Here is a 104,347-nt window from a genome sequence, read left to right as displayed (position 1 = left end):
GTAGATCTTTATTGAGCTATGTTGTATCGCCAGAAATTAGTACTTAAGAAGTACTTTGACATCGCCAGTAAGTGCAGCTTCATCAACATAACCAATCGCGTTCGTGTTTGAAGCGACTTGATTGATTACGGCACTGTAATCAGCAACTTGGACCGGCGCTTCAGCTTTACCAGTGAACACTAAGCGAGCCCAAGCGGATTGCAGTTGGGACTCTGAACGACCCGTTGCTACTTCATGAAAAGCAATACGACCTTCAGCGCCATCAACAAGCTCAACAATTTGAACTTTACTGCCATTACCCAGTTGGTTTGATTTACCCATGAATAATTTTTTCACATCAGCATTGGTTAACGCATCAACACCTGCGCTATTGCCGATAACAACCATACCCGCAGCAGCATTAAACGAAATAAACGTTGCTGCCATAAGCGTTAGTAACTTTTTCATACTGATACCTTAGAATACGAAGTCTAACTTAGCTGAATACAAGATTGAGTCATCTTCAAAGAAATTGCCTGTTGCGAAATATGTACCGACTGTTTCGATATTCTCTTGGAAGCCGCCGCTAGTACCTTTGTAGTCAACGTAAGTAACATCAACTTTAAGTGACATATTCTTAGCAAAATCCCAACGTGAACCAACAGAGTAAGATAGACGCTCGTAGTTTAAAGCCTCTCTAAGAGCAGACTGAACGCCTGTCATATTAGTACGCTCTTCATTGTCAGTCGTTTCTACCCAGTTGATTGATAAATAAGGAGTAAACTCATTGACTCTATAGCCAACTAAAGCAGAAATTGATTGATAGTCATAGAACTCACCATCTAGCTGCACATCCGCACCTTCGATGTTAGCGATTAAATCACCGTTGTCATACTGTGCACCAAGTGAAATAAACTGACCGTCTTTACTGTCTAACATTTTGCCCATTCGACAATATGGGTCAGCAAACAGACTATCGTCGTTAAAGTTACAAGATGGGTTCGATTCAGCAACAAAGTAAGAACCACGGAACGTCATATCCCCTACGTTCCAGTTCGCACTCACACCCATCAATTTGTCTAATTTAACTTCGCCAACAATAGAGTCGTCTTCGTCAATGGTGCCAACACCAATAACGGGTTGAATCAATAAACTTGAATTATCGAATTCTACTGGGATCAAGAGATCAGCACCGGTATAGCTTTTTAAAACGATATTTTCGTACAGCTCTTGCGAAGGACGAATCATCGGATAAGCGTAACCAAGATCCGTGTAATCTGAGTAGAAAAACAGCGGTAGGCGTAGCTTACCAGCACGAGCAGTAAAACGTTCAAAGTCGTATGATGCATACGCCATCTCGATCTTTGGTTCGTAGTCATAACGACTATTCGCAACAATCTGCGTTACAAATTTAGCTTTCTCATTCACATTAAAGTCAAACTGAAGTCCAGCAAGCGTCTCTTGCTCCCATTGCAGATTATCGCTGGTATATCCCGCATAATTGACATCATTGTTCGCTTTACCGATTCCAACCGAACCAAAACCACTAATATTAATATCTTCCATACTTGCAGCATTTGCACCACAAGCAACACTCACCAAAGCAGCAATTAGTGTCTTTTTCATAACGAACTCCACAGTTATGTTTTAGTTTTTATTATTTTCAGCCCCAAATTCGAGGCAAACTCCCGCTGTTCTTCTTGGTGAAAACCAAGAAAAACGTCACTTAAAAAAACAGCAGGAAGAATTGAGGAAAGCTAACGGATCTTAAAGTGACCCGTTAGTTCAGATAGGTTTCGTGTGATTTTTTGAATATCCTGAGCGACTGAATCGACTTGTTGAACACTGTCAGTAGTACCTTCAGCCATATCACGGATATCCGTTACAAACATTTCAATACGAGAAGAGGTCTGTTCTTGCTCTTCAGTTGCCGATGCAATGCTATCGTTACGTTGACTAATTTCCATCACATCATTGGTGATCTGAATAAGAGATTTCTCCGCCACCAACGACTGTTCAACACAATTCTCAGCTTTGATTGCACTTTCCGAGATAATTTTTGACGCCATTTTAGCTTGCTCTTGCAGCTGAGACAGCACGGACTGGATCTCTTGCGTAGAGCTTTGTGTTCTTGATGCTAATGTACGAACTTCATCAGCCACAACAGCAAAGCCTCTGCCCTGCTCACCCGCTCTGGCCGCTTCGATAGCCGCGTTTAATGCAAGTAGGTTAGTTTGCTCTGCGATCGCGCTAATTGAATCTAGTATCGATCCTGCACTTTGCGTATTGGTATCGAGTTGCCCAACCACTTGAGAAGCTTGACGTACATCTGTGGTGAGTTCTTGTACCGCAAGAATAGTACTCTTAACTTGCACTTCGCCCATAGACGCTTGCTCGCTCGCACTTGTAGCAGACAAAGATGCATCACTTGCATTGTGAGCAATATCTTTAGCCGCGCTAAATAGCTGCTGTAACGATTGGGATACTTCTTCAATAGCCAAGTGTTGATTTTTGGACAAAGTGCGCGTGTTTTGGCTTGTGCTCACTAAAGAACGCGAAATAGAATCCAACGCCACCACGTTTTCAATGGTGTCTGTCACATTACGTTGTAAGTGAGAAACAAATGAATTAAACGAATCAACTAGTGGTTTAAGTTCATCGTTTTTCTCATGCTTCAGCCTAACTGTTAGATCACCTTCGCCTTCTGCTATGTCTCTCATTTTGTCACTGATATTGGCTAAGTCTTTACGTATTGCATAGACAACAAACCAGCCAAATAAACACAATGAAATCAATGCAGCAACACCAAGCACTCTCATGATCCGGTTTGAACGAAGATTGTTTTCTTCAAGGGAAGTTACCGAGCTTTCGAAATCAGAAATTCGAGCCTCGGAAAAGTCATTAACCCCTTTGGTTAAACCTTCTAGTATTTCACTGCTCTGTTTAGCCAGTTGCCCTGCTTCACTTAATGAAATATCTTCGTCAATCATTCCTTTAGCTATTCGATACGCTGAATCAAAGTAAGCTTTCGTACTTCTTTGAAGTTCAGTAATCGAATATTTTATGGATGGATCTAACTCAGACTGCAGTTTAAAGTTCGCAATAATCGCCTTGTATGTTGTGACGTTCATTGCCAATAATTCTTCATCACCCAACGTCACCGCTAAATTAAAACGTTCGGCGAGTTGAGGTATTAACACTCGATTCATCGAAGATGAGTCCATTATCGGATAGATAACTTCATCAATTCGATTTACTTGTTGATTGTTATTACTTAAGGCCCTTTCGCCCACAAATAAAATACTACTGAAGCCAGCAAAAGAAAAAAGGCACAAAGCCAAAACTTTATTTTTTATAGAAAGGGAAAACATCAAATATCCTTATAAACGGAATAATATACCGTGTCTTATTTGTAAGAATACTTGCGCGTGTACGCGGCAACAATTCAGATAAAGCATGATTACCATAAATAATTTCGATTAAACACATAAATACGGTAAATTATATGCACCTAGATTTGTAACAGTTATTAGCGCTTAGCATCAAGACTTCTATCGCAGACCAAAGCTATGGACACTAAAACTCAATTCAATTCAATTCAATTGCTCTTTTAACCCGTGAATAACTAACATAGAAGCAATAACATCAAGTGGTCTCATTAAAGAATACGCCATCTTGACAATGTGCAACTTGACACCTAAATTGACCTTATAATCGAATTTTTGGGAATGACAATTTGACCTTATCGCCAGACCTAAGGGTTTTGATTGTAGACGACTCTAAGAGCGCCACCATTCTTATCAAACAGCAGCTAGTTGGTTTGGGGATTCCGCATAGAAATGTTTTCATTGCGACCAACTACCAACAAGCGATCAAAGCAGTCGAAAGTCACTCTTTCCATGTCCTTCTCATCGATTATCATCTAGAACAATCTTTCACTGGATTTGAGCTGCTAGGGATTCTCTATCGAAACCGACTGATCGATCATACCGTTGCAATTATATTGCTCTCTGGTGATATGCGTCAGGAAACGGTATTGACAGCTTTATCCGGCGAAGCGCACCACTTTATTTCTAAACCAATCAATACACTTGCTCTTGGAAAGAAAATTCAAACCGCCGTCTTTGAAGCAAAGCAAATTAGCCAGCTTACAAACCTATATCCAATCAATAATCAAGTAGCACTCAATTCAGCATTAAACATTCCAGGAAAGGATACCAAGGTACAGTTCGAAGCAACGCTTATCGAACACTTGATAGCACGCAAAAAGTGGGAATTGCTCTCATATTTACTTAATAAATCTGGAACGAACATGCATCCAACCAAACTGGTAGCAGAAGCTTTAATTTTGGACGGGTTGGGTAAGCCAAAGTCAGCCATAGACAAACTGCACAACTACCTTGTTGCTCAGCCTCTTTCTTTGAACGTGATTGATTGTTTAAGCTGTATTTACGAAAAACACCAGATGTTAATACCAGCGTTAAAATTGGCGATACGAGCCTTTGAATTAACACCGAGCATCAGCCACCGTGCGATTCGCGCCATCGATTTAGCTGAGAACGTCGACAATACTCAAGTTCTGATCAAGTTAGGGGAGATTTACGCTAACAGTATTTCATTAGCAGACCTCGACGTTATTCACTCTATATCGACCTATTTCAACGCGTTGAGAGCAACATATGAACGAGAAATGCATGTAACCAACAAAAAATTGTTGATAGAGCATGCAGGACAATTTACGACACAGGTTAATCTAAAACTACCAAATCACTCGCAAAATCAAATACTTTCAAACCTAGCGATTTTCCATTGTCATATTCTGATATTCGAAAAAAATGAAAAACTTGCTCATCATAAATTGGTAAAAGCGACTACTTTGCTTTCTCATCGTTTTTACGATGGCCCAACGGATTTACTCAACCAATTGTTACCTTTACTAGATCACTTTGGGGAATACTCTATGTACCGTGCAGTGACGAAATGTATCCTATCTCGCGGTGATCCTGTATTGCATCAAATTCAACCAGCAACACTGTCTCCTTCCACTTTGATAAACCTAGAAAGTGTGGATTCAGTAAATGATCTTAAGAACTATATTCACAATTACCCATATTCTGTAGCCGCTAAACTTGACTATTTATATGCTGTAAATAAAACTCAAATACAAGAACAACTTAGTGACGATTTCGTACAAGAAATCACCCAACTAGAACTTCCAGAAAAATGGAAGACATGGGTTAGCGACTTATCACTCAAGGGGTTTATCACCAAGCCACCTTGCCCATTTCCCACAATCAGCCGACGGGAGTCTATATGCTAGATTTTGACGCTTTAAACACCTATTTAGACAATGACCAAGAAGTCATTTTTGCAGTATTGTCTGTGTATCAAGAAGATCATGGCAACTCATTAGACGAGATAAAAGAGTTGGTACAACAACAAGATTGGGGCAAGCTTCATTTTACAGTGCATACTTTAAAAGGCATCTTAGCCAGTTTCGGCGAAGAAACGGCCACGGCGGCCTTGGAGCGAGTCGAGCAAAACACGCTCAATAAACTCGCACCTAAAGATGAGGATCTGTCCGTAATCTACAGCGAAGTGAAGATCATCAACAAACAGATTGATGAGGCGCTTAGCGCTTATTAACAGCCTCAATGTGCAACTAACCCGTTATTATCTTCTAGTTGTTCAGATACTCGATAGAATTAAACAAGCTAATAGAGTTTAGACTTGACTCGTTACACTTATCAGCAGGACAAGATAGAGAGTTGAAGTATTCTAAGTAGAACCTTAACTCTTGCCACTTTCTTTGACGCTAGCTTTCAAATCACACAAGCTATAAACGGCTATAAATTCACACCACCTATCTGGGAACACCAACGCATAGATCACGCGTTATAACCCATGCATGTTCATGTTTTCAATGAAAAAGCAGTACATTTAATGAAATGCAAAATAGCTAAATATTTGTAGATCTTTTTGTGACTGGAGTATACGAAATTGCATTTTATTTATTGGTAAACGAGAAACTGTTATCTACACTCTAATAAAATCGAGCGTTAATCACTCAGTAGCATAATAATAAAATAAAACGTTCAGTCGGCTAAATAAGGACAAGGAAATGAACAAAGACAGTTTTGCTGCGTTCCAGGAGCTCACGGATCACCCTCCTACTAAAGGCTCATTGACTACCACGACTGAACCCTATGCGTATTATCTAAAGGATCTTGTGGGCATTGACCTTCTATCTCGTGAAGATGAAGTGTATTACGCTAAATTGAATTGCGCTGGTGATAAAAAAGCGCGCGATGTAATGATCGAATCAAACTTGCGCCTGGTTGTAAAAATCGCAAAAAGTTACCTAAAGCGTAAAGGTAATAACTTCACTCTGCTCGACTTGATCGAGGAAGGTAATATTGGCTTGATCAAGGCCATCGACAAATACGACCCAGAACCCGGCTATCGTTTTTCAACCTATGCCGTATGGTGGATTCGCGAAAACATCGAAGCCGCATTAATGAATAAGGGTCGGACTGTCCGCTTACCGGCTCATGTGTGCAAAGAAATTAATAGCCTCGCATCAAAGAAGTTAGATATAAGCAAAAAAATGAGTAAAGAAGTTTCTATCTCAGAGCTATCATCAAGTTCTGGCGTTAAGGCTGAGCGTGTCGATAAATTGGTGGCGTTAAGCGGATTTATTGACGTAACAACAACAGTAGGCATTAGCCATGCTCCACTTGTGTTGGAACAATGCGAAAGCGAATGCATCCCCGACCCTCAACAAGACTGTGAAGATCAATCATTCACACACGCGCTTGAGCAAATCATCAACACACTGCCACCGAAATTGCAGAAAGTTCTCATTCACCGCTTTGGTTTCTTTGATAACAAGGTGAAAACACTTTCGGAGGTGGGAGAAATGTTGGATGTAAATGTGTCTAATGAACGTGTTAGACAAATGCAGAAAGAAGCGATCGAAAGAATTCAAAAACGACTGAAATTTGATGGCTGGGTCTAAGCAATTAAGAACACAAAACTTAGCAACTAGAGCGCTGAATAGCTAGATTAGACATTTAAAGAACAATCATAAGGGTGAGCTTCAAAGCTTGCCCTTTTTGTTTGCCTACTTCGTTAAAACGTTTGAACGATCAGAAGTATATAAAGCAAAGTGCCATTTTGTTGGCTAAACAGTCTTACAGAGAAACATAGGAGTATTGATTACTTCAAGAAGTAACACGTTCACTGCGTAAAATAAGGTAATTCACATAGGTAGTTTCAAGGCAGTTTTGTTCCCACAAAGACAAGATGCGCTTAGTTGCAAAGTAATAGTCTTTATTCCTCAATAACATGCCAACCGTACGACTTAGTTTCTCAAACCGTACTTGGTCGCTTGCCGAAATATAAGAGTCTTCACTTTGAATAATCGGAGCCAAACCATCGGCAAACCAATTGTTCAGAATTTCTCGCATCTCTAACTCAGATTCAGGCACATCGATACTCGACAACTCTCGATGTTGAGGTGGTGGCACTATGTATCTAGATGCTTGTGGTGAACTGACATATCGATACATGTCGTCCCTCCTTTTAACTGACTCTTCTAATAATTAAGGACACTTTTATTCGTTCACAAGTTTTAATGTCCAGTTTTTTATAGCAGTTTTTAAATGAGAATAATGAACAATAAATGACAAATAAAAAGCCATGCAAACCCTCTCTGCATGGCTTTAATAAACGCAACGTTATGCGCCTATTTGCTTCTTAGTTCAAAAGACGACTGAACTCATTGGGTTAAATTTGGCTTTGGTCTAAGTCGTTGCCTTGATCAGTTCCAGTTTGAGAATCTGAATCGAAGCTGCCAGAATCGTCGGTGAAGTCAATACCTTGCTCTTGACCACCTGAACTTGTCCAGTCGCTGCCGCCAGACTCCATACCTGCCATGTCCGGTTGCTGTTCTTGCGTCGAACCTTGCATGGTGTATTGATCGTCGATCTCAACTTCAACAGAACCGCTTGCACCGTCTATTGAGCTACCCAAATCATCGTAACCTTGGAATTGCACCTCGCTAGTCCCTTCATAACCCTCAGGAAGTTCTACGGATACAGGCTGATCTAGGTTGCCACTGATTGTGAAGCTACCATCACCGTTATCCAGTGCGTTGCTCACAGTAGCGCCTTCAGGTAAGCCAGACATATCAGCGTAATCAACCGATTCGTTACCACTCACCTCATCTGGAACCGAGATAGAAATAGTATCGCCCGGTGCCGCTGTAACATCAGCCACGCTGTTCTCGACTTCAGTTTCAACATCTTGAACTTGGTCAACAGTTTGCTGAACCACATCTAGTTGTTGCTCTTCTGTTACTTGAGCAGCTTGAACTGGTGGTTCATCACTTTGTGCTGAGTTATCGGCTACTTGGATGCTTAAGCTGTGGCTTGATACTTCGCTGCCATCGTTGACTTCAACATTCATCGCTAAATTGCCATCGAAGTCTTCGTTTGGCCAGTATGTCCACTGACCTTCGCCTGATTCAGCGAAGAAGCCTGCATCATTCGCGTCGGCAACATCAGCAACTTGTGCAGAATCACTCACACCTAACTCATCCACCAGCTGTGACTCTGTGATGATTAATGAACCATCACCCGCTAAGACATAGCCTTCGCTTAGGGCTAATTCTTCGGCATCTTGTATATCAACATTGAAGAAGCTTTCGATACGGTTTTCGCCATCGGTCGCTATAAATCCAACTTGAACATCGCCGGTGTAGTCTTCAGCCGGTGTGAATTGATAGTTACCTTGGTTATCGCTCTCAATTACGCCCTGACCTTCCATCAAGCTTACTGACTCAATGCTCAAGCTATCGCCTTCTGCATCGCTCAGGTTCGCTAACATGTCCTCATCAGTGAACGACAAGGTTGTATCCGCTGCTATTTCAGTGGTTGTGATGCTGTTAATTTCTGGAGCTGCATTCTCTCGCGAGTCACCTTCTTTCACGACTACGCCAGTTTGCTCATCATGAAGCACGCCGTCTTTATCAATCACGTAAGCAATGTCTGCTTCGCCAGTAAAACCTGATGCTGGCGTGAACGTCCAGGTGCCATCGCCATTATCGACAATCTCACCTTGGCTTCGGTCTGCTAGATGAACCAGTTTCACTTCATCATCGCTATCAGCATTCACATTTTCAGCTAAACCGATTAGGTCGTCCGCGGTTAGGATGATGGAATCACCCGCTAGGGTTTCGAAATCACCTGAATCGATGCCATCTTCGAACGCTTCTGGTTCATCTCCGTAATCAACCGTTGTTGCGCTAACCGTTACGAAGAACTCACCATGGAAGTCTTCAGGAGGCGTCACTTGAATGTTTGAGATATCCCAATCGAACAGGTCGATGTATTGACCCGGCTCGGTGATCATCACGGTATTTACACCATCCGTCACCTCAAATCCAACCGGAAAACCTGTCATCACCAAGTTACTGAGTGTTTCTGAATCATCGACTAAGCCAACGTTCAATCCTAAGTGACCCGTTTCATCTTCACCGAAGACTAATGGACCGTCATGGTCAGTTGAAATAACCGCACCATCTGCGGCAGGACGTACGTACACAGGAACATCGAGAACCGTTTCGAACTCACCGTCACTTACGACAACTTGTAGGTCTGAAACGCCTGCAAAGTCACCCGTTGGTGTGAATGTCCAAGTACCATCGCCGTTGTCTGTTACTTCTCCGCCATCTTCACCGTCTGCGGTGATGATGCGTGAAACCACAAGGTCAGCGGTATCAATGTCACCGAACAAGTTCATCAAGTCGCCAGCATCAAAGGTGAACGCGCCATCTTCGTTTGTGGTCATCATTGCGTTGCCGACGTTAAATGGTGCGTCGTTAACCGGAATGACATCCACATTAAGCGAGCCATCAACCACTTCTTCACCATCAGTTGCTTGATAACCCAGTTCTACCAAGCCATTGAAGTCTTGAGTAGTCACTAAGTGATACATGCCATCTGGCTGCTGAGTTAAGGTCGCATTGGCTGGAGCACGAACCGTGATGCTTTCGATGCTGATCTCGTCACCATCAAGGTCTGTGACTTGATCCGCGATGTAAGCAGGGTCAATCACCATGACCACATCTTCTTCGCCTTGCATCTCAATCATTGGCGCTTCAGGTGCATCATTCACTGGCGTGACATCGATGTTACCGTCGACTGAAATTGTCTCTTGGCCATCACTAACGTTAAACGTCATTGGCACATCGCCATTGAAATTTTCGTTTGGCGTAAATGACCAAGTACCATCTTCGTTGTCTAACAACTCACCCAAGCTAGGATCGATTTGTAGACCAGAAGCTGACAGCTCGTCTGCGGTGTTATCGATGTCGGTAGCTTGAGCTAACAACATATCTTGTGTGATAAGAATGGTGCTGTCTTCGGCTGTGGTTAGTTCCACTTCCTCAGATTCTGGTCCATCGTTCACAGCCAGAACTTCGATACCTGCCGTTGTTGTTGCAGTCGCACCGTCGTCATCGGTCACGACCACATCTAAGCTGATATCACCGTTAAAGTTCTCACTCGGCGTGAAGGTCACAGACCCGTTATCGTTTTGAACCAAGGAGCCGTCAGAGCCTGAATAAGTCACGCTTTCAAGCGACACTTCACCATCAACGTCTGAGCTATTAGCAATCAACTGCTCAGGGCTCAATGTGATGGTGCCATCTTCGTTCATTTGGTAAGACGTTGCGCCTGCCACTGGTGCATCGTTAACGTCTGTTACCGTTACGTCGATGTTTGCATCAACCGTCTCTGTACCGTCAGATACTGAGAAGTCCAGACTTACTTCACCGTTGAAGTTTTCGTTTGGAGCAAAGGTGTAAGTGCCATCGCCATTGTCGGTAAACACACCCTCTGCGCCAGTGTAAGACACATCAGCAACTGAAAGCTCATCACCATCAATATCAGAAGCACCCGCTAGCAGTTGCTCGTCTGTAAAGGTAAGTGAACCATCTTCTTCAATGGTGTAAGCGACATCTTCTACAACCGCGATGTCATTCACTGGATTCACAGTAAGGTCGGCCGTTGCAACAACCGTTTCAGTACCATCAGAAAGGTCGAAGCTAAGGTCAATATCACCATTAAAGTCGGCATCCGGTGTAATAGTAAATGAACCATCATCGTTTGCCGTAACGGTAGCGTTATCACCCGCGGTTAGATTAGCCGCGGTAAGATCATCGCCGTCCAAATCCGATGCTTGAGCAAGCAGTTGTTCTTGGCTTAGCGTGATTGAACCATCTTCATCGACTGAGTAAGCCAAGTCACCTGATACTGGTGCGTCGTTGACTGCGATTACATCAATACCCGCAGTAGTTTGAGCCGTTGCACCGTCGTCATCAATAACCGTCACATCAAGGTTGATGTTGCCGTTAAAGTTTTCATTTGCTGCGAAGCTGTAAGTGCCATCACCATTGTCAGTGAAGATACCGTCCGCGCCAGAGTAGGAAACGTCGCTAACGGATACATCACCTTCAATGTCTGAGCTGTTCGCAATAAGCTGCGCTTCAGAGATGGTAATCACGTTATCTTCGTCAACGCTGTAGGTCGTTGAACCTGCAACTGGCAAGTCATTAACAGCAATGACGTCGATACCTGCAGTTGTTTCAGCAGTTGCGCCATCTTCATCCATTACAGAGACATCAAGACTGATATCACCGTTAAAGTTTTCGTTTGGAGCAAAGGTGTAAGTACCATCACCATTATCAGTGAACACACCATCGGTGCCGCTGTAGCTGACATCGCTGACAAACACTTCCCCTTCAACATCTGAACTGTTCGCCAGTAGTTGCGTATCGCTTAGGGTAATGCTGCCATCTTCTTCAACACTGTAAGCAGTGGTTCCAGCAACCGGTACGTCATTAATTGGGACAACTTGCACATCAATGTTTGCCGATACAACATCGGTACCGTCACTGACATCGTAAGTTAGGTCAACGTTACCATTGAAGTTCTCGTTTGGAGCAAAGGTATAAGTACCATCGCCATTATCCGTGAACACACCGTCGGTACCTTCGTAATTAACCGATTCGACAGAAAGGTTCTCGCCATCAATATCCGTTGCACCAGCCAATAGCTGTTCATCAGTAAAGATCAACGACCCATCTTCATTAATGGTGTAGTCGTGGTCGTAAATAACAGAAAGGTCGTTAACGGCTGTAACGGTGACGTCTAGTTCTGCTGGAGTAACACCACCGTTGCCATCGTCCACGTTATAGCTAATCGAGAATTCACCGTTGAAGTTCTCTTCAGGAGTGATAGTGTAAGTGCCGTCACCATTGTCAGTGATAAGCGCGTTCTCAATTGAGACATCTCCAACACTTGGTTCGTTACCACCCGTTTCACCAGAGTCTCCATCTTCATCACCCGTTAGCAACTCAGAGATATTAATGCCGTTTTCATTCGCGAGCGCTTCTTCAGCCGTTGGCAAATCAAACGCATTCTCGCTGCCTACATCTTGGCTTGGAACTACAACACCATTAACGATATCAAACACATGCCAATGCTCACCCGTTGGATTGTCAGGCAAGTCTGGAGTAAAGGTCTCAACCAAAGTATCGCCAACAAACACCTGAACCTGCACATCTTCAACACCATCTACATCCCAACTTCTGTTGGTGTAGTTGTGTACTGAATAGTGCATGTCAGCATCTTGATAATTTGGAATAGTGATGGTTTCAGGGCCACCGCCATTTGTGTCATCAACATCTTGTTGGACGACATTGCCTTCACCAAGGTCGTGGCTCATATCGCGGTAATAGATATGGTCTAACTCATTGCCATTCTCTGTATCGTAAAGCCATAGGTGATTATCCATATCACGAGGGCTCTCACCCCAGGTCACGACGATACGCATATCTGTTTCTTCAAGGACTTCAGATATTGCGGTTACGCCACCATTGGTATCTTCACCTGCTGGTATAAGGAAGCTGCTGGTAATAGAGCCTTCTTGTTCAATAGTTACGGTACCTTGGTCAACAACTGGACCACTCACAGAGTAGTGACCAAATTGGTCTGTCACCGTAGTGTATGAGTGACCGGCGTTATCGGTCATTGTGACGTCTGCACCAACGACTGGGCTACCCGTTTCAGCATCCAGCACCGTACCGGTTACGGTCGTTTCATCGCCCTGCTCTCCGATAATTGCGGTCATGTCATCGTCTTCGATGTCAGTCGCGAATTGTAGGAGTTCTTCTTGAGTAATGGTGTACGAACCATCTTCTTCAATGGTTATCGCAACATCAGCAGAAACAATTGGCGCATCATTAACTGGATCAACCGTCAAACCTAAGTTAGCCGCAATCGGTGTGTCACCATCGCTGATACTGTAAGCCACATCGATGTAGCCATTGAAGTTTTCGCTTGGAGTGATCGAGAATGTGCCATCGCCATTATCGACAATCGTTGCATCATCTCCCACCAAGGTTAAGTCGGAAGCGACAAGATCACCACCTTCAATATCAGCGGCATTCGCAAGTAGTTGCTCCTGCGTGATCGTGATGACATTATCTTCATCAACGTTCGCGTAAACATCAGATGTCGTTGGCAAGTCATTAACTGGGTTTACCGTCAGATCGGCGTTTGCCACAATTGACTCTGTACCATCCGAAATATCAAAGCTTAGGTCGATATCGCCATTGAAGTTCGCATCTGGCGTTACCGTAAAGGTGCCATCACCATTATCAACAACGGTTGCATTATCGCCCGCACTTAGGTTGCTTGCCGTAAGCTCATCACCATCCACATCAGAAGCTTGAGACAGCAATTGCTCTTGATTCAGAATAATCGAGCCATCTTCATCAATGCTGTACGCCAAGTCGCCCGATACTGGTGGATCGTTAATTGGCAAAACATCAATACTTGCGCTGGTGGCAACTGTCGCACCGTCTTCATCTGTCACCACTACATCGAGGCTCACATCACCGTCGAAGTTTGCATTCGGTGCAAAGCTGAATGTGCCGTTACCGTTGTCAGTAAAGATACCGTCAGCGCCTGTATAGTTAACGCTATCAATCGCCACTTCACCTTCGATATCAGAAGCGTTCGCCAACAGTTGCTCGGCACTGATGGTGATAACTTCGTCTTCGTTGACAGAGTAGCTGGTTGAACCCGCGACTGGTGGATCATTCACCTCAAGAACAGTAACTCCAGCTGTCGTTGCTTCCGTTGCCCCTTCTTCATCGGTAACAACAACATCTAGACTCACTTCGCCATTGAAATTTTCGTTTGGCGAGAAGGTATATGTACCGTTACCGTTGTCTTCGAATACACCATCGGCACCGCTGTAAGCCACACTATCAATCGCAAACTCACCTTCAATATCTGAAGAGTTCGCTAGCAATTGTTCGTTACTGATCGTGATGGAGTTATCTTCATGAACCGTGTAAGACGTGCTGCCCGCCACTGGTGGATCGTTCACCTCAAGTACACTAATACCCGCGGTGGTTGCTTCAGTTGCGCCCTCTTCATCGGTAACGACAACATCAAGGCTAACTTCGCCGTTGAAGTTTTCATTTGGCGAGAAAGTATACGTACCGTTACCGTTGTCTTCCAAGACACCATCGGCACCTGTGTAAGCCACACTGTCAATCGCGACCTCACCTTCAATATCTGAAGAGTTGGCAAGTAACTGTTCGTCACTGATAGTAATTGAGTTGTCTTCATGAACCGTGTAAGACGTGCTACCCGCAACAGGTGGATCGTTCTCTGGTGTCACGCTCACATCAATATTGGCTTGAACCGTATCGGTACCATCTGATACATCAAAACTGAAGTTCACATCACCATTGAAGTTTTCGTTTGGCGCAAAGCTGTAGCTTCCGTCGCCATTGTCAGTAAGAACACCGTCGGCGCCAGTGTAAGTCACACCTTCAACCGATAGGTCATCCCCATCGATGTCTGTCGCACCTGTTAGCAAGTCTTCGTCAGTGAAGTTCAAGACGCCATCTTCACCAATACTGAAGGCTTGATCTTGTGGTTGTGGTAAGTCATTAACCGGGTTAACAGTTAAGTCAGCGGTAGCAACAAGTGTGTCTACCCCGTCGTTGATGTCGAACGTTAGGTCAATATCACCGTTGAAGTTCGCATCTGGTGTGATGGTAAAGCTACCGTCATCGTTAGCGGTAACCGTCGCATCACCATCAACCATTAGGTTGGAAGCGGTTAAGTCATCACCGTCTACATCATTCGCTTGAGATAGAAGTTGCTCTTGGCTCAAGGTAATCGAACCGTCTTCCTCAACGCTGTATGCCAAGTCTCCTGATACTGGAACATCATTGATTGGTAAGACATCAACCGCAATATGAGTATCAACTTGAGCGCCGTCTTCATCTTGAATGGTCACATCTAACTGTACTTGGCCATTGAAGTTTTCATTCGGTGCAAAGCTACATGTGCCATCACCATTGATGGAGAAGATGCCGTCTGGGCCATCGTAGTTAATCTCGACGAGCTGTACATCACCTTCGATATCAGATGCGTTCAATAGAACTTGAGTCTCATTGAAGGTCAGTACAGAATCTTCATCGACAGTGTATGACGTTGGACCAGCCACAGGAGGGTCGTTTACCTCAAGGACTGTAATACCCGCGGTAGTCGATACGGCTGCATCGTCTTCATCCACAACAACCACATCAAGGCTAACTTCGCCATTGAAGTTCTCGTTTGGAGAGAAGGTATATGTGCCGTCACCGTTGATTTCTAGAACACCGTCACTGCCACTATAGGTAACACTATCAATCGCTACTTCCCCTTCAATATCCGAAGAGTTCGCTAATAGCTGTTCGTTACTGATCGTAATGGAGTTGTCTTCATGAACGGTGTAAGACGTGCTACCCGCCACTGGAGGATCATTCTCTGGCGTCACGCTGACATCAATGTTAGCAGTTACCGTATCGGTACCATCTGATACATTGAACGAGAAGTTCACATCGCCATTGAAGTTTTCGTTTGGCGCAAAACTATATGTGCCATCGCCGTTATCTGTGAGAACACCGTCTGCGCCAGTGTAAGTCACACCTTCAACACTTAGGTCGTCCCCTTCAATGTCCGTTGCACCCGTTAATAGGTCTTGGTCATTGAACGTTAACACACCGTCTTCACCAACTGTGAACGCTTGGTCTTGCGCTTCTGGACCATCATTCACTGGTGAAACGGTTAACTCAAGATTGGTAGAGACAACATCATCACCATCCGATACATCAAATGTGAAGTTAACATCGCCATTGAAGTCAGCATCTGGCGTTAATGTGTAAGTACCATCACCGTTATCGGTAATCGTAACGCTCTCATCATCAGTTGCTAAATTCAGAGCGGTCAGCTGGTCGCCATCGAGATCACGAGCATTAGCTAACAAGTCTTCTTGCGTAATGATGATAGAACCATCTTCTTCCACAGTTGCAGCAACAGGAAGTGCTTCAGGTGCATGTTCAATGTGGGCGCCTGTCGCGTTAATGTAGATGGTTTGAGAGACCGTTTCAGAATCATCATTCGATAGCTCTGTTGCGGTTGCTGTTACATGAACTTCAAGCTGCTCGTTGAAGTCTTCTGGTAACTGGATTTGTAGCGCATTTTCGATTGCCGTTGTTGGTAAGTTCACCGTACCATCAGGACCAACCGTCACTTCACCACTGTAGATTTGGCTGTTCACTTCACCGACATCGATTGTGAAGTTGAAGTCTGAATAGTCAGCATCACCGCCACCATACAAATCTTCAAATCCGTAAACGAGCTCGCCATCTTCATTAACCGTCGTGCGAGTATGTTCGATACCATCTTGGTTTAGCTGAGAGCTTGAACCACCATGGAAAATCGCGTCACCATTCTGGCCTTGAATCACGGTTTCGGTTCCATCTGTCGCAACAAAGACAAGTTGAGGATCAACCGTATCCATATTCGCTGGCGAACCATCCTCAGCACGGAACTCGTACTGACCGTCTTGCATCGCATCAAAGTCGTTGTGTTGATGTCCGTTTGGAATCAAGAACAGATTGAAACTCTCACCTTCCTCGACTTGGAAGCTGAACTGATCTTGCCCAGGAACAAGGTCACCGCCGCCATCAACTTGTGATGCGTTTTCATAAACGACTTCAACACCCGTGATGTTACCGTCTTCGTCAACTTTGTAGTAACCCGCGGTGTTTTGGTAACCTGCGGTTTCACCTTCAAACGTTACAGTGATTTCAGTATCGTTGTAACTGGTGATACCGTTATCTTGGTCATTCAGAACGCCTTCGTTATCGTATTGAATGACAGAGCCTTCCGGCACACCATCAACCGTTACAGTCAGTGTTTCTGATAGATCTTGGTCGACAAGCGCCGCTGCAATGTTCAGCTCAACAATACCGCCTGGCTCAACCAAAATAGCTTGATCATCAACGTTAACGCCATCGCCATCGGTGATCACAAGATCCGGCGCATCTGCGACCGCTTCAATGTGAACATTGAGGTCTTGCTCGACTTCAGTTGTGCCGTCGGTAACTGTAAAACTGAACTGTAGATCGCCACTAAAGTGCTCTTCAGGAACGAAGCTGAACGTGCCATCGCCGTTATCGGTGATTGCGCCTTCATCACCAGAGTAATTGATGCTAGTAACGCTTAAGTCGTCGCCATCAATATCAATTGCACCACTCAACAGTTCTTCTTGAGTGAACAGGATGCTGCCATCCTCTTCAATGTGATACATGCCTGGAGCAACAATTGGAATGTCATTCACCGGATTAACGGCCAATGTCATGTCATTAGAGGTACTTAACTCACCGTCGCTCACCTCATAAGTGAATGCAATATCACCATTGAAGTTTTCCGAAGGCGTCACTGTGTACGTGCCATCACCATTATTTACGATGGTGGCGTTTGGATCATTGGTTTCCAGCGCACTCGCAAACAGCTCATCACCATCTTGATCGCTCGCGCTTTCCAACAACATCTCTTGTGTAACGAGAATTGAACCATCTTCGTCGACATCTGCAACCATTGGCGTCGCTTCTGGCGTGTCATTGACGAACTCAACTTTTAGGTCAATGTTTGCGGCAACCACGTCAGTGCCATCGCTAACGTCAAACGCTAAGTCAACATTGCCGAAGAAACCCTGCTCTGGCGTTAATGTGTATGTACCGTCACCGTTGTCCGTGACTTCTACCGTGTCGCTCGCGCTAGTCACATTCACAACAGACAGCTCATCGCCTTCAACGTCTGTCGCTTGTGCTAATAGCTCAGCTTCGGTAATGGTGATTGCTTGACCATCTTCCGTTGTGAAAGACATATCCGGTACGTCTGGCGCATCGTTGATTGAATTTACGGTCAGGTTAAGATCGGCTGCCACTGTCTCAATTGCGTCAGTGACATCGTAAGTGAACTCAATCTCACCAAAGAAGTCTGCACTTGGTGTGATTGTGAAGCTACCGTCTGAGTTTTCTACAATAACCGCATTTGGATCGTTGGTCGCAAAGTTAACCGCTTCAAGGTTGTCACCATCGACATCGGTTGCATTCGCCAACAAGTCCTCTTGCGTAATGGTGATTGAACCATCTTCATCAACCGCCGCTTCAATTGGGCCGCTAACTTCAGGGCCTTCGTTGACAATTTCAACGTCGACTGTTGCAATGCTTGGCGCGCTTGCTTGACCATCACTGATATCGAAGGTCAGATTCACTTCACCAGAGAAGTTCTCTGCAGGCTCGAAGGTGAAGGTATTATCACCGTTATCCGTTAAGGTACCTTGCGTTTGGTCTGCAAGTAGTAGGTTTTCAACATGAAGAATGTCACCATCAACATCGGTCGCACCAGACAATAGGTCTTTCGCTTCGATGATCATGGAGCCGTTTTCAAGCATTTGGGTGTGTAGCGGCTCACCTGGAACAGGAATATCGTTGACTGGTATAACTGTTAGATCTAGGTGCGTTGCTACTTCATCGGTGCCATCGAAGACTTTGTAATCGATGTCGATTTCACCATTGAAGTTTTCATTCGGCATGAAGGTAAACGTGCCATCGCCGTTGTCGACCAAGTCACCGTGATCACCACCGTAAGTGATGTCAGAAATAGACAGCGTATCGCCTTCCACATCTGTAGTGTTCGCCAATAAATCATCAGCACTGAAAGTAATACCTTGGTCTTCGTCTGTCGATAGCACCATTGGACCAGAAACGATTGGTGCATCATTCACCGACTCGAAGTTAATGTTAATGATGTTGTCGTCGGTCAATTCACCATCGGTAACTTGATAACCCAGTTCGATTTCACCATGGAAGTTTTCATCCGGTGTTACCGTCCAAGTACCATCACCATTATCAGTCAGTGTTGCATGCTCTGAGTTTTCACCCACCAGCTCTAGATTTTGAATATCAAGGTCGTCGCCATCAATATCAGAGGCTTGTGCCAGTAACTGTTCTTCTGTAATCACAACAGAAGCAAACTGAGCAGAACCTTCCGTATCGATAGTGATATTTGGAAGATCAGCCGTTAGCTCGATTTCGTTGTCACCCGCATGGATGTTCAACTCAACCGTTTCAGTGATTTCAGAACCGTCTACACCAATCGAAGTAAACACGGCTTCATCATGACAGGTTTGTGACACTGTCATGTTTTGAACGACGTAAGTACCATTTCCTTGTACCGTACCGAGTTCAAAGTAAGACACAGGTTCAGAGACGGTAAGCGTGTAATCAGTCTCATAACCACCACGATCTTCTTTGTGGTAAGTCATCGAGTCAATTAGGTCGCCATCCTCATTGAATGCTTTGATTTCTACTTCTGTAAAGTGACGTGAATCTTCCATGAACCAACCACCTAAACCATCTAGGTGGAAACTGATTTCGTTGATGTCTTGGCCTTCAACTGAAACAGTCAGTTTTTCATCACCACTCAGCCCTTGGCGATTGGTATCACCAAGGCCGTGACCAATGTGTGTGTTACCATTCCAAGCGCCAAGTGGATCATCGTTACTTTGAACCGTTACCGTTAAGTCGCCATCCGAGAACTCACGCGTGTATGGGTCTACTTCTGTGCCCCAATCGTCTACGCTCGCATTATCGTCGAAGGTACCAATTTGCGTGGTATGTGTTCCTTCAGCCAGAGCACCCTCACTTGGAACAAAGCGTACTTCTGTATCAGCAGGCACTTCTTGTCCGACTTCCAGTACTACCCACTCATTGTCAAGATTTGCTTCGATGATGCCGTTTTCTGGTGCTTGATCCAGGCGTAGTGCCGGCTCTTCACGAAGCGTCACACCAACCGTTTGGTCTTCTTGTGCTTGAATGAAGATTTCTTCGCCCGCTTCTGGCGCATCATTAACTGGGTTAACCGTTAAGTCGAGTGTGGTTAGAACTTCATTGTCACCATCACTGATGCTGTATGTAAAGTCCAACTCGCCATTGAAGTTCTCTGTGTGCGTGATGGTGAATGAACCATCGTCATTAGTAACAATTGTTGCGTCTGGATCGTTGGTTTGTAAGTTAGATGCCGTTAACTCATCACCTTCAACGTCAGTTGCATTCGCAAGTAACTGCTCTTGAGTAATGGTAATTGAATTATCTTCGTCTACCTCAGCCTGAATGTCCGAAGTTTCAGGTCCATCATTCACAGCAATAACATCGATGCCAGCGGTTGTTGTTGCGGTTGCACCGGCTTCATCAACGACAACTACGTCTAGTGAAATATCACCATCGAAGTTTTCATTTGGCGTAAAGGTGTAAGTACCATTACCGTTATCAACAAACGAACCGTCGTCACCAGCGTAAGTCACGCTCGATAGAGCAACGTCACCTTCAACATCGGAAGAGTTCGCTAATAACTGCTCATCACTGATCGTGATTTGGCCATCTTCTTGAACTGTATAAGACGTTGAACCTGCGACTGGAGGATCGTTCTCTGGCGTTACGCTGACATCAATAACAGCAGCCGTTGAGCCTGTGCCATCAAAAACATCGAATGAGAATTGAACCTCACCATTGAAGTTCTCGTTTGGAGCAAAGCTGTATGTGCCGTCACCATTGTCACTCAGAACGCCGTCTGCGCCAGTGTAGAGCACGTTTTCAATCGACAGTTCATCACCATCAATATCTGATGCTCCTGCGAGTAGGTCTGCGTCTGTAAAGAGTAGTGTGCCGTCTTCTTCAATTGAGAACTGTTGATCTTGCGCTTGTGGCAAGTCATTCAGCGGATTCACGGTAATGTCTAGGCCAACTTGAACTGAACCACCGTCGTTATCGATGATATCGAAGTTCAGGTCTAGGTCACCGTTGTAGTCTGCGTCTGGTGTAATGGTGTAGCTGCCATCGTCGTTTTGTTGGATGGTCGCGTTTTCATCGGTCGACAGGTTAATAGCTTCTAGGTTTTCGCTATCAATATCACCCGCTCGAGCTAGCAATTGATCCTGGCTCAGAGTGATCGAGCTATCTTCATTAATGGTATAAGCCAATTCACCAGAAGTCGGTGGATCGTTGATAGGTAGTACATCAACATTAATATGAGTATCAACCGTTGCGCCGTCTTCATCTTTAATGGTCACACCCAGTTGAACTTGACCATTAAAGTTTTCATTGGGTGCAAAGCTACATGTACCATCACCATTTACGATAAAGATTCCGTCCGAGCCGTCGTAATTGATGCCGACTAGCTCTACATCGCCCTCAACGTCAGAGGCATTCACTAAAATCTGAGATTCGCTGAATGTAAGAACAGAATCTTCATCAATGGTGTAAGACGTTGGACCTGCAACCGGTGGGTCATTCACTTCTAGAACGGTAATGCCCGCGGTGGTTTCATCAATCGAACCATCTTCATCAGCAACAATCACGTCAAGGCTAATATCACCACTGAAGTTTTCATTAGGAAGGAAGGTATAACTGCCGTCACCGTTGTCTTGGAACACACCATCTGTGCCGCTGTAGGTCACGCTATCAATCGATACCGCGCCTTCAACGTCAGATGAATTTACTAACAATTGCTCATCAGAAATAGTAATGGCATTGTCTTCGTTCACCATATATGAGGTAGAACCCGCAACTGGCGGATCGTTCTCAGGCGTGACGCTAACGTCAATGTTGGCGCTGACTGTTTCTGTACCATCAGACACATCGAAACTGAAGTTCACATCACCATTGAAGTTTTCATTTGGCGCAAAGGTATAAGTACCATCACCGTGGTCGGTCAGTACGCCATCGCCACCTGTATAGCTAATACCTTCTACGGTTAGGTCATCACCATCAATATCGCTCGCACCAGTCAATAGATCGGCATCAGTAAATTGCAGCGTACCGTCTTCTTCAATACTGAATTGTTGGTCTTGAGGAGCGGGTAAATCGTTAACTGGATTAACAGTAAGATCTGCAGTTGCTTGAACCGTGTCAGTACCATCATTGAGGTTGAATTGAATATCAATGTCACCATTGAAGTTCGCATCTGGTGTAATGGTAAAACTACCATCATCATTAGCGGTTACTGTCGCGCTACCATCAACCGTTAGGTCGCTCGCAGTTAGGTCTTGGCCTTCAACATCAGACGCCTGAGACAGCAACTGTTCTTGGCTCAATGTGATTGAACCATCTTCGTTAACGTTGTACGCCAAGTCACCCGATACTGGCGCATCATTAATTGGCAGAACATCAACATTGATGACAGTATCAACTTCTGCACCATCTTCATCACGAATAGTCACATCAAGCTGAACTTGGCCATTAAAGTTCTCATTCGGAGCGAAGCTACAAGTACCATCGCCATTAACCGAGAAGATACCATCTGGGCCATCGTAGCTAATACCAACAAGCTCAACGTCCCCTTCAACATCAGAAGCATTAAGTAGCACTTGCGATTCATTGAATGTCAGTACTGAGTCTTCATCAATGGTGTAAGACGTTGGGCCTGCAACTGGCGGATCGTTCACTTCAAGAACGGTAATTCCAGCGGTTGTGGCATCGGTTGCACCTTCTTCATCAGTGACAACTACATCCAGTGCTATTTCACCGCTGAAATTCTCGTTTGGTGAGAAGGTATAAGTACCATTGCCATTGATTTCAAGGACACCGTCACTACCAGAGTAAGTCACGCTGTCTATCGATACATCACCTTCAATATCTGAAGATGTTGCCAATAGTTGTGCATCAGAAATGGTAATCGAATTGTCTTCATTAACTGTGTAAGACGTAGAACCCGCGACTGGCGGATCGTTCTCAGGAGTCACGCTAACATCAATGTTTGCAGATACGGTATCGGTACCATCAGACACATCGAAGCTAAAGTTAACCTCACCATTAAAGTTTTCATTTGGCGCAAAACTGTATGAGCCGTCACCATGGTCTGTCAGTACCCCATCAGTCCCTTCATAACTGATGCCTTCAACCGTTAAATCATCACCCTCAATATCGGTTGCGCCTGTAAGCAGGTCTGAATCGGTAAATTGTAGAGTTCCATCTTCTGCAATACTGAACTGTTGATCTTGAGGAACTGGTAGGTCGTTAACTGGGTTAACCGTAAGGTCTGCTGAAGCTTGAACTGTGTTAGTACCATCTGAGATATCGAAGTTGATATCGATGTCGCCATTGAAGTTCTCATCTGGCGTAATCGTGAAGCTGCCATCATCGTTTTGAGTAACGGTTGCATCACCACCAACCGTTAGGCCGCTGGCCGTCAGGTCATCGCCTTCTACGTCAGATGCTTGAGAAAGCAGCTGTTCTTGGCTTAAACGAATCGAACCGTCTTCGTCCACTGAGTAAGCAAGGTCACCCGATACTGGCGCATCATCAACCGCCGTTACACTCACATCGATGTTTGCGGACACCGTATCAGTCCCGTCAGACACATCGAAGCTGAAGTTTACGTCGCCGTTGAAGTTTTCATTTGGCGCAAAGGTGTATGTGCCGTTACCGTTGTCGGTAAGAATGCCGTCGCCACCATCGTAGGTCACACCTTCAACCGTTAAGTTGTCGCCTTCAATGTCTGTAGCACCTGTTAACAGGTCCGCATCAGTGAAGATGAGTGTGCCGTCTTCTTCTATTTCAAAGGTTTTATCTTCTGGTTCAGGCGCGTCATTAATAGGACGAACCGTTAAATCAATTGCGCTGCCTACGATTTCTTGGCCGTCGCTGATATCAAAAGTTAGATCAAGTTCACCGTTAAAATCTGCAGAAGGAACAACCGTGAAAGTGCCATCACCATTATCTTGAACCGTTGCATCTGCGCCGACTTGAACGTTAGAAGCAACCAGTTCATCTCCATCAACATCACTTGCGTATTCGAGTAATTGTTCTTGAGTGAATGTTATGGAGCCATCTTCATCCATGATGTATGCCAGGTCTTGTTCTACTTCTGGCGCATCATTTTCACTTTCTACTTGGATTTTGAACGTTTCGCTTACTGTTTCAGAATCAAAGTCATCCTCTACTTCACTGATGCTCTCTTCATCAGAAGCTTGAACATCAACTGCAAACGTCTCTTCTATCGTTTGTGAATCTAAATCGTCATTAGCTTGTTGCTCACCAGAATCAGAAGAATCAGCGTTAAGCGAAGCAGATGTTGTTGCTGCTTGACCTTGCCCTTCATTACCTTCCGCATCTGTCCCACCGTCAGAAGACGTGCTTTCTCCACCACCTACAGCTTGAGCCCCTGCTCCTGAGCCGCCACTCCCAGCTGTGGCACCATCTGTGCCTGTCTCTGTTGCTGCACCATCAACCACGTTAGATTGAGCAGCATCTGAATCACTACCGCTTTCTGTTGTTTCTTCTTGAACAGCCGCGCCAGAAGCAGAGGCATCTTCAGCATTGCCTGCACCACTCGGGTTATCTTCTAAAGCCTGATTTATTTCGTCTGCCGCATCCGTATTTTCAGCACCCGTCGCTACCGTCGACGCAATCGTATTTTGTTGATTTTGTTGATTCTGCTGTTGGGAGGGCGTACCCGCGTCGTTCGTGTCCGTCTGTTCTACCGCGTCATTGAGATCTTCATTTTGGTTGTTTTGGTTATTTTCGCCTGCCATTACAGCCTCCGTTGCTACTAGCTAACTGATCGTATTTAGAGGCATTAAAGGACACCATTTTGGAAAACCAAGTTTTTATACAACTTTTTTTATATTTTTGTTTTTATACATAAAGAATCAAAAAAAATTTGAAAACTGCTTTTAAAGATCCTTAGTTATTGTGATTAAAGCAATTAAGGCAGTGGAATGATGATAGACATGACGAATTTGTTGCGTTCAATCGACAACAACCACAAAGGGCTGCAATTGCTGTTAGGCGACTTTTATAAGAACTTCTCGGACGCACCAATGAACATAGAGACACTTCATAAAGGGAATCGTTTTGACGAACTCAACAACTACTCTAAAAAATTGAAGACCATCTTAACGTTGTTATGTGACCAAGACCTGCCGCCAAAAATGGCTAAGCTAGAACATTTGAGCAAACACGAGTTCCCTGCACCGGAAGCGCTTTTAGAGGATGTAAAAACTGAACTACAAAACGTCAATCGACAAATCAATCACTTGCTGGATATTAAGGAAGTGGTCGATGACAAGTCATCGAGGTAGGTCATGAGTAATAACCAAATAGAGCACCACCTTAGAAAAGCACTCGTTTCTAATAACGAGGCTTCGAAGGTGACGGCAGATGACACCATCGTACTTGCGAGTGCCATGACCAGCGTTCATAAAACCTTGCTCATCATCTTCCTGCTCGCTTTGGTCGCTATCGCCGTGGCGTCACAGGCGCGCATTGACATTGTCGTTTCTGTGCGTGGTGAGCTGCTGTTGGAATCTGACGTTGAGAAGGTTCAACACTTAGAAGGCGGCATTTTAGAAGAGCTGTTAGTCAGAAAAGGTGAAGTTGTATATGAAGGTCAACCTATTGCCCGAATCCGCTCACTCGACCGCAACACCCAACTCGATACCGTGAACACCGAAATCATTCAGTTGGAACTCGACAAGATTCGTTATGAAAGCTTGCGCGACATGATCGAACCAAACTTTGCATCTTATATCGAAAAATATCCAGAACAAGTCCAAGTCAACATGAACACTTGGCAACAAGAATTTTCCAAAAACCGTTCAAACGAAGAGCTCATCACTCACGATATTAAGCACAAGAACTCGTTAATTCGTTCAATGCTAAAGCGTCGCAAAAGTTCAGAAAATCAACTATCTCTAATACGCAAACAGCTCAACATCAAAAACACGCTCTATAAAGAAGAGATGGCGTCTTATGTCGATGTTCTCAACATGAAAGTACAAGAGTCCAATATGGTACGTGAGATTGAGAACCTTGACGAGTCGGTCATGAACGAACGTTTTCAGCTCGACAAACTCGAGAAACAACATCGAGATTTGGTTGAGAACCGTAACTCCGAGTACCAAGCGCAAATCATTCAGGCCAATAAAGATCTCAAACTGAAACGGATCCTACAACCGCAGCATTCCGACAAGGTTGACCGCTTAATCGTCTACTCGCCAGTTGATGGTGTGGTCGACAAACTGCACTTCAATTTCCGTTCAGCTGTGATTCCGCCAGGCGAGAGTATCGCAGATATTGCCCCAATAAATAATTCGCTACACGGTGAAGCGAAGATCCCGCGTAAAGACATGGGGTTTGTTGAAATTGGCCAAGCGGTGAAAGTAAAAATGGATACTTATAACTTCGCAAAATATGGATTTGTTGAGGGAACCATCGCCTCAATCAGCCGTTCATCCTATGAAGAAGAAGATGCTGAATTCTATTTGGCAGAGATTGAGATTGATCGAAACTTTCTTGAACGAGGAGGCACTCAATACAAGTTATCGCCTTATATGGAATTTACCGCCGATGTAAAAACAGGCTCGCGTCGCGTGATCGAATACGCAGCGAAACCTGTGATGTCTGCCATCGAAGATGCATTCGATGAGAGGTAATCAATGAGCGGAAAACCTTCTTATAACATTTCCGTACCCGCTCTACGTCTGAGCATATTGTTCAGCGTGGTACTGGCGGCGCTCGCTTTCTATTTATACTTTTCTTGGTCGAAAGTCGATTCGGTTGCGCAAGTGCAAAGCGCCCCACTTCTGATACAAGCCCAAAAGCTCAATCAGACCATAGAACTGGACATCCAAACCTTACAGTACTGCTTACAAGCCAATAATTGCAGTGCCAGTGACTTGAGCCTTTCTACCTTGAAGAGTGAAATCGACGAGTTTAGGTCTTTGGCTTCTTTGAACAAAACTGAATTTAGTTTGGTTGGCGCGACTGAATACACCCAACTTGAATTAGCTATCAATCGCTTTTCCGACAGTACGAAAACACGCAACGACGTACTCGACTTATACCTGTCGCTGACGAACAACTACCTGCAGATGGACGACAACTACCGCACCATGTTTAACAACCATGCAAGCGACTTAATGTCAGAGAAAAACGAGTTCTTTGTCTGGTTGCTTATGGTGGTCATGATATTGGCCGTGATTGCCGTTTTTTCTAACTCAGTTGCCATGTTGAAACTGAAGAAATCCAGCTCTAACGAGCGAGAAATCGACTATGAGTTTGATGCGCTCTATCAAGAGCTAAAGGAACTCGATTTACAAAGACTCGAAGAGCTTCTTAATGAAGTGAGCATCAACCCCAAACAACGCCAAATCTACTCTCACCTCAAGCTGATTTTTAGTAAATTGGAAGACCAAAAACGCAATAATGATCTCTACAAACAGCTTTACGCACTGATTGGTTACGAGATTCGCGGAATCACCAACACCATCAACGGTGGAGTCCAATATCTGGTTCAAGAAACCGATGAAAACGGCGTATTGATGGCGAAGGATATTACCTCTGCGTGTAGTACCTTGTCTGAGTTAGCAGAAAACTATAACCGATTGATTTCACAGGGTACGGAAAGTAAGTCGAAAGAATTTTCTCTACTGAGCGTGTTGTCTGAATTGATGATTCATATCAGCGCCAAAGTTCAGAGAAACGAAGGTCAACTTGACTGCTTTATCTCTGACAATTTGCCGAACCGTGTTGAAGGCCAATCCACCAGCTTATTCTGGATATTGTTCCTGCAGCTTTCTAACGCCATCCAACTTAAATCAAACAAGAAGTTATTCGTGACGATAGAGTCTGGCGCGGCTTCCGATATGGAAAATACGCGTGTCACCATCAATCTCAACTTCCTTTCAACGTTGGATGTATCTGTAGCTAAGCTCAATAAGCTTCATTGGAGCGCTCACAAGCACCATACCGCTAACACCGACGACTTAGCGAAAAGCGTTTTAAAAGATTACGGCTATTACGAGAGCCATTGGTTCCAATCGGGTACACAGGAACGTTTTCAGATCGAGCTTGATCTCAAGGCTAAGAATTTCCATACAGAGAAAACACGCTTCGACGGCAAGCGTTTACTGCTTTGCGCCAATACACAAGTTCGTATCGATGTAATGAAGAAAATGCTCAGTAACTTGGGGCTTGATATCACTGAAATCCGCACTGCAAATGAGTTGTTTTCAGCGGCGAAGACCTTTGGTGAGTACGATGCCATCATGCTGACCGATACCTTTGAACCTAACAAGCTGCCATCACTGAGCAAAACGGTGAAATCTCAACTTAAGAGTCATCCAAATACCAAGCTGTTGCTGTCAGTAACTAATACTCAGCATGCACAAGAGTGTCACAGCTTCGTCGATAAGATCATCAACTCCCCTGCGATTCCTTACGAGTTTATTCCGAACTTACTTACCATTATGGAAGCAGAAGCATCAGAAGAGCAGATGGAGAACAGTTCGTTCCTTATCGTAGAGGATGACCGAGTTCAGCAGATCCTACTTAAACGAATCCTCACCAAACAAGAGTATGAACCAGACACGGTTGGCGATGGCGCTGACGCAGTGGAGCACTTCATGAATAAACGTTCTGACATCATCTTCATGGACTGCATTATGCCAGGTATGGGGGGCATTGAAGCGACTAAACGCATTCGCCAATTTGAACAAGATAACGAGAAAAGCCCTTGCACCATCATAGGAGCAACCGCATTGACCAGCAGTAATGAACACCAGGCTTGTATTGAAGCCGGAATGGATTACGTGATCAGCAAACCTTATAAAAGCGACCAAATAATCAAGGTGATCAACAAGTATGTGGCGGTACAAAAACTTAACTAGCAGCATCATGGCTGCGCTTGCATTCAGCACGGCACCTTTAGCATCGGCGACTACCCTGCTTGAAGCGGTAGAGCTCGGCCTGCAAAACAGCCTGTCTCTTCGCGCCAGTGATAAAGGTGTGGAAGAAAACCAGTACAACATAGGTATCAGTCGCTCGAAATTTCTGCCGTCACTCAATGGTGCTGCCGATACCACATGGAACGAGAATGAAACCTTGCTATCGAGCGTGCCGGATGAAACCTCTAGCTATAACTCAAACAGCTACAGCCTTTCCCTTTCCCAATCGATATTCAATCTGGGTGATATTTTTAAATATGGCACGGCAAAACTCGACTTTAATATCGAAGAGATTAAACACGAGAACAAAATCCAAAGCACCATTTCGGAAATCGGTTCTCAATACTTTGAGTATTTGAAAAACAACGCCCAAATTAAAGCGACCAAGGTTGAGCTTAAATCGTCTGAAACGCGTGAACATCAAATGCGACGCAATGTAGAGTTAGGTAATACCGCAGCCAGTGAACTTTACGAAGTGATTGCTCAGAAAGAGGGCGTGTCGAACCGATTAAGAACCTTGCAAAAAGATCGACGTGTCATTCTCAACGGCTTATCGATTCAAATTCAATACCCTATCACTCCGTCGCAAGACATATACGAAAGCGTGCCTTTAAAAGAGATCAACGACAGCGAGCAACGCACGATCATGGATCAGGCGTTAAAGCTCAATAACGACTTGTTGGTGGCAAAGAAAAACGTAGAGAGAAGCCGACGAAGCTTAAAAGAGAGCGGTTCGAACTTCTTACCGACCGTGTCGCTTTCAGCCAGCTATCGACACGATGATGCCAATAACTACGATAAAACCGACATTACAGCGACAGGTGAAAGTAACTCAACCAGTGTTGGCTTAAACCTCGCCGTGCCTATCTTGTCTGGTGGCTCTGATTACTACGGCTATCAGAAGTCATCAACGGCCATCGAGCGTACTGAACTGCTTTACCAAGATTCGCTTTACACCACACGTAACAGTGTGAATACCTCAGTGCTCAACATTAACGATTTCTCGCAGTCTATAAGCAGTTACGAAAACATCATTCGCGCCAACTACGCATCTTATAAAGGGATCCAAAGAGCCTACCAATTAGGAACGCGTACCATCACCGACTTGCTGGCGGCGGAAAGTAAACTGTTCAGCGCCTTAAGAGACTACGAAAGCGCACGATACGACTACATCATCGAGACCATCAAACTTGAGCAAATTAAGGGTTTACTCTCGATTCAATCTATCGAAAGCGTGATGCAATTAATGAGCGATATTGAAGGTCGCGACAATCAAGATTTAGTGCCGAAACATCTTCTCTCAACGGAGTCGTTGAGGAAAGGAGGTCGTAATGCAAACTGAGCAATTTTCGCAAAAGATCAATATGGCAGATAAGTGTTATCTGACTTTTTCAACGATAATATCAACCCTATTTGGCTTGGTACTGCCCTTCTCTATTCTGATCATTTTTGACCGAGTGTTACCCAACCAAGCGCAAGATACCTTGTTCTTATTATTCGCTATTATTTTGATTTCCATCTTCCTCGACTACCACTTAAAAAGTCAGGAAGAAAAGATTTCCTCTGTCATCATGAGGCAGTTTGAGACCAACTTAACCAACAAGGTGTTCCAATCAATATGTTTGGCTGAAATCTCTAAATTTCGCCGCTTAGAACCGGGCGAATATCTAGAACGAATCGCAACGATTCCTGAACTTAAGACCTTCTTTGGCGGAGAATCGGTTCGAGCGCTTATCAACCTTGCGGTTAGCGTGATTACCATTCTTATCATCGGCCTCATCAACATATGGGCTGGCATTACCCTTCTAATTGCCTCGGCCGTCTTAGCGATTTTCGCGTGGAGCCTTTCCAAACAGAAAATTGGCAGCTTGCAAAATAAGTCTGATATCGAAGGCTTAACCACCTCCAAAATTATTGAGATCATCTCTAGTCCACTGGATATCAAGGCGCGAAATATGGAATACCGCGTTGAAAGCTTGATGACACAAATGGTCGAAGAGCGTGAAGTTGAGAACATCAAATATGAGCAGATCGAATCGAATTTTGGCTTGATCTTGGCGCTTATCCAACAGCTCTCTATTGCTTGTGTTGTTGTAGTACTAGCAACAGCCGTAATCAATATGGAATCGAGCCAAGGCATCATGGCCGCCATCATCATGCTCACCAACCGTTATTTTGCGCCTTACCAACAAGTGATGCGCACCGCGAGCCGCTGGGAACTCAATAAGCTTCATATCCAACGTATCGCTGATCTCCTTGAATTGGCAGCCTCTGTTGAACACCAACATGAAACAACAGAAGTAGAACGTATTTCGGTTAAGTATTCTGAAAAGCAGCGTATCGAGTTCGAACTCGGCCAAGCCTATCTGCTGACAGGGAAAAGTGGTTCAGGTAAGACCCACCTTGCTAACTGTATTACGCGCCAGAACAGTGATAGCAAACTCGATATCATGATTAACGACACGCCTTTAGATGACGTCAATTATAACGTTTGGCGTAATAGCGTGCTGATGGTTGATAAAACAAGCTCGTTCGTAGAAGGGACGATTATTGATAACCTCACCTGTTTCCGACCAAGCTTGAATAACACGGCTTTTGCACTGTGTGAAACCATGAATATCAAGGCGCAAATTGACGGGCTTCCTGCCGGTTTTTATACCGAACTCAAAGGGCACATGCGCAATCCATTCTCTCGCCAAGTTGGATATGCTCTGTTATTAGTCCGAGCCCTGCTCGCCAGTAAACGTGTATTGATATTTGATGATATCGATTGTGTGTTTGATGAGGAATTTGCACGGGTTGTGCTAACCAGTACAGCTTATCGTGCCAATGACAAAATCCTAATCATCGCCAGCAATAAAATGGACAAACTTAACCACCGCCTCAAACGCGTAAAACTTACCGGAGGTGACCAATGAGTATCCTTGTAGACTTCAATAATGTTCCACAACGTGTCTTGGATTTTGAATCTAGCGGATACGACGAACGTTACAGTCAATCGCCTCTTATTCGTGGTTTGGCCTACACCCTGATAGCACTTGAATGGGAAGGCACTCCCGCTATACTCAGCGATGCTTTTATTCCAAAATCCAAAGACGGCGACAGCTTTACAGCAACCATCGAGCGCCTTGGGTATCGCTGTGATGTGACCAAGCTAAAGACACTCGAGAATATCGATAAGCACCCTCACCCATGCTTTATTGAAATAGAGAATCTAAGTGCGATTTTCTTAGGCACCAAAGATGGAAGGCTGCTGTTGTTTGATTACACAAACAACAACACCATTGAATACCCAATGTGTAACAAGCCCTGTTTGCTGATTGCTATTAGTGAATATTCTCGTCTGTTCCGAGAACCACCACCGGAATCTCAAGACAGAAGCAATTGGATTAAATACGCTTTTTATCGTTACAACAATGAACTCAAAAGCCTGATTATCTTGAGCTTCGTCATCAGTATTCTAGGTGCGTTGCAGCCGTTCTTTATTATGAGCGTGTATAACTTCGCTCTTACTTCTAGCTCTCAAGCAACACTCTATTGGCTAACCTTATTTGCTGTGATTGTTGGCTTCTCGGAGTATTTCTTTAAGAAGATGCGAGTCAACATCATTGCCACCTCTGGTAAAGATCTCGCGGTACACATATCCCAAGCCGTAATATCGAAGCTTCTTTGGCTGCCCTACGCGATGACATCAACCGCAGGGGTCTCGTCACAATTGGCTCGTTTGAAAGATATCGATACCTTCCGACGCTTAGTGACAGCAGAATCGACCCTCAGCTACTTTGACATGCCGTTTGTGATAGTGTTTATCATCGCGATAGCCCTGATGTCTGGCACTGCTGCTCTTGTGGTAATGGGCGGCTTAATATTGATGTTGGTGTTCTGTGTTTACTCACGCTATATCTACTCACAAGCCACATCTAAAAGCTCGCGCGCCAATGCGATGGTGTCTTACCAATGGAATGAAATCCTGCGTGGTATCAAGACTATCCAAGGGCTGCCTTTACTTCGTGTTGTTCAATCTCGATTTAGTGCTTCGCATATGCAAAGTACCAGTGATGCCGAGAATGTTGCCGTGACTAACAGTAAGATTCAGGCCGCTGGCGGCAGTTTGATACAGGTGATTGGTACTGCAAGTATTGTGACCGCTGTAATCGGTGTAATGGAAGGCACTTCTGACGCGGGTGCCATGCTAGCCACCGTTATTTTGGTTTGGAAAGCATTAGGCCCGATCATGGGTATCTATAATTCAATTTCTAAGTTTCAATCCATAAAGGCGTCATCGGCACAAATCAACAATTTAATGTCGATGAATGATGACAAGCTGACTTTGGAGAAGAGCCCACCTATTCGCCTGTTCCAAGGCAGTATTGTGGGCAGCGGTGTAACTCATCGTTACACAGGCGCAGCAACCGGCTTAACCAACTTGGGGTTCAAGATACCCCCAAGCGCAAAAGTCGTCATTTGTGGCCCAACTGGCTGTGGAAAAACGACGCTAATTTCCATCATTGCGGGGCTAGAAGATCGCTATCAGGGCACAGTGTCTGTCGATGGTTACAACATCAAGCAGTTCAACAGCTACCGCTATCGCACATCGATAAACTACATCCCTTTTAATTTACATATTTTCGAAGGTTCGCTAGAAACCAACTTCATTCTGCATAACGGACTCATTCCAACAGAGAAGATGCAAGAGATGGTGAGCTTCTTCGAATTAGATGAATGGCTCCCGGAAGGTTTAGCTACTCAGTTAAACGTGGACAAATGCAAAAGTCTTCCCAACGGCATTCAGCAAAAGCTGCGTTTAGCGCTTGGTTTAGGTAACTGTGAGCAATCTCTGATCATCATTGATGAACCGTTCAACGGAGCGGAAAATGAAAACTCGCAGTATTTTAACCGCTTGTTCAGCGATAAGTTGTTGAACAAAACAGTCATTTTTTCAACCAATGACCCCGGTTTGATCGCCACTTCCAACATGAGTTTGGTTCTGGAACTAGATGGCAATTTAAAATATTTTGGCTTAACAGACAAATACTTAAACAGTTTAAGTTAACTACAACGACGCTTATTCACAAATTACTCGTTAGATAAATGGATATAATTGACAAAACCATAAGTGAGAGAGATGATTCGGTCTCAAATTACGTTTAACAGGGAAGCAAATGTACACATTCGTTGCAGACAAGCTTGATGTAGCTTACTTATCCGCAATTCCTGAAAACCACCAACTTCAGGGCTGCGATGTGCCTGAAGAAGAGATCGAACTTAGAGAAATCGTTGAGATTTGGTATGAGTGTGCATTCCTACCCGCTTTCAATCTTCAGAAAATTGATATCGCAAACAAAGCCGAACTGACCGTAATACAAACACAAGTTCTAAATAACGATACAAGTACTCTCGCCTTCCTACTCAAAAACAAAGTTTATCGAGCAGCGTTAAACAGAATTTTGGGTATTTGGACACTAGAGCCTTCTGCTAAAACGGCGCTAGAACAACTTCTATTTGAAGTAAATCAAGACAACAATCACTCTCACTAAACTGTTTTCAAAGTTATTCCTCAATAAGCATATAGAATAAACCAACCACCCGCCGCTATAAACGAGTAGAAATAGGATCCCTTTCAAAATAAGCTCTGGAATCACAAGAACTTATACCCCTCCCACACTTCCATTAAATATACCGTCTCAAAGTTTCCATATCGGCATTTTTATTCTACTGTTTTTATATAAAAACAGTTGGATGGATCCTTATATGGCGATTACGGTCTGGAATAACCTTTCAGTCAAACATAAACTCTTTGGCTTAGTTCTACTTCCCGTTTCACTACTGCTTTTTCTCGCAGGCAGACAAGCTTTTATCTTGACGACTCAGTTAACCGATTTTGAACGAACCAGTCAGCTATCTGCCTACCTCCAAGATATTTCGCTCCTGTATCGAAGCTCATCAGCTTCTAGCCCTGAAGAGTTCGCAGCACAAAGCAGCCAAGTAAAAGCAGAATTAAAAAACCTATCGCCAATCATTTTCTTAGATACTTCAAATGAAATGAATCAGTTAGTAGCTGACTTCAGCGAAGCAACACTTTCGACAATTCAAGCTATCGACAGTTACGATAAGTTGGATGCACTCGAATGGCAGAGCGATTTATACAAACAATTATTGCTAGAAGTCGAGAAGGTCCCGTTTGAAAACACCAAGCGTGAAATTCAACAACACCTCACGGCATTGCAGCAGCTAGAATGGTTAATGTTTTGGTCAAACGAGGAGTTCAAACTGGGCACCTCACTGATTGAGATATTTCAAAGCAGCCAAGAATACGATCCTGAACTTGCAGAGCAAATCGAGACTCTGAGTGAAAGGCAGCAACTGTTTTTAGAACGCTTTGTTTCGTTGAATGCCAATGAGCATCAGGTATCTTTAATGGTCGAAGTGTTTAGAAATGATGTCTTTGCTCAAAGCCAAGAAATCCGAACGGCTCTACTTGACCTGAACGCCATCAGCCAACTTACTCCACAAGAAATATCTGTTGGTCTAGAGGCCATGAGTGCTCGACTCAACTTATTGCAAAGCCTTGGCGGTGTCATTAAGCAAGAATTCCAAACAGAGGTTGCCCAAGCGATTTCAGACGCTCAAATGGAGCGAACCCTGTTTATTTCCATCGTAGCCTTACTCGCTACCCTTGTTATGGGTTTAACCTTAAGCTTAGCGAGACAAGTGACGAACAACCTTGGACTCGTCCTTAACTTTTTAAAAAGTGAAAACGATCAAACTCGCCCCTCTTTACAAAAACTCATTCAAGGTAAAGATGAGCTCAGCTTATTTGCTCAACAGGTCGAACGACTCACCATCGAAAGAGAGTACGCTAAAGAAAAGCTAACCCAAGCCAAAGAAGACGCAGAAAAAGCGAAAGATCACGCAATACAAGCCAGCAAAGCGAAAAGCAGCTTCTTAGCCAACATGTCTCATGAAATTCGAACACCTCTCAATGGCGTCATAGGTATTTCAGAAATACTGGCTGATACCCCACTAACACCAACACAACGCGATTACGTTGATACCATCGAAACCTCATCACAACTGCTGCTGAGCTTAATCAACGACATTTTAGATTTCTCCAAGATCGAATCTGGAATGTTACTGATAAGTCCACATTCAGCATCCATTAGAGAGTCGATATACGACATCGCTTCTATTGTTGCACCAAAAGCAAAAGAGCAGAAAATTTCAGTTGACGTCGACATCAGCCCTGATACCCCAGCTCGAGTGATGATAGACGATCACCGATTGAGACAGATCTTGATGAATTTCATGTCTAATGCCGTAAAATTTACGGCTGAAGGTGGTGTAACGCTGTCCATTCAGACGCTTAACAAGACTGAAAGCGAAGTCACGATTCGATTCGCAGTACGAGACACGGGTATTGGTATCGACAAACAGCAACAGAAACAGATATTCGAGCCCTTTGCTCAAGAAGATGACTCAACTACACGTCAATTTGGTGGTACTGGGCTTGGCCTAGCCATCAGTACTCAGTTAGTTGAGCTTATGGGCGGACAGATTCAACTTAATTCCGTAAAAGGTGAAGGTAGCTGTTTCTACTTCGATTTAGAACTACCGGTTGACTTAATATTACCAAAACCAAGTACCGCGAGCGCTGATATTTACGTGCTAGGTAAGGAGAATATGCTCTCTGAGCGAATAGAATGTAACCTTAATCTTTATGGCCTAAACGTAGTTCAGCGAACGAAGGACACAGTTAGGCTCACCGAACAACTCGCGACTCAGAAACACAATAAACCAATCACTGTCGTTTTCGCTGAAGACGATACTTTTCAAGCCAACAATTACTCAAATGAATTAAATCGACTGCATAATAATGGAATCACAATCTGTTTGATTCGCTCATTCTTAAGCGAGCCAGTAGATTTAGGCAATTGCATCACAGCTCAAGTATCACAACCTTTACTAGGCTTGCGATTAATTAAAGCCGTCGAGCTTTGTGATACACAAGGCTTAGCAGAGCTGTCTGAGACGACTCAACAACCTTTAGAGATACAACACAAAATCCTTATCGTCGAAGACAATAGAATTAACCAAAAGATTGCTGGTCTTCATGTGGGAAAAAGTGGTTTCGAATTCGAGTTTGCTAACAACGGCCAAGAAGCCATAGACAAGTTTACCGCAAATCCTCATTATGCAGCGATCCTGATGGACTGCATGATGCCTGTTATGGATGGTTTTGAAGCTACGAGTAATATTCGACGAATTGAACTAGAAACAAAAGCTACACGCCGTATTCCGATCATTGCCTTAACCGCCAGTGTGATTGATGACGATATTCAGAAGTGTTTCGACGTAGGCATGGACGATTACGTGCCAAAACCTTTCAAGTTCGAAATGTTAAAGGAGAAAATACTCACCGCTGTTGAAGCAATGCCGCTTGCCAACAGGAATGTTTCCCCGACCACATCAAAAACGTCTACGGTCACTCCCATTCACAACGCCAGCTCTGCTAAACAAACCTTACCGGAAGAACTCAAGCAAAAAACGATACCTAGAAAATCCGAAAGAATACTACTTGTAGAAGATAACCGAGTTAATCAGAAAGTGGCTTCTTTGATGTTAACTAAGGCTGGCTATGCTTTTGAACTTGCAGAGAATGGACAAATCGCCGTAGATATGTATCAAAACGACAGTGGTTTCGACGTTATTCTCATGGATTGCATGATGCCAGTGATGGACGGCTTCACCGCAACAAAAGAGATACGTGAATACGAGAAAAATCTAGGCTTAAGCAAAACTCCTATCATCGCGTTAACCGCCAGTGTTATCGATGATGATATCCAAAAGTGCTTTGATTCAGGCATGGATGGGTACGTAGCGAAGCCCGTGAGAAAAGAGAAACTATTCCATCAAATAGAAAGTGCGACTTGTTAGGAGAAACCAATGGATTGGATCAGAACGATTAAAGCACTCCCTTGCAGAGTTATGCTATCAACAGCAATTGGGCTGTTAGGGAGCCTACTCCTTGCCACCCCAGTGCATGCAGCGGAAGATTACGCCATATTTTCTTTAGATTCTGGGTTTGAAGAGATAACAATAAATAAAGCGAGAAAGCTATATCGAGGAAAAACCAAGCGTCTGAACGGCAAGCGTGTAGAACTATCAGATTGGCCTGAAAACAGTACCGAAAGAGAAGATTTTTATCAGTTACTTCTCGGCAAAAATGCAGCTCAAATGAATGCACACTGGGCTGGCTTATCTTTTTCAGGGAAAGCGCGTTACCCAAGAGAAATCAAACAGGCTTCAACAGACAGCCTAGTCGATTGGCTCGACGACAAACCCAACCGCATTGGTTATTCACCACTCTCGACGGTTCCTCAAAATGCCAACGTTTTGTACGTTATAAGTTCGGAGAAATAACATGAAAAAAATAATCACGTCAGTGCTATGTGCTTCAATAGCCTCTCCGGCCTTTGCTATTATTGAGTTTACCGATAATTTATCGTTGAGCGGATTTGGCTCTACATCTTGGGCAAAATCAGATAACGATAACCCCTTAATTATTACCCGCGGCTTTACCGATGAAAACTGTTACGACTGCGATACTACATTTGGGGTACAACTCGACTATTTTTACAATTCATTCAAAGCTTCCGTTCAAGTTGTCAAACCACCACAATACGATTGGAGTGAACCACAACTCGAGTGGGCTTATCTTGGCTATGAGTTTAACGACCTTGATGTAAGTGTCGGGCGTCTGAGGCTCCCGTTATTTCTCGCGTCTGAATACTATTATGTAGGCCAAGCTTACATGACAGCAAGGCCGCCTACAGAGGTCTACAACAGCGTACTTGGCATCACGGCGTTCAATGGTATTAAAGTGAACTGGACTCATGATGTGAGCGATGAAGCGACCTTGTTACTCTCCCCGTTTGTTGGAATTAAGGATAAGAATGATGTCGAGTTCAATTCATCAACCAAGCTTGAATTTGAAACCAATCGAATGTTCGGAGCGAACTTGCAGCTTAGTGGTGAAGATTATCGTTGGAACATATCTTTCCTAGATTCAAATTTTGACCAAACGGTTAAAATCAAAAACATTGGCTCTCTTCCAACAGATAACAATCAGCATATCCAACTTTGGTCTCTAGGTGCAGAATATGAGTTTGGTCAGGCCATCTTTGCCAGTGAGGGGCAAATCAGTGACTTCAATTCTTCTATGTATGCAAGCCTTGGTTATCATTTAGGTCAATTTACCCCATACCTTGTATACGGGGCGCAATTCGACGCCAATGAACACTTAAATGGTAACAGTTATCTTATTGGTGTGGACTACGATGTACTGCCAAATGTATCTATCAATGGTGAAATTCAGTACTTTGAAGCTCATAAATCAAGAGGTGCCTTTATCGAAGATTTCAGTTCACTCAATACTTTTGATGACAAAGACGCGATGCTTTATACCGTCATGTTGAGCTTCGTGTTTTAACCCACGATAAAAAATCGTATCCATCAAAACATTGGTCAACGCGACTATTAGTCATCAATAACAATAGTGATTAAAACCAAAAGCCCAAGGTAATCAAATAACCTTGGGCTTTTTAATGCTGGTAAGTAAGCAACGCTTAGTATTTAAATAATACTTTCACGTCACCTGTTAAAGCGGCTTCATCTACATAACCAATTGCATTGGTTTTTGAAGCAACCGTTATAATTGCTTCGTTGTAGTCTGAAACCTGGATTGGAGCTTCAGCTTTACCGGTAAATACAAGTCGCGACCACGCTGATTGAAGTTGTGATTCGCTGCGTCCCGTTGCCACCTCATGGAAGGCAAGTCTGCCTTCAGAACCATCAGCTAACTCGATGATCTGTGCTTTAGTACCATTCGATAGCTTGCTTTTCTTACCCATGAATAACTTTTTAACGTCTGATTTAGATAAAGAATCAACGCCAGCATTGTTACCAATCACTACCATTCCAGCAGAAGCGTTAAATGAAAGAACCGCTACGGTTATTGCTGCCAGTAAACTTTTCATATGGCCTCCTTAGAATACGAAATCAAGACGTGCTGAATAGACAATAGAGCTGTCTTCAAGGTAATTACCCGTTGCAATATATGGGCTTACTGTTGTTTCAACATTACTTTGGAACCCACCACTAGTATCGCGGTAATCGACATAGGTCACATCCGCTTTTAAAGACATGTTCTTAGCGAAATCCCAACGGCTACCAACAGAGTAAGAAAGACGCTCGTAATTCATCGACTCTTGAATAGCCGTCGTAGTCATGTTCTCACGTTCTTCGTTGTCTGTTGTTTCAACCCAGCTAACGGAAACGTAAGGCGTAAATTCATTGACTCGGTAACCAACCAAACCAGAAACCGATTGATAGTCATAAAACTGCCCTTCCAATTGAACATCTGCAGCTTCTACGTTAACTAACAGATCACCATTGTCATATTGAGCACCCAAAGAGATGAACTGACCATCTTGGCTATCTAGCATTGCACCCAATTGACAATACGGGTCTTGTGAGTTTTGGAAATCACAAGATGGATTAGATTCAGCAACAAAATATGAACCACGGAAGGTAAAGTCATCTACGTTCCAGTTGGCACTGATACCGAATAGTTTATCTAGTTTCACCTCACCAACAATTGAGTCATCTTCATCAATAGTACCGATACCAACCACTGGCTGAAGAAGAATACTTGAATCTTCAAGTTCAATCGGAATCAATAAATCAGCACCCGTGTAGCCCTTCAAAACAATGTTTTCATACAACTCTTGAGAAGGCCTGATCATTGGATACGCATAGCCAAGGTCTGTGTAATCTGAGTAGAAAAACAAAGGTAAACGCAACTTACCTGCTCGAGCTGTGAAGGCCTCAAAATCATAAGAGGCATAAGCCATCTCAATTTTCGGCTCATAATCATAACGGCTGTTTGCAACGATTTGCGTCACGAACTTAGCACGCTCATTTACTTGAAAATCAAATTGTAAGCCTGCTAATGTCTCTTGCTCCCAATCTAATTTTTCGTCGGTATAACCCGCATAACCTATCGCATTGTCTGACTTACCGATGCCTACAGAACCAAATCCACTAATTCGAAGATCATCCATGTTTGCAGCATTTGCTCCAAACGCCATACTTACTAGGGCAGCAACCACTGTCTTCTTCATAACTAACTCCAATTGTTATGTGATTTTTCGTTTTTATATAATTGTTTTTGTATAATCAGCCCATATTTGGGGCATACTCCCGCCCTCCTTAAGGCATAGCCGAAAGGAGAGAGGGAATGATTCTAGGGAACTTAACTGACTTTAAAGTGGCCAGTTAGTGTTGAAAGGTTACGAGTCACTTTTTGAATATCTTGCGCCACGGCGTCCACTTGCTGAACGCTGTTACTGGTGCCTTCTGCCATCTTGCGAATTTCTTCGACAAAAGTTTCAATACGAGTGGAGGTTTGCTCCTGCTCTTCAGTCGCAGCGGCAATACTTTCGTTTCGTTGACTGATTTCGATAATATCTGAAGTAATTTTCTGCAGAGAATTTTCCGCGACAATTGACTTTTCAACACAAGTTTCGGCTTTAATTACGCTATCAGAAATAATCGATGACGCAGTTTTTGCTTGGTCTTGTAACTGTAAGAGTACAGATTGAATTTCTTGTGTAGATGATTGAGTTCTTGATGCTAACGTTCTTACTTCATCAGCAACGACAGCAAAACCACGGCCTTGTTCACCAGCGCGTGCAGCTTCAATTGCCGCATTAAGCGCAAGCAGGTTGGTTTGCTCTGCAATCGCACTGATCGACTCAAGTATCGAGCCAGCACTTTGTGTGTTGTCATTTAGCTGTTTAACCACTTGAGATGCATTACTTACATCATGCGTTAATTCTTGCACGGCTAAAATCGTACTCTTGACTTGCTTCTCTCCTAAGCTTGCTTGCTCACTCGCACTGGAAGCTGAAGTCGAAGCATCATTAGCGTTCGTAGCGATTTCTCTAGCGGCAAGAAACAATTGATTTAATGAACTTGATACTTCTTCAATAGAGAGATGCTGCTTAGTCGACAACTCACTTGTTACTTGACTTGATTTAACAAGTGAACCAGAGATCGTGTCCAGCTGAGTAACGTTACCTATAGTGTGTGTGACGTTCTGTTGTAAATGAGAGACAAAGTTATTGAATGATTCAACTAAAGGTTTCAGTTCGTCATTTTTTTCATGCTGTAGGCGAACCGTTAAGTCTCCATCCCCTTCAGCAATATCACGCATTTTGTCACTGATATTCGCGAGATCTCTACGTATACCTTTCACCACAAACCAACCAAAGATACACATCGCAAGCATGGCTACAGCACCAGACACACTCATGATTTGGTTAGCTTTTTTATTGTTTGATTCTAAATCTTGTACCGCGTTTTCAAACTCTGATTGACGAGCCAAAGAAAACTTATGCATACCCAAAGTAAGCTCATCTAAGATTGCGGTGCTCTGTTTTGCAAGGCGCCCAGCTTCGCTAAGGCTGATCTCTTCATCTATCATGCCTTGAGCAATTCGGTAAGCTAACTCAAAATATTGATTGGTTTGATCTTGCAAAAGTGCAGATGAGCTCTGTAATGAAGGATCGAGAGAGATTTGAATGTTGAAGTTATTTTGAATCTCAGCGAGAGTTTGCTTGTTCATCTCCAAAATCTCGTCATCGCCTAGAGTCACTGCCAAATTAAAGCGCTCGGCTAATTGAGAGATCAATACACTATTCAATGAAGCCGCATTCATAACCGGATAAGTAACTTGATCAATTCGATTAACCTGTTGGGTGTTACTGGTTAACGTATCCCCTCCGACAAATAGAATACTAGTAAATCCTACTAGCGACACTAAACATAAAGCCAAAATCCTATTTTTGATCGATAGTGTAAACATAAGCTCCCTTTGTTAAACAGTATGATGAACTGCACATGTATTTTGAACAATAACAGATCTGACCAGTATATCAATCTGTCACACCGAAAATAGTGACAAAAATGTTAATATTATTTATAAATTATTATGCAAGTAAGAATAACCATATAAATCAGCATGTATAATTAACTACTTTATTAAAAACGAGTTCAACATCAAACTGAACACCTCTCCATAAGACTGTAATTCATCATGTTCCAAAATCGCTTTAGTTATTCAAAAATTAGGATTTCAAGATAGTTAAATTAATATTGAGAACCCAAGTTTGCCCTTACATTTAGCTTCGCAATAAATTTAAGCCGCAAAATTCTCTACTATTTAATGATTCTGTCAGCAGCGTCAGTGTTGTGTAAAAAGGCTGCAAACTCACGAACTTCACCGCCCTTACTCGGTCAATCTTAGAGCGAATAAACAGATACCTTAAACGGAGTACGCATGCGAATAGCGACTTTATCTTTAAGTTTGGTTTCAGCGGTCGGTTTCGCGGCTGAGCCAAATCCTTTTCCAATTACGCCCGATGAAAGTGGCGAAGAGTTTATGGTAAGTGCAACTAACCCATACGTAAGCAGCACAGGGTATTCGATACTCAAAAAAGGCGGTAACGCAGTCGATGCCATGGTTGCGATGCAGATGACCATGTCGGTGGTAGAACCGGATATGACAGGGATCGGCGGTGGTACTTTTGCGCTGTTTTATAAAAAAGACAAAGACCAATTCCTCGCACTCGATGGGCGCGACGAAGCGCCCTCAAGTGCGACTCCAAATATGTTTATGGAAGATGGTAAAGCACTCAATCGAAATGAGATTTTAGGACCAAGATCTGTAGCCGTTCCCGGCACGCTTCGTTTGCTCTACAGCTCTCACCAACAATACGGAAAACTGCCATGGTCAGAGCTTGCTCAGCCTGCCATTGAGCTTGCCAGTAAAGGTTATGCAATGAACAGCTACACCTATGACATCGTGGTTCGTGAGCAAGAACGATTGATTGAAGATCCAGAAATCAAAGCACTCTATTGGAATAACGGCGAGATTAAACCAACAGGCACTTTGATGACCAATTCAGAGCTGGCCAACACACTGACCAATATTGCTCAACAAGGCGATAGGTACCTTTATGGTGGCGAGTTTGGTAAGCACATCGTTGAAACGGTCAATAGCCGTATCGACTCAGACCACGCTAAGCTCTCTATCGAAGACTTTGAGCAGTACCACGTTAAACAACGTGATGTCATTGAGAGCGACTATCGAGGCAATAAAATTGTGTCGTTTGGCTACCCTGCCTCTGGTGGTGTGATGGTTGCTCAAAGCCTTGAAATGCTAGAGGCCTACGACTTGGCAGACATGTCCAAAACCGATGTGGAACCTTGGCGCTTGATGACAGAAGTAATGAGAATAGCCAAGACCGATCGTATCGCTTATGCGGGCGACCCTGATTTCATTGAAGCACCAGTTACTGCCCTCCTCGACAAAGCCTATATCGACGAGCGACGTAAACTAGTCCCGGAAAGTGGCATAGCTAAAACCAAACCGAAAGCAGGCAAGTTGTCCAATACCGAATACGCTCAGTATCAGGGGTTTGAGAGCCAAGACACCGGGCATATTTCCATTATCGACAAAGACGGCAATGCTATTGCGATGACCAGTACCGTCGGCACAGGAATGGGTTCAGGGATAATGGTCGATGGCGTGATTCTCAATGCACAAATGGCAAATTTTTCTACAAAACCAACCATCAACGGTAAGCCAACTCAAAATGCTATTGAAGCAGGTAAACGTCCTCGTTCAGCAATCACCCCATTAATGGTGATGGACAAAAAAGACAACCTGCGCCTAGTAGTCGGTTCACCTGGAAGTTCACAGATTCCGGGGTACGTGTTAAAAACTGTGGTTGGCGTTCTTGATTGGGACTTATCCGCGCAGGAGGCAATTGACCTGCCAAACATCCAATATGGCACAAAGATCGACCGCACCAAGCCTTATGACCCAACGGGTTTGTTGGTCGAGAAGAAAACCTACGCTGAAATGCTAGTACCAGAGTTCATGCAGCTCGGTTATCCGGTGCATGTCATTCCAGTAGTCAGTGGTTTGAACGCCATTGAAATCAGAGATGGCAAGATCCATGGCGCAACAGACAGACGCCGTGCATCAAGCTCTATGGGGGAATGATAAAACGAAACGGGCAAGTAATAGGCTTGCCCTTGTTTTGTCTCTAGTCACTTGGCCTTGTATAAGCAGTTCATTGATACGAAAAATCCAGTCGAATATTTCGACTGGATTTTCATAAGCGGCTCATCTATTTACTCATTCAAATATTATGAACTTGGCGCTACTCGCTTCTCTTTCAACTGCTCAATAACATAGTCAGGAGCCACTTTACCTAGCTCACTTAAGCAATCATCGGTCTTGTCGTTGCCGTATCGCACGTAGATATCACATACCGCATATAACTGCTCTGGAGAACCAGAGATCAAATACGCCTTCTCGAACGATTTAGTCGATTTGTCGATATCCAGCTCTTCTTGTAGTACCCCATTCAAGTACCAGTAGTAGCTGTTATCTTTTGCAAGTTCTGCTGCTACTTCAATCTCTTTGGCTGCTGCTGCCTTGTCTTCAAGGCGAACCAAAGTTAATGATTTAGAGTAATGCATCGCTGCATTGTCAGGCACGCTTTTCAAACCACGATCTAACACTTCAACCGCCTGCTGGTCTTTATTCTGTGCTCGGAAGTTATCTGCATAGCTCAACCAAACTTGTGGCTCTTTAGGGTGGGTTTTAATGAGCTCTAAATAAACCGTTTCAGACTTGTCCCACTCGTTGTACCATCGAAGCACATCAGCAAATAGCAATTGAAACTTTTCAGATTCTTGTGATTCCAAGAATGTGATTAACTCAGCGACGGGTGGTTCAATTTGTGCTTTCTGTTCTTTATCTAACGTATTGTAATCACGTACTAAGTTCGATGTTGCCGAGTGACGAACCATGGGATCTGTATCGCTCAGCAAAGGTGAAACTAACGCCCAACGATGCTCAAGTTGATATGGCGAAGAACCGATAACCGACGCTTCACGAACTTCAGGATTTTGATCTTTTAAGCCTCTTGCAACCGCCACCAATGCATTTTGACTTGGATATGAAGCAAGCTCTTGCAATGCACCAGTACGATTTTCAACAGATTGATTCTGATCTTGTGCCATGTAAGACAACTGCTGAATACGGGTTTGAGTGTCCGTCATTTCAAGCACTTGATTGATATTTTGTGCTGGCGCGTCAACCGTTTTTTGAACGCTATTCGCTGCCATCGCAGACGTTGAAATCAATGCGGACGTTGATATCAACAAAGCAACAGCCGTCGCTAAACTCTTCTTCATCATAGTATTACCTTAAACTGGAGAACTTAGCCTGTCCTTAGACTCGTATCTGATTAAATTTGCATTGGATCTGTTGACCCAAAAAACGAGTTAAAACTTCGTCTCAAACGTAGCTTGTTGCGCCTGTTTTGCTCGATGCGCCATCAATACTGAGTCGCTGAATTTGCCATGAGCCACTGGATGCCCCATCGCGCGAGCGATATAAGCCATCGACTTATCGACATGAGAAAAGAACTTGTGCCAACCCGCACATAAGTAGTTCAGACCCGGCTCACCGGCACGAGTTTTGATAAAGCGGTTTTTCGGACATTCACCGTGACAAGCAAACTTGTAGTCACATTGCTGACATTGGCTGGTCAATGTGCGTGATTTAGCGAAACCAAATTTCTGTTGTGGCGCGCTATACGCCAAGTCATCAAGCTTGTCGTGGTGGATGTTGCCGATTTTGTATTCTGGGTATACATAATGGTCACACGAGAACACGTCACCGTTAGGCTCCATCGCTAGGCCTTTGCCACATATCTCGTTCAAAGTGCAAAGCGGGTTCGGGCGACCAATCCACGTTTCTAAGCTCGCTTCAAAATACTGAACGAACACTTTACCGATGTCGTGCTTCGCCCACTCGTCAAACACAGCAATCAGGAAGTTACCCCAAGCCAAATCCGACACACACCAAGATTCCATGATCGAATCTTTATGACCAGGGATCAGACGTTTATCACCTTGCTTAAGTTGCTCACTCACTTGAGACGTTTGTGGCGCAACCGTTCTAAAGGTTTTTTGTTCTACGATAGGAATAAACTGCATTTGTGGAGACTTCACCACATCACGTAGGAAGCGATACACTTCTAATGCATTTTGACTGGTGAGGTTATTCACACAGGTTAGGGTTGCGAATTTGACTTGATGTTTGTGCAGCAACTCTGCAGCCGCCATCACTTGTTTAAATGTGCCACGGCCTGCTCTGTTGACACGATACGCATTGTGCAGCATCTCAGGGCCATCAACACTCAAACCGATCAGGAAATTGTTCTTTGCTAAGAATCGACCCCAATCGTCATTCAGCAGCGTGCCATTAGTTTGTAGGTCATTTGAAATCAGCACACCTTCAGGTTGGTGCTTTTTCTGAAGTTCAACCACACGTTCAAAATACGCTAGACCCAGCATAGTCGGTTCACCACCCTGCCATGAGAAAATGATCTCAGGTGTGTTTTGACCTTCGATGTATTGTTGGATATACGCTTCTAACGTCTCATCATCCATTCTTGGAGAGCTGCCTTTCTTGTACTCCAACAAATCTTGCTTACTTAGGTAATAACAATATTTACAGTCAATGTTGCACGCTGCGCCAATCGGTTTAGCCATAACATGCAAGCGCTTAGACGCTTTACCGTTATATTGTGGACCTTGAGTAATGTGCATGATTTACCTACCTATCTTAGTGTCTTGGACCTATCATAATTCCTAATTAAGTCAGTGGCATGTTATACCCTTTATAACCAATAGGAATGACCTTAAACGTTAGAATTACACCCTATTTCGAACATTTGAGGCACGTGATGAAATTTTTCAATTACAAACATTTAGCAACGATTAGCAGCGTCACCATGACTATTTTACTGAGTGGCTGTGCAAGCGTGCCTACACACCCAATCGCCCTACAAGTTGACCAAGATATGGTGTTGGTTGAAGGCGGGACATTCAGCATGGGTTCAGACAGATCAGAAGCAACTAAAGCAGAGCGACCTGCTCGAAATATAACTGTAGATAGTTTCTACATTTCGAAGTTTGAGGTAACTCAAGAATTGTTCGAATCGGTTATGGGTTCATCTCTCAGTTATTTCCAAAACCCTCAGGTTCCAGTCAACAACCTAAGCTGGCAACAGGCGAACTACTTCGTTGAGCAGCTTAACGAACTCACTGGCGAAGCATACCGTCTGCCTACTGAAGCTGAATGGGAATTTGCAGCGAAAGGCGGCAACAAAAGTAAAGGCTATACTTACAGTGGTTCCAATAACTTAGATGATGTTGCGTGGTACTCGGCAAATTCTAAAAATAGCGCACACCCTGTCGGCCTAAAGAAGCCAAATGAACTAGGCTTATATGATATGACCGGAAATGTGGGTGAGTTTGTAATCGATGCCTTCGACGACACCTTTTACCGATTCGGTCCAACAGACAACCCTAACAACGCGAAACACAGTGACGTGGGTTTATCACACAAATCAGTTCGTGGTGGCAGCTTTGCTTATGACGAAAATGAATCTGAAAGTTACCGTCGAGACTTTGCAAGTCAGTCAATTACCATGTCTGACATGGGCTTACGTTTAGTTAAAGATACTAACTAACGATGCCAACGGTTACGGCTCAATAACCTTCACCAAAAAGACTAAAAATACAATTTTCACTATCCAAACGTTAAGTCGCTACGGCAATACTGAATAAGGAAACTCTATGCAATACACCAAGCTATCTGGGCTTACACTCGCATTACTCTGTGCTTTCCCTGCTTCGGCGGCGGATAAGCCAGATCTGGTCCTGCAAATTACGGTAGATGGCCTGCGCGCAGACCTTATCGAACGATATAAACACAACTTCGGTGACGGTGGATTTCGTTACTTGATGGATGATGGTACCTACTACACCAACGCGAACTACCAACATGGCAACACAGAGACCATTGTTGGTCATGTGTCGCTTGCAACCGGTGCTCCACCAAGTGTGCACGGCATGGTGGGGAATGTTTGGTATGATCGCAGTGAAGAGCGTTTGGTGTATAACGTAGAAGATGGCAACTATGAAATGCTAACTTCAGGGGCGGGCGTTGATAAAGCAACCGAGATCGATCCGACGCAGAAAACAGCACAAGGCGATGGCCGTTCTCCAGAGCCGATACTCGCTACCACGTTTGGTGACGAACTAATGATTTCCAATAGCGGAAAATCTAAAGTCTTTGGCGTATCAGTAAAAGATCGCGGCGCCATCTCACTCGCAGGGCATAGCGGCAAAGCGTTTTGGTTTTCGAAAGCACAATCTGAATTTGTTACCAGTAACTATTACTACGACGAATATCCAGACTGGGTATCACGTTGGAATGAGAAAGCCATTGCGAGCCAGTACTCTAAACAAAGTTGGGAACTTTCTTTACCACGTGAGAAATACACCCTTCAAGAACACAATACTGACCACAAGGTGAAGTTAGGTAATTTTGAACGTACCTTCCCACACCCTTATGGACCTGCGAGCTATAAATATTACAGCACAACATTAACCGTAAGTCCGGCTGGTGATGAAATTACAGAAAACTTTGCTAGCACACTATTGATGCAAGAGAAGCTTGGTCAAGGCGATGCGACGGATTACCTATCGGTTAGTTTCTCGTCGAATGACTATGTGATTCACCTTTATGGTCCTGAAAGCTTAGAGACCGAAGACAATTTAATTCGTTTAGACAGAACAATCGCCAAGCTTCTTAAGACCGTTGATAACCAAGTCGGCCTAAAGAACACATTAATTGTCTTGTCTGCCGATCATGGTGTTCCTGAATCTTCACCTGCGGCAAATGCACTTGGTTTCCAACAGGCACAATACTTCAATAAAGATACCCTGCTATCTCAAGGCGTAGAAAAGAGGTTGAAGAGTGAGTTTGGTTTGGACAAAGACGCCATTCGATTGTATGCACAACCTTACATTTATCTGGATCACGACGTGATTGCCAAGGAAAAGGTTGATCTAGCGAAAGTGCAGAATGCCATCGCAGATGAGATTGCGAAAGTAAAAGGCGTTGCGTTTGCCGTATCAAGTAGTGATATTGCAGCCAACCGAGTACCTGATACGCATGTCATGCAGCTCATCAAGAACAACTACCACCCCGCTCGTTCAGGTGATGTTTATGTGGTATTTGCCCCTCGTAGCTACATTAACGACATGGAAGGTCTTCAAATCGCCTCTACGCACGGCTCACCTTGGAAGTACGATACTCACGTCCCAGTCATTTTTGCAGGCTACGACGTTGAAGCTCAGAAGGTTTCGCGTGCAATCACTCCATACGACATTGCGCCAACACTTTCGAATAAAATGGGCATAACCCAGCCAAGTGGATCAATTGGAGAAGTGTTACAAGAGATCACTGAATAGGCTAAACCTCCGAGGTTCCGTCATCTAGATTTCGAATCCAATACCCGCTCAATAAAAAAGCCGTTTATCATATTCAGTCGAAACGGATAAACGGCTCTTTTTTACCCCAATTTTCTGCTCTTAAACCTTATCGACTACATCAATACCTTAACTAAACTTACATGCTGTTCAAGCTCGGTTCTTGCTCAAACAAAGGCTGTTTTCAGGCAACACCAAACTGATGCTTGATGGGACAACCTCAAATCGAATCTGATTTGAACGATACGGTTCTCCGTCTAAATTAATCGGTAAAGTTTGAGGAAAGTCGATATCAAGCCAACGAGCTTGCGTATGCACGACATATTTCCCGTCTTCAGCTGGGCTCTTTAATTCTTCAATCACTTGCGGTAATTCTGTCGCGACGAACGACTTTACTAACGTCAAATCCATCAAACCATCGTCAATAAGCGCATTCGGTGCTAACTCTTGTCCACCACCTGCTAAGCGTCCATTACAAAAAGCGCCAACCAGAATTTCACCGGTAAAGGTACCTTTATCTATGGTCAAAGTACCGCTGTAAGGTTTAAAACCAAGCGCTTTAACTACACCTGTCAACGTATATGCCCCACCACCGAGAAAATCTTTTAATTCAATAGGGGTTTCTGCCGTCACCTCAGCGCCAAAGCCTGCCGCAGCCACGTTCATAAAGTAACGGTCGTTCGCCCTCACGCTATCGACCGCGTAAGCTGAACCTTTTATTGCCAAATCGAATGCCGAAGGTATATCGCTTGGGATGCCGGTAGCGGTAGCAAAGTCGTTCGCAGTTCCCATTGGAATAATTGCAAGCTGTGGTCTTTCGCTAGCGCGGAATTGGTTGAGTGCATTGACTGCTTCGTTCACCGTTCCATCACCACCAGCGATAATCAACCGCTTCACACGATCGCATATGGCCTCGCTCACTAAACGAAACATATCCGCGGATTCCCAAGTAACTCTGACTTGTAGGTCGATATCCCTGTCTCTTACTGCAAGAATGGCTTGCCTCAATTCAGGGATGTTGGCCTTCTTTCCATTTAAAATAGCGCGGATACTTTCCATGGTTATGTCCTTTATAAGCTAACTAGAGATATCTTTTGCTGCGGCTTTGAGCTTAGATCGCAACCACTTGTGGCTTGGCTCGTTAGTACGACTTGGGTGCCAAATCATACACATATCAAGGTTTTCTAAGTCGAATGGTAAAGGCAGTGTTTTCACATCGTACTTCTCGGAAAAACAACGAACTGAAGATAGAGGAAGCACACCAATATAGTCAGAGCCTTCAATAACAGGAAGCATCTCAACCACGCCAGCAGCTCGATACACAATCCTGCGCTTTTCCAAATCGCTAAAGTGTTCAGAACTCAATAGGCTTTTTCGAGCGTGCCATTTAGAAACAACTACATGATCAAGCGCTAGAAACTGCTCCATATCAATAGTATCGCCAATCTCTGGGTGGCCAGAGCGGCATACGACGACAAGCTCCTCAGTAGAAATAACTTCATGCTTAAGCATGGTTCTACCCCTTGGCGTCATATCTATGATCACATCGTGTCTTTGTAACCTAAGATCGGATTCGTAATCTTCCGTAAACAAAGGATGAACTTCCAATGCAATACCAGGTGCGATTTGGCTGATCAACTGCATAACTCTTGGCATCAATTCGTAGCTTGCGGGTGATACACAAGCAATGGAAAACACGCGACCTGATGTTTTAGGATCAAAATCTCTCGAGGCCGATAGCGTAGAAGTGAAGTTTTTTAATGCAGCGGCCATTGCTGGATAAATATCGATCGCAAATGTCGTCGGCTCAACGCCTGAAGTGGTTCTGTGAAACAGTGGCTCATCATAAATATCACGAAGCCTAGCGAGCGCTTTACTCACTGCAGGTTGGCTGATGTTCATACGATTCGCAGCCCTAGACAAGTTCTGCTCTTCATAGATCGCGACAAATATAGGAATTAAATTGAGTTCAGTACTTTTCATACAGTTCCATATTAAAGAAGCAGGTTCTCCATAGTAGAGAACCTGCCGATTATGTTCGATGCGAATGACTAAAGTTTGCTACTTAGTTCTATCTTTTAAGTCAGGCAAGGCTTTAGGGATTTTCAAGCGGTCGAAAATTGAACGAGAATTGCTTGAGTTTGATGTGTCACCGGGAAAATTACGTATGCCTTTCCACAAACGAGTAAATACGCTTTTATCTTCACGCCCTTGTTGGAGGGATTCACTATCTTCTAACCAACGTTTCTCTGTGCTCACTTTACCCAATTCTAACTGAGTGGTTTCAATGCGCAATTGACGATAGATAAAGGTTCTTAATGCAGCCCCATTACCTTGCTTAAGTAAACGACGTAATACCAACCAACTTGGTGTTGGACGGTCGCGATAATAACGCTTAAGGGTGAAGACAGAACCAATAAGAACAACCAAACCAGCAACCGCAAAAACAACAACGTTTATGTAGGCCTTTAAGTACGACTTTAGCGTGTGGCGCGCTTTAAAAACCTGACCTTCAATAACAGCACTTTCAAGACGCTGATTTTTGCTGTCCCACCACTGGAATGAAAATTCAGGCAAGGTAAACTCACCACCTTGTTGAATCACATAGACCGTTTCTTCAATTCGACTTGAACGGTAATCACCACGTTCTTGTGTATCATCTAAACGATTGGGTTGTGGGTAAGCTTGATACTGCAGCGTCGCTTCATTAGTCAATACATTCGGCAGCAAAACAGACAAGCTATCTTTCGCCTTTATTGTCACGGTACGAGTAATGGCATCACCCACTTTCAACTCTTCGCTTGAACGTTGCCATTTCTGATCAATATCCACATCTGTCGCAGAAAACCAAGGCGATTGTTCGCTTAGTAAACCAGAAGGTAGTGAGGCTTCGAACTTAATTGGCTGCGTGTATAGCGTGCCACCAACGTTTGATCCGTCAGGAGCGGAAACTTGAACACGAACAGGCAACCTAGGAATGACAAACTCACCCGATGTCATTGGATAGAGCGTCACTTCCCAGCGTTGACGTGACCATGTAGTACCATCCACTCGTTCCGTGTAATTCGTCGCAAGTTGGTTACGCTGCTTAGCAATCACATTAGGAATTTCTACGCCGCCAATTCGAGTTCCGCCCGTTAACCAGCGAGGTGTCGCAACCTCTATGTTCAAAATCACTTGCTCATTAACGCTCACTTTGGTCGGCGTTATTTTATCGCCAGGCTTCGGTTTCTCGCCTATCCAAGCGATCAATTCAACATCACCACTCTTTTGTAGATCGAAGATATCGGCAGCCGGAGCAACAGCGGAAAAAATGCAGCTCAACATAAGAGTAATAGGCAATAACCTCTTACGGGTTCTGAATCGCACTCTCTTTGATTGAATGGCTTCAAGAGCTAAGTCATATCTACTCATTGGGTTTGCTCCTGTTTTGATGCCTGTTCCTGTTTTGGCGTCTGTTCGTTCGAAGGGGCAGGTTCTCGTAGCTGAATTTGGAATTTCGATTTCAAGAAGAACTTAGGGTCCGCTTCTACTCGTTTTAACCACTTGTCGGCAAGCTCTTGGCTACCCAAAATTTCATTGGCATTAAGCGTTTCCTTGAGCATCAATTCCGCTACAGTTTCTTCTTCAGCGCCATCACCCGTTCGCGGCTGATCATCATCTAACTCTAACGACTCCTCTGGACCATCTGTCGTTCCAGATTGACTTTCGCTGGTGCGATTGACTTCTTCGACAATACCGCCGATTACCGCTAAGTTATGCTCAACGTCAGGCCTTAATTCTGGTGAAAGGTCAGGCTTTTCACTCAGAGATTTGAGGAGATCTCGCGCGGCAAGATACTCACGTTGGCGAGCCAAAGCACTTGCGGCATTATACAAACCATAATCGGTTTTCATTTGTAAGAACGCGCTGTGCGCCAATTTAAAATCGCGAGCATAGTAATAAGCCGCGCCCTTTCGCATTGGGTCAGTAAAATGTTTGGCAGCTTGAAGATATTCGTTCTGGTTCAACAGGCGTTGACCTTGTTGGTCAGGCGTTAGCCATAAGTCCCACCACCATTGAGCGGTCTTATCCCAAGCCGTAACCGACTCCACCACAATTGGTTTCTCTGCGGTTAGGTTGACGGTTTTCGCCAAAGTACTTGGTGAATGCAGGCTGCTTGTGATCATCAACCCAACGACACACCATTGCACCAACCACCCTTTTCTGAACCATAACAACATAATGAAAGCCATTGGAATAAGCAGTCCATAGCCCATGTCTTTCCAAGGCATTGAAGATTCGCCGTTGAGCTGCATGTTTCTTTCAACCGCTCTGTTCAGTTGTTGGATATCGGAATTATCAACGCTCACTTCGATCAGTCGTCCACCCGTCTTACTCGCTAAGTTACGCAGTGAATCTAGGTCGACTGGGTTATCACTCACCACATTACTGTTTCCTGCGGCTAGAATGAGCAACTGATAAGGGTTGTCGTTAAAGAAACTCTCGTACGCCCTAATAGTGCTTGGGTTGACACCGTCTGATACCAACAACACTGACGAGCCTAGCTCACCAGACAATTGCTGATTGATAAGTGGCAGCGCTTCTTCTGCTGACTTACCTGATACCGGCATGATATCGGGTGTAATAGCCGCCAAAAACGGTTCAAACACTTTGCTGTCTTGAGTGACTGGCATCGCGACGTGCGCACTGCCAGCATAAACAACCAAACCTGTGTTACCACCTTTGCGAGCTGCAAGTAAGTCTCTAATTTTCTGTTTAGAGCGTTCCAAGCGACTCGGTGGTAAATCCTTAGCCAGCATGGAGTCACTGTTATCGAGCACCACTAACATTGACGCTTTGTCTTCACCAAAAGGCGAAGCTTCACGTTGCCATGTTGGGCCTGAACAAATAATGATGGCGATCGTCACAATCACCATCAATAATTTCAATGGTAATTGTTTGCGCCAGCCGGTTTCTCCAATGGTCAGCGCATCACGTAAGTGTACTGGAAGAATGTCTTTCCACGTTGGCTTAGTTTCTTCTCTCCAACGAATCCATAATAGGAAGAACATCGGAATGAAGGCCAATAACCACAATGGTCGAATAAAATGAAATTGGGTAAAAAACTGCTGTAGCATGAGAGAATCAGGCATCATCCTCTCCTTTCAAAGTTCCAGTTGAAGAAGCCAAAGGTGATCTTCGACGTATCGTCGCAACGCTGAAAGCCGTCAAATACATGACAACAACCATCGCCATCAAATAATGATGCAAACCTTGCTTAGGGCGATAAGTGGTACTTTCATATAGCTGAGGCTCTAGTTCACCAATCTGAGCGTACGCTTTGGTCAGTTCGTCGCGGTTAAGCGCTTCAAAGGCTTCACCGCCAGACTCTTGAGCCACGCGCTTGATGGTTTCCATATCTAAAGCGACTTCACCAACGGTTTGCGGATCTCCCATGGCGATAACATGAATACGAACGCCTTTCGCCTTGGCCACTTTTGCGGCATCAATCGGCTCAACAAAACTTCCCGTATCATTACCATCGGTTAGCACGATCACGACCTTTTCTTTTTCGTTGGCATCAACACTTGAATCTTGAACTTCTGCACTTTGCTTTTCGCTTTGTTCAAACACCTTAATTGCCAAGCCAATTGCATCGCCTAAGTGAGTACTTTGCCCTGCCATTGCAACATCGGTTTGATTAAGTAGTTCAAGCCATACTTCTTGGTCAGCCGTAAAAGGTGTTTGTACAAACGCAGCATCACCAAACAAGATCAAGCCGAGCCGGTCACCTTTTCGGGTTTTCGCAAAATCAGCCAGCACTTCTTTAGTCGCGTCCAAACGTGAGATTTTATCACCATGCTTAGAGGTAAAGTCTTGCTCTGCCATTGAACCAGATAAATCAACCACCACCATCACGTCACGGCCTAGTTGCTCGCGAACTTGCGGCTCGCCTAAGACGGTTGGTTTGGCTAACGCGCAGACCACCAATACCCAAGTAATAATGAGCGTTGTTCGTTGCCACCAACTGGGTGTTAACTGGCTTGCCCCTTCAGATGGTGCTTCACCAATAGCCTCGACCAACTCTCGAAAAAATGGCACTTTGATAGCCATCTGTTTAGTTCGATAAGCTGGCACTGCAAAATAGACGAACAAAGGTAAAGGTAATGCAATAAACCATAATGGATGAACGAATTCAAAACTAGCGGATAAAGAATCAAACATTACCTTGTCCCCCAGTCGTCGTTTGTATCTCCGGCTTATGAAGTTTTAACCAAGTCATTGCGGTTTGAATGACCTCTAAACGCTGTTCAAAGCTCAAACGCACCTTAGGGTCTACTAGGCTTTGCATCCATAACTCCGAGACTTCATCAGAAAAAAGTGCACTGCTGCTTGTATTGGTGTTAGCGTCAACTGGCAGATAAGCATTCAAGCGACTCACGTAGGCTTGACCAAACAATTTTGCATTACTGCTGTCTAGGTAACGAAGCACCACTTTGAGCACTTTAAATGTGCGCTCGGTAGAGCTTTTGTCACGAGCATCTAACAACATCAATTCTTTGATTGCCTCTTTACGGTAACGATTCTTCCACCACCTCAATACCAAACGGTATGTCAGATAAAGAGTGGCCAATAACAAGATCACACCTAAGATCTTCCAACCAATCGTTTGAGGAGCCCAGCTCACACTGTCAGGAATCGCTACATCGTGCAGGTCTCGTAAGATATAAGTGCTAGGAACTGTATGTTCAACAGACATTTAGCGTCCCCCCACCAGCTTTTGAAGCTGAGATATGTGAGTACCAGATGTATCTAGTTCTATATAAGGGAGGTTTTTCATCGCCATTAATTTGGCCAGTGATTGTTTTTGGAGTGCTGCTTTTTGGGACAGGCTTTCACTCGCAAGGTTAACCTTTGATTGGCTATCAAGATTGAGTTGAAAACGACCATCACCTACGACCCAGTTAGCATTCGCAAGATCTTGAGGCAAAGATTGTTCCAATGGATCGGTCACCATAATGGCTAAGATATCGTTGTGTTGTTGCATTTGCTTAAGTCGATCAAGATGTTGCTCTTGGCAATCTCGCCAATCACTAATAAATATTAAGGTCGACTGCTTTAATCTCATTCGTTTTATCAGTTCAATCCACTGACTAAACCCAACACCATCGCTGTCGCTGACATTCACTCCTAAGCTTTGATTTGCTTTTGATAAATGCTTGAGTTGCGCCAGTAAATCAGACTGTGAGCGCTGTGCTTTGGTGTGAAATAGCTTTTGGTGTGAGGCTAAAACAAAACCGACACGGTCACCATCTTTAAGCACTCGCCACCCGCATAACGCAGCCACTTCGGCAGCAACAACGGATTTCATGGTGTCTTGAGAGGCAAAGAACATCGAACTGCGCTGATCGACGCAGATCATCACATTGCGGTCCTTTTCTTCGGTGTAACTACGAACATGGGGTTTACCTGTTCGCATCGTGACTTTCCAATCCAGGTTACGAATATCATCACCGAATTGGTAGTGTCGCAGCTCCTCGAAGTTCAGACCACGGCCACGGAACAGAGAATTATGTCTCCCCGACAGTACACTGCCCGCCTTAAGATGAGGCAACAGAGAAAACGACTCAGCTTGAGCCTGAATTCGCACTAGCCTTGAATAGTCACAGTACAATCGTGGATCAAGGCCTTGAGGTTTGGGAGCTTGTGTTGGCTTCGCCATGACGCCCCCTAGTTATCCGATCTCAACATTATCAAGCAGTTCTTCAACTACTCGTTGATGGTTCACACCGTCAGCCAATGCGTCATAAGACAATGAGAATCTATGGCCTAATACGGTGGGGAGCATTGCACGCACATCGTCTAACGTGACATGGTCACGCCCTTGTAACCACGCATAAGCGCGAGCACATTTATCTAATGCGATTGAAGCACGTGGGCTTGAGCCAATTTCAATCCACTTTGATAAGTTGGATTCTGGGTAACGCTCAGGTTTTCGCGTTGCCATTACCAAAGCCACGATGTAGCTCTCAACTAAATCGGAAACTGCAATGTCTGGAAGTTGGCGACGAGCTTCAAGTACCAATTCAGGTTCAATATGCTGTGGTGTGACTAATTCTGAACTCGTCTCACTGCCTAACTCTTCGCTGCGAACAAGTCGGATGATGTCACGCTCCGCCTCGTCTTCTGGGTAGTCGACCGTCACCTTCATAATGAAACGGTCCATTTGCGCTTCTGGAAGCGGATACGTACCTTCTTGCTCAACTGGGTTTTGAGTCGCTAGAACCATGAATAAATCTGGCAGAATATGAGTTTGACCACCTATAGTAATCGTCCCCTCCGCCATCGCTTCAAGTAGAGCCGCTTGTACCTTAGCCGGCGCACGGTTCACTTCATCGGCTAAAACAATGCTATTGAATATAGGTCCCGGCTGGAAATGCAGTTGAGGTTTACCCTCTAGCTCTTGGTACACTTCCGTACCCGTTACGTCTGATGGCAGCAGATCAGGCGTAAACTGAATTCGACCAAAGCTTGTATTCAGTAAGTTCGCCAACGACTTCACTGAACGAGTTTTCGCGGTACCGGGAAGGCCCTCAAGAAGCACATGGCCATTGGTCAATAACCCGATCACTAGAGCACGTATGACGTGACTCTGACCGATGACACTTTTTTCTGTCTGTTCAATCAGTTGGTTTATTGCTTGTTGCGCATGGTTCATAGATCTTCCCTTAATTCAATCTGGCTGTGAACATCCTACTCACAAGCCCTATAACTATTAGTTATAAACGTGATAATTAGTTATAAGCACCATAATTTATGCGTGCCATAGACAAGTTTTTGCTAACCCTTTATTTCAGCTAAGCTTTCTACTGGCTCATCGCTATTTACTTACTAAGTGCTCTCAATTGGTTAATGGCTTCCGGTGGTGCCACCTTACTCAATGACGAAATACATTGTTCAAACGCTTTTACTACGCCTGGTTTCTGGTAATTTCGAGCCAAAATCTCACACTGTGCGTACAAATGTTGTGGGTTACGGCTAAATTGGTAAGCCTTATTCAATGACTTACTCGCAGCAAGTACATCAGACTTCTCTAAAGCCAAGCCGTACACATACCAATATTGTGGGTCGGTTTTTGCTGTTTCTGCCGCTTGTTTTAGGTAGTCGGTTGCTTTGTCGTAATCTTTCACACGAAGCAAAGATAAGCCTGCGCTGTATGGCAACACACTCGATTTTGGTTGCGCTTGAATACCTTGTTTCAATATCGCTAATGCCTTTGGTTCGTCACCAAGTGCACGATACAAGTCGGCCAAGTTGGCGTAGCTGTTTTCGAAGTAAGGTTCAATTTCGATAGCGCCTTGATAGAGCTCCATCGCTTTTTGATACTGCCCTAGATCTCGATAAACGTTACCTAAATTAGTACGACCAAAACCTCTGTCAGCATTGAAGCGTTGTATCTCGATGTACTCTTCTAATGCTGGCTTGATTTGATCTTTCTGCAGAGGATTCATTTCTCCCCAGTAACGCACTAATGCACCTGCGGTTTCTGAACGAATCGACAATACAGGGTCTTTCAATAGCGGCTCTAGAATCTGCCAACGGTCAGTAAATGGAAAACCAGATGAGCCTTGAACAACACCCAATCGAATCATTTCATCGTCATGTTTCACCGCTCTTGCCAATGAGATAAGTGTATTTTTGCCCGTGTTACCACCCAAACGCTCTAGGCTCGATGCTCTAATAATATTGCTTAAGCTGGAATCCTGAGCCGAATACGCCAAGGCATCTTCAGCCCCACTATGTCCAATTGAGTCAGCATAAAAGGCAACAGCAAAATGCTGCTGATTACGATACTTAGAATCTGGGAACCACTCACCAATTTGCTTATCGGCCCACTGGTCAGTTTGATCTTCATGACAACTGGTACACACGTTTGGTGTTTTAATGTGTTGGCTAATATCAGGACGCGGGATATGCCAACTGTGGTCACGCCTTGGATCGACCTCCATGTAAGTCGTCTCTGGCATGTGACAAGTCGTACATTGTGAAGCTTCGGTATTGGCTTCGTGGAATGTGTGCTTTTCAGGCGCGTATTCAGATGCAATGTGACATTGACCACATACGGCTTCTTCGGCAATTTTCAGTTCTGCAGTATGGGGATCGTGGCAGTTAGTACAAGTGACGCCTTTCTCTGCCATCACTGATTGTAAAAAAGATCCGTAAACGTAATCTTCATCGTAGATTTGACCATCGTTATGGTAAAGCTCAGGGGTAATCAAGCTCAGACGATACTTATCAAAAAATGAACCGTTAACATGGTCGCCTGTTTCATTCAACTGAGTGCGTCGGCTGTGGCACTGAGCACAGGTTTGAACTTGATTGGTATGGATGATGTCTTTTGGTTGCAGGGTTGAGTTGCCCTCTTGATAGATCCACTCTTTCACCGACCTCGACAAATCACGATCAAAACCATAATGCGCCGAAATCTGGGCATCTTTTCCACCTTTGGCTGTGGCTTGCTTGTTATTTGTTCGCTGAGCTTGTTCAACATGCTCACTCGCTGGCCCATGACACGCTTCACAACCGACATTAATCTCAGACCAAGTGGTGTTGTAAGTATTACTTGCGCTGTCGTAGTTCTTTTCTAGGTTTGTTGAATGGCAGTCAGCACACATGAAGTTCCAGTTCTGACCACTATTGGTCCAGTAGAATTCATCAGTGTTGGTGGTATCTGGGTAGAGGTGAAACCAACGCTGACCGCCTTGTGCCTTTTCTCTTGAGTCCCAAGCAAAAGGAATCAATTGCACGCGACCATCCTCAAATTCAACCATGTACTGTTGTAGAGGTTCAAAGGCAAAGGTATAGCTGATTTTGTAATCTTTGAATTGGCCGTCTAGCCCTTCGATATTTACCCAGAACTCACCACCTTTGCGAAAAAAGCGATTGGGTTTCCCTTTGTGGGTAACGGTTTGATTATTGAAGTCGCCCAATACCGACTCGTCAGTAGCGTGCTTCATTGCCATATCATGATGAGAACCTTGCCATGCTTCCACTTCTGCGCTGTGGCAATCAACACAAGCATCAGAGCCTATATATGTAGCCTGAGAACTGAAAGGCGCTGCTTCTGAACCTGTAGCTGCTGAGCCAACTGACGAAATTAGCTCACTGGCATAGACATTAAGACTGACTATCAACAACATAAATAACGACAACATTCCGGATAATACTGCAACTCTCTGGTGTTTCAATCCGTTCACTAGTGAGCACAACCATGCAGACATAACATTCCTTGTTTTTATACATCCTTATGCTTAATAAGATAGACGTAAAAACACCTAAAATACAATTAATTAGTGTCTCGGGTATCGAATACTTGTGATTTGTATTTACATCGGTTAAGTGCCTATAAAAAAAGAGCTCCGGAGAGCTCTTTCAATCATAAATTTTCGCTTGTGAATATTTACTTTTGTAATAAGAGTTACTTGTTATGGTTCTCTTGCAGTTTCTCCATTACCTGATCCAAGCTAAAGCTTGCCGCTTTTTGGCGTGGTGGGTACTCGGCAAACGTTTCTAAGAACTCACCAACATACGCTTGTGCAGGAACGAACATATATGCATGGTCTAACAACCAGTCATAATAGGTATTCGATGTGATATCTGCATTTTCATATGGGTCCATGCGTAGGTTAAATAACTTAGGTAAACGTAACGTCACAAACGGTTCTGACCAAATCTGCATAGTGCCCGTTGCACGCTGCTCCATGAACACCGCTTTCCATTGGTTATAACGAAGCGCGGCCAAATCACCATCATCAGTAAAGTAGAAAACTTCAGAACGGCGACCTTTTTCTTCTTCACCTGTTAGGTAAGGAAGGAAGTTGTAACCATCTAAATGAACCTTAAATGTTTTATCACCCGCAGTGTGACCTTTCAGAAGTTTCTCTTTGATTTGATCATCGCCGGCAGCTGCAACAAAGGTCGGCATCCAGTCCATGTGATGCATAATTTCATTAGAAACCGTACCTGGTTCAATCTTACCTGGCCAACGAACCATTGCAGGTACACGATATGCACCTTCCCAGTTGGTGTTTTTCTCACCACGGAACGGTGTTGTACCCGCATCAGGCCAAGAGTTCATGTGTGGGCCGTTATCCGTTGAATAAAAAACAATGGTGTTGTCTTTGATACCCAGATCATCCACTTGTTTCAATAACTGACCTACATGTCTATCGTGCTCTACCATGCCGTCAGCATAGTTACCTACCCCTGTCACACCTTTGCTATCAGCTTTGACGTGTGTTCTAAAGTGCATACGCGTTGCATTCCACCAAACGAAGAATGGTTTATCGGCTTTCACCGCACGGTCCATAAAATCAAGCGCTGCATCGAGCGTTTCTTCATCGACAGTCTCCATACGCTTACGCGTTAGTGGGCCGGTGTCTTCAATCTTACCGTCAGCGAAAGATTTGATTACACCACGAGGGCCAAACTTCTTACGAAATTCTGGATCGGTTGGGTAATCTTCATTTTCTGGCTCTTCTTCAGCATTTAGGTGATAAAGGTTACCAAAAAATTCATCAAAACCGTGTGCTGTTGGAAGGAATTCATCTTTATCGCCAAGGTGGTTTTTACCAAATTGACCCGTCATGTAACCCATAGGTTTCAACATTTCTGCGATTGTCGCGTCTTCTGCTTGAAGGCCAATGTCTGCACCTGGTAAGCCTACTTTACTCAAACCTGTTCTTAATACACTTTGACCAGTAATGAACGTAGAGCGACCAGCTGTACAAGATTGCTCGGCATAGTAATCTGTGAACATCATGCCTTCTTTAGCGATACTATCGATATTCGGAGTTTTGTAACCCATTAAACCAAAGGTATATGCGCTGACATTAGATTGCCCAATATCGTCCCCCCAAATCACGAGAATATTCGGTTTTTCTGCTGCGAATGTGGTGGTGGAAGCCGCCATCATCGCCGTACCCAAAATCGCTAAACGACGTTTAACGCCATATTTCGCTGTCATAGAAACCTCTTCGTTAGTTATTTGCATCCTGCCTTACAACATATAGTCCATTTTTTTAACTCTCGCGACCTTGGTTAAACTATTAATATTTTTATCATTTTCATAACGAACAGTATGCGTAAACACGCGATAAAATGACGTAGAAAAACATGACGAAGATCACGCATAATATTCGAAGATAAATCGAGGTAAGCATATAAAACCAAATTGAATCATAAAGTTAGATCTGCTTCATAACAATTGGTTATAACCACTATAAAAAGACACCATCAGTTTTTGAGATTAATGTTTGCCCAACGATGTGTTGCTCTAACGCATTAATCTTAAAAGTGAATCGGAGTCCTTATGGGTACTAAAATTAATAAACTGGCATTAGGTGTTGGCTTATTAGCAGCTTCTTCAGCAGCAACCGCAGCAGAAAAGCCTAACATTCTTGCTATCTGGGGAGATGACATTGGTGTGTTCAACATCAGTGCATACAACAACGGAATGATGGGGTACGAAACCCCTAACATTGACCGTATTGCTAACGAAGGCGCACTATTTACTGACCACTACGGTCAACAATCGTGTACTGCTGGTCGTGCTGCATTCCTAACAGGCCAAGAACCTTTCCGTACTGGTCTATTGACTATCGGTATGCCAGGTTCAGACCACGGTATCCCAGATTGGGCTCCAACGATCGCAGACCTCCTCAAAGAACAAGGCTACATGACAGCTCAGTTCGGCAAAAACCACATGGGTGACCAAGACAAACACCTTCCAACGAACCACGGTTTTGACCAGTTCTTCGGTAACCTGTACCACCTGAATGCGGAAGAAGAGCCAGAGACATACTACTACCCTAAAGACCCTGAGTTCCGTAAAAACTTTGGCCCTCGTGGTGTAATCAAATCTACTGCCGATGGTAAAATTGAAGATACTGGTCCTATGACGCGTAAGCGTATGGAGCATGCGGATGAAGAGTTCCTAGAGGAATCTCTAGCGTTCATGGAAAAGGCAGTGAAAGCTGACAAACCATTTTTCATCTGGCACAACACAACACGTATGCACGTGTGGACTCGTCTACAAGAAAAATACCAAGGCGCATCGGGTATCAGCATTTACGCTGATGGCATGTTAGAGCACGATGACCAAGTGGGCGTGCTACTAGATAAGCTTGATGAATTGAAGATCGCAGACAATACGATCGTAATCTACTCAACAGATAACGGTGCAGAAACTGTATCTTGGCCTGATGGTGGTGCGACTTACTTCCACGGTGAGAAAGGTACAACTTACGAAGGTGGTATGCGTGTTCCTCAGCTCGTTCGCTGGCCTGGTACAATCAAACCGGGATCTAAGATCAACGACATCATGGGTCACCAAGACTGGATTCCTACTCTACTAGCAGCAGCTGGTGATGATAAAGTGGTTGAAAAGCTAGCGTCTGACAAAGGTGCAACTTACAACGGTAAGAACTGGCGTGTACACCTAGATGGGTACAACTTCCTACCTTACTTCCAAGGTAAAGAAGAGAAAGGCCCTCGCGACAGCATGCTTTACTTCTCTGCTAACGCTGAGCTAAACGCTGTACGTTGGAATGACTTCAAGATTTCATTTGCGGTACTAGAAGGTAACATTGTTGATGCAGTACGTTTCCAAACGAACTGGCCTCAAGTTGTTCACCTACGTGCAGACCCATTCGAGAAAGCACCACACGAATCTGGCATGTACTTACGCTGGATGGCAGACAACATGTGGCTATTCGTACCAGTAGGCGGCAAAGTACAAGAGTTCATGAACACGCTACCTGACTACCCAATGCAACAAAGCCAAGTATTGAACCCTGGTAACTTCAACCAGAACGTTTACATGCTTCAGGGTAAGCTTCAACAACTAGAAGCGGCTGCATCGCAAGCTAAGTAACCAATTAGCTAACGCTACGAAAGTAAACAAAGCCGTGATAAATCACATTTATTACGGCTTTCTTGTTTCAAAAATAAAGCATATATCTGCCATAATATGACGAATGACTTTATCGAGATTCAGCGTGTTTGTTGGATGATAATTACCCACATTGGTCTTTAGTTATCTCGATATATGACCGTTGCGTTAAGATTTCGCAAATTTTTTTAAAACACTATGACATGACTTGAAATACATACATTTGCATGCGATTGTAATTCATCTAACCATAACAACAACTGTATGATTATGAAGACAATCCAAAGTATAGCCCTACTTTCAGCTATCGTTGCTGCACCCGCAGCATTGGCTGATGTAACCATTAAAATCCCTTCTAGCGCAGATGCCTTAGTTGACGTCGTAGCAGTTAACGAGGCTAAGCCTGACCTTGAGGGTGGTTTTTTCTCTTCAAGCAAAACAATAACCGTTCCAGACGGTGTAAACCAAATCGTTTTCCAATATCAGCTTGCTTTTAGTCAAGGTAACGATCGTGAGTTTGTCGATAGCGACGTCATAATTGCAACTTTTGATGCAGCAGACACTACATTGACGTTTGAAATGCCTAAATTCCGTAATGTATCGGAAGCGAAAAAAGGCTTTAATAACCTTGATTGGAAACTGATTGATGAGAACCAAAATGTAATCAGTGTTAATCAAGATAAGCTAATCAAAGATGGAATGCAGATTGGTCGTAAATATCCTCAAGAAGCGAAAGAATACAACCAGAAAGGCGGTATTGCTGCATTAACTATGGGTACATCAGCAGTTGCAACAGCAGCGGTTGTACAACCTGTCACTCTACCAGCAAAGATTGATGCGAACGCGGCGAATACTGCGGAAGAAATGCTGTATTTCTGGTACGAGAAAGCCGATGCTGAAACCAAGCAGAAATTCAAAGATTACGTGAACAAATAGATTTGTTCTGCTCACTTTAAAGCAAGAAGCTGACATCAAGTCAGCTTCTTTTCTGTCTCTAGGATTATTTCATAAGAAAGGGAAAGGTTATTCCGAATTCATAGGTTAAGCCTCATCTATTGCGATTTCCCATCCACCTTAGCTGGCCAACCCAAACCTTTATACTCAGCAGCCAACAAATAGGCACAACGACTCGAAATCGTTGTTCTAATCCAGTCACCGACCCCATACACTTTGTATTCCAAAACAGCCATTTTCATAACAGTACTACTCACTCAATTTTAAATTTATAAATCTTGAGTTAACGTTACCGATTTCCGTGATTCATGTATGTTCCTAAAGGAACAAAAGTTGAGGATTTAGCCACAAATAGCCGCCTATTTGAGTCTTTTCTCGAGAAATAAGTATTTTAATTATAATGCGTTCATCGTCGATATAGGGTCGCGGATCATTAAATTCATTGGTGAAATACGTTCGTACAAACCTTCAAAATCTGAGATGGACACCTTACCTCTTTGTATCGTCACTAGACCTTGTTGTTCGATACTTTTTAACACCTCATTTAACCTCGGCCTTGATATACCAGTAATGGTACTCAATTGGGTTTGCGAAATATTGATACTCACCTTTGCCCCTGTAACATTTGTCTGGCGAGCAGCGAGCTCTAAAAGGACATAAATCGTTTTTTGCTCTTTTTCATGGATGGAAGATAAGAAAGCCTGCATCCAGATAGATTGCGATTTAACTCCACAATGGAGTAGCCATTTGAAGACCATGCATTTCTTTTCAGCGAGCTCCAATACCTTGTCCGCGGGGAAAAATACCATGGTAATCGGCTCAACTTCTTCTGCGACAGCAAATAAATTGTAGTTCGCATGAATGGTCAAAGCGCCGATCCAATCGCCTTTACCTATCACACCACCCGACAAGCTTTTCATGTTTTCAGTTGAAAAGCAGATACCCGCTGAGCCTTTAAGAATATAAAAGACCCCCGGTAAATTTTGGAATTTTTTCGTAATCTCTAAGCTATGAACACCCGTTTTGAAGAGCGCAATCTCGAGCAAGCTGTGGATCAAATCTTGTGACAAATCACATGGCCACTGTATTTGTTCGCCTATTTTAGGGTCTAACAACGATTAACTCCTTGTCTAACAATATCTGCATGAGTGCAACGCATCTCACTGAACCTTTTCTAAATGTAGTCTAATACTACTAACACCCAACAATTATTTATCAAAAAAGTTATATTTTTTAGTACTTTAAGATAATAGCGTAGCTTACAAGCTGTAAGTGAACCATTTGTCTCGTTAAGAGGCGACTGAATTTCCAGTCATGGAGTCATAATGCTCAGACCATTGAACTTCTTTGATTAAACAGCCCATATGCTAGGTACTCGGTTTGACTAATCCTCCCCCCCTTTAAAGAACCAATTTGGTGGTTTCTGGAAACATCAAAGCCAGCCCAAATAAAACGACCAGTCATTGCCAGTCGTTGGGCAATTCAAATAGTGAAACGTTGGATACTAGCTAACATCATTCTAGGCAATATAGGCTAATACGACATCGCGATATTGCTGTTTCAACGACTCTTCAATAAAGCTCGCGTCAATTGCATTCAAGCTAAACTGGGCCAACTCTTTATGTGTAAGCGTATGAGCATTGTTTACTGCGTTAAAGTTATCCGACATATAACCACCAAAGTACGCAGGATCATCCGAATTAATCGTAACGGAAACGCCCTTTCTTAGTAGATCAACAATATTGTGGTCTTCCATTACATCAAACACTCGTAGTTTAATGTTAGACAATGGACACACGGTCAGCGGCATTTTAGTCTTAATCAATTCCGATATTAACGCTTCGTCTGTCATGCACTGCACGCCATGGTCTACTCGGCTAACACTGAGCATTTCAATAGCGTCGACAATGTTCTGTGCGGGGCCTTCTTCACCAGCATGAGCCACTGTTAGAAAGCCCGCTTGTTTGGCTTGTTCGAATACGCGTTTGAATTTCTCTGGCGGATGCCCGAGTTCTGAGGAGTCTAATCCAACCCCAATAATTTTGTCTTGGTGCTTGAGAATATCAGCAAACGTTTGAATAGCGCTCTCTTCAGATAAATGTCGTAAGAAACAAGCTATGATTTGAGAAGTAATCCCTAATTCTTTCTGACCACGTTTGAGCGCACGATAAATACCATTAATCACAGTATCAAAAGCAATTCCACGATCGGTATGAGTTTGAGGATCAAAGAAAATTTCAGTATGAATAACATTGTCAGCTATAGAGCGTTCTAGGTAAGCCCATGTTAAATCGTAGAAATCCTGTTCTGTGCGCAGTGCATCAGCACCTTGATAGTAAATATCGAGAAACGACTGCAAATCATCAAATTCGTATGCGAGTCTTAACTGCTCTGGAGATGAATAAGGCAAATCTATGCCATTACGTTGAGCGAGTTTAAACAGTAATTCAGGTTCGAGTGAACCTTCAATGTGTAAATGCAACTCTACTTTTGGAAGCCCTTGAATAAATGCGTTCATATTCCACCTACTATGGATTTTAGGTGTGCACTTACTCTGAGTAATAGACAGGATATTTTTGAACGCCATTACAAAGAGTAAGAACACAATTGTGATCTAAACCCTTCGTAATCAGCACTTTTCGGGAGCTGGTAGAGACCCCCAAACCATATCATTGGGGTTATACGAAGCAAACGATTGCTACTATACCAAATTAAGCTGCGATGAAAAGGTTTAACGAGTGACGAACCGAATGAAACCGCTTTGAACAAAACCAATCACCAGCTCACTATCAACGATAATCATGCCTAATTCTCGACATCAAAAGCATATCAACGTATTTCCCACCTTTGAATGTACTAAGCTTTTTGGTTCCTTCTAATTGAAAACCAACGCTTTCATATAAAGTAGTCGCACCGTGATTATCGGCATGAACTTCTAATTCAAGTCGAACGAGGTTAAGCCAATTATCGGCCTGATTGATCGCTTCTTGCATTAAGACCTTGCCGACCCCTTTGCCTTGCATATCCGGATTGACCGCTATCGCAAGGCCTGCACAATGTCTGTCTCTCACTTTGGTGGTCATGAATAAAGTGATGTGGCCCACGACTTTTCCGGACACTTCAGCAACCAAAGTAAAATGGTCAGAATGCCCAAACAATCTCTCAACTTGATCAGAACTAAGAAAAGGCTTCTGTGATGTATTCTCAGAGACTGAAGGTTGACGATAAATATCAAAAATATCTTGGTAATCTGTTAGTTCGAGGTGTCTAATTTGTATTTCCAAAGCGCTTCCTTGTTATCTGATCCTATATTCTCGCTGATTTTTATATTACGGATAGCGATAAGCACCTACAACCTTAAATATGATAAGTGCTAAAAATAACTGAACAAATAATAAAGTTAAATCTTAACGCTAGTTTGGCTGACTTTTGGTTAGGTATGACCGTTAAAATTTGTAGTCGATACCAACACTCGCTAACACTTGTTCAGAATTGTAAAAGTCGATGTTAGAGTCAATGGTTCTTAGGCCAAGTAACGTAATAAACGACCAACCATCATATCCCATAAAACCACTCAACTCGTAAGCTAAAAAAGCACCGTATTCATTCTCTTTACGCATTTTTCCATAAAGAGGGTTTACTTCATCGTACTGACGATCATGTGCGTCTAACGTGACGACGAAACCATGACGACCCATTCTTTTTGCGTAATTAAGTTCTACGCCGTAGCTATCAAAACTGATCGCGTCTCCTTTCGCATCTGAACTAAAGTAAACCATAGAAGGGACCAGTAACCCAACTTGGTCCGGCAATATAAAGCGGTATCCGGCCTTTGCGTACAAATAGGTTCTTTCCCTATCTAACAAGGCTGCGTCTTGGGCAGATAAGTTTTGAGTTCCCGACAGTTCATCGTCAACATCAGATTCACCAATTGCAAGATCCGCTTGAAAACCGGTGCCTCCAACGCTCGTCAATTGCAGTCGTCCCACATTACCTTTTACGTCCGTTTCGTTTCGATTAACGCCAACCGCGTACGGATCAGCCCAAGCTTTACCCGAGATAAACGTAGGGAGCACCGAGAAGTCGATAATGGTGCCACCAGAGAACTGATGTCGATAACCAATCTCAAACGCTATTGTACCTGTCGCAATATCCTCTCGAGTAGTTCCCGTATAAACTTGGTGGTTCAACGATTCCCCAAAGGTGTATTGAACCGTTCCGAGAAAGCCGAGAAGCCCCTGGTTTTCACTACTCCCTTCTTTCGTGTTGTTTGCTTGAATAGAATCTTGCTCGGTACTCAAGTTACTGCTATCTGAATAAGAACCAGCCAAAATACTAAAGTTTCCGCTGAAACCATCGCTTGGAGCAAGTCCACTATATGCAGGCATCGAAGCAAATGCCGTAAACACGACTGGTAAAAAAAACCTCATATTCACATCCGTTAATTGAATAATCACCAATTAACTATAAGTAACAAAATGGAATTATAACAATTATTTAGCCAGCGAAATTATGTGTTTGATGGCACAACCAAACTAAAGAAGCCACTTAAACGTGCAATAAGTTGATCTATCGCTTTTGAGCTCTCGTAATACATCTCGGAAATAACAGATAAACTCAAAGGACTAAAATATGTTTAATAAATTAAGCAAGACTCTGTCAGTACTAGTTGCAACACTCCTTTTCACCACATTTGCTCACGCTAATCACCACGGAATGAAGAAAGACATCGTGGACGTAGCGGCTGAAAACGGTTCATTCAACACTTTAGTGGCGGCAGTAAAAGCAGCAGGTTTAGTGGAAACTTTGAAAGGTGATGGCCCCTTTACTGTATTTGCACCCACAGATGAGGCGTTCGCGGCACTTCCTGAAGGAACAGTTGATATGCTCCTGATGCCGGAAAATAAAGATAAGTTGGTTGCAGTACTGACCTATCACGTAGTCGCGGGGAAAGTGATGGCTGCCGATGTGATAAAAACAGACAGTGCTGATACGGTTCAAGGACAAGCTGTTATGGTCAGTGTCAGTGATGGCACTGTTATGATTAACAACGCTAAAGTAATTACAGCCGACGTCAAGGCAAGCAACGGTGTTATCCATGTAATTGATACTGTATTACTTCCTAAATAGTGCAGTTGAAATTCTTTTAACAAATTCAAATTGAATTTTGTTTAGGGTGTGACAAGTTCACACCCTTTTATTTGCCTGTTTCAAATCAAATTAGGTCTTCGTTACACAAACAGTCGACCGAATATTAGAAATGCCGCCATAGACACTACTTTTGTAAATACCACCACCCAAATGCAGTCACCAATACTCGCATGCGTCGCCTTCCCAAGCAGGAAGACAAACAGAATCACCCCCAAAACCCAGCCAACAGTCGGAATCAGTGATACCAAAGCAACGATAACGGCAATAACAAGAAGAGATTTAAAGTCAGCCACGACAAAAGACATCTTTGACGCAATATACATACAACATGTTGTCATTAATGCATCCATCACAAACGCTAAAGCTTCAATTCCCACGTTACTTCTTTCACTCAAATTAGTTGCAGTGAATATTATCGCTAAAGTGATGATTTTTCTTTAAGAAGAGAACCAAAAACAGGTGAAAACTGTAACAAAAATGAGATTACCGTTCGTCTGAAGGCACTACCTTCTCCATCACGTAATTGGTGAGTTTTACGCCACGCATTTCAACTTCCTGCTCATTAACGACTTTAAAACCAAGGTGTTCATAGAAAGGCCTTGCGGTAATACTTACTTCAGAGAAATACCGCGATACACCACGAACACGACCAACAGCAAGAACATGTTCCATTAGCGCTCTTCCAACGCCTTTACCCTGGCATTCATGATGACAGAAGAAATGATCAATCAAGCCATTGGGTTGCAGGTCAGTATAACCAACAACGCAACCATCTAGCTCAGCCACAAAAGGTAGTAACTCGTTCATACGCTTTTGCCAAAGCTCAGAGTCAAAGCTACTTGGTGCCCAAGCTTCTACTTGCTGCTGAGAATAATCTCGAACATTAACATTGCGAACGGTATGAAAGTAAATCTCCCACAACGCCTTAGCATCACTGGTTTGGTAATTTCGGATTCTAACCACGACATAGTCCTTTCATGTATTTAGCGTATTGGACAGGTGACGTATTGTCCCTAGGTTCTCTCTGAATGAGTCGACTTTAGAACAAAGAGTTTGAACGATAAAACACAGCCAACCAGATCGTCACCATGTCTTTATCCGTACCAACAACCTTGTGCTTTTCTCTTGCTGCAATGTTGATATAATCCCCTTTTGATAAAGTCACAACGCGTCCATCTTCAAACTCAATCACACCTTGACCTTCGATCACCATTACCCACTCATTTTCATCTTGGTCATACCAACCCTCTTCTGGGGAACTGTGACCATGAGACAATATTCTTTCGATTCGAACACTGTCGTTCGCAAGCAGGTCATTGAATATTTCATTGGGCATCGACGAAGGAACATCAGCGTAAATATTAGACATCGAACTCTCCTAATCCTTGTTAACTGTAATCTGGTGCTGCGCTTTGAATCTTGTGGTTCTTTAACTTAATAAACCGTAGAAAGCCGAAACCTAAGCAGCGACACTCTTTTTGAAGTAAAAACGGTAATAGCCCACTAAGTTACTGCATATAAACAGCGCTTCCATCACTACAGCAGTAGGAGAACCAATCAAATAGTTATGCACCAACCAAAAACTGGTTCCGATGATCATCAATTCACGTAATCGACGATCGTCTTTATTAAAAGCGGCAAAGGTTTGAAACACAGAAGCAAAACAACTTAAAACACTCGTTAGCCCCGAGTAGGTAACGGCTGTCGCAACGACAGACATAGAACAAAACAGGTACTTAAACTTGGAAGATGTTGAGAACACGCTTGTTAAATAACGAGTAGTGGCAATGATCATCAAACACGCGGCGGTCCATTGCTCTAACAAAATGAAGTGACTCGAAATAAGCGTTCCTGCAAAAAATAGACAAGTGACGATTTTCTTCCTTTCTTTAAACTGGAATGACAACAGATCGAAACAGATGGCAATCGCAACTAATACTTGAGACAGATAAAATGCTGACACGGTAATTCCTTCAAAAATGACACTACATCGACTTCGTTCAACCAGAAATGAACGAAGCCGCTATTTAATTCAAGCATATAAGACAACCGCTTTGGTCTAACATTAAGCCAGTAATCAACGTTAAACCTTCAATACACCACAAATCACTGTTGTAGCCGTACCAATGATTTTTATTCTTCCGTTCGCTAGTAACTCTGTCGACATAGACCCACCACGACGGGATGCTTGATAAGCGTTAAAGCTCCGTTTGTTGAGCTTTTCTGCCCAGTGCTGCGTCAATGCACAATGTGCCGAACCAGTGACGGGGTCTTCATTAACACCCACCCATGGCGCAAAGTAGCGAGAAACAAAATCAAGTTCAGGATTTGATGGAACTGCCGTTACCACAACACCTCTACCATCCATGCGTTTCAAGGAGTCAAAGTTTGGAGACAAATCCAATAGAACGCGCTCATCAACGACTTCGATTAACTGCTTTGAATCAAACTCTCTAAATGAAACAACTTGGTTGAACTCCAAGCCAAGGTGTTCGAGCAATTCTTGATCGGGTTCCAGACTCGGCGATAAATGAGTGCTAGGAAAATCCAGCTCGATAGACGATTCACGAACCGTGGCAGATAACTCACCAGACAAAGTATCAAATACTACCTTATCACCCGTTTTCACTAACCCTTGCTCTTTCAATACGTGGACGGTTGCCAAGGTTCCATGTCCACATAGTTTCACTTCTACTTCTGGCGTGAACCATTTAAGCGTCATAGTGTTAAGCACAAGAAAAGCCGTTTCTGATACCGCCATCTCTTCCGCTATTGAAAACATTAATGCTTCATTCAAAGGCTCTTGAGAAATACAAACCCCAGCAGGATTTCCCCTAAAGGTCTGGGTTGAGAAAGAATCTACTTGGTATACCTCTAATTCCATAACAACTCCTTGGCTGACGTAGGTTTTCTACTGTTCGAAAAAGCTAAGCAACGCTCAAATGCGTTAAACATAAACCACAAGTCTAAGTTTAAATATCAACCACTAGCCTAAGTATTAATGCTACACCGACGTATTACTCGCACGTTTAAGTGTTACCCACAAACCAAAGCAAGACTCGTCTAACTTAAGCTATTGCGGCCTACAATAAGCACAAACACACCGTGCTACAAGAGTAAATAATTGCAAAGTCCTGAACCAAAACCATGATGTTTATCCGAACACATAACTTCCCGTTAGTCTAAACACAAACCAAGCCGTCATTAAATGCATTAAAATTGCATAAATAGTTGCATCAACCCCCACTATGTTGAATATTAATCTATAACATCAGGTTAAATCTGACCCAAAACCCCACTTAAGGTAAAAGATCAAAAATAATTTTTTCACTAACGAGTGGGCACAAAGAACCTTTAATTAATTCAAGGCATTACATCAGACCCAGATCAGTCATATGGAATTAACAAGGACTAACAGAGCATTTTAATACTGTGCAACGAGTTTAATTATAATTAGATACCTAAATTTGAAACATGTCCCAAATTTTGGGCTACGATTTAATTAATCACAGTACGAAAGGAATCCGTCGGTGAAAATATTTTATATATCATTACTTGCATCAACATCCTTTATAACTGGCTCTGCTTTTGGCCAACACCATGATATTTATATCTATAATTGGGATGCATTTCTGTCTGAACGCGTTGTTGAACAACTCCTAGATACTTACGATATATCCCTAAAACAACAGTACTTCTCTGATGAATCAATAAGAGATGAAGTATTGTTGAGCGAGCGTCGAAGTGCGTTTGAACTCGTAATTGTAGAAAGCGTAAAACTTAAAGCCTTAGCAAAACAAAAGCTGTTCCATAATCTTCGCGACTTGCAAGATTCCATTGCCGGTCACCTTGATCAAAGATGGGTTGAAGGGTGTGGTGAATATGGCATCCCCTATGCTTGGGGAACATCAGGAATTCTATATCGAAGCGACAAAGTTGCCGAACCTCAGTCTTGGAAAGCCTTGCTTGCCCCGGAACCAGAAAACAGCGGCAAAATCAGCATGTATTACGATCCCACAGACCTTGTTGGTGCTGCCTTGCTAATGAATCAATTTGCCCCTTTTACGAATAATGAACAAGAACTGCGAGTAGCGTACAAAACTCTAAAAGAACAAAAACCACACCTTGAAAGTAACGAGTACATCCTTGATTATCTCAACCATCCAGAGCGCCTATCCAACATCAATCTCGCATATGGATATTCAGGCGATACATACGTACTCAACGATTTAGAACCTGAAAGCACATGGGCTTACATTGTCCCTCAAGAAGGAACAACCTTATGGTTAGAATGCATTGCTGCAATTAATAATGGAGAACTATCTACTCAGTCAGTTACTGCCATATCATTCCTGTCTCAACCCAATATTGCCGCTCAAAATGCGATGGATGCATGGTTTGCTACCCCAAGTACAAAAGCAAAAGAGCTGACATCTCAAGAATATCAAAATGATCCGGAGCTGTTCCCAAGTAATGAAGTATTAGATCGTAGTTACCTTTATCAACAATTAGAACCCAGTAGCCTTCAAATTCGAAACCGAATTGTCGACAGTTTGAGATAGTTAATGCCAATATTAAGAAAGTTGTATTTAGTACTCATACCAACCTTGCTCCTTGTCGCTACAATAGCAGGGGTGGTGACATATAATTTTGCATCACACCATGCTAAGCGTATGTACTTAGACAAAGTTCAATCTGACGTGAATACGGCTCTAGTTGCAGCAGAATACGAACAACTCGGTTTGTCGTTGCTCGTTAAAGATATTGGTTCTTCATTACAGTTTCTCCGTTACATCCAAACTCCCGATGACTACACTACCTTATCTCTACTAGAGAAACGGGTTCTTCGTGTCCTCAATCAGAATCACGTCAATCAATTTGGACAGCGTAATGTCTATATAGTAGATCCCAAGTTCAATCTAACGCTATCGACGTTAAGAGCCGACCCATTTGAAAGGCTAAAAATTCCTGATAATATTTATGAAAAGGTTTTCGATTTATACACGTCACTGGTCAACAAAAAAGAGCTATCTCCAAAAGGCTTCTCTTATATATCGGTCAGTGGTGAGCTCAGATATGCTTATGTCGCTGCAATTGACCCGTACTTACTGCCTCAAGATAAGCGTTCGGGTAACAGTTTAAATCGATACATATTAATCGCAGACGGCTCTTTAAAACAGCTCTCTAGATTACTGATTAAGTATAATGATGACGACAATATGCAGCTCTTAATAGAGCCATCATCAGACGTTGCTAACATTGAAAATACACAGTTTGTGATTAAGTCCATTGAACAAACGAAAGAAAGCATCAATGTACAGATGACAAGCCGACACTTTATAGCTCAAGTGAATATTCGCGAGCAAAAGTTCAACGAGGAAAAGGCAATCATCGTCAGACAGACTCTGGTTGGTTGCTTTACGACCCTTTTTGCAATCATGCTAATCATACATATGGTGGTACGTTACCAGCTCGTTCGCCCACTCAAAGACTTACTTCACGAGATCTCTATTGGTGGATTAAAGCTGCGATATTTCAAACGCTCATCTGGGCAAAGCGAAATCGATGGTTTGAAGAATGCGTACATTGACTCCTTGACGGAATTGAAGTTCGAAGCCGAATTCGACCAACTCACTAAATTAGCCAACCGACGCTCATTCATTCGCCACTTAGATGTCCGCCTAAAAAGCTCAATGAGCCCACATTGTTATTTGGTTTGTTGGGACATTATTGATTTTAGAAAGATCAACGACTTATATGGAGCAAAAGTCGGTGACAATGTATTGGTGAGCTTAGCTAAGGCATTGAGAGAAACGCTGCAACACCAACAGTCCTCTTTAGGGTTTAGCTGCAGTGATTATTCTTTGGCAAGACTTGGCGGGAACCAATTTATTGCCATACTAGAGATGGATGAACGCAAATCGATAAACGAAGAAATTGAGAACATCAATAACACCCTGACCGGAACTACATTCCTTGATTATTATGGATTTAGGCTCTCAATCGCTACAGCTGTCTTGCCTGTGGACACTCCAAAATTCGAAGAGATATGGCATAGATGTGTTGATGAAATGCTGATCAATGCTAAGTCTCACAGTGATGGAGAAAGTCGCATCATGTACGGTGAAGAGTTGCTGCATACATTAGAGCGACATGACACGCTCGAGAAAAGGCTATTAGAATGTTGTGAGAGCGACAATTTCGAACTTCGCTTTATGCCCATATTCAACGCTCAAACACTTCACATCGATGGTGCTGAATGCCTCATACGCTGCCCTGCGTTGTTTGATATTAACGCTGGGCCCGACGAGTTCATTCCTGTCGCGGAAAAGAGTAATCTAATCTCCAAACTTGACATGTGGGTAATTAAAACAGCAATCAAGTGCTATAAAGAACTCGCAGAAGTTCACAATTATCAAGGCACCTTATCGATCAACATTTCAGCTATGGAGCTCTATAATCGTAACTTTGCCGATAATATACGTAAAGTTCTTGAACGATATCAGGTCACTCCAGGTAACATAATTATAGAAATCACAGAAACCAGTTATGTAAAAAGCACCAAACTTACCGTTCAAACCATTGAGAGCCTCAGAAGCTTGGGGTTAAAAGTATCCCTCGATGATTTTGGTACCGGTTATACTGCATTTAACCAACTTCTTCATTACCCAGTAGATGAACTAAAAGTTGATAAGAGCTTTATCGACAATATAGTCAACGACAAAGCAGGCCGTAAAATGGTTGAATCAATGGTTAACTTAGGCCACTCTTGTGACACGTTAGTTGTCGGTGAAGGGGTAGAATCAATAGAGCAGTATCAATACCTCAAAGAGGCAAACTGTGATTTGATACAAGGCTACCTATTTAGTCAACCGCTAACCTACCTGCAATTCATCGAGTTTGTCAGAGACCACGACCCCCAAGCTATTTTAGACGCTCAACGCCATCTCAAATCTAGTTCTAGTGAACGAATAGTCTCATTAACTCAGAAAAAATAACGTAGATATTCATCTGTTGTTGTTTTTTGAATGCTTACGGCGACCACTATGAAGTAGCAAGGTCCTAATCTATAACGACTACTGCCCCTTTCTATTTTCAAATCATCCTATCTGTCTTAATCTGCCCTAGCTATTAACCTTATCTAGATTAGATCTATGCAAACCAACTTTATCGACTTTTGCGACTTCACATCAAACAGATGAACAGATAAACAGATGAACAGATAAACAGATGAATCAGGACGAAAAAAATATGATTCGGCTAGAAGGTAAACGTGGGAAATTACAGTTACGATTGCCAAACTGACAGCCGCCGATTTGATTGAGTGTAGGGATAGGGAGAAAGATGAGTTAAATAATAGAGGTCAGTATTCGCTCAGATAAAAGAGTATTAACCTTGCATATTAGTTAATAGCTCCATCATATCTTGAAAACTGATGTTCTTTTTATGCCTCACGACCGCATCAATCATCAACTCTAAGTTACCTGCCGCTATATAGTCACTGAGCACATCGTTAAATTTCTCCAATATTTCATCACTCGTGCACTCATGGTCTGGAATGAAGAACAAAAACTGACTACCGCTGCTACGAAACGACATGGTATTTTCAGGAATCTTTGCTATCAGAGACTTAGCTGCCGAGCTAACAACTAAATCACCATATTCGAGTCCATATTTTTGATTAATCTCACTAAGATTTCGGATTCGCACGAAGTACAGATCGAAATTATTATCCTTTAGGTAATTATTTTTAACAAACTTCATTAACGAAGCTCGATTACGAAAGCCAGTGGTGACATCAGTCGAGAGTAGTCTTCGCTTAGTGGTAAAGTCGACATAGAAAATAATACCTGTAAGCATCAATATCAGGGTAAGAAATATACTACTTATTTGATGAGTCATGACTAATTTATCGACCATGAAAGTATTTTCTTCGATAACGGGACTTTGTAACCGGAATTTTTCGTTAATAAAACCAACTAATGTATGGTAACAAATATCAATCTTTTTTTGTAAAGACTCTTGAGCTAGGATGCCTTCGTTCACTAATTTAATTGATGGCTCCAACGCCTTAAATTTATCAAACTCTGTCGTAAAGTATGGCTTAAAGTTAGCGGATTTAATGAAATTCGAAGATTCTGTACTGTTGATTAAAATATCAAACCGGCTCCAAGTGATATCATAAGCGAGCCACAACTTTTCGTAATCAATTTTATCAGATTGGCTGATCATCAAAAAGTTGGCGTATTCCTTTACTAATTGAAAAACAAACCATGTAGCTTCATTTTGCCGATTAGAAAAACTCTTGTTGATATCATTTATCCGAGTAACACTATAGATATTGATAGTAAGAACGGCTACCGCTAAAGACAACACAACGACTTTCACGACAGCCAAAGACAACAGCTTTTTCATAATCGCTCCTCTAAAGGTGAATATCTCTTATCTGCCAAATCATCTTTGCATGGAAATCCGTACTATCGATCTCTGGGTTCGAAGATAATGGATAAACCAACCAGTAAGGGCCTTTATCTCTTACCGACATAAGCTTTCCATTTTGCTTGATCGCGATAATTGGTTGATAGTCCAAGAAATCTTCTTTGGGCACGGCAATCTTGTAGTCATTTAACGCCACAAATGTTACTTGAGAGGGGATTGGCTTATCTAGCGTTTCAAGAACAGTCTGCAACGTCACTCCACTGTATACCGACAGTCCATCAACCCAAGGAAGCGAAGTCTCGATTTCTTTTTGAGGCAAAGATAAAAGCTGCTCCGTACTTAACTTGTGCTTTTGCCCTAAGTGATCAAACACAGTGAGTTCAGAGGCGGCAAGATTAGAAAACGAAAAAAGAAAAATTATAAACAGAAATACAGTTCTCATTTTAAACTCCATTTTAAAAAGTCACTAAATTGAGTCTAGACCAAATTGACCATTTGACTTAACTAGTGATTGTCTAATTTTCAATCATATAGCTTTCGACTTAATCACCTCACTGCCACCTAATTTATAAGTCAGGGAGACCGTATGAATGCCTATTTTTTACCACCTAAGTAAAAGCACTCAATACAGCCTCTAGCATGGCTATATTCATCATGCAGCGCTTTTGCTCTGCGCTTAGCACTTTAGATCTAATGTAATAGCGACACTCTAGATAGGTTTATAAATTGATACCTAGGTTATCACGGCGTACATCATTGCCGTATGTTGCGCATCAATCTACACATTGACGGTGCCACTTCAAAGCGTAACAACCCCCTCTAATAAGGTAGCAAATAGACGATAGGTGAAATGAACAACTCAAGTGAATTATCGATAGTACAGTCAACGCAATGTAGCCTCCCCTCAGTCACTCGCAACACCCAATATCAACATGCTCCGCCTTATTAAGACTTGTTGTTTTTGGTAAAGCCTCCGTACAAGTCAAGTCTACGGTGGCGTAAGTTGGTGACCGAACCTTCCATATTGAGCTGCTTAAGCTTGGTTAAATCGACATCCGCAAAAATGATCATTTCGGTATTGGCACTGGCTTCCGTCAACGTGGCATCGTGCGGGAAATAAATATCTGAGGGTGAGAACACCGCTGACTGCGCATATTGAATATCGACATTATCGACACGTGGGAGATTGCCCACACTGCCACCAATCGCCACGTAACACTCATTCTCAATAGCTCGCGCTTGAGAGCAAATACGAACGCGCTGATAGCCATTTTTGGTATCGGTCCAAAATGGCACAAACACAATTTGTGCTCCTTGCTCTGCCATCATTCGACCCAACTCCGGAAACTCACTGTCGTAACAAATGAGTATTCCCACTTTACCTGCGTCCGTATCAAATACTTGTACCTTGTCGCCCCCATCAATCACCCAATCCTTTTGCTCATGAGGCGTGATGTGTATTTTGTACTGAGCGTTAATGCTCCCGTCACGCTGCAATAGGTAAGCGACGTTATACAGTTTCCCATCCTCTTCAATAATCGGCATGCTACCGGCGATGATATTGATGTTGTAAGTAACGGCCAATTGGGAAAAGCGTGATTTAATCTCTTCAGTGAAACTAGCAAGAAAACGGATCGCCTCAACAGAGTTTTGTTCCTTTTTTAGCCCCATCAGCGGCGCGTTAAAAAACTCAGGGAAAAGTGCAAAGTCAGCTTGATAGTTGGCCAGAGAGGAAATAAAGAACTCCGCTTGATCGAGCAGATCTTCTAAATCGTTCATGGCACGCATTTGCCATTGCACTACGCCAATACGGATCAGGTTTTTCTCGACATCGTGCACCGATTGAATGTCTTCCTCATAAAAAAAGTTGTCCCACTCCAGAAGCGTTGCATACCCTTTAGACGCATCGTCTTCAGGCAGGTAACCGCGCATGATTCGTTTGACATCGAAGTCGTTGGCCAACTGAAACGACAAAATAGGATCATGCAGTTCGCGACGTTTTACCTTGTCGATGTATTCCGCAACACTCAGGTCATCTGCATGCTCATGGTAAAGAGGGATGCGCCCCCCTGCCAATATCGCTTTGAAGTTTTTGCTCCGGCACAGTTCTTTGCGGGCATTATACAAACGGCGACCTAAACGGAGGCCTCTATAATCAGGGTGTACAAAAACATCCAAGCCATACATGGCATCGCCTGTCACTTGATTCTGAATCACGTTATTTTCCGTGATGATGTCCGTGTAAAGGTGAGGCAGTGAGAAGCGGTTGTAGTTCACTTTTATCGTCAAAGCCGCGCCGATGATCTTGCCGTTATCTTCAATACAAATTTGACCATCAGGAAACTGATGGATTAGATCCAAGATAGTCAAGCGGGGCCATGCACCTCCCACATCGGGGAACACGAGATTCATTAATGCCGCCAATTCGGTGTAATCCGATGGCTCAATAGTGCGTAAAGAGAGTTGATGCGAGTTGGTATCCATATCCGACGGTCCGTGTGTCCTTTTTAAATGATAGGTTTGAGGATGCCATATTTTGAGCCATACATACACCCAAAGGCAGCCGTTAGGGGTGACAAGCCGAGGGAAGTCGTCTCCCCCTTTAACTGATAATTTGCTGGGGTTTAGAAACTGTCATATCAAGCCGACTTAGTATCATTGATCGGTTTTATGATGGGCAACAACATGTCGTATGAGCGGTAAACTGTCACAGGCCCAATTAGGCATCATTATCGCTGAATGAGGTAAAGCGAACTACACTCGGCTTGAGTAAGCGGTATCCACTCACTTGATGTTAAACACTATCTGTCTGTAACCGCGAGCTTTGCAACAATGAACTCTACACCATTCGATAGCTAACCTAGTTCTAGGTTTTTGTTGGTAGTGATTTTAACTCTAATGAAGCACTGGAAACTTGTTTTTAAAAGAAATAGTTGATAATTTCCATTATATAGATCGCATCTATTCACGTAATAAATAAACGTCTCCACGACGAGGCCATGATTAGCCAGATAACGATTCTTATTACCTCTCAAACATCGCTGTCAATCTTACAGGAAAATAATGGTATCACTGTACTCGGTTCCCCTGATCGTTGCTTCTAGTATCAGCCTCATAGCGGGTCTGTTCTTTAACGTGCTTTACCACCATTTACATTCTCGCCATGAAGAAAAAATACAGTACTATCTAATTTTTTCTTTATTCGCTTTCGTTAGCGGCGTGTTTCTGGCCGCCTTTTTTATTCTCATTAACAGTAGCGATAACCTCGATTATCTTGATATTGCTAATCGTGTGACGGTTATTACTGCAATGTTCACTGTTGTATTGGGTTTACATTTCTACGTTTCATTCTTTGAGTATGACGCTCCTGTTTACTTAAAGCGCTGTTACACCATTTGTACTCTGTTCGCAGTGATCGCTTTATTTCCTAACGAGTACTTCTTAGCTAAAGAGCTTTACCCGACGTCCACTTACTATACCGGGCTGTCTTTTGGACCACTCTTTCAATTATGGGGAGCTGGGGCAATATTATTATTAGGATATTGCGTTCTCATTCTGGCTCGAATTTACCAACATCAGTGCAAGATAAATCAACGTGTTGGCATAGTGCTACTGCTTTTACTTACAACCATCTTTTGGGCAGTAACCGGGGTTTTGGATGCCCTAACCGGAATTCAGGTTATCGACCTTCCACCACTGACATGGATTGGATCTTTCCTCGTCACTTTTTGCATTGCATGGATTTTAGTACTTCATATCGACGAGCTGTATCAGGAAAGAAATCAGTTAAATAGCCATTTGATGTATGACTATTTGACGAAGGCGTTTTCACGCAGTTACTTTGAAGTTCGGTATTCTGATGCCCTTGAAGCCTTTTCGGCTAATAGAGCGCCTCGACTTCATTTATGTATGTTCGATATTGACGACTTCAAGTCCGTTAACGACCAATATGGACATTCGAGTGGTGATGAGCTTTTAAAGACAGTGTCGACTATAACTCAACGTTTTATTGGCTCTGAGGATTGCTTTGCCCGGTTCGGTGGGGATGAATTCGTTATACTGTTTTCGGGGCAGGAGGAAGAACAAGTAGTACAAAGACTAAAATCAATCAAAGAACAAGTATCCAGATACACTTTTGGACTACCGCCTTATCAATTTCACGCGACTTGCTCCTTTGGCCTAACAGGTGTTGATACGACTCACCACTTTCACAAAGACCTTTCAAACCAATTACTTTCCCATGCAGATGAGGCACTCTATAAAGCTAAAAACACGGGTAAGAACACCATCGCTGTATCTAGTTTAACGGCACCTTAACGTTGGTCGGTGTTCTTTCAAGTGGTTAATGTGCATGATTCCCCCTCCTAAAAAGGAAGCATATGGTCATAGCTAAATGTGCTCGTCAAATCGACCGTAATTTTGTCTAAGAAACACTCACGATCTCACCCTGATTTACAAGTTATCTATCCCTCTTCGCTCCTCCTCCGAATTTAAAGCTCATTGACTGAATTGCTACCATTAAGATAGGTATCATTTCATAACGATGGCGATTAAAACTCTACTTTTTAAGCTCGATAAGTAAACCAATCGACTAGGTAAGTACGTATTAAGATACGAAATTACTAATAAATATGGCTCAACAAGTAGCGAGAATGTGCAACGCTGCATAACCTTTAATCGAACGTAATTCGTTTTTTACGATTTTTTAATCGCTTTAGGTCAGGTAGTCGTAGCCAAATATCACCGTTCTATAATCACGAAACGCTTGTTAACTTTAGAATCAAGGGAATCAGTAATGAGTTTGAATAAACATAAGTTTAACTCCATAGCCGCACTTTCCACCGTTTTAATGATGCTCGTAACGTACCCAGTTTATGCAGGAATCGATGATGAGCAGTTCGAATTAGGTAAGAAAAAAGCCAAGGTATGTATGACCTGTCATGGTGCTGATGGTATTTCAACACAAGATCCCTACCCTAACCTTCGTGGACAAAAGGTGGGATATCTCATTTCTTCTTTGAAAGATTACCAAACGAGAGAAAGAACGAGCGGCCTGGCGATATTGATGCAGCAACAAGCTGACACGCTTTCCGATCAGGACATCCGTGACATTTCCTATTTCTATTCTCAATTGGGTCACGAAGCACAGATGGATAATGGCTTCCAGCAAAGCAACGACTCTCAAGCAAGCCAAGCTTCTAAATAGAGATGTGCAGACCGGCAATAAAATAATAAATAGACGATTTAAAATTTTAGGCAAGGAGCCTTGTTATGGAAAACGTGACAACGCAATACAGTATCAAGGTAGTGAAATGCTTTATTATCGCCTCCTTAGTCTGGGCTATTGTAGGCATGATCATCGGCGTAATTCTCGCCGCGCAACTGTATTGGCCAGTGTTAAATTTCGACTCTCAATATTTTCAATTTGGTCGTCTTCGCCCTCTTCATACCTCAGGTGTAATCTATGGGTTTGTAGTCAACATTCTAATGGGGACATCACTTTATATTGCCCAGCGAACTGGTCATTGCGATCTGTTCAATAAAAGCCTGTCATGGATGGTATTTTGGGGCTGGCAATTCATTTTGTTACTCGCTGTGATTTCCTTGCCTGCCGGCCACACCAGTTCAAAAGAATATGCGGAGCTTGAATGGCCAATCGATTTATTGATTGTGTTGGTTTGGGTGCTCTATGCGGTACTGTTCTTTGGCACCCTTGCTAAGCGTAAAGTGAGTCATATCTTCGTGGCTAACTGGTTCTTCGCCGCTTTCATTATTGTTGTCGCAATGATCTTCATCGTGAACAATCTCGCGATGCCAGTCTCGGCCATGAAGTCCTACTCTGTGTTTGCAGGAGCTCAAGATGCAATAGTTCAATGGTGGTGGGGACATAACGCCGTCGGTTTCTTGCTAACAGCCGGTGTGATTGGAATGAATTACTACTTCATCCCCAAGGCCGCAGAACGCCCTATCTACTCGTACCGTTTGTCTGTGATCCATTTCTGGGGCTTGGTCGGCTTTTATACGTGGGCCGGAACGCACCATCTAGTTTACTCGTCCGTTCCCATCTGGATTCAGAACATCGGCATCGTGATGTCATTGATCCTGTGGCTCCCTTCTTGGGCCGGTGCTTTCAATAGCGCAATGACCCTGCTGCAAAACAAAGAAAAGTTGAAGTCCGACTACATTCTATTATTCTTTTTCTCAGCAATTCTTTACTACTGTTTGGCGACGTTCGAAGGTCCTCTACTTGCCATTCGCTGGTTCAACATGGTGGCACACAACACCGAATGGATCATCGGTCACGTACATTCTGCTGCACTTGGATGGGTTGGAATGTCAGGGATTGCGGTTTTTTACTACTTCATCCCACGCTTATGGGGCCAAACCGGTCTTTGGTCACGACAACTGATTAAATGGCACTTCTGGCTCGCTCATGCAGGTGTCGCCATCTATGCCATAGCGCTTTGGGTCGCGGGTATCGGTGAGGGCTATATGTGGCTCGCTCAAAATGAAAATGGAGAGCTGATTTATAGCTTTGTTGAAGCTATGGACTTCAAAGCACCTTGGTTGTTCTTACGATTCTTTGGTGGTGCATTGTTTGTTCTGGGTTTATTCCTTATGGCATTTAATTTGTTTAAAACGGTTCGTATGCCAGTCATGCATGACGCTAAACATGCCGTTAATGAGGGAGCTTAAATGATGAGTAAAGACTTTACACATTCAATTATCATTTTAATTTTGACTACCGTTATTGTCGCCTCTTTCTCTTTACTGGTCTGGGTAGTGCCAAGCATTGTCCGTGGAGACGATATTGCGAAAGACAGCTTAGCGATGCCGCTGACACCTATCGAATTAGTAGGACGAGACATCTATATCAGTGAAGGCTGTCATGTATGTCACACTCAGATGGTTCGCCCTCTAGAACCAGAAGTGAAACGTAATGGTCGTCCGAATAAAGAAGCAGACGATATCTATGAGTTTCCTAACTTGTGGGGTTCCAAACGTACGGGTCCCGACTTAACCAACTTAGGCAGAAAGTATTCTGACCAATGGCATGTTATTCACCTAATCAACCCTCGACAAGTTGTACCGACATCTATCATGCCGTCTTACCCATGGTTGTTTGAGCAGACTCTCACTGGCGACGATATTAGCGCCAAAATGGAAGTGTTACGTACCTTAGGTGTGCCTTATACCGATCAAGAAATTGGTGACGCCCGATTGCAAGTAAGAGGCAAAACCAAAGGTGAAGCTTTGATTCGCTACTTACAAAGCCTTGGTAAAGATACGTCACAGGAGGTATCACAATGAGCACATTTTGGAATCTATGGGCGGTAATTTTAACCTTAATTTTTTTCGCTCTTATGGTGTCCGTTGTTGTTAAATATTGGCGTAGCAATCACAAAGCCGATCACGACCACACCCTTGGCACCTTTGATGGCATAGAAGAGAAAGATGCACCTCCACCCAAATTACTGTTTGTCAGTTATGCAGTGGCATTTCTATTGTCTGCGGGTTATTTGGTACTTTACCCTGGTCTTGGCGAATGGGAAGGGTTAGTCGATTGGAAACAAAGCGACGATAAGCTAAGCTCGCCGACCACCAGCCTGAATGAACAATTCTCTCAAACCAGTGAAACCACTTTAGAAGGATTATCTGCAGTACCAGAGATCGTTAACAGTGGTCAGATCTTGTTCCAAACTCATTGTGCAGCCTGCCATCGAGATAATGCTCAAGGGCAAAAGCATTTCCCTAACCTAATAGACCAAGAATGGTTATATGGCGGCAGCGACGAAGCCATTATTCATTCCATCGTCAAAGGTCGCAACGGTGCAATGCCAGGTTGGAGCGAAATAGTACGTCCTGATGAAGTGGCTAAGATGTCGTACTATCTAGCGTCTCTCAACCAACGTCATACTGATGTGCCCGAGATTAAAGTCGAACTCGGTAAAACCTTATTCACGAAATACTGCTCGTCTTGTCACGCCGATGGTTCAGTTGCAAACCCGTTAATAGGTGTACCGGATCTTTCTGACGATATCTGGCTACACGGCGGAAGCATTGAAGAAATTCAGCACACCATAAATCACGGTTTGAACAACGTAATGCCAGCGTTTGATAAGCAGCTTACCGAAAATGAAATACTCGCTCTTGGGGCTTATATTCGTCACGCTGGTGAGGTGGAACAACAAAGGCTCGCGAGTTTGAAAGCTTCATCTGTTGAGCGCGGCGAATACCTAGCGTACGCCGGTGACTGTGTGGCTTGTCATAGTGCGGAAGGTGGCGAACCTTTTGCTGGCGGCCTACCATTCGTTACCCCTTTTGGTACTGTGTACTCAACCAACATTACCCCACACACAACAGAAGGGATTGGAACATACAACTTTGAAGACTTTCGAGCCGCGTTAGTCGCTGGCAAGGGTAAGGACGGCTATCTATACCCTGCTATGCCTTACACCTCATATCAATATCTGACCGACCAAGATATGGTGGATTTGTGGGAATACATGCAGTCAATCACCGCCGTACCACGACGTAATGATGACAACAGCATGATGTTTCCATCGAACATTCGCTTAGGTTTGCTTGGTTGGAACATTGTGTTCATGGATACCGATCCCGTTGATTATCAAGTACCTGAAGAGTTAAAAGACAAAGTAGACAACGTTGATAAATGGCAACAAGGGAAATATTGGGTCACTGGTCTTGGCCACTGCTCTGAGTGCCACACACCACGAAACATTGCTCAAGCTCTGATACCTGAACGTATTTTCCAAGGTAACTTGATTGACGGTTGGAATGCGCCAGATATCACAGCCAATGAGCTTTATATCGATGGTTGGGATGAAGCAACACTCACCGATTTCCTACACACAGGTCACTCTGACAAAGGCACCGCTTTTGCAGGGATGGCTGACGTAGTGAAAAACAGCCTGAGTTTGATGACGCGTGAAGATATCGAGTCGATGTCCTATTACCTACTCAGTGGTGACATCAACAACACCATCGCCAGTGGTGCAGTTCAGTTACAGCCTAAAGGGTTTGATGAAGCCGCGTATGGCAGTGAAATCTACACCACGTATCGTCAAACCTGCGGAGCGTGTCATGGTGACGATGGTAAAGGTCGCGCCCCTATCGCCCCTACTCTGTTGAATAACGGCATTATCATGCACAGCGACCCATTCAATACCATTGCCGTGACGGTGAGAGGTTTACAACCCACCTATCTCGACAAAGACCGAAACTTCATGCCAATGGCAAGTTTTGAAGATGTGTTGTCGGATCAACGTTTGGCTGAGTTAATTACCTTTGTACGCTCTAACCTTGGGGATAGAAACGATCCCGTCACGGCTGAGCACGTTCGAGAGGTAAGAGAAACACTAGAAGCAGCAGGTTATGCGGGCGGCTTGCATACCACCCCAGATATGTATGACCGTAGAGACAATACGATCAACATAAAATAGAAGCTGTGTACTTAGTCGATTAGCCCCAAAAGCAACGCGACAAATGTGATTTTTATCACTGTTTACCAAATCGAAAGGAGGCGAGAGAGCCTCCTTTCTTCTATGTGACCGTCACAACGAAACCGTTTAAAGACAACACAATCGCAACCATCTGGTTACACAATTGAGCAGAGCTGCACATAATGCGATCAATCTCGCAGAACAAAGATGATACCAAGTGCATAATATACAAAATTTTATAAAGATGCACTAAGGACAGATATGGACACAACTACACTCATTTACGATACGTTGGAAGGCCTGTCGAGCGCAAAGCCACAGCAACACGCTCAAATCCGCCAAAATCTATATAACCAATTAGATTTATCATTTGAGAAACAGTTGGCTTTGTATTCATCAGTTCTTGGTCCAGCGAGTGCTGGTAGATTGACAGACTTGGATAGTGCGGTGATGTCTGCACGCAAGATTGTTGGCTTAGAAAACAGCTAAGCAATCTCCAACATATCTCAACTTTAACGCTGCCATTGTGCAGCGTTTTTTTATGTTCATCGTTTGTTATATGTGTAAGTTAGTCTTATTTTCAAGCGGCACTTCACCTCATTTAGTTAATCTTATGTTTCATAATTAACAGGTGTGCAACCAAAACAAAGTCGCTAATGTTAGTAGCACGTTAACCACACACCGGATAGAAGAATCATGAGAGTACTTATTGAATATACACAAACAGGCAAATATCGTGATCATGCGTGGGAAGCATTGACGATACGTTCAAAAGGCGAAATTCAAGCTGTGACTCCTTCTTATGCAGCTCAACTTATCGAACAGAACCGCGCCAGCTTATCGACCACTGAAAATCAAGATATCGTCATCCAACCTTAATGGCTTCAAGGGCTACCCCTCCTAGTTCCTTAAATCGAATAGTTGGATGACATAAAAAAAACGCTGCACGGATGCAGCGTTTTCTTGTTTTTGACGTATATTGTCTCTAACGTAAGAGCTTCTAATATAGATAGCTTCTAACGTAGATAATCTACGCTAATAATTTGATTATTTTGGCAAATTTTCTAATGCTTCAACCATCATCATTAGCTTATCGACAATTCGTTCACCATCCACTCTCAAACCATTGTGCTCATACTCGTTGGTAATCCACGCTTTCGAGTTTGGAATGTTGGCAAGCGTTTCACGGCTGTAATCCAGCTCCACGTACATGTCGTCAGCGTAAACTGCGCATGCCATTGGAACGGTATTCTTACTCAGCTGCTCTGCGTTGTACAAAGTGCCCCAGTCCGACTTCTCGGCCAACATGTTTGCCGCTTCACGTAATGGTTTCAGCGTTTCTAGTTGGTCGAACATCCATGGGTACACCATTTCTCCGGTAAACCAGAACTCACCACCTGATTGGTAGTTAAAGTGTGGGTACTGCTCGCGTACTCGGTGTGCAGACCAGTTAGACGCTGCACCTTGGCAGTAAATAGATTCATGCAAAATCGCGTAGATTGGATTCGTCAGGTAGCCCTGCTCTTGCTGCATTTGATTTAAGAAGCTGTAGCTCAGCTGCTTATTTCCGTTCACTTCAACAAACGCACTCTCCAGTGTGAAGTACATAGGAAGGTTTGCTTCGCCGCCACCTAGATTAATACCGATCAACTGGAACTGTTCAACGGTAAACACCTGACCGTTTGGCAGTCTCACGTCGTTGTTAAGCAAGTAATCAGAGATCTCACGACACATAGCTTGAGCTTGTGGGAACTGAGCAAAAAAGGCTCTGTTTTTGTCTTCTACACGCTTGTAAGTCGCACGATAAACATCGTCAGCTTCGCGTTCAATAGAAGGAATGCCGCCCGTCACATAACAACGCTGCAAGCTCTGTGGGAACAGCGACAAATAGCTCAGTGTACAGAAGCCACCAAAGCTTTGACCAATTGTCGACCATTGTTTAATACCAAACTGTTCACGAATCGCTTCAGCGTCACGAACGATATTGTCGGCTCTGAAATGCGTTAAGTACTCAACTTGTTGCTCTGGAGACAGATGGGCCAACGTTTCATGGCTGATAACCGTGCTGTTGCCTGTACCACGTTGGTCCAGAAGCAGAACACGATAGTTTTGTAATGCACGCTTTAGCCAACCTGATTGACCGCTCACTCGTGGAGATGGAAAGCCTGGACCGCCCTGAAAGTAGATAAGCCACGGCAGTTCTTGCGAATCTTTAGCGAGATCAACTAGCTCACGTGCGAAGACTTGGATCTGTTGTCCATCTTTAGCTTGATAGTCAAGTGGCAACTCAAAAGAGTGCTGACGATACAGGGTGGTTCCATCAATAAAGTTAGCTTGCACGCTTCATTCCTTTTTATCTGATTCTAAAGTCATCGGTACGAATAAAAACGGTGCCCTTTGGGGCCCTAGTTAGCAAGATACGCATAGTGGCTTGTAAATGAAACCGTTTGTTTAACATGAATGTGAAAGTGCTTCGTTTAATTGTTCAATTACCTCTCAACGGGTAACAACGTATGTCAAAACAGTCAATTTAGAATAGGTAGATCCAGCGAGAGATCAAAAGAATGAGGTAAAGCAGACCCAAAGCGTGAGGCAAATAAAAAGAGCTTAACGAGGTGAGGATTCGTTAAGCTCTTTGGTTTTATCTGTGTTGATAAACTAACTCGCTTATTTGCCGTTAATCTATCGAACCTGTTAGTTCTAATGAACCTAATAAATCTAGCGACTACGAAGCCGTCAGTTCACCTGCACCTTGAGTCGAGCGTTCGCTGCTCTGAACTAGGATTGCGGTAGCGGTCTCTTTCAGTGCCGCCCACTCCCCATCATCAACCTCAATGCCATCGTTCCACGCTTTCTCTTGAGTTTTAAAAAGCGCTTCTGATTCAATGTGTGTGTGGTAGCCATCTGACAAACGTTCAATATCGAAATCCTGGACGGAAAGTTCGATGGTCATATTGTGGATATGTTCGTACGATGTCAGTGGCAAATCTGATAAAAACAGTTCTGGAGCAACGCAACCACGATTAAGCACATACAAAGTGCTCTTAGGGCTAGAGCCGTTATCCCAACGTGCCATGCACGCGATACCTTTCGCAGCCAGTTTTACAAGCTCGCTGTACGCTAACCAACGGTTGTGGCAGTTATTTAGCTCAATTTTCAGCGTCTTCTTACCAACCATTTTTTCAATCGAATAGTCCATAATCACAGGAAGATGACAAGCCAAACTAGCCTTGTGCAGGTCGACTTCAACCGTATTATCACTGCGCAGTTGAATATCTACAGGGCGGTCGTCCTCTAGCCCGATGAAGTTGCTCGCACTGTTAAAATGACGAACACCATCCAAACCGACCATTTGTAAATCTGCCACCATGTTCGCTATCACATCAGCTTCACCACATGTACGACGCATGCCTAAAAAGGCTTTATTGACGGCCGCTACCAGTTCATTGTGAGAAACGATCATAACGATTTACCTCCATGTTGGCCTTTCGCATTTGTACTGTGAGTTAGTGTGCCGTGAGTAGATGTGCTGTGAATTGAAACATTTTGAGAAACAGACAGTTCAGCTTCACTTGGTAATACAGGGAACACCCATTCGTCCTGATGAATCTCATCAAGCAGTGGCGCACCTTGGAAAAACGTCACTCGTACCCAGCGATCTGAGCGAGGATCAAATTTTGTTGCACCAAACATCGCAAGCTTACAGCGCAACAAGTGCATTGGGGGTGAATCTTGGTGAAGCACATTCATTTGAATGTCACCCATCGCTTTGTTACCCAGCGTCCACACACGGCGCGCAATTGCACGATGCTGCGGCTGTTTAACAAGGAATTCAGCCAATGAAAGCTCTGGCGCGAATTGCAATAAAGCATGGTACAAACGATAAGCTTGACGGCCAATATCCAACGGCAGTTCACGCTCCTCACCTAGCTCTTCGCCTCTAACACCGAGTCTTGGCTCTTCTTTGTCTTGAGAGCGATACCAGAACCAGTAGTTGTTTTCTGCTTTAGTAAAGTCGGTCGTGATCGCCCAACGGTACTTTTCTTCTAGTACAACAAGAAGGTCTTGAATCTTTTTGCCGCTAGGAAGCGACAGTGTTTCGCTGCAATTCATTTGCTCTTGATGGGCGTCCACTAATTCTGGGTACAATTCCATCAAACATGAGATAAGGATTTCTTGGGCTTCCATACTCATTTGCTTAGATTGCTCGACTAACTGCGACCATGTATCACACTGGCTGACAGACGTTTCTAGCGATTGCTCTGTTTCCTTCAAATCATCAACAGCGGCTTTGTTCAGCTCTTGCTGTGTTTCATTGATGGTAACAACTTGTTCTAAATGACAAATCGCTTTTTTAACTAATGTACGTAGTGGCTCGATCAACGCCGTATCAGTCTGACTCGCTAACACTTCAGCTAATGCATGCTCACGGGTCGTCATCCACTGATCGACAATACTTGGGTGGTTAATCAGGTATGGCGCCATGCCTAAACCTGTCGCATTACCAACGCCTAGGTAGCGTTGTAATCCACGATGTAAAGAAATCGCTTGTTCGCCACCTTGTTGCTCTGCTAGATAATGAACCCAATCTAGGCTGAACTCTCGCAGCATATACACCGCACACATTTGAGCGCTAAACGACTGATTGAAATCTTCATTTTTCTCTAAGATTTTAAAGTCAGCAATGCCAAATTTGCCATTACCGTAAACTGCAGTAGTTCGTAGGATGTAGCCCACTTCAGCCAGTTCTTTGGGTGTTGGTTGAACACCTTTAGCCAAGTGACTAACGATATGTTCAAACACACGCACACTTTTATTTGCACGCGCTAAAACAAGCACATTGTTAGGATTACGTCCCGCTTCTTGAAGCGGTACATTCGCACGAAGTCTTTCAAGTAGGGTGACATCAACATCACCAAGAACAAGCGCAAACGTTACGTCCCACTTTTCAGCAATTACACGGTCATTTCGTTCGTCGTCTGCAATTTCATCGCAAAAAACAACCAAATGATAGACATGGTTTGGCGTCAATAGCTTATAGATAACGTGACCAAAACCTCGAGCGTCTAATTGCCACTCATGTTTCGTCACTTTCCATTCTTGCTGCGCCATTTTACGAATCAGAGTTCTAACGAAGCTGATACGTGTTTGGTGCATTGCACCTAGCCTTTCCGGTGCCATGACGACAGTCGCATCACGTAGTGCTGATTCAGTGTAGGTAGAACGATGTGCATCCATTTTGCTCACCACCTTATAGTTATAGGATTTTGCTAGCCATTCAGAACCGATCGTTGCCATCATTTGAAGCATTCGTTGTTACAGTATGCTGGTTAGCTTTCACGTTATGTGGGGCAAGCGAACTCGCCCCTTATTATTTGTCCTGACTAGATCGATTGACCTAAATACTTTGCCGTCCGGTGTATTTTCACCAGTTCGGGTTTGCTGTTCTTTTCGGAATTTGCATCAGCCTTCTTTCAAAGGCTGATTTGTTCTTATTTAATCCGTTTCTTGTTTTACAGAGCTCTTGTCTTACAGAGCCATATCTTTATTGAACATTATCTTTTATAGACTTAGGCTTTTTATAAACCCTGTTCTTTTGCCATCTTGATTGCGATTTGAGGCGCATTCCAGAGCGATGGCAGTAAGATTATGGACACTGGTACCGCTGTGATTACGATGAACGATTGCAGCGCTGAAATACCGCCAGAACCTAGGGAAATCAGAATTAATGCTGTTACCCCCATCATCACCCCCCAGAAAGTACGAATAATTGCGTTAGGCTCAGTCTCTCCACTAACGACCACACTGATGGTGTAAGTCATCGAGTCACCGGTTGTTACGATGAAGATCGTGGTTAAGATCAAGAACAAAATCGAGATAAGCATTGGCATTGGTAGTTGCTGAGTTACAGCCAGTAGCGCACCGGGTAAGTTGAAGCCTTCGAATGCTTTACTTACGCTGCCTGGGTCTGCGATTTCGAACGCAAGGCCTGAGCCACCAACAATCGTGAACCAGAAACATGTTACAAACGGCGCAATAAGACTGATGGTTGATACCAACTGGCGAATACTACGACCACGTGAAATACGTGCGATGAAGATTGCCATCATTGGGCCGTAACCTAAGAACCAACCCCAGAAGAATACTGTCCACCAGCTTAACCAACCTTCGTCACCACGGTATGTTGCCATTGGGATGAAGTTATCTATCATGCTACCTACACCTTGGATGTAGCCATTGAAAATGAAGTTTGTTGGGCCGAAGATCAGGATATAGACCATCAATGCCATTGCTAAAATTACGTTGTAACGGCTTAGCATTTGCATCCCGCGGTTAAGACCACTTAATGCAGACAATGTGTAAAGAACGATAGCGAACAAGATGATGATCAACTGTGTCGTGAAGCCATCAGGAATACCAAACAGTTCATTCAGAGCATAGCTGACTTGCAAGCCTAAGAAACCGATCGGACCGATAGTACCCGCCGCTACAGCGACAATACAACATGCATCAATCAGCGCACCAGTGTGACCTTTCAGTGCTCTTTCACCCAAAACTGGGTAAAGCAAAATACGAGGTTTAAGAGGCAAGCCTTTGTCGTAGTGAAGGTGCATAACCACGATAGACGTTAAACTGCCAACGATAGCCCATGCAAGGAAACCCCAGTGCATGAATGATTGTGATAGAGCATTCACCGCACCTTGTTGTGCGTTTTCTTGTACGCCATATAATGGTGGGGGGCTAACGTAGTGAGCGATAGGTTCTGCTGCTGCCCAAAATACACCGCCGCCTGCAAGTAACGTACAGAAGATGATAGCCATCCAACGGAAACCATCCATCTCAGGTTTAGCAATGCCACCTAGGATAACCTTGCCTGTTCGCCCTGCCGCTAGGCCAAGACCAATAAGAAAAGTCAGAAGAAGAAGCATTTGCCAGTAAGGCCCGAATACTTTTACAGACCATGCAAAGCCCGTATTTACAAGGCTTGATAACAGCTCGCCGTCAAATAGAGCAAGTGCAACGAACAGAGCGATAAAACCGCCGCTGTACCAAAGTGCTGGGTTGGTTAATCCCAATTTGTCTGACGTAGATTCAGACTGTTTGGTGTTGCTTGTTTTGCTACTTGCTGTGTGTACTTGACCCGCATTTAAGCTTGAAGGTTTCACGCTATTGGTTAAATCAGACATACTCTGACTCCAGAGGTTTCTTTGCAGCTGTCATTTGAATGATGACTACAAGGGTGTATTTAACACCTGCCCTATTGTTTTTTGTGTTGGGCAGGCTAATCCATGTTTGGGTTACCGCGTTGCGAAATAGACCGTTGTTCCTTTTAAATAGTGGAATTGGTTAAAACAGCATTTCCAAATGAACGTTAATTAGAAGTCTGCTAATTCGATGATGGCTTGAGAGAGCGCTTAACCCTTGCTTTGAGGCTCTAGGCCATCTTTCAAGAAATTAAACCAGTTTTCTCCCAAGACTTGCCCAGCTTCAGACTCGCTGAAACCATGACGCATCAATCCGTTATAAATATTTTCCATACCCGCACTACCACAAAACCAAGGCAACGCATCTGGCCAACCTGAGTTGTTTGCAGAGCCTTCGCCGTAGTCCATTGCTTTAGACCAACGACCATTTCTCATCCATTCAAGAACAGCTTGAGGTTGGTTTAAACAAAGGTCACTACCAATTCCCAGGTGCTCTACGCCGACCATATCAGCTGTCGTCGCAACCATTTGGCAGAAGTTTTCCAAAGTACATTGACTGCCGTTTGGTAGGTGGAATGGGTATAAACTGAATCCGATTAAACCACCGCGTGCAGTTAAGGCTTTAATCACATCGTTTGATTTGTTTCGTAGTGCATCATGAGCAAACGTTGGGTTCGCGTGGCTGATACAAATAGGACGAGAAGATAGGTCAATCGCCTCAAGCGTTGAACGCTCGGCACTGTGAGACATATCGATGATCATGCCCACTCGGTTCATCTCTTCGATAGCTTGCTTACCAAATCGAGTAATACCCGTATCGTTCTTCTCGTAGCAACCCGTCGCTAATAAGCTCTGGTTGTTGTACGTCAATTGCATGATCAGAAGGCCTTGCTTACGCATCACTTCGATAAGACCAATCTCATCATCGATTGGAGAACAGTTTTGAGCACCAAGGAAAATGCCGACTTTGCCGGTCGCTTTTGCAGTCTCAACATCAGCCATTGAGTTAATCGGCATGATAATGTCTGCATTCTGCTCAAATCTTAGGTTCCACTCTGCAAAGCGAGATAAGGTTTCACGAGCTGTCTCGTGGTAAACCGCGGTAGCGTGAACTGCTGTAATGCCGCTCGCCTTTAGTGTTTGGAAATATTCTCTGTTCCAATTGCAGTATTGCAATCCATCTATAACAATCCGTTGCTGGTACATAACCACTCCTATTGAAAGCTCAGTGTTCTAGCTCGGTTTTGAAAACACACTCAAATAACATGTTTTCAAAAATGGGTTAAATCACTTGTCTAAGTTCGTTTGCTGCTTTGGTTTGAATGTTGGCCCGACTCTGTGAATCAGGCCAATTCGTTAGCTGGATAGCTAGGGACTTAATATCTTCAGCTATCCAATTCTTATATGGAAAGCTGGCTAGTAAGGACGCTGGTAAGCTGTCTTCACTACTGTGTAGAACTCTTTCGCGTATTGACCTTGCTCACGAGGACCGAAGCTAGACTCTTTACGACCACCAAACGGTACGTGGTAATCTGTGCCCGCTGTTGGTAGGTTCACCATCACACAACCTGTTTGCGCTTGTTGCTTGAACATTGCGCTAGTACGTAGGCTTTGAGTAATGATGCCGCCCGTTAGACCAAAGCGAGTATCGTTGGTTGTCGCGATAGCTTCTTCTAGGTCGGCGACACGAATCACGCTTGCCATGGGTGCAAACACTTCTTCTTGGTTCACTTCCCAATCGTTCTTAGTATTCAAGAACAGCGTTGGAGACATGTAGAAACCTTCGTGTTTCATGCTTAGGCGCTCGCCACCAAATGCCAGCTCACCGCCGCTTTGACGTGCTTTCTCAACCCAACCTAGGTTTGCTTCAAGTTGGTTTCCGTCCACAACAGGGCCCATGAACACGCCCTCTTCCAGTGCGTGACCCACTTTCAGCTCACTCATACGCTTAATCAGTGCTTCAACGTACTGGTCGTGAATGCTATCCATAACCACTAGACGAGAAGATGCTGTACATTTTTGACCAGCACCCGAGAACGAACCTGCAATCGTTGCGTCAACCGCAGTTTGGATGTCTGCATCGTCAGCAATAACAAGTGCGTTCTTACTGCCCATTTCTAGTTGGCAACGAACGAAGTTTGGCGCTGTAGCAGCCGCAACCTTACGACCTGTATCAACAGAACCAGTAAAGCTCACACCGTTCACTTCTTTAGAGTTGATCAGTGCATCGCCTACTTTCGAACCACTACCTAGAACAAGGTTAAACGTGCCTGCTGGCATGCCTTGGCGGTGGATGATCTCAGTAAGCGCAACCGCACTTGCTGGTGTTAGGTTTGCTGGTTTCCAGATAACGCTGTTACCGAAAGCCAGTGCTGGAGCAATTTTCCAAGCAGCCGTTGCTGTCGGGAAGTTCCAAGGAGAGATGATGCCGATAACACCTACCGCTTCACGAGTCACTTCAACAGAAACACCAGGGCGCACAGATTCAGCGTTGTCGCCAATTTGACGAAGTACTTCTGCGGCGAAGTATTGGAAGAACTGACCAGCACGGTAAATTTCGCCACGACCTTCAGCAAAAGGTTTACCCTCTTCACTAGAAAGCAACGTACCCAGTTCATCACAACGCGCAATCAGCTCATTACCAATTGCTTGTAGTACAGCTTGTTTACGTTCAATTGGCGTTTTTTCCCACTCTGGTTGAGCGTGTTTTGCCGCTGAAATCGCTTGTTGCACTTGCTCTGCGCTTGCTTGTGCAAAGTTACCAATGTTTTCAGAAATATCTGATGGGTTAATGTTCGCGACGGTGCTAACACCCGCTTGCCATTCGCCGCCAATGTAAAGTGCGTTTTCTGCTTGAACATTCTGTAATTGAGTCATCATTCTGTCCTTGTAACGGTTAGGTTGCGGTTGAGTCTGGCAACCATCTGGTTAATTAATAAACTGTTAATATTCAGGTAATTAATTGCTAAAATAAGTCGTACATTTTGTATCTAGAGTGAACCCGTTCGCTTGTATCAATAAAACACTTCAATTCAAAAGAGTTTTGACCTGCAAATAGCCTTAGTTCACAGTCCGATTATTCAGGTTGAGACGCCGATGCATAAACAACGAATTCAACCAACATTTCTTCTCTTGCTAACCCTGCTACGACAACCGCAGCACGGTTTGGATAAGGTGCATTGAAGTATTCTCCGTATACGCTATTTACCGTTTTTAGATATTCACGGTCTGTCACGTAAATCAGAACTTGCAGCACTGAATCCATAGATTCGCCTGCACACTCCAACGTATGAACAAGGTTGTTAAAAGTCTGACGCGTTTGCGCTTCGATACCGCCGTCTACTACTGCGCCAGTTTCATCAATTGGAATCTGCGCTGTGTATAGAGTGCCGTTATTAACGATTGCCCACTCTAGTGGTGCTTTTGAAGCGAAAAGCTCGGTTTTTACTGGGTGTTTTTTAGTTTGTGCGTTCACGATTCCATCCAACTTTGTAACAACTATGTTTCAAGATGGTTAAATACTGCACCTTGACGACTGATAAATCTAACGGTAAATTTTGTGCATTTGATAAATAAAACCTATCACCTTGCGAAAAGTAAGGTATAGCAAGGGCTAGAGAAGGATCAGTGCCATGAGTATTAAGCTACAACAGTTAAAACATTTTGTTTTAGTGGTCGAAGAAGGCGGATTTCGAGCGGCATCTCACCGAGCAAATCGCTCGCAAGCGGCACTTTCTACATCGATAAAAGAGCTAGAAAAAATACTCGGTCAGCCACTGTTTGAAACAGGCAACAAATCAACCCTGACACCTTTCGGCGAAATATGCCTGCCAAAAATCATTCAATTCCTTAATGTTTACAAAGCATTAGACAACGACTTACGCGCAGCCGCGGCAGGACAACAAGGAAGAGTTAGAATAGCAAGCGTGCCATCAGTAGCGGCGAAATTAATCCCTAGCGTTTTAGGGGCCTTTTGTGAGCAGTACCCTAATGTAGAAGTCAGCTTGATTGATGATAATGCGGCAGGTGTGGAAGCGAGATTATTGTCTGGAGAAGTGGACGTTGCCTTAGGAAATAGCTCCCATTTAGAAGAAGAGAGCATCGATTTCACGCCTTTACTTTCCGATCCTATCGGTGTGGTGTGCCTCAAAGACAACCCTATTGCCTCTCAACAGGAAGGAATCGAATGGCAAACGTTGTTAAAACAGCCCTTCATTCGTAACGGAACTTGTACCCTGCTCGACCCAACACCTGCGCGAATGCTCAGCGAACAAGCCCTGTATTCAGTAGAGAACATCACTTCCCTGTTTTCGGTGTTAGAGCTCGGAATAGGCGTGACCACGCTGCCTAGACTGGCTTTCCCGACCAATGAAACCCGCTTGGTGTGGATTCCATTGATTGACCCGCCTTTACAGCGTCAAATCGGTATTTTCAGATTGTCTGATCGTACGATCTCGCCACAAGCGCAAGCTTTTCATGACTTATGTATTCAATATCTAAGTTATGAGGACTAATAGAGGGACATGATTGAATTTGTTTGCTTAAAAAGCGGTTGATAGAGCAACACATCAAGAAATTCCAGTTCGAATCTCCAGACTTTTGACCTTTCTATCTTGAGCTTAGTGCCCTAACCTTCAGATTTTTGCCCTATCTTCAGCTCCTTACATCCATGTGAGGAGCTGAATTTCTTCCATAATATTCATCTTAAACGCCGATTTATCCGTTTCGAATAGTTTGAAAGACGTTAAGAATGAAGTCGTGACAAACTATTTTGAAAAATAATCACTTCTAGATAGAGAACGCCGTATAGATAAATCACTCAATGCACGAAGGCTTTCATCGCTGACTAAAACTGGCTTTATCCACTTGTAAAATGGCACTCAATAATCAACTTATAAATGACGCTAAGTGTTTGAATAATAATAATAGATAAGCTCGTAATCGGCCAAAATAACTCTCTAAATTCTACTAAAATCCCCCTCTTACCATTGAAAATAAAGCATCTGAAATTTTCATGAATATACTAATAGAACTATTACTTTCATAAATGAAAAATACATCTTTCAAAAATGGAATTATTGATGTCGATATTTGTCGTTTTGATCACATAATTTTAGGCGTAATTTATATTTTGTCGAAACGATAGCGAATTAGTTTATATCCGTTTAATTTCTTCAAGCGATATAAAACCAGAAAGGGTATTTCTTTAAAGCAAGTCAAGTGTTATCAACAACTGAAATGTCGTAACAAGTTAAATTTAAACTGTGTTTTATATTTACTTACACTGTTTAACATAAGGTTTTATTATGAGGCTTAATGGGATAAGTAGCGACATCCTTGTTGCCGCTAAAAGAGTTGTTCTCTGCCAAATAGTATTAGCCATCGGTGTGGTTTTATATGAAGTGTTTTTTGGTAATAAAGTAGATATGGAATCATCAGCTTTAGGGATCGTCATCGCGATGCTACCCCCGCTGTTTGGATTTATATATGCAAGCCTAAAGGTGCGTAAGAACCCTAATTATAGTTTACGTGACTTAATGCAAATGAGTCGTGTCGTAAAAATAACATATACGTTTTTAATGTTTATCTTGGCGTTCCAATTCTTCAAATTGGATAACCCTGTAATATTATATGCGTACATTTTAACTATGGTTGGATATTTCTTAACACCATTTATTACCGCCTCTAATAGATCGGAGTACGTGTAGTATGGATCAAGTCACTACCGCTCATGAGTATATAGAGCATCACTTAACCTTCTTAACTACAGGGGATGGTTTCTGGGCATTCAACATTGACTCAATGTTGGTATCTTGGATCACAGGTTTACTGTTTATAGGCGCGTTTAGATATGTCGTCACGCGAGGCACTAGCGGTGTACCTGGTCGTTTTCAATGTTTTATCGAGCTTATCTTTGATTTTGTTAACAATCTCGTCAAAGAAATTTTTCAAGCGGAGGATAAATTAATAGGGCCACTGGCATTAACCACGTTTGTTTGGGTGTTGTTAATGAATGCAGTCGATCTATTACCTATAGATTTAATACCGGGGTTAACTCGTGTAATGGGTTTAGAACACTTTAGAGACCTACCGACAGCGGATGTAAATATCCCAATGTCGATGGCACTCGGTGTGTTTATTCTACTGTTAACTTATACGTTAAAAAATAAAGGTTTGAAAGGCTTTATCAAAGAGCTCACTACTCAGCCATTTGATAACCCTCTTTTATATCCTGTTAACTTCGTTCTTGAATTAATAACATTAATTTCAAAGCCAATATCACTAGGCTTACGATTATTCGGAAATATGTATGCAGGCGAGATGATATTCATCCTTATCGCACTAATGCCTTGGTGGATGCAATGGGCACTAAGTGTTCCATGGGCCTTATTCCACATATTAATCGTATTCTTGCAAGCATTTATATTTATGGTACTGACCGTTGTTTATTTAGCAATGGCAACAGAAGAACACCATTAATTAATAACTAAAAATTAACTAACAAATTATTTATCGGAGATACAAATGGATATCGTAAGCGCAGTTTTATATGTAGCAGGTGCATTACTGATCGGTTTAGGTGCAGCGGGTGCAGCATCTGGTATTGGTAACTTAGCAGGTAAATACCTTGAAGGTGTTGCTCGTCAACCAGACCTTACTCCAATGCTTCGTACTCAATTCTTCATCATGATGGGCCTTGTTGATGCTGTACCGATGATCGGTGTTGGTATCGGTCTATACATCATCTTTGCCGTTGCTTAATTAAAAGCTTTGAAAAGATCGATTTGTAAATAATCAAGATTTAGTGAGGAAGGTATGAATTTAAATGCCAGCATGTTTGGTCAAGCAATCTCATTCGTGATTTTTGTTTGGCTATGCATGAAATATGTATGGCCCCCTCTCACCGCGATGTTAGACGAGCGCCAAAAAGAAATCGCTGATGGTTTACGCCACTCAGAGAATGCAGCGAAAGAGCTAGAACTAGCAAAATCAAATGGCGCACAACTCGTCGCAGATGCGAAAAAGAATGTGACCGAACTGATTGAGCAAGGCAAGAAACGCCGCAACGAAATCATCACTTTAGCTCACCAAGAAGGTGAGCAAGAAAAGGCACGCATCTTAGAACAAGGTAGAGCTGAGCTAGAAGGCGAACGTCAAAAGTTACGCCGTGAACTTCAGGCGGATATGGCAGATGCGGTTATTCAAAGTGCACAGAAATTGATTAGCAAGAACCTAGATTCTGAAACGAACCGAGCGTTAGTTGATCAAATGATAAGCGAACTCTAAACGGAGGCAATATGTCAGATTACACCAATATTGCTCATCCCTACGCTAAAGCATCGTTCGACTTTGCTTTAGGTGAAAACAAGTTACAAGAGTGGCACTCAATGCTGTCCATTCTTGTGACGGTAGCGGAAGAAGAAACGATCGCTAAGCAGATTTCATCAGCAGAAGGTGTTCACACAGAGCAATCTGAAGAATTGGTCAATCTTATCATTCACGTATGCCAAGGACTCGTTGAT

General features: G+C 43.5%; 74 protein-coding genes and 1 riboswitch (1 of these 75 running past the window's edge). Of the genes, 34 read left to right on the top strand and 40 right to left on the bottom strand.

Going from position 1 to position 104,347, the window contains the following annotated elements:
* Window positions 1–36 precede the first annotated feature (36 nt).
* The 3 genes from ACFI6G_RS14820 to ACFI6G_RS14810 form a co-directional block, all read right to left on the bottom strand.
* Window positions 37–447, bottom strand: a complete 411-nt coding sequence (locus tag ACFI6G_RS14820) for a type 2 periplasmic-binding domain-containing protein (protein WP_016768828.1) — start codon at window positions 445–447, stop codon at window positions 37–39.
* 9 nt (window positions 448–456) lie between these two features.
* Window positions 457–1,605, bottom strand: a complete 1,149-nt coding sequence (locus tag ACFI6G_RS14815; RefSeq protein WP_016789851.1) for a hypothetical protein — start codon at window positions 1,603–1,605, stop codon at window positions 457–459.
* A gap of 131 nt (window positions 1,606–1,736) precedes the next feature.
* Window positions 1,737–3,350: a methyl-accepting chemotaxis protein gene (locus tag ACFI6G_RS14810; protein ID WP_016788221.1), complete on the bottom strand. Its 1,614-nt coding sequence runs from the start codon at window positions 3,348–3,350 to the stop codon at window positions 1,737–1,739.
* A 365-nt stretch (window positions 3,351–3,715) separates the two neighbouring features.
* Here ACFI6G_RS14810 and ACFI6G_RS14805 point away from each other — a divergent pair, with 365 nt between their 5' ends.
* The 3 genes from ACFI6G_RS14805 (at window position 3,716) to ACFI6G_RS14795 (ending at window position 6,997) form a co-directional block, all read left to right on the top strand.
* Window positions 3,716–5,299 (top strand): response regulator, encoded by a 1,584-nt coding sequence (locus ACFI6G_RS14805; RefSeq protein WP_016784196.1) that lies wholly within the window; start codon window positions 3,716–3,718, stop codon window positions 5,297–5,299.
* Entirely contained in the window at window positions 5,293–5,625 is a 333-nt protein-coding gene (locus ACFI6G_RS14800) for an Hpt domain-containing protein (protein ID WP_010429358.1), read from the top strand. The genes ACFI6G_RS14805 and ACFI6G_RS14800 overlap by 7 nt, the downstream gene beginning before the upstream one ends.
* A 475-nt stretch (window positions 5,626–6,100) precedes the next feature.
* Window positions 6,101–6,997, top strand: a complete 897-nt coding sequence (locus ACFI6G_RS14795) for a sigma-70 family RNA polymerase sigma factor (protein ID WP_016792795.1) — start codon at window positions 6,101–6,103, stop codon at window positions 6,995–6,997.
* 205 nt (window positions 6,998–7,202) lie between these two features.
* Here ACFI6G_RS14795 and ACFI6G_RS14790 read toward each other — a convergent pair whose 3' ends face one another.
* Window positions 7,203–7,550: a hypothetical protein gene (locus tag ACFI6G_RS14790; RefSeq protein WP_462710341.1), complete on the bottom strand. Its 348-nt coding sequence runs from the start codon at window positions 7,548–7,550 to the stop codon at window positions 7,203–7,205.
* 217 nt (window positions 7,551–7,767) lie between these two features.
* Window positions 7,768–24,993, bottom strand: a complete 17,226-nt coding sequence (locus tag ACFI6G_RS14785; RefSeq protein WP_462710340.1) for a tandem-95 repeat protein — start codon at window positions 24,991–24,993, stop codon at window positions 7,768–7,770.
* A 186-nt stretch (window positions 24,994–25,179) separates the two neighbouring features.
* On the opposite strand from ACFI6G_RS14785, the gene ACFI6G_RS14780 reads away from it, so the two are divergent.
* The 10 genes from ACFI6G_RS14780 to ACFI6G_RS14735 all read left to right on the top strand — a co-directional run bounded on the left by ACFI6G_RS14780 (window position 25,180) and on the right by ACFI6G_RS14735 (window position 39,676).
* Complete coding sequence (locus ACFI6G_RS14780) at window positions 25,180–25,542, top strand: hypothetical protein (protein ID WP_016768822.1); 363 nt, start codon at window positions 25,180–25,182, stop codon at window positions 25,540–25,542.
* Between the two features lie 3 nt (window positions 25,543–25,545).
* The gene (locus ACFI6G_RS14775; protein WP_010429317.1) at window positions 25,546–26,895 is read left to right on the top strand and encodes an HlyD family type I secretion periplasmic adaptor subunit; all 1,350 of its coding nucleotides are present in this window, start codon (window positions 25,546–25,548) and stop codon (window positions 26,893–26,895) included.
* A gap of 3 nt (window positions 26,896–26,898) precedes the next feature.
* Complete coding sequence (locus ACFI6G_RS14770; protein ID WP_010429315.1) at window positions 26,899–29,130, top strand: ATP-binding response regulator; 2,232 nt, start codon at window positions 26,899–26,901, stop codon at window positions 29,128–29,130.
* Window positions 29,105–30,529 carry a TolC family protein gene (locus ACFI6G_RS14765; RefSeq protein ID WP_102363304.1) on the top strand — a complete coding sequence of 475 codons (1,425 nt, stop codon included), beginning with the start codon at window positions 29,105–29,107 and terminating at the stop codon, window positions 30,527–30,529. Before ACFI6G_RS14770 ends, ACFI6G_RS14765 begins: the two co-directional genes overlap by 26 nt.
* A complete protein-coding gene (locus tag ACFI6G_RS14760) occupies window positions 30,519–32,105 on the top strand; it encodes an ABC transporter transmembrane domain-containing protein (protein ID WP_016789856.1) in 1,587 nt (528 codons plus the stop codon). Before ACFI6G_RS14765 ends, ACFI6G_RS14760 begins: the two co-directional genes overlap by 11 nt.
* A complete protein-coding gene (locus ACFI6G_RS14755) occupies window positions 32,102–34,240 on the top strand; it encodes an ATP-binding cassette domain-containing protein (protein ID WP_462710339.1) in 2,139 nt (712 codons plus the stop codon). The genes ACFI6G_RS14760 and ACFI6G_RS14755 overlap by 4 nt, the downstream gene beginning before the upstream one ends.
* Window positions 34,241–34,349: 109 nt before the next feature.
* On the top strand, window positions 34,350–34,724 hold the full coding sequence (locus ACFI6G_RS14750) for a hypothetical protein (protein ID WP_010429308.1): 375 nt from the start codon (window positions 34,350–34,352) through the stop codon (window positions 34,722–34,724).
* A 214-nt stretch (window positions 34,725–34,938) separates the two neighbouring features.
* A complete protein-coding gene (locus ACFI6G_RS14745) occupies window positions 34,939–38,121 on the top strand; it encodes a response regulator (RefSeq protein ID WP_016793656.1) in 3,183 nt (1,060 codons plus the stop codon).
* 9 nt (window positions 38,122–38,130) lie between these two features.
* A complete protein-coding gene (locus tag ACFI6G_RS14740; RefSeq protein WP_010429302.1) occupies window positions 38,131–38,607 on the top strand; it encodes a hypothetical protein in 477 nt (158 codons plus the stop codon).
* A 1-nt stretch (window position 38,608) separates the two neighbouring features.
* Window positions 38,609–39,676 (top strand): ABC sulfate transporter permease, encoded by a 1,068-nt coding sequence (locus ACFI6G_RS14735; protein WP_010429299.1) that lies wholly within the window; start codon window positions 38,609–38,611, stop codon window positions 39,674–39,676.
* Between the two features lie 136 nt (window positions 39,677–39,812).
* Here ACFI6G_RS14735 and ACFI6G_RS14730 read toward each other — a convergent pair whose 3' ends face one another.
* From ACFI6G_RS14730 to ACFI6G_RS14720, 3 genes are all read right to left on the bottom strand, one after another.
* Window positions 39,813–40,223 carry a phosphate ABC transporter substrate-binding protein gene (locus ACFI6G_RS14730; protein ID WP_010429296.1) on the bottom strand — a complete coding sequence of 137 codons (411 nt, stop codon included), beginning with the start codon at window positions 40,221–40,223 and terminating at the stop codon, window positions 39,813–39,815.
* A gap of 9 nt (window positions 40,224–40,232) precedes the next feature.
* The gene (locus ACFI6G_RS14725; RefSeq protein ID WP_016768816.1) at window positions 40,233–41,369 is read right to left on the bottom strand and encodes an outer membrane beta-barrel protein; all 1,137 of its coding nucleotides are present in this window, start codon (window positions 41,367–41,369) and stop codon (window positions 40,233–40,235) included.
* Window positions 41,370–41,500: 131 nt separating this feature from the next.
* Complete coding sequence (locus ACFI6G_RS14720) at window positions 41,501–42,967, bottom strand: methyl-accepting chemotaxis protein (RefSeq protein WP_016768815.1); 1,467 nt, start codon at window positions 42,965–42,967, stop codon at window positions 41,501–41,503.
* A gap of 621 nt (window positions 42,968–43,588) precedes the next feature.
* Between ACFI6G_RS14720 and ggt the strand changes: the two genes are divergently transcribed.
* On the top strand, window positions 43,589–45,319 hold the full coding sequence (ggt, locus tag ACFI6G_RS14715) for a gamma-glutamyltransferase (RefSeq protein WP_462710338.1): 1,731 nt from the start codon (window positions 43,589–43,591) through the stop codon (window positions 45,317–45,319).
* Between the two features lie 146 nt (window positions 45,320–45,465).
* On the opposite strand, the gene ACFI6G_RS14710 is transcribed toward ggt, so the two are convergent.
* Window positions 45,466–46,524, bottom strand: a complete 1,059-nt coding sequence (locus ACFI6G_RS14710; protein WP_462710337.1) for a HEAT repeat domain-containing protein — start codon at window positions 46,522–46,524, stop codon at window positions 45,466–45,468.
* 87 nt (window positions 46,525–46,611) lie between these two features.
* Window positions 46,612–47,943: an anaerobic sulfatase maturase gene (locus tag ACFI6G_RS14705; RefSeq protein WP_010429281.1), complete on the bottom strand. Its 1,332-nt coding sequence runs from the start codon at window positions 47,941–47,943 to the stop codon at window positions 46,612–46,614.
* 137 nt (window positions 47,944–48,080) lie between these two features.
* On the opposite strand from ACFI6G_RS14705, the gene ACFI6G_RS14700 reads away from it, so the two are divergent.
* Both ACFI6G_RS14700 and ACFI6G_RS14695 read left to right on the top strand, forming a co-directional pair.
* Entirely contained in the window at window positions 48,081–48,869 is a 789-nt protein-coding gene (locus tag ACFI6G_RS14700) for a formylglycine-generating enzyme family protein (RefSeq protein ID WP_016768812.1), read from the top strand.
* Window positions 48,870–48,975: 106 nt separating this feature from the next.
* On the top strand, window positions 48,976–50,658 hold the full coding sequence (locus ACFI6G_RS14695) for an alkaline phosphatase family protein (protein ID WP_010429274.1): 1,683 nt from the start codon (window positions 48,976–48,978) through the stop codon (window positions 50,656–50,658).
* 168 nt (window positions 50,659–50,826) lie between these two features.
* Here the strand turns inward: ACFI6G_RS14695 and yegS are convergent, their stop codons facing one another.
* From yegS to ACFI6G_RS14645, 10 genes are all read right to left on the bottom strand, one after another.
* Window positions 50,827–51,735, bottom strand: a complete 909-nt coding sequence (gene yegS, locus ACFI6G_RS14690) for a lipid kinase YegS (RefSeq protein WP_010429272.1) — start codon at window positions 51,733–51,735, stop codon at window positions 50,827–50,829.
* 18 nt (window positions 51,736–51,753) lie between these two features.
* Window positions 51,754–52,659 carry a LysR family transcriptional regulator gene (locus ACFI6G_RS14685; RefSeq protein ID WP_010429270.1) on the bottom strand — a complete coding sequence of 302 codons (906 nt, stop codon included), beginning with the start codon at window positions 52,657–52,659 and terminating at the stop codon, window positions 51,754–51,756.
* A gap of 78 nt (window positions 52,660–52,737) precedes the next feature.
* Entirely contained in the window at window positions 52,738–54,090 is a 1,353-nt protein-coding gene (locus ACFI6G_RS14680; RefSeq protein WP_462710336.1) for a BatD family protein, read from the bottom strand.
* A complete protein-coding gene (locus tag ACFI6G_RS14675; protein ID WP_016766800.1) occupies window positions 54,087–55,811 on the bottom strand; it encodes a VWA domain-containing protein in 1,725 nt (574 codons plus the stop codon). The genes ACFI6G_RS14680 and ACFI6G_RS14675 overlap by 4 nt, the downstream gene beginning before the upstream one ends.
* Window positions 55,804–56,883 (bottom strand): vWA domain-containing protein, encoded by a 1,080-nt coding sequence (locus ACFI6G_RS14670; protein WP_010429266.1) that lies wholly within the window; start codon window positions 56,881–56,883, stop codon window positions 55,804–55,806. Before ACFI6G_RS14670 ends, ACFI6G_RS14675 begins: the two co-directional genes overlap by 8 nt.
* Window positions 56,876–57,418 carry a DUF4381 domain-containing protein gene (locus ACFI6G_RS14665; RefSeq protein ID WP_010429265.1) on the bottom strand — a complete coding sequence of 181 codons (543 nt, stop codon included), beginning with the start codon at window positions 57,416–57,418 and terminating at the stop codon, window positions 56,876–56,878. The genes ACFI6G_RS14670 and ACFI6G_RS14665 overlap by 8 nt, the downstream gene beginning before the upstream one ends.
* Window positions 57,419–58,381 (bottom strand): DUF58 domain-containing protein, encoded by a 963-nt coding sequence (locus tag ACFI6G_RS14660; protein WP_016766798.1) that lies wholly within the window; start codon window positions 58,379–58,381, stop codon window positions 57,419–57,421. It abuts the gene before it with no gap.
* A gap of 12 nt (window positions 58,382–58,393) precedes the next feature.
* Window positions 58,394–59,377, bottom strand: coding sequence for an AAA family ATPase (locus tag ACFI6G_RS14655; protein WP_010429261.1), 984 nt, complete (start codon window positions 59,375–59,377; stop codon window positions 58,394–58,396).
* Window positions 59,378–59,543: 166 nt separating this feature from the next.
* Window positions 59,544–61,940, bottom strand: a complete 2,397-nt coding sequence (locus tag ACFI6G_RS14650; protein ID WP_016794980.1) for a tetratricopeptide repeat protein — start codon at window positions 61,938–61,940, stop codon at window positions 59,544–59,546.
* 197 nt (window positions 61,941–62,137) lie between these two features.
* Window positions 62,138–63,685, bottom strand: coding sequence for an arylsulfatase (locus ACFI6G_RS14645; protein ID WP_016786452.1), 1,548 nt, complete (start codon window positions 63,683–63,685; stop codon window positions 62,138–62,140).
* 345 nt (window positions 63,686–64,030) lie between these two features.
* Between ACFI6G_RS14645 and ACFI6G_RS14640 the strand changes: the two genes are divergently transcribed.
* Window positions 64,031–65,593, top strand: a complete 1,563-nt coding sequence (locus ACFI6G_RS14640; protein ID WP_010429253.1) for an arylsulfatase — start codon at window positions 64,031–64,033, stop codon at window positions 65,591–65,593.
* Window positions 65,594–65,881: 288 nt separating this feature from the next.
* On the top strand, window positions 65,882–66,547 hold the full coding sequence (locus ACFI6G_RS14635) for a DUF2057 family protein (RefSeq protein WP_016766795.1): 666 nt from the start codon (window positions 65,882–65,884) through the stop codon (window positions 66,545–66,547).
* 116 nt (window positions 66,548–66,663) lie between these two features.
* Here ACFI6G_RS14635 and ACFI6G_RS14630 read toward each other — a convergent pair whose 3' ends face one another.
* From ACFI6G_RS14630 to ACFI6G_RS14610, 5 genes are all read right to left on the bottom strand, one after another.
* Window positions 66,664–66,807 (bottom strand): hypothetical protein, encoded by a 144-nt coding sequence (locus ACFI6G_RS14630; protein ID WP_010429247.1) that lies wholly within the window; start codon window positions 66,805–66,807, stop codon window positions 66,664–66,666.
* Window positions 66,808–66,960: 153 nt separating this feature from the next.
* Window positions 66,961–67,680 (bottom strand): Crp/Fnr family transcriptional regulator, encoded by a 720-nt coding sequence (locus ACFI6G_RS14625; protein ID WP_010429245.1) that lies wholly within the window; start codon window positions 67,678–67,680, stop codon window positions 66,961–66,963.
* 404 nt (window positions 67,681–68,084) lie between these two features.
* On the bottom strand, window positions 68,085–69,083 hold the full coding sequence (locus ACFI6G_RS14620; RefSeq protein ID WP_010429242.1) for an adenosine deaminase: 999 nt from the start codon (window positions 69,081–69,083) through the stop codon (window positions 68,085–68,087).
* Between the two features lie 88 nt (window positions 69,084–69,171).
* Window positions 69,172–69,271, bottom strand: a riboswitch (purine riboswitch).
* Between the two features lie 83 nt (window positions 69,272–69,354).
* Entirely contained in the window at window positions 69,355–69,849 is a 495-nt protein-coding gene (locus ACFI6G_RS14615) for a GNAT family N-acetyltransferase (protein WP_016796493.1), read from the bottom strand.
* A gap of 162 nt (window positions 69,850–70,011) precedes the next feature.
* The gene (locus tag ACFI6G_RS14610; protein ID WP_050612845.1) at window positions 70,012–70,995 is read right to left on the bottom strand and encodes a DUF2860 family protein; all 984 of its coding nucleotides are present in this window, start codon (window positions 70,993–70,995) and stop codon (window positions 70,012–70,014) included.
* A 202-nt stretch (window positions 70,996–71,197) separates the two neighbouring features.
* Between ACFI6G_RS14610 and ACFI6G_RS14605 the strand changes: the two genes are divergently transcribed.
* On the top strand, window positions 71,198–71,695 hold the full coding sequence (locus ACFI6G_RS14605; protein WP_462710335.1) for a fasciclin domain-containing protein: 498 nt from the start codon (window positions 71,198–71,200) through the stop codon (window positions 71,693–71,695).
* A 101-nt stretch (window positions 71,696–71,796) separates the two neighbouring features.
* Here ACFI6G_RS14605 and ACFI6G_RS14600 read toward each other — a convergent pair whose 3' ends face one another.
* The 5 genes from ACFI6G_RS14600 to ACFI6G_RS14580 all read right to left on the bottom strand — a co-directional run bounded on the left by ACFI6G_RS14600 (window position 71,797) and on the right by ACFI6G_RS14580 (window position 74,600).
* Window positions 71,797–72,093 carry a hypothetical protein gene (locus ACFI6G_RS14600; RefSeq protein ID WP_010429230.1) on the bottom strand — a complete coding sequence of 99 codons (297 nt, stop codon included), beginning with the start codon at window positions 72,091–72,093 and terminating at the stop codon, window positions 71,797–71,799.
* A 106-nt stretch (window positions 72,094–72,199) separates the two neighbouring features.
* Complete coding sequence (locus ACFI6G_RS14595) at window positions 72,200–72,679, bottom strand: GNAT family N-acetyltransferase (RefSeq protein WP_016785165.1); 480 nt, start codon at window positions 72,677–72,679, stop codon at window positions 72,200–72,202.
* 76 nt (window positions 72,680–72,755) lie between these two features.
* Entirely contained in the window at window positions 72,756–73,085 is a 330-nt protein-coding gene (locus ACFI6G_RS14590; RefSeq protein WP_016796491.1) for a cupin domain-containing protein, read from the bottom strand.
* 90 nt (window positions 73,086–73,175) lie between these two features.
* Window positions 73,176–73,679, bottom strand: a complete 504-nt coding sequence (locus ACFI6G_RS14585; protein ID WP_010429221.1) for a YgjV family protein — start codon at window positions 73,677–73,679, stop codon at window positions 73,176–73,178.
* Window positions 73,680–73,799: 120 nt separating this feature from the next.
* Window positions 73,800–74,600 carry a PhzF family phenazine biosynthesis protein gene (locus ACFI6G_RS14580; protein WP_016766790.1) on the bottom strand — a complete coding sequence of 267 codons (801 nt, stop codon included), beginning with the start codon at window positions 74,598–74,600 and terminating at the stop codon, window positions 73,800–73,802.
* 646 nt (window positions 74,601–75,246) lie between these two features.
* Between ACFI6G_RS14580 and ACFI6G_RS14575 the strand changes: the two genes are divergently transcribed.
* On the top strand, window positions 75,247–76,278 hold the full coding sequence (locus tag ACFI6G_RS14575; protein WP_016766789.1) for an ABC transporter substrate-binding protein: 1,032 nt from the start codon (window positions 75,247–75,249) through the stop codon (window positions 76,276–76,278).
* A 3-nt stretch (window positions 76,279–76,281) separates the two neighbouring features.
* Window positions 76,282–78,714, top strand: coding sequence for a putative bifunctional diguanylate cyclase/phosphodiesterase (locus ACFI6G_RS14570; RefSeq protein ID WP_016793647.1), 2,433 nt, complete (start codon window positions 76,282–76,284; stop codon window positions 78,712–78,714).
* A gap of 391 nt (window positions 78,715–79,105) precedes the next feature.
* Here the strand turns inward: ACFI6G_RS14570 and ACFI6G_RS14565 are convergent, their stop codons facing one another.
* The 3 genes from ACFI6G_RS14565 to ACFI6G_RS14555 all read right to left on the bottom strand — a co-directional run bounded on the left by ACFI6G_RS14565 (window position 79,106) and on the right by ACFI6G_RS14555 (window position 82,639).
* The gene (locus tag ACFI6G_RS14565; RefSeq protein WP_010429209.1) at window positions 79,106–80,131 is read right to left on the bottom strand and encodes a diguanylate cyclase domain-containing protein; all 1,026 of its coding nucleotides are present in this window, start codon (window positions 80,129–80,131) and stop codon (window positions 79,106–79,108) included.
* 10 nt (window positions 80,132–80,141) lie between these two features.
* On the bottom strand, window positions 80,142–80,597 hold the full coding sequence (locus ACFI6G_RS14560; protein WP_010429206.1) for a putative pterin-binding protein: 456 nt from the start codon (window positions 80,595–80,597) through the stop codon (window positions 80,142–80,144).
* Window positions 80,598–81,100: 503 nt separating this feature from the next.
* Window positions 81,101–82,639: a bifunctional GNAT family N-acetyltransferase/carbon-nitrogen hydrolase family protein gene (locus ACFI6G_RS14555; protein WP_010429203.1), complete on the bottom strand. Its 1,539-nt coding sequence runs from the start codon at window positions 82,637–82,639 to the stop codon at window positions 81,101–81,103.
* Between the two features lie 579 nt (window positions 82,640–83,218).
* Here ACFI6G_RS14555 and ACFI6G_RS14550 point away from each other — a divergent pair.
* The 7 genes from ACFI6G_RS14550 to ACFI6G_RS14520 all read left to right on the top strand — a co-directional run bounded on the left by ACFI6G_RS14550 (window position 83,219) and on the right by ACFI6G_RS14520 (window position 90,498).
* The gene (locus tag ACFI6G_RS14550) at window positions 83,219–84,472 is read left to right on the top strand and encodes a GGDEF domain-containing protein (protein WP_016788204.1); all 1,254 of its coding nucleotides are present in this window, start codon (window positions 83,219–83,221) and stop codon (window positions 84,470–84,472) included.
* Window positions 84,473–84,950: 478 nt separating this feature from the next.
* Window positions 84,951–85,361, top strand: coding sequence for a c-type cytochrome (locus ACFI6G_RS14545; RefSeq protein ID WP_010429197.1), 411 nt, complete (start codon window positions 84,951–84,953; stop codon window positions 85,359–85,361).
* 65 nt (window positions 85,362–85,426) lie between these two features.
* Window positions 85,427–86,851 (top strand): cytochrome-c oxidase, cbb3-type subunit I, encoded by a 1,425-nt coding sequence (ccoN, locus tag ACFI6G_RS14540; protein WP_016788203.1) that lies wholly within the window; start codon window positions 85,427–85,429, stop codon window positions 86,849–86,851.
* A complete protein-coding gene (locus tag ACFI6G_RS14535; RefSeq protein ID WP_010429193.1) occupies window positions 86,852–87,466 on the top strand; it encodes a cbb3-type cytochrome c oxidase subunit II in 615 nt (204 codons plus the stop codon).
* Window positions 87,463–89,619: a c-type cytochrome gene (locus ACFI6G_RS14530; protein ID WP_016788202.1), complete on the top strand. Its 2,157-nt coding sequence runs from the start codon at window positions 87,463–87,465 to the stop codon at window positions 89,617–89,619. Before ACFI6G_RS14535 ends, ACFI6G_RS14530 begins: the two co-directional genes overlap by 4 nt.
* Window positions 89,620–89,880: 261 nt before the next feature.
* Entirely contained in the window at window positions 89,881–90,108 is a 228-nt protein-coding gene (locus ACFI6G_RS14525) for a PAS factor family protein (protein ID WP_004730426.1), read from the top strand.
* 207 nt (window positions 90,109–90,315) lie between these two features.
* Window positions 90,316–90,498: a hypothetical protein gene (locus ACFI6G_RS14520; protein WP_004730424.1), complete on the top strand. Its 183-nt coding sequence runs from the start codon at window positions 90,316–90,318 to the stop codon at window positions 90,496–90,498.
* 168 nt (window positions 90,499–90,666) lie between these two features.
* On the opposite strand, the gene ACFI6G_RS14515 is transcribed toward ACFI6G_RS14520, so the two are convergent.
* The 7 genes from ACFI6G_RS14515 to ACFI6G_RS14485 form a co-directional block, all read right to left on the bottom strand.
* A complete protein-coding gene (locus tag ACFI6G_RS14515; protein WP_171343754.1) occupies window positions 90,667–91,959 on the bottom strand; it encodes an alpha/beta fold hydrolase in 1,293 nt (430 codons plus the stop codon).
* 385 nt (window positions 91,960–92,344) lie between these two features.
* Entirely contained in the window at window positions 92,345–93,082 is a 738-nt protein-coding gene (locus tag ACFI6G_RS14510) for a DUF3726 domain-containing protein (protein ID WP_102270168.1), read from the bottom strand.
* The gene (locus ACFI6G_RS14505; RefSeq protein ID WP_215945719.1) at window positions 93,079–94,920 is read right to left on the bottom strand and encodes a hypothetical protein; all 1,842 of its coding nucleotides are present in this window, start codon (window positions 94,918–94,920) and stop codon (window positions 93,079–93,081) included. Before ACFI6G_RS14505 ends, ACFI6G_RS14510 begins: the two co-directional genes overlap by 4 nt.
* A gap of 278 nt (window positions 94,921–95,198) precedes the next feature.
* Window positions 95,199–96,806 carry a BCCT family transporter gene (locus ACFI6G_RS14500; RefSeq protein WP_462710334.1) on the bottom strand — a complete coding sequence of 536 codons (1,608 nt, stop codon included), beginning with the start codon at window positions 96,804–96,806 and terminating at the stop codon, window positions 95,199–95,201.
* A gap of 228 nt (window positions 96,807–97,034) precedes the next feature.
* Window positions 97,035–98,030, bottom strand: coding sequence for a membrane dipeptidase (locus tag ACFI6G_RS14495; protein WP_016766778.1), 996 nt, complete (start codon window positions 98,028–98,030; stop codon window positions 97,035–97,037).
* Window positions 98,031–98,240: 210 nt separating this feature from the next.
* Window positions 98,241–99,701, bottom strand: coding sequence for an aldehyde dehydrogenase family protein (locus ACFI6G_RS14490; protein ID WP_016792811.1), 1,461 nt, complete (start codon window positions 99,699–99,701; stop codon window positions 98,241–98,243).
* A gap of 199 nt (window positions 99,702–99,900) precedes the next feature.
* Window positions 99,901–100,299, bottom strand: coding sequence for a RidA family protein (locus tag ACFI6G_RS14485; RefSeq protein ID WP_010429168.1), 399 nt, complete (start codon window positions 100,297–100,299; stop codon window positions 99,901–99,903).
* A gap of 157 nt (window positions 100,300–100,456) precedes the next feature.
* On the opposite strand from ACFI6G_RS14485, the gene ACFI6G_RS14480 reads away from it, so the two are divergent.
* From ACFI6G_RS14480 to ACFI6G_RS14455, 6 genes are all read left to right on the top strand, one after another.
* A complete protein-coding gene (locus tag ACFI6G_RS14480) occupies window positions 100,457–101,338 on the top strand; it encodes a LysR family transcriptional regulator (protein WP_010429166.1) in 882 nt (293 codons plus the stop codon).
* 792 nt (window positions 101,339–102,130) lie between these two features.
* Window positions 102,131–102,532, top strand: coding sequence for a hypothetical protein (locus tag ACFI6G_RS14475; protein WP_010429164.1), 402 nt, complete (start codon window positions 102,131–102,133; stop codon window positions 102,530–102,532).
* Between the two features lies 1 nt (window position 102,533).
* On the top strand, window positions 102,534–103,304 hold the full coding sequence (gene atpB, locus ACFI6G_RS14470) for a F0F1 ATP synthase subunit A (RefSeq protein ID WP_010429161.1): 771 nt from the start codon (window positions 102,534–102,536) through the stop codon (window positions 103,302–103,304).
* A 45-nt stretch (window positions 103,305–103,349) separates the two neighbouring features.
* A complete protein-coding gene (gene atpE, locus ACFI6G_RS14465) occupies window positions 103,350–103,586 on the top strand; it encodes a F0F1 ATP synthase subunit C (RefSeq protein WP_004730405.1) in 237 nt (78 codons plus the stop codon).
* Window positions 103,587–103,640: 54 nt separating this feature from the next.
* A complete protein-coding gene (locus tag ACFI6G_RS14460) occupies window positions 103,641–104,111 on the top strand; it encodes a F0F1 ATP synthase subunit B (protein ID WP_004730401.1) in 471 nt (156 codons plus the stop codon).
* Between the two features lie 11 nt (window positions 104,112–104,122).
* Window positions 104,123–104,347 carry the beginning of a F0F1 ATP synthase subunit delta gene (locus tag ACFI6G_RS14455; RefSeq protein WP_462710333.1) on the top strand. 327 nt of this gene lie beyond the right edge of the window, so the window shows 225 of its 552 coding nt (coding positions 1–225); it begins with the start codon at window positions 104,123–104,125; its stop codon lies beyond the right edge, outside the window.

Source organism: Vibrio sp. PSi01 (genome assembly GCF_054960695.1).
The sequence above is the reverse complement of the archived record's forward strand: the minus strand, read 5'-3'. Positions and strand labels throughout refer to the sequence as shown.

What these genes read in the sequence shown, in the direction of transcription:
- ACFI6G_RS14555 (WP_010429203.1), bottom strand. Translation starts at nt 82,639, where the DNA reads ATGGATACCAACTCGCATCAACTCTCTTTACGCACTATTGAGCCATCG.
- ACFI6G_RS14790 (WP_462710341.1), bottom strand. Translation starts at nt 7,550, where the DNA reads ATGTATCGATATGTCAGTTCACCACAAGCATCTAGATACATAGTGCCA.
- ACFI6G_RS14705 (WP_010429281.1), bottom strand. Translation starts at nt 47,943, where the DNA reads ATGCACATTACTCAAGGTCCACAATATAACGGTAAAGCGTCTAAGCGC.
- ACFI6G_RS14760 (WP_016789856.1), top strand. Translation starts at nt 30,519, where the DNA reads ATGCAAACTGAGCAATTTTCGCAAAAGATCAATATGGCAGATAAGTGT.
- ACFI6G_RS14545 (WP_010429197.1), top strand. Translation starts at nt 84,951, where the DNA reads ATGAGTTTGAATAAACATAAGTTTAACTCCATAGCCGCACTTTCCACC.
- ACFI6G_RS14800 (WP_010429358.1), top strand. Translation starts at nt 5,293, where the DNA reads ATGCTAGATTTTGACGCTTTAAACACCTATTTAGACAATGACCAAGAA.
- ACFI6G_RS14580 (WP_016766790.1), bottom strand. Translation starts at nt 74,600, where the DNA reads ATGGAATTAGAGGTATACCAAGTAGATTCTTTCTCAACCCAGACCTTT.
- ACFI6G_RS14475 (WP_010429164.1), top strand. Translation starts at nt 102,131, where the DNA reads ATGAGGCTTAATGGGATAAGTAGCGACATCCTTGTTGCCGCTAAAAGA.
- ACFI6G_RS14495 (WP_016766778.1), bottom strand. Translation starts at nt 98,030, where the DNA reads ATGTACCAGCAACGGATTGTTATAGATGGATTGCAATACTGCAATTGG.
- ACFI6G_RS14745 (WP_016793656.1), top strand. Translation starts at nt 34,939, where the DNA reads ATGGCGATTACGGTCTGGAATAACCTTTCAGTCAAACATAAACTCTTT.
- ACFI6G_RS14610 (WP_050612845.1), bottom strand. Translation starts at nt 70,995, where the DNA reads ATGAGGTTTTTTTTACCAGTCGTGTTTACGGCATTTGCTTCGATGCCT.
- ACFI6G_RS14815 (WP_016789851.1), bottom strand. Translation starts at nt 1,605, where the DNA reads ATGAAAAAGACACTAATTGCTGCTTTGGTGAGTGTTGCTTGTGGTGCA.
- ACFI6G_RS14735 (WP_010429299.1), top strand. Translation starts at nt 38,609, where the DNA reads ATGAAAAAAATAATCACGTCAGTGCTATGTGCTTCAATAGCCTCTCCG.
- ACFI6G_RS14655 (WP_010429261.1), bottom strand. Translation starts at nt 59,377, where the DNA reads ATGAACCATGCGCAACAAGCAATAAACCAACTGATTGAACAGACAGAA.
- ggt (WP_462710338.1), top strand. Translation starts at nt 43,589, where the DNA reads ATGCGAATAGCGACTTTATCTTTAAGTTTGGTTTCAGCGGTCGGTTTC.
- ACFI6G_RS14795 (WP_016792795.1), top strand. Translation starts at nt 6,101, where the DNA reads ATGAACAAAGACAGTTTTGCTGCGTTCCAGGAGCTCACGGATCACCCT.
- ACFI6G_RS14725 (WP_016768816.1), bottom strand. Translation starts at nt 41,369, where the DNA reads ATGAAGAAGACAGTGGTTGCTGCCCTAGTAAGTATGGCGTTTGGAGCA.
- ACFI6G_RS14630 (WP_010429247.1), bottom strand. Translation starts at nt 66,807, where the DNA reads ATGAAAATGGCTGTTTTGGAATACAAAGTGTATGGGGTCGGTGACTGG.
- ACFI6G_RS14640 (WP_010429253.1), top strand. Translation starts at nt 64,031, where the DNA reads ATGGGTACTAAAATTAATAAACTGGCATTAGGTGTTGGCTTATTAGCA.
- ACFI6G_RS14675 (WP_016766800.1), bottom strand. Translation starts at nt 55,811, where the DNA reads ATGCCTGATTCTCTCATGCTACAGCAGTTTTTTACCCAATTTCATTTT.
- ACFI6G_RS14710 (WP_462710337.1), bottom strand. Translation starts at nt 46,524, where the DNA reads ATGATGAAGAAGAGTTTAGCGACGGCTGTTGCTTTGTTGATATCAACG.
- ACFI6G_RS14565 (WP_010429209.1), bottom strand. Translation starts at nt 80,131, where the DNA reads ATGAAAAAGCTGTTGTCTTTGGCTGTCGTGAAAGTCGTTGTGTTGTCT.
- ACFI6G_RS14665 (WP_010429265.1), bottom strand. Translation starts at nt 57,418, where the DNA reads ATGTCTGTTGAACATACAGTTCCTAGCACTTATATCTTACGAGACCTG.
- ACFI6G_RS14480 (WP_010429166.1), top strand. Translation starts at nt 100,457, where the DNA reads ATGAGTATTAAGCTACAACAGTTAAAACATTTTGTTTTAGTGGTCGAA.
- ACFI6G_RS14620 (WP_010429242.1), bottom strand. Translation starts at nt 69,083, where the DNA reads ATGAACGCATTTATTCAAGGGCTTCCAAAAGTAGAGTTGCATTTACAC.
- ACFI6G_RS14570 (WP_016793647.1), top strand. Translation starts at nt 76,282, where the DNA reads ATGCCAATATTAAGAAAGTTGTATTTAGTACTCATACCAACCTTGCTC.
- ACFI6G_RS14510 (WP_102270168.1), bottom strand. Translation starts at nt 93,082, where the DNA reads ATGATCGTTTCTCACAATGAACTGGTAGCGGCCGTCAATAAAGCCTTT.
- ACFI6G_RS14490 (WP_016792811.1), bottom strand. Translation starts at nt 99,701, where the DNA reads ATGACTCAATTACAGAATGTTCAAGCAGAAAACGCACTTTACATTGGC.
- ACFI6G_RS14670 (WP_010429266.1), bottom strand. Translation starts at nt 56,883, where the DNA reads ATGTTTGATTCTTTATCCGCTAGTTTTGAATTCGTTCATCCATTATGG.
- ACFI6G_RS14525 (WP_004730426.1), top strand. Translation starts at nt 89,881, where the DNA reads ATGGACACAACTACACTCATTTACGATACGTTGGAAGGCCTGTCGAGC.
- ACFI6G_RS14695 (WP_010429274.1), top strand. Translation starts at nt 48,976, where the DNA reads ATGCAATACACCAAGCTATCTGGGCTTACACTCGCATTACTCTGTGCT.
- ACFI6G_RS14785 (WP_462710340.1), bottom strand. Translation starts at nt 24,993, where the DNA reads ATGGCAGGCGAAAATAACCAAAACAACCAAAATGAAGATCTCAATGAC.
- ACFI6G_RS14755 (WP_462710339.1), top strand. Translation starts at nt 32,102, where the DNA reads ATGAGTATCCTTGTAGACTTCAATAATGTTCCACAACGTGTCTTGGAT.
- ACFI6G_RS14635 (WP_016766795.1), top strand. Translation starts at nt 65,882, where the DNA reads ATGAAGACAATCCAAAGTATAGCCCTACTTTCAGCTATCGTTGCTGCA.
- ACFI6G_RS14645 (WP_016786452.1), bottom strand. Translation starts at nt 63,685, where the DNA reads ATGACAGCGAAATATGGCGTTAAACGTCGTTTAGCGATTTTGGGTACG.
- ACFI6G_RS14820 (WP_016768828.1), bottom strand. Translation starts at nt 447, where the DNA reads ATGAAAAAGTTACTAACGCTTATGGCAGCAACGTTTATTTCGTTTAAT.
- ACFI6G_RS14700 (WP_016768812.1), top strand. Translation starts at nt 48,081, where the DNA reads ATGAAATTTTTCAATTACAAACATTTAGCAACGATTAGCAGCGTCACC.
- ACFI6G_RS14740 (WP_010429302.1), top strand. Translation starts at nt 38,131, where the DNA reads ATGGATTGGATCAGAACGATTAAAGCACTCCCTTGCAGAGTTATGCTA.
- ACFI6G_RS14775 (WP_010429317.1), top strand. Translation starts at nt 25,546, where the DNA reads ATGAGTAATAACCAAATAGAGCACCACCTTAGAAAAGCACTCGTTTCT.
- ACFI6G_RS14505 (WP_215945719.1), bottom strand. Translation starts at nt 94,920, where the DNA reads ATGATGGCAACGATCGGTTCTGAATGGCTAGCAAAATCCTATAACTAT.
- ACFI6G_RS14660 (WP_016766798.1), bottom strand. Translation starts at nt 58,381, where the DNA reads ATGGCGAAGCCAACACAAGCTCCCAAACCTCAAGGCCTTGATCCACGA.
- ACFI6G_RS14530 (WP_016788202.1), top strand. Translation starts at nt 87,463, where the DNA reads ATGAGCACATTTTGGAATCTATGGGCGGTAATTTTAACCTTAATTTTT.
- ACFI6G_RS14650 (WP_016794980.1), bottom strand. Translation starts at nt 61,940, where the DNA reads ATGTCTGCATGGTTGTGCTCACTAGTGAACGGATTGAAACACCAGAGA.
- yegS (WP_010429272.1), bottom strand. Translation starts at nt 51,735, where the DNA reads ATGGAAAGTATCCGCGCTATTTTAAATGGAAAGAAGGCCAACATCCCT.
- ACFI6G_RS14685 (WP_010429270.1), bottom strand. Translation starts at nt 52,659, where the DNA reads ATGAAAAGTACTGAACTCAATTTAATTCCTATATTTGTCGCGATCTAT.
- ACFI6G_RS14500 (WP_462710334.1), bottom strand. Translation starts at nt 96,806, where the DNA reads ATGTCTGATTTAACCAATAGCGTGAAACCTTCAAGCTTAAATGCGGGT.
- ACFI6G_RS14765 (WP_102363304.1), top strand. Translation starts at nt 29,105, where the DNA reads ATGTGGCGGTACAAAAACTTAACTAGCAGCATCATGGCTGCGCTTGCA.
- ACFI6G_RS14560 (WP_010429206.1), bottom strand. Translation starts at nt 80,597, where the DNA reads ATGAGAACTGTATTTCTGTTTATAATTTTTCTTTTTTCGTTTTCTAAT.
- ACFI6G_RS14680 (WP_462710336.1), bottom strand. Translation starts at nt 54,090, where the DNA reads ATGAGTAGATATGACTTAGCTCTTGAAGCCATTCAATCAAAGAGAGTG.
- ccoN (WP_016788203.1), top strand. Translation starts at nt 85,427, where the DNA reads ATGGAAAACGTGACAACGCAATACAGTATCAAGGTAGTGAAATGCTTT.
- ACFI6G_RS14550 (WP_016788204.1), top strand. Translation starts at nt 83,219, where the DNA reads ATGGTATCACTGTACTCGGTTCCCCTGATCGTTGCTTCTAGTATCAGC.
- ACFI6G_RS14770 (WP_010429315.1), top strand. Translation starts at nt 26,899, where the DNA reads ATGAGCGGAAAACCTTCTTATAACATTTCCGTACCCGCTCTACGTCTG.
- ACFI6G_RS14535 (WP_010429193.1), top strand. Translation starts at nt 86,852, where the DNA reads ATGATGAGTAAAGACTTTACACATTCAATTATCATTTTAATTTTGACT.
- atpE (WP_004730405.1), top strand. Translation starts at nt 103,350, where the DNA reads ATGGATATCGTAAGCGCAGTTTTATATGTAGCAGGTGCATTACTGATC.
- ACFI6G_RS14590 (WP_016796491.1), bottom strand. Translation starts at nt 73,085, where the DNA reads ATGTCTAATATTTACGCTGATGTTCCTTCGTCGATGCCCAATGAAATA.
- ACFI6G_RS14605 (WP_462710335.1), top strand. Translation starts at nt 71,198, where the DNA reads ATGTTTAATAAATTAAGCAAGACTCTGTCAGTACTAGTTGCAACACTC.
- ACFI6G_RS14780 (WP_016768822.1), top strand. Translation starts at nt 25,180, where the DNA reads ATGATGATAGACATGACGAATTTGTTGCGTTCAATCGACAACAACCAC.
- ACFI6G_RS14810 (WP_016788221.1), bottom strand. Translation starts at nt 3,350, where the DNA reads ATGTTTTCCCTTTCTATAAAAAATAAAGTTTTGGCTTTGTGCCTTTTT.
- ACFI6G_RS14720 (WP_016768815.1), bottom strand. Translation starts at nt 42,967, where the DNA reads ATGAATGCGGCTTCATTGAATAGTGTATTGATCTCTCAATTAGCCGAG.
- ACFI6G_RS14460 (WP_004730401.1), top strand. Translation starts at nt 103,641, where the DNA reads ATGAATTTAAATGCCAGCATGTTTGGTCAAGCAATCTCATTCGTGATT.
- ACFI6G_RS14750 (WP_010429308.1), top strand. Translation starts at nt 34,350, where the DNA reads ATGTACACATTCGTTGCAGACAAGCTTGATGTAGCTTACTTATCCGCA.
- ACFI6G_RS14520 (WP_004730424.1), top strand. Translation starts at nt 90,316, where the DNA reads ATGAGAGTACTTATTGAATATACACAAACAGGCAAATATCGTGATCAT.
- ACFI6G_RS14730 (WP_010429296.1), bottom strand. Translation starts at nt 40,223, where the DNA reads ATGAAAAGTTTACTGGCAGCAATAACCGTAGCGGTTCTTTCATTTAAC.
- atpB (WP_010429161.1), top strand. Translation starts at nt 102,534, where the DNA reads ATGGATCAAGTCACTACCGCTCATGAGTATATAGAGCATCACTTAACC.